This is a genomic window from Pseudonocardia humida (assembly GCF_023898865.1).
In the GTDB taxonomy this organism is placed as follows: domain Bacteria; phylum Actinomycetota; class Actinomycetes; order Mycobacteriales; family Pseudonocardiaceae; genus Pseudonocardia; species Pseudonocardia humida.
The window spans coordinates 1-113,917 of the sequence record NZ_JAGSOV010000040.1 but is presented as its reverse complement, the minus strand read 5'-3'; the positions used below and the strand labels follow the sequence as shown (position 1 = coordinate 113,917).

104 protein-coding genes, 1 tRNA gene and 2 pseudogenes are annotated in these 113,917 nt (G+C 73.2%); 61 read left to right on the top strand and 46 right to left on the bottom strand.

The features are described 5' to 3' along the window. Window positions 1-54 precede the first annotated feature (54 nt). The 7 genes from KDL28_RS19510 (at window position 55) to KDL28_RS19480 (ending at window position 9,922) form a co-directional block, all read left to right on the top strand. Entirely contained in the window at window positions 55-1,932 is a 1,878-nt protein-coding gene (locus tag KDL28_RS19510; protein WP_252440701.1) for a propionyl-CoA synthetase, read from the top strand. Between the two features lie 462 nt (window positions 1,933-2,394). Continuing rightward, on the top strand, window positions 2,395-2,586 hold the full coding sequence (locus tag KDL28_RS19505; protein WP_252440699.1) for a ferredoxin: 192 nt from the start codon (window positions 2,395-2,397) through the stop codon (window positions 2,584-2,586). Window positions 2,587-4,362: 1,776 nt separating this feature from the next. Next, the gene (locus KDL28_RS19500) at window positions 4,363-5,979 is read left to right on the top strand and encodes an acyl--CoA ligase family protein (RefSeq protein ID WP_252440697.1); all 1,617 of its coding nucleotides are present in this window, start codon (window positions 4,363-4,365) and stop codon (window positions 5,977-5,979) included. Beyond that, on the top strand, window positions 5,979-6,794 hold the full coding sequence (locus tag KDL28_RS19495; protein WP_252440695.1) for an MBL fold metallo-hydrolase: 816 nt from the start codon (window positions 5,979-5,981) through the stop codon (window positions 6,792-6,794). The genes KDL28_RS19500 and KDL28_RS19495 overlap by 1 nt, the downstream gene beginning before the upstream one ends. Before the next feature lie 174 nt (window positions 6,795-6,968). Further along, window positions 6,969-8,135: an MFS transporter gene (locus tag KDL28_RS19490; protein ID WP_252440693.1), complete on the top strand. Its 1,167-nt coding sequence runs from the start codon at window positions 6,969-6,971 to the stop codon at window positions 8,133-8,135. Between the two features lie 75 nt (window positions 8,136-8,210). Further along, window positions 8,211-8,918, top strand: coding sequence for a TetR/AcrR family transcriptional regulator (locus KDL28_RS19485; RefSeq protein WP_252440691.1), 708 nt, complete (start codon window positions 8,211-8,213; stop codon window positions 8,916-8,918). Continuing rightward, entirely contained in the window at window positions 8,915-9,922 is a 1,008-nt protein-coding gene (locus KDL28_RS19480) for an MBL fold metallo-hydrolase (protein ID WP_252440689.1), read from the top strand. The genes KDL28_RS19485 and KDL28_RS19480 overlap by 4 nt, the downstream gene beginning before the upstream one ends. A gap of 24 nt (window positions 9,923-9,946) precedes the next feature. Here the strand turns inward: KDL28_RS19480 and KDL28_RS19475 are convergent, their stop codons facing one another. Together KDL28_RS19475 and KDL28_RS19470 are read right to left on the bottom strand one after the other, a co-directional pair. Next, on the bottom strand, window positions 9,947-10,423 hold the full coding sequence (locus tag KDL28_RS19475) for a CinA family protein (RefSeq protein ID WP_252440687.1): 477 nt from the start codon (window positions 10,421-10,423) through the stop codon (window positions 9,947-9,949). 40 nt (window positions 10,424-10,463) lie between these two features. Beyond that, the gene (locus KDL28_RS19470) at window positions 10,464-11,291 is read right to left on the bottom strand and encodes a DUF72 domain-containing protein (protein ID WP_252440685.1); all 828 of its coding nucleotides are present in this window, start codon (window positions 11,289-11,291) and stop codon (window positions 10,464-10,466) included. Window positions 11,292-11,316: 25 nt separating this feature from the next. Between KDL28_RS19470 and KDL28_RS19465 the strand changes: the two genes are divergently transcribed. From KDL28_RS19465 to KDL28_RS19450, 4 genes are all read left to right on the top strand, one after another. Continuing rightward, window positions 11,317-12,162, top strand: a complete 846-nt coding sequence (locus KDL28_RS19465; protein WP_252440683.1) for a serine hydrolase domain-containing protein — start codon at window positions 11,317-11,319, stop codon at window positions 12,160-12,162. 751 nt (window positions 12,163-12,913) lie between these two features. Beyond that, window positions 12,914-13,174: a DUF8836 family protein gene (locus tag KDL28_RS19460; protein ID WP_252440681.1), complete on the top strand. Its 261-nt coding sequence runs from the start codon at window positions 12,914-12,916 to the stop codon at window positions 13,172-13,174. 28 nt (window positions 13,175-13,202) lie between these two features. Next, window positions 13,203-17,459, top strand: coding sequence for an ATP-dependent RNA helicase HrpA (gene hrpA / locus KDL28_RS19455; RefSeq protein WP_252440679.1), 4,257 nt, complete (start codon window positions 13,203-13,205; stop codon window positions 17,457-17,459). Between the two features lie 28 nt (window positions 17,460-17,487). Continuing rightward, entirely contained in the window at window positions 17,488-18,660 is a 1,173-nt protein-coding gene (locus KDL28_RS19450) for a macrolide family glycosyltransferase (RefSeq protein ID WP_252440677.1), read from the top strand. A gap of 195 nt (window positions 18,661-18,855) precedes the next feature. Here the strand turns inward: KDL28_RS19450 and KDL28_RS19445 are convergent, their stop codons facing one another. Then, a complete protein-coding gene (locus KDL28_RS19445; RefSeq protein WP_252440675.1) occupies window positions 18,856-19,035 on the bottom strand; it encodes a hypothetical protein in 180 nt (59 codons plus the stop codon). A gap of 109 nt (window positions 19,036-19,144) precedes the next feature. Here KDL28_RS19445 and KDL28_RS19440 point away from each other — a divergent pair, with 109 nt between their 5' ends. Then, complete coding sequence (locus KDL28_RS19440) at window positions 19,145-20,464, top strand: amidohydrolase (protein ID WP_252440673.1); 1,320 nt, start codon at window positions 19,145-19,147, stop codon at window positions 20,462-20,464. Between the two features lie 20 nt (window positions 20,465-20,484). Continuing rightward, the gene (locus tag KDL28_RS19435; RefSeq protein WP_252440671.1) at window positions 20,485-22,107 is read left to right on the top strand and encodes an AbgT family transporter; all 1,623 of its coding nucleotides are present in this window, start codon (window positions 20,485-20,487) and stop codon (window positions 22,105-22,107) included. Between the two features lie 9 nt (window positions 22,108-22,116). Here the strand turns inward: KDL28_RS19435 and KDL28_RS19430 are convergent, their stop codons facing one another. Then, window positions 22,117-22,740, bottom strand: coding sequence for an NIPSNAP family protein (locus tag KDL28_RS19430; RefSeq protein WP_252440669.1), 624 nt, complete (start codon window positions 22,738-22,740; stop codon window positions 22,117-22,119). Window positions 22,741-22,905: 165 nt separating this feature from the next. Here KDL28_RS19430 and KDL28_RS19425 point away from each other — a divergent pair, with 165 nt between their 5' ends. After that, on the top strand, window positions 22,906-23,781 hold the full coding sequence (locus KDL28_RS19425; RefSeq protein ID WP_252440668.1) for a DUF559 domain-containing protein: 876 nt from the start codon (window positions 22,906-22,908) through the stop codon (window positions 23,779-23,781). Window positions 23,782-23,821: 40 nt separating this feature from the next. Here KDL28_RS19425 and KDL28_RS19420 read toward each other — a convergent pair whose 3' ends face one another. The 4 genes from KDL28_RS19420 to KDL28_RS19405 are packed head-to-tail and all read right to left on the bottom strand — an operon-like array spanning window position 23,822 to window position 28,569. Then, window positions 23,822-25,333: a mannitol dehydrogenase family protein gene (locus tag KDL28_RS19420; protein ID WP_252440667.1), complete on the bottom strand. Its 1,512-nt coding sequence runs from the start codon at window positions 25,331-25,333 to the stop codon at window positions 23,822-23,824. Next, complete coding sequence (locus tag KDL28_RS19415; protein ID WP_372497017.1) at window positions 25,333-26,217, bottom strand: carbohydrate ABC transporter permease; 885 nt, start codon at window positions 26,215-26,217, stop codon at window positions 25,333-25,335. Before KDL28_RS19415 ends, KDL28_RS19420 begins: the two co-directional genes overlap by 1 nt. A 34-nt stretch (window positions 26,218-26,251) precedes the next feature. Further along, a complete protein-coding gene (locus KDL28_RS19410; RefSeq protein WP_252440666.1) occupies window positions 26,252-27,202 on the bottom strand; it encodes a carbohydrate ABC transporter permease in 951 nt (316 codons plus the stop codon). Next, window positions 27,199-28,569 carry an ABC transporter substrate-binding protein gene (locus tag KDL28_RS19405; RefSeq protein ID WP_252440664.1) on the bottom strand — a complete coding sequence of 457 codons (1,371 nt, stop codon included), beginning with the start codon at window positions 28,567-28,569 and terminating at the stop codon, window positions 27,199-27,201. The genes KDL28_RS19410 and KDL28_RS19405 overlap by 4 nt, the downstream gene beginning before the upstream one ends. A 124-nt stretch (window positions 28,570-28,693) precedes the next feature. Here KDL28_RS19405 and KDL28_RS19400 point away from each other — a divergent pair, with 124 nt between their 5' ends. Then, window positions 28,694-29,704, top strand: coding sequence for a sugar-binding transcriptional regulator (locus KDL28_RS19400; RefSeq protein ID WP_252440662.1), 1,011 nt, complete (start codon window positions 28,694-28,696; stop codon window positions 29,702-29,704). Continuing rightward, a complete protein-coding gene (locus KDL28_RS19395) occupies window positions 29,701-30,489 on the top strand; it encodes a phosphotransferase (RefSeq protein WP_252440660.1) in 789 nt (262 codons plus the stop codon). The genes KDL28_RS19400 and KDL28_RS19395 overlap by 4 nt, the downstream gene beginning before the upstream one ends. 15 nt (window positions 30,490-30,504) lie before the next feature. Here the strand turns inward: KDL28_RS19395 and KDL28_RS19390 are convergent, their stop codons facing one another. The 4 genes from KDL28_RS19390 to KDL28_RS19375 form a co-directional block, all read right to left on the bottom strand. After that, window positions 30,505-30,825, bottom strand: coding sequence for a hypothetical protein (locus KDL28_RS19390; protein WP_252440658.1), 321 nt, complete (start codon window positions 30,823-30,825; stop codon window positions 30,505-30,507). Window positions 30,826-30,869: 44 nt separating this feature from the next. After that, complete coding sequence (locus KDL28_RS19385) at window positions 30,870-36,332, bottom strand: SpoIIE family protein phosphatase (protein WP_252440656.1); 5,463 nt, start codon at window positions 36,330-36,332, stop codon at window positions 30,870-30,872. A gap of 64 nt (window positions 36,333-36,396) precedes the next feature. Further along, window positions 36,397-37,272 (bottom strand): alpha/beta hydrolase, encoded by an 876-nt coding sequence (locus KDL28_RS19380; RefSeq protein WP_252440654.1) that lies wholly within the window; start codon window positions 37,270-37,272, stop codon window positions 36,397-36,399. 2 nt (window positions 37,273-37,274) lie between these two features. Next, window positions 37,275-39,872, bottom strand: coding sequence for a carboxypeptidase regulatory-like domain-containing protein (locus tag KDL28_RS19375; RefSeq protein WP_252440652.1), 2,598 nt, complete (start codon window positions 39,870-39,872; stop codon window positions 37,275-37,277). A 234-nt stretch (window positions 39,873-40,106) separates the two neighbouring features. Here KDL28_RS19375 and malQ point away from each other — a divergent pair, with 234 nt between their 5' ends. Next, window positions 40,107-42,050, top strand: coding sequence for a 4-alpha-glucanotransferase (gene malQ, locus KDL28_RS19370; RefSeq protein ID WP_252440650.1), 1,944 nt, complete (start codon window positions 40,107-40,109; stop codon window positions 42,048-42,050). An 85-nt stretch (window positions 42,051-42,135) separates the two neighbouring features. Beyond that, a complete protein-coding gene (locus tag KDL28_RS19365) occupies window positions 42,136-42,504 on the top strand; it encodes an RNA-binding S4 domain-containing protein (protein WP_252440850.1) in 369 nt (122 codons plus the stop codon). Window positions 42,505-42,821: 317 nt separating this feature from the next. Here KDL28_RS19365 and KDL28_RS19360 read toward each other — a convergent pair whose 3' ends face one another. Then, entirely contained in the window at window positions 42,822-43,790 is a 969-nt protein-coding gene (locus KDL28_RS19360; RefSeq protein WP_252440648.1) for a DMT family transporter, read from the bottom strand. Window positions 43,791-43,796: 6 nt separating this feature from the next. After that, window positions 43,797-44,141, bottom strand: coding sequence for an STAS domain-containing protein (locus KDL28_RS19355; protein WP_252440646.1), 345 nt, complete (start codon window positions 44,139-44,141; stop codon window positions 43,797-43,799). A 183-nt stretch (window positions 44,142-44,324) separates the two neighbouring features. On the opposite strand from KDL28_RS19355, the gene KDL28_RS19350 reads away from it, so the two are divergent. From KDL28_RS19350 to KDL28_RS19340, 3 genes are all read left to right on the top strand, one after another. Then, window positions 44,325-44,729 (top strand): ATP-binding protein, encoded by a 405-nt coding sequence (locus KDL28_RS19350; protein ID WP_252440644.1) that lies wholly within the window; start codon window positions 44,325-44,327, stop codon window positions 44,727-44,729. 114 nt (window positions 44,730-44,843) lie between these two features. After that, window positions 44,844-45,179, top strand: a complete 336-nt coding sequence (locus tag KDL28_RS19345) for an STAS domain-containing protein (RefSeq protein WP_252440642.1) — start codon at window positions 44,844-44,846, stop codon at window positions 45,177-45,179. 5 nt (window positions 45,180-45,184) lie between these two features. After that, window positions 45,185-45,832: a class II aldolase/adducin family protein gene (locus KDL28_RS19340; protein ID WP_252440640.1), complete on the top strand. Its 648-nt coding sequence runs from the start codon at window positions 45,185-45,187 to the stop codon at window positions 45,830-45,832. Window positions 45,833-45,842: 10 nt separating this feature from the next. Here KDL28_RS19340 and KDL28_RS19335 read toward each other — a convergent pair whose 3' ends face one another. Then, window positions 45,843-46,331, bottom strand: coding sequence for a pyridoxamine 5'-phosphate oxidase family protein (locus KDL28_RS19335; RefSeq protein WP_252440638.1), 489 nt, complete (start codon window positions 46,329-46,331; stop codon window positions 45,843-45,845). 81 nt (window positions 46,332-46,412) lie between these two features. Between KDL28_RS19335 and KDL28_RS19330 the strand changes: the two genes are divergently transcribed. After that, window positions 46,413-47,342, top strand: a complete 930-nt coding sequence (locus tag KDL28_RS19330) for an AraC family transcriptional regulator (RefSeq protein ID WP_252440636.1) — start codon at window positions 46,413-46,415, stop codon at window positions 47,340-47,342. Between the two features lie 19 nt (window positions 47,343-47,361). On the opposite strand, the gene KDL28_RS19325 is transcribed toward KDL28_RS19330, so the two are convergent. Further along, window positions 47,362-48,303: a LysR family transcriptional regulator gene (locus KDL28_RS19325; protein WP_252440634.1), complete on the bottom strand. Its 942-nt coding sequence runs from the start codon at window positions 48,301-48,303 to the stop codon at window positions 47,362-47,364. A 70-nt stretch (window positions 48,304-48,373) separates the two neighbouring features. On the opposite strand from KDL28_RS19325, the gene KDL28_RS19320 reads away from it, so the two are divergent. Further along, on the top strand, window positions 48,374-49,429 hold the full coding sequence (locus KDL28_RS19320) for an SDR family oxidoreductase (protein ID WP_252440632.1): 1,056 nt from the start codon (window positions 48,374-48,376) through the stop codon (window positions 49,427-49,429). Between the two features lie 3 nt (window positions 49,430-49,432). On the opposite strand, the gene KDL28_RS19315 is transcribed toward KDL28_RS19320, so the two are convergent. Further along, window positions 49,433-50,905 (bottom strand): amidohydrolase, encoded by a 1,473-nt coding sequence (locus tag KDL28_RS19315; protein ID WP_252440630.1) that lies wholly within the window; start codon window positions 50,903-50,905, stop codon window positions 49,433-49,435. Window positions 50,906-50,968: 63 nt separating this feature from the next. Here KDL28_RS19315 and KDL28_RS19310 point away from each other — a divergent pair, with 63 nt between their 5' ends. Next, complete coding sequence (locus KDL28_RS19310; protein ID WP_252440628.1) at window positions 50,969-52,366, top strand: M14 family zinc carboxypeptidase; 1,398 nt, start codon at window positions 50,969-50,971, stop codon at window positions 52,364-52,366. 3 nt (window positions 52,367-52,369) lie between these two features. Here KDL28_RS19310 and KDL28_RS19305 read toward each other — a convergent pair whose 3' ends face one another. Then, window positions 52,370-52,690: a hypothetical protein gene (locus tag KDL28_RS19305; RefSeq protein WP_252440626.1), complete on the bottom strand. Its 321-nt coding sequence runs from the start codon at window positions 52,688-52,690 to the stop codon at window positions 52,370-52,372. Window positions 52,691-52,847: 157 nt separating this feature from the next. Between KDL28_RS19305 and KDL28_RS19300 the strand changes: the two genes are divergently transcribed. Beyond that, window positions 52,848-53,624 (top strand): methyltransferase domain-containing protein, encoded by a 777-nt coding sequence (locus KDL28_RS19300; RefSeq protein WP_252440624.1) that lies wholly within the window; start codon window positions 52,848-52,850, stop codon window positions 53,622-53,624. 6 nt (window positions 53,625-53,630) lie between these two features. Here KDL28_RS19300 and KDL28_RS19295 read toward each other — a convergent pair whose 3' ends face one another. From KDL28_RS19295 to KDL28_RS19285, 3 genes are all read right to left on the bottom strand, one after another. After that, entirely contained in the window at window positions 53,631-54,107 is a 477-nt protein-coding gene (locus tag KDL28_RS19295) for a peroxiredoxin (RefSeq protein WP_252440622.1), read from the bottom strand. Between the two features lie 145 nt (window positions 54,108-54,252). Further along, a complete protein-coding gene (locus tag KDL28_RS19290; RefSeq protein WP_252440620.1) occupies window positions 54,253-55,563 on the bottom strand; it encodes a heavy metal-binding domain-containing protein in 1,311 nt (436 codons plus the stop codon). Between the two features lie 93 nt (window positions 55,564-55,656). Beyond that, a complete protein-coding gene (locus tag KDL28_RS19285; RefSeq protein ID WP_252440618.1) occupies window positions 55,657-55,926 on the bottom strand; it encodes a hypothetical protein in 270 nt (89 codons plus the stop codon). Window positions 55,927-56,027: 101 nt separating this feature from the next. Between KDL28_RS19285 and KDL28_RS19280 the strand changes: the two genes are divergently transcribed. The 7 genes from KDL28_RS19280 (at window position 56,028) to KDL28_RS19250 (ending at window position 60,745) form a co-directional block, all read left to right on the top strand. Beyond that, a complete protein-coding gene (locus tag KDL28_RS19280; protein WP_252440616.1) occupies window positions 56,028-57,536 on the top strand; it encodes a tetratricopeptide repeat protein in 1,509 nt (502 codons plus the stop codon). Window positions 57,537-57,720: 184 nt separating this feature from the next. Beyond that, on the top strand, window positions 57,721-58,299 hold the full coding sequence (locus tag KDL28_RS19275; RefSeq protein WP_252440614.1) for a MauE/DoxX family redox-associated membrane protein: 579 nt from the start codon (window positions 57,721-57,723) through the stop codon (window positions 58,297-58,299). Window positions 58,300-58,304: 5 nt separating this feature from the next. Next, complete coding sequence (locus KDL28_RS19270) at window positions 58,305-58,496, top strand: hypothetical protein (protein ID WP_252440612.1); 192 nt, start codon at window positions 58,305-58,307, stop codon at window positions 58,494-58,496. Between the two features lie 89 nt (window positions 58,497-58,585). Further along, window positions 58,586-59,110 (top strand): peroxiredoxin family protein, encoded by a 525-nt coding sequence (locus KDL28_RS19265; RefSeq protein ID WP_252440610.1) that lies wholly within the window; start codon window positions 58,586-58,588, stop codon window positions 59,108-59,110. Continuing rightward, a complete protein-coding gene (locus KDL28_RS19260; protein WP_252440608.1) occupies window positions 59,107-59,679 on the top strand; it encodes a S26 family signal peptidase in 573 nt (190 codons plus the stop codon). Before KDL28_RS19265 ends, KDL28_RS19260 begins: the two co-directional genes overlap by 4 nt. Before the next feature lie 102 nt (window positions 59,680-59,781). Continuing rightward, window positions 59,782-60,435 carry a DNA-binding response regulator gene (locus tag KDL28_RS19255; protein ID WP_252440606.1) on the top strand — a complete coding sequence of 218 codons (654 nt, stop codon included), beginning with the start codon at window positions 59,782-59,784 and terminating at the stop codon, window positions 60,433-60,435. Between the two features lie 124 nt (window positions 60,436-60,559). After that, window positions 60,560-60,745 (top strand): zinc ribbon-containing protein, encoded by a 186-nt coding sequence (locus KDL28_RS19250; RefSeq protein ID WP_252440604.1) that lies wholly within the window; start codon window positions 60,560-60,562, stop codon window positions 60,743-60,745. Window positions 60,746-60,760: 15 nt separating this feature from the next. Here the strand turns inward: KDL28_RS19250 and KDL28_RS19245 are convergent, their stop codons facing one another. The 4 genes from KDL28_RS19245 to KDL28_RS19230 all read right to left on the bottom strand — a co-directional run bounded on the left by KDL28_RS19245 (window position 60,761) and on the right by KDL28_RS19230 (window position 64,875). Then, complete coding sequence (locus tag KDL28_RS19245; protein WP_372497014.1) at window positions 60,761-60,910, bottom strand: hypothetical protein; 150 nt, start codon at window positions 60,908-60,910, stop codon at window positions 60,761-60,763. A 180-nt stretch (window positions 60,911-61,090) separates the two neighbouring features. Further along, window positions 61,091-63,352 (bottom strand): catalase/peroxidase HPI, encoded by a 2,262-nt coding sequence (gene katG / locus KDL28_RS19240; protein ID WP_252440602.1) that lies wholly within the window; start codon window positions 63,350-63,352, stop codon window positions 61,091-61,093. A gap of 65 nt (window positions 63,353-63,417) precedes the next feature. Next, a complete protein-coding gene (locus KDL28_RS19235; RefSeq protein ID WP_252440600.1) occupies window positions 63,418-63,852 on the bottom strand; it encodes a Fur family transcriptional regulator in 435 nt (144 codons plus the stop codon). Window positions 63,853-64,017: 165 nt separating this feature from the next. Beyond that, window positions 64,018-64,875 carry a LysR family transcriptional regulator gene (locus KDL28_RS19230; RefSeq protein ID WP_252440598.1) on the bottom strand — a complete coding sequence of 286 codons (858 nt, stop codon included), beginning with the start codon at window positions 64,873-64,875 and terminating at the stop codon, window positions 64,018-64,020. A gap of 93 nt (window positions 64,876-64,968) precedes the next feature. Between KDL28_RS19230 and KDL28_RS19225 the strand changes: the two genes are divergently transcribed. Beyond that, window positions 64,969-65,706, top strand: coding sequence for an SDR family oxidoreductase (locus KDL28_RS19225; protein WP_252440596.1), 738 nt, complete (start codon window positions 64,969-64,971; stop codon window positions 65,704-65,706). Here KDL28_RS19225 and KDL28_RS19220 read toward each other — a convergent pair. Next, the gene (locus KDL28_RS19220; protein WP_252440594.1) at window positions 65,693-67,057 is read right to left on the bottom strand and encodes an APC family permease; all 1,365 of its coding nucleotides are present in this window, start codon (window positions 67,055-67,057) and stop codon (window positions 65,693-65,695) included. The genes KDL28_RS19225 and KDL28_RS19220 overlap by 14 nt on opposite strands. Window positions 67,058-67,178: 121 nt before the next feature. Next, on the bottom strand, window positions 67,179-68,018 hold the full coding sequence (locus tag KDL28_RS19215) for a helix-turn-helix transcriptional regulator (protein ID WP_252440593.1): 840 nt from the start codon (window positions 68,016-68,018) through the stop codon (window positions 67,179-67,181). Window positions 68,019-68,203: 185 nt separating this feature from the next. Between KDL28_RS19215 and KDL28_RS19210 the strand changes: the two genes are divergently transcribed. After that, complete coding sequence (locus KDL28_RS19210; RefSeq protein WP_252440591.1) at window positions 68,204-68,875, top strand: DUF3159 domain-containing protein; 672 nt, start codon at window positions 68,204-68,206, stop codon at window positions 68,873-68,875. A 40-nt stretch (window positions 68,876-68,915) separates the two neighbouring features. Beyond that, window positions 68,916-69,896 (top strand): SDR family oxidoreductase, encoded by a 981-nt coding sequence (locus KDL28_RS19205; RefSeq protein ID WP_252440589.1) that lies wholly within the window; start codon window positions 68,916-68,918, stop codon window positions 69,894-69,896. A 169-nt stretch (window positions 69,897-70,065) separates the two neighbouring features. Here the strand turns inward: KDL28_RS19205 and KDL28_RS19200 are convergent, their stop codons facing one another. After that, entirely contained in the window at window positions 70,066-70,341 is a 276-nt protein-coding gene (locus KDL28_RS19200) for a hypothetical protein (protein ID WP_252440587.1), read from the bottom strand. Between the two features lie 353 nt (window positions 70,342-70,694). On the opposite strand from KDL28_RS19200, the gene KDL28_RS19195 reads away from it, so the two are divergent. From KDL28_RS19195 to KDL28_RS19185, 3 genes are all read left to right on the top strand, one after another. Beyond that, window positions 70,695-70,934 carry a MerR family DNA-binding transcriptional regulator gene (locus KDL28_RS19195; RefSeq protein ID WP_252440585.1) on the top strand — a complete coding sequence of 80 codons (240 nt, stop codon included), beginning with the start codon at window positions 70,695-70,697 and terminating at the stop codon, window positions 70,932-70,934. A gap of 205 nt (window positions 70,935-71,139) precedes the next feature. After that, the gene (locus tag KDL28_RS19190; RefSeq protein WP_252440583.1) at window positions 71,140-71,592 is read left to right on the top strand and encodes a hypothetical protein; all 453 of its coding nucleotides are present in this window, start codon (window positions 71,140-71,142) and stop codon (window positions 71,590-71,592) included. 79 nt (window positions 71,593-71,671) lie between these two features. Beyond that, window positions 71,672-72,052 carry an acyl-CoA thioesterase gene (locus tag KDL28_RS19185; protein ID WP_252440581.1) on the top strand — a complete coding sequence of 127 codons (381 nt, stop codon included), beginning with the start codon at window positions 71,672-71,674 and terminating at the stop codon, window positions 72,050-72,052. A 49-nt stretch (window positions 72,053-72,101) separates the two neighbouring features. Here the strand turns inward: KDL28_RS19185 and speB are convergent, their stop codons facing one another. The 4 genes from speB to KDL28_RS19165 all read right to left on the bottom strand — a co-directional run bounded on the left by speB (window position 72,102) and on the right by KDL28_RS19165 (window position 76,520). Next, window positions 72,102-73,097 (bottom strand): agmatinase, encoded by a 996-nt coding sequence (gene speB / locus KDL28_RS19180; RefSeq protein WP_252440579.1) that lies wholly within the window; start codon window positions 73,095-73,097, stop codon window positions 72,102-72,104. Next, on the bottom strand, window positions 73,094-74,536 hold the full coding sequence (locus KDL28_RS19175; RefSeq protein ID WP_252440577.1) for an aminobutyraldehyde dehydrogenase: 1,443 nt from the start codon (window positions 74,534-74,536) through the stop codon (window positions 73,094-73,096). Before KDL28_RS19175 ends, speB begins: the two co-directional genes overlap by 4 nt. Before the next feature lie 80 nt (window positions 74,537-74,616). Beyond that, the gene (locus KDL28_RS19170) at window positions 74,617-75,036 is read right to left on the bottom strand and encodes a universal stress protein (RefSeq protein ID WP_252440575.1); all 420 of its coding nucleotides are present in this window, start codon (window positions 75,034-75,036) and stop codon (window positions 74,617-74,619) included. Then, window positions 75,033-76,520 (bottom strand): APC family permease, encoded by a 1,488-nt coding sequence (locus KDL28_RS19165; RefSeq protein WP_252440573.1) that lies wholly within the window; start codon window positions 76,518-76,520, stop codon window positions 75,033-75,035. Before KDL28_RS19165 ends, KDL28_RS19170 begins: the two co-directional genes overlap by 4 nt. Window positions 76,521-76,582: 62 nt before the next feature. On the opposite strand from KDL28_RS19165, the gene KDL28_RS19160 reads away from it, so the two are divergent. After that, window positions 76,583-77,791 (top strand): saccharopine dehydrogenase family protein, encoded by a 1,209-nt coding sequence (locus KDL28_RS19160; protein ID WP_252440571.1) that lies wholly within the window; start codon window positions 76,583-76,585, stop codon window positions 77,789-77,791. A gap of 4 nt (window positions 77,792-77,795) precedes the next feature. On the opposite strand, the gene KDL28_RS19155 is transcribed toward KDL28_RS19160, so the two are convergent. Beyond that, window positions 77,796-79,724, bottom strand: a complete 1,929-nt coding sequence (locus tag KDL28_RS19155) for a primary-amine oxidase (protein WP_308216029.1) — start codon at window positions 79,722-79,724, stop codon at window positions 77,796-77,798. Window positions 79,725-79,731: 7 nt separating this feature from the next. Then, on the bottom strand, window positions 79,732-79,920 hold the full coding sequence (locus tag KDL28_RS19150; protein ID WP_252440567.1) for a dihydrofolate reductase family protein: 189 nt from the start codon (window positions 79,918-79,920) through the stop codon (window positions 79,732-79,734). A 43-nt stretch (window positions 79,921-79,963) separates the two neighbouring features. On the opposite strand from KDL28_RS19150, the gene KDL28_RS19145 reads away from it, so the two are divergent. After that, window positions 79,964-80,698, top strand: a complete 735-nt coding sequence (locus KDL28_RS19145; protein ID WP_252440565.1) for an SMI1/KNR4 family protein — start codon at window positions 79,964-79,966, stop codon at window positions 80,696-80,698. Window positions 80,699-80,719: 21 nt separating this feature from the next. On the opposite strand, the gene KDL28_RS19140 is transcribed toward KDL28_RS19145, so the two are convergent. Then, window positions 80,720-81,439 carry a TetR/AcrR family transcriptional regulator gene (locus tag KDL28_RS19140; protein ID WP_252440563.1) on the bottom strand — a complete coding sequence of 240 codons (720 nt, stop codon included), beginning with the start codon at window positions 81,437-81,439 and terminating at the stop codon, window positions 80,720-80,722. Window positions 81,440-81,549: 110 nt separating this feature from the next. On the opposite strand from KDL28_RS19140, the gene KDL28_RS19135 reads away from it, so the two are divergent. The 4 genes from KDL28_RS19135 to KDL28_RS19120 are packed head-to-tail and all read left to right on the top strand — an operon-like array spanning window position 81,550 to window position 84,110. Continuing rightward, window positions 81,550-82,716, top strand: coding sequence for an FAD-dependent oxidoreductase (locus tag KDL28_RS19135; RefSeq protein WP_252440561.1), 1,167 nt, complete (start codon window positions 81,550-81,552; stop codon window positions 82,714-82,716). 31 nt (window positions 82,717-82,747) lie between these two features. Further along, the gene (locus KDL28_RS19130; RefSeq protein WP_252440559.1) at window positions 82,748-82,951 is read left to right on the top strand and encodes a hypothetical protein; all 204 of its coding nucleotides are present in this window, start codon (window positions 82,748-82,750) and stop codon (window positions 82,949-82,951) included. Between the two features lie 11 nt (window positions 82,952-82,962). Next, window positions 82,963-83,418 (top strand): Clp protease N-terminal domain-containing protein, encoded by a 456-nt coding sequence (locus KDL28_RS19125; protein WP_252440557.1) that lies wholly within the window; start codon window positions 82,963-82,965, stop codon window positions 83,416-83,418. Further along, a complete protein-coding gene (locus tag KDL28_RS19120) occupies window positions 83,418-84,110 on the top strand; it encodes a DUF998 domain-containing protein (protein ID WP_252440555.1) in 693 nt (230 codons plus the stop codon). Before KDL28_RS19125 ends, KDL28_RS19120 begins: the two co-directional genes overlap by 1 nt. A gap of 98 nt (window positions 84,111-84,208) precedes the next feature. On the opposite strand, the gene KDL28_RS19115 is transcribed toward KDL28_RS19120, so the two are convergent. Next, entirely contained in the window at window positions 84,209-84,532 is a 324-nt protein-coding gene (locus KDL28_RS19115) for a DUF998 domain-containing protein (protein ID WP_443698376.1), read from the bottom strand. Between the two features lie 42 nt (window positions 84,533-84,574). On the opposite strand from KDL28_RS19115, the pseudogene KDL28_RS19110 reads away from it, so the two are divergent. The 5 genes and pseudogenes from KDL28_RS19110 to KDL28_RS19090 form a co-directional block, all read left to right on the top strand. Further along, a pseudogene (locus KDL28_RS19110) lies at window positions 84,575-85,143 on the top strand (IS701 family transposase); the annotation flags it as partial. Window positions 85,144-85,536: 393 nt separating this feature from the next. After that, complete coding sequence (locus tag KDL28_RS19105; RefSeq protein ID WP_252440551.1) at window positions 85,537-87,585, top strand: ElyC/SanA/YdcF family protein; 2,049 nt, start codon at window positions 85,537-85,539, stop codon at window positions 87,583-87,585. A gap of 682 nt (window positions 87,586-88,267) precedes the next feature. Further along, a complete protein-coding gene (locus tag KDL28_RS19100; RefSeq protein WP_252440549.1) occupies window positions 88,268-89,203 on the top strand; it encodes an alpha/beta hydrolase in 936 nt (311 codons plus the stop codon). 691 nt (window positions 89,204-89,894) lie between these two features. Further along, window positions 89,895-90,845 (top strand): toll/interleukin-1 receptor domain-containing protein, encoded by a 951-nt coding sequence (locus KDL28_RS19095; protein WP_252440547.1) that lies wholly within the window; start codon window positions 89,895-89,897, stop codon window positions 90,843-90,845. Then, a complete protein-coding gene (locus tag KDL28_RS19090) occupies window positions 90,842-91,663 on the top strand; it encodes a TIR domain-containing protein (protein ID WP_252440545.1) in 822 nt (273 codons plus the stop codon). Before KDL28_RS19095 ends, KDL28_RS19090 begins: the two co-directional genes overlap by 4 nt. Before the next feature lie 606 nt (window positions 91,664-92,269). On the opposite strand, the gene KDL28_RS19085 is transcribed toward KDL28_RS19090, so the two are convergent. Next, window positions 92,270-92,410, bottom strand: a complete 141-nt coding sequence (locus KDL28_RS19085; protein ID WP_252440543.1) for a hypothetical protein — start codon at window positions 92,408-92,410, stop codon at window positions 92,270-92,272. Between the two features lie 252 nt (window positions 92,411-92,662). Here KDL28_RS19085 and fxsT point away from each other — a divergent pair, with 252 nt between their 5' ends. Then, window positions 92,663-95,254 (top strand): FxSxx-COOH system tetratricopeptide repeat protein, encoded by a 2,592-nt coding sequence (gene fxsT / locus KDL28_RS19080; RefSeq protein ID WP_252440541.1) that lies wholly within the window; start codon window positions 92,663-92,665, stop codon window positions 95,252-95,254. Between the two features lie 665 nt (window positions 95,255-95,919). Here the strand turns inward: fxsT and KDL28_RS19075 are convergent. After that, complete coding sequence (locus tag KDL28_RS19075) at window positions 95,920-96,891, bottom strand: protein NO VEIN domain-containing protein (protein ID WP_252440539.1); 972 nt, start codon at window positions 96,889-96,891, stop codon at window positions 95,920-95,922. 232 nt (window positions 96,892-97,123) lie between these two features. Beyond that, window positions 97,124-97,174, bottom strand: a pseudogene (locus tag KDL28_RS19070) (hypothetical protein); the annotation flags it as partial. Between the two features lie 108 nt (window positions 97,175-97,282). Here KDL28_RS19070 and KDL28_RS40515 point away from each other — a divergent pair. Then, the gene (locus KDL28_RS40515) at window positions 97,283-97,417 is read left to right on the top strand and encodes a cupin domain-containing protein (RefSeq protein WP_256502133.1); all 135 of its coding nucleotides are present in this window, start codon (window positions 97,283-97,285) and stop codon (window positions 97,415-97,417) included. A gap of 458 nt (window positions 97,418-97,875) precedes the next feature. On the opposite strand, the gene KDL28_RS19065 is transcribed toward KDL28_RS40515, so the two are convergent. The 3 genes from KDL28_RS19065 to KDL28_RS19055 form a co-directional block, all read right to left on the bottom strand. Then, window positions 97,876-98,226, bottom strand: coding sequence for a DUF5131 family protein (locus KDL28_RS19065; RefSeq protein WP_252440537.1), 351 nt, complete (start codon window positions 98,224-98,226; stop codon window positions 97,876-97,878). Beyond that, on the bottom strand, window positions 98,138-98,641 hold the full coding sequence (locus KDL28_RS19060) for a DUF5131 family protein (protein ID WP_252440535.1): 504 nt from the start codon (window positions 98,639-98,641) through the stop codon (window positions 98,138-98,140). The genes KDL28_RS19065 and KDL28_RS19060 overlap by 89 nt, the downstream gene beginning before the upstream one ends. A gap of 294 nt (window positions 98,642-98,935) precedes the next feature. Then, a complete protein-coding gene (locus KDL28_RS19055) occupies window positions 98,936-99,751 on the bottom strand; it encodes an ABC transporter permease (RefSeq protein ID WP_252440533.1) in 816 nt (271 codons plus the stop codon). A 436-nt stretch (window positions 99,752-100,187) separates the two neighbouring features. Between KDL28_RS19055 and KDL28_RS19050 the strand changes: the two genes are divergently transcribed. The 8 genes from KDL28_RS19050 to KDL28_RS19015 all read left to right on the top strand — a co-directional run bounded on the left by KDL28_RS19050 (window position 100,188) and on the right by KDL28_RS19015 (window position 106,940). Further along, the gene (locus KDL28_RS19050) at window positions 100,188-100,490 is read left to right on the top strand and encodes a hypothetical protein (protein ID WP_252440531.1); all 303 of its coding nucleotides are present in this window, start codon (window positions 100,188-100,190) and stop codon (window positions 100,488-100,490) included. 280 nt (window positions 100,491-100,770) lie between these two features. Next, on the top strand, window positions 100,771-101,646 hold the full coding sequence (locus tag KDL28_RS19045) for a toll/interleukin-1 receptor domain-containing protein (protein WP_252440529.1): 876 nt from the start codon (window positions 100,771-100,773) through the stop codon (window positions 101,644-101,646). Further along, a complete protein-coding gene (locus tag KDL28_RS19040; RefSeq protein WP_252440527.1) occupies window positions 101,532-102,764 on the top strand; it encodes a hypothetical protein in 1,233 nt (410 codons plus the stop codon). The genes KDL28_RS19045 and KDL28_RS19040 overlap by 115 nt, the downstream gene beginning before the upstream one ends. After that, the gene (locus KDL28_RS19035; protein ID WP_252440525.1) at window positions 102,764-104,242 is read left to right on the top strand and encodes an NUDIX hydrolase; all 1,479 of its coding nucleotides are present in this window, start codon (window positions 102,764-102,766) and stop codon (window positions 104,240-104,242) included. The genes KDL28_RS19040 and KDL28_RS19035 overlap by 1 nt, the downstream gene beginning before the upstream one ends. Before the next feature lie 347 nt (window positions 104,243-104,589). Next, complete coding sequence (locus tag KDL28_RS19030) at window positions 104,590-105,276, top strand: IS110 family transposase (protein WP_252440523.1); 687 nt, start codon at window positions 104,590-104,592, stop codon at window positions 105,274-105,276. A gap of 6 nt (window positions 105,277-105,282) precedes the next feature. Continuing rightward, window positions 105,283-105,420: a hypothetical protein gene (locus KDL28_RS19025; protein ID WP_252440521.1), complete on the top strand. Its 138-nt coding sequence runs from the start codon at window positions 105,283-105,285 to the stop codon at window positions 105,418-105,420. A gap of 225 nt (window positions 105,421-105,645) precedes the next feature. Further along, window positions 105,646-106,122, top strand: coding sequence for a nuclear transport factor 2 family protein (locus KDL28_RS19020; RefSeq protein ID WP_252440519.1), 477 nt, complete (start codon window positions 105,646-105,648; stop codon window positions 106,120-106,122). Continuing rightward, the gene (locus tag KDL28_RS19015) at window positions 106,119-106,940 is read left to right on the top strand and encodes a MerR family transcriptional regulator (protein WP_252440517.1); all 822 of its coding nucleotides are present in this window, start codon (window positions 106,119-106,121) and stop codon (window positions 106,938-106,940) included. Before KDL28_RS19020 ends, KDL28_RS19015 begins: the two co-directional genes overlap by 4 nt. A 239-nt stretch (window positions 106,941-107,179) precedes the next feature. Here the strand turns inward: KDL28_RS19015 and KDL28_RS19010 are convergent. Then, a tRNA-Lys gene (locus KDL28_RS19010) sits at window positions 107,180-107,249 on the bottom strand. 318 nt (window positions 107,250-107,567) lie between these two features. Between KDL28_RS19010 and KDL28_RS19005 the strand changes: the two genes are divergently transcribed. Further along, window positions 107,568-108,203, top strand: coding sequence for a GAT domain-containing protein (locus KDL28_RS19005; protein ID WP_252440515.1), 636 nt, complete (start codon window positions 107,568-107,570; stop codon window positions 108,201-108,203). A 209-nt stretch (window positions 108,204-108,412) separates the two neighbouring features. On the opposite strand, the gene KDL28_RS19000 is transcribed toward KDL28_RS19005, so the two are convergent. Continuing rightward, complete coding sequence (locus KDL28_RS19000; RefSeq protein WP_252440513.1) at window positions 108,413-109,627, bottom strand: protein NO VEIN domain-containing protein; 1,215 nt, start codon at window positions 109,625-109,627, stop codon at window positions 108,413-108,415. A gap of 820 nt (window positions 109,628-110,447) precedes the next feature. Between KDL28_RS19000 and KDL28_RS18995 the strand changes: the two genes are divergently transcribed. After that, on the top strand, window positions 110,448-110,870 hold the full coding sequence (locus KDL28_RS18995; RefSeq protein ID WP_252440511.1) for a hypothetical protein: 423 nt from the start codon (window positions 110,448-110,450) through the stop codon (window positions 110,868-110,870). A 200-nt stretch (window positions 110,871-111,070) separates the two neighbouring features. Here KDL28_RS18995 and KDL28_RS18990 read toward each other — a convergent pair whose 3' ends face one another. After that, a complete protein-coding gene (locus tag KDL28_RS18990) occupies window positions 111,071-112,576 on the bottom strand; it encodes a toll/interleukin-1 receptor domain-containing protein (protein WP_252440509.1) in 1,506 nt (501 codons plus the stop codon). 103 nt (window positions 112,577-112,679) lie between these two features. Next, window positions 112,680-113,848 (bottom strand): IS3 family transposase gene (locus tag KDL28_RS18985; protein ID WP_252440507.1). Its coding sequence is split into 2 segments (ribosomal slippage): window positions 112,680-113,558 and window positions 113,561-113,848, totalling 1,167 coding nucleotides; the frame shifts between segments, so codons are not numbered across the junction. Window positions 113,849-113,917: the final 69 nt, after the last annotated feature.

Sequence of the window (113,917 nt, the reverse complement as noted above, 5' to 3'; positions counted from 1 at the left end):
GTCGGGTCGAGCACCCGGGCCGCGGGGTCCGGCGCGACGGCGAGGAGGCCAGGCGTGGGCGCCTACGAGGACGTCTTCCGGTCCAGCACGGACGACCCGGAGGGGTTCTGGCTGGCCGCGGCCCGCTCCCTCGACTGGCACGTCGAGCCCACCCGCGCCCTGGACGGCGCCCGGCCGCCGTTCTACCGCTGGTTCCCCGACGGCGAGCTCAACGTCTGCCACAACGCCCTCGACCGCCACGTCGACGCCGGCCGCGGCGAGCAGGCCGCGCTGGTCTACGACTCCCCCGTCACCGGCACCAAGCGGACCTACAGCTACGCGCGGATGCGCGATGAGGTGGCCCGGTTCGCCGGCGTGCTGGTCGGCCTCGGCGTCGGCCGCGGCGACCGCGTCGTGATCTACATGCCGATGGTCCCGGAGGCCGCCGTCGCCATGCTGGCCTGCGCCCGCATCGGCGCGGTGCACTCCGTCGTGTTCGGCGGGTTCGCGGCCAAGGAGCTCGCCGTCCGGATCGACGACGCCCGGCCCACCGTGATCGTCTCGGCGTCCTGCGGCATCGAGGGCAAGCGGGTCATCGAGTACAAGCCGCTGCTCGACCGCGCCATCGAGCTGGCCGCGCACCGGCCCGCCAAGCGGGTGATCCTGGCCCGCCCGCAGGCCACCGCGCAGATGGGACCCGACGACGTCGACTGGGCCGGGGCGATGGCCGGCGCCGAGCCCGCCGCCTGCGTGCCGGTCAAGGCCACCGACCCGCTCTACGTCCTCTACACGTCGGGCACGACCGGGAAGCCCAAGGGCGTGGTGCGCGACGGCGGCGGCTACGCCGTCGCACTGGCCTGGTCGATGCCCAACGTCTACGACGTCGGGGCCGGGGAGACGATCTTCACCGCGTCCGACGTCGGGTGGGTCGTCGGGCACTCCTACATCGTCTACGCGCCGCTGCTGGCCGGCGCCACGACCGTGCTCTACGAGGGCAAGCCGGTGGGCACCCCGGACGCCGGGCAGTTCTGGCGGGTGGTCGCCGAGAACGGCGTCAAGAGCATGTTCACCGCGCCCACCGCGTTCCGGGCGATCAAGAAGGAGGACCCGGAGGGCAAGCTGCTCGCCGAGTACGACCTGTCCGGACTGCGGTACCTGTTCCTGGCCGGCGAGCGGCTCGACCCGGAGACCTACCGGTGGGCGTCGGAGCTGCTCGGCATCCCGGTCATCGACCACTGGTGGCAGACCGAGACCGGCTGGCCGATCGTGGCCAACCCCGCGGGCATCGAGCTGCTGGAGATCAAACCGGGCTCCCCCACCCGCCCGCTGCCCGGCTGGGACGTGCGGGTGCTCGACGGCTCCGGCAACCCCGTCGAGCCCGGCACCGACGGCGCCATCGTGGTGAAGCTGCCGATGCCGCCGGGCTCGCTGCCGACCCTGTGGAACGACGACGAGCGGTTCGTCCGCTCGTACATGTCGACGTTCGACGGCTACTACCTCACCGGCGACGGCGGGCGCATCGACGCCGACGGCTACGTCTACGTCATGGGCCGCACCGACGACGTCATCAACGTGGCCGGGCACCGGCTGTCCACCGGCGGCATGGAGGAGGTGCTCGCCACGCACCCCGCCGTCGCCGAATGCGCCGTGATCGGCGTGGCGGACGCGATGAAGGGCCAGGTGCCGCGCGGGTTCGTCGTGCTCAAGGCGGGCGTCCAGGTCGACGAGGAGCAGCTGCGCGCGGAGCTGGTGGCGCTGGTGCGCAACCAGGTCGGGGCGGTGGCCTCGCTGAAGGACGTCGCCGTCGTGCCCGCCCTGCCCAAGACCCGCTCCGGGAAGATCCTGCGCAAGACGATGCGCGGCATCGCCGACGGCGCCGACGAGCCGGTCCCCTCCACCATCGACGACGCCGGCGTGCTGGACGCCCTGCGCCCGGTCCTGCGCCGCACCTGAACCCTGGCGGTGCGGGTCACCTCTGTTACCCGCGCTCCGCCACCTTTCAGTGGTCCCTGTACCGCCGATCAGCGCAATCTGGCGGGATCACGTCACCGGGCTGTTAACGCCGGGCGGGGCCGGCGTGATGGTCCGGGGGACGGCCGCTGCCGCGGCCCCCGCCCCCGCCCGGGCCACCCCGCCCCGAGAGGACGCCGAAGTGCGCCTGTGCGTATCCCGCCGAACCGCCCTCGTCTGCGCCCTGATCAGCGCCGGGGTCGCCGCCGGCATGCTGACCGCGACTACCGCCTTCCCACCCGACCCGGGCCCGTCCGCGGCCGCCACCGTCCGCGTGCCCCAGCACGGCCCGGCCACCACCGCCGGCCGCTGACACCCGGGTTAGGTCACCCAAAGCCCTGGTGAGGGTACCCGTACCCGGTACCCCGGCTTCCCGCCCGAGCCGGGCGGGTGCACCATGGGGTCATGAAGGTCGTGGTCGACTTCGATCTGTGTGAGTCCAACGCCATCTGCATGGGCATCGCCCCCGAGGTGTTCGAGGTACGGGACGACGACTACCTCTACATCCTCGACGAGAACCCGTCGGAAGAGCTGCGCCCCAAGCTCGAGGAGGCCGTCAAGGCCTGCCCGCGCGCCGCGATCCGGCTCGAGGGCTGACCGAGCGCTCCTGCTCGACCGCCGGGCGGCGGTCCCGGGACGCTTCCCTCGCCCTGCTTGAGCGAACGGCGCGCTCGGCCAAGCACGTGGGTCGAGCGCCCCTCTCGCTCGGGTGGATGGCACGAGAGCCACTCTCGCCCCGCCACGTGGCACGAGAGCCACTCTCGCCCCGCCACGTGGCACGAGAGCCACTCTCGCTCGGCTACCTGGAACGAGAGCCGCATTCGCCCCACTATGTGGGACGAGAGCCACTCTCGCTCGGCTATGTGGGACGAGAGCCAGATTCGCCCGGCTATGTGGGACGAGAGCCGCTCTCGTCTGGGGCGCAACGAGAGTCGCGCTCGTTCTACCGGGCGCGACGGGAGTCGCGCTCGTTCTACCGGACGCGACGGGAGTCGCGCTCGTTCTACCGGACGCGACGAAAGCAGTGCTCGTCCCGCCCGATGCGGCGCGCAGCGCCGGAGGCGAGGAGCCCCGGGGCGCGTCAGCGCCCCGCTCCTCTCCCGAGGCCCCTGCCGTCACGTCGGCACGCTCAGCGTGCGCGCCCGGAAGGCCCCCGCACCCTCCGCTGCCGACCGCAGCGCGTGGATGCCAGCCGTGCGGGGGTTTTCCCGGGCGTGCAACCCTGGGCGGGTCGGCGTGAGGGCAGGGGCCGGACCCCTGCTCGATCCGAGGTCGCCCGCCGCGCAGGCGCGCTCTTCACCTGTCCATGAGCTGAGCCTCGGGCCGGGCGCGCCGCCCGCCAACGCTGCGGCCTACTGCGCCTCCGGCGGCGCCTCCGCGGCGGACGACCTCAGCTCCAGCAGGGGGTGGGAAAGTGCTCCCCTGCCGCCACCTCGACCCACCCATCGAAACACCTCCGACACCGACCCACACCCCACCACCACCCGCTACCGCAGGCGCCGGACCCCGCCGCTTCCCGGCTCCGCTCCGCTGCGCCGTCCGCGGCTCCGAACACGTGGCGGGGTGCGGGCCGGCGCCGGAGGCGCTGCGCCGTGCGCGCCGAGGCGACGGCAGGGGAGCACTTCCGGGGGTGAGGTGGGCGCTACGCGCCCCGTGCCTCGCCCCGCTCGCGGTGCTGCGCGCCGCCTCGCCGGGGCGCGAGCGCGACTCTCGTTGCGCCCGGTCGAGCGAACGCGACTCTCGGCCCACCGCGAGCAAGTGGCGCGTCCGCCCAGCCTCGTTGGGCGAGCGCGACTTCGTTGCGTCCTGGGGAGCGAGCGCGACTCTCGTTCCGCCCCGAGGAGCGAGCGCGACTCTCGTTCCGCCCGGCGGCGCGAGCGCGACTCTCGTTCCGCCCCGAGGAGCGAACGCGACTCTCGTCCCACCGCGAGCGAGTGGCGCGTCCGCCCAGCCCCGTAGGGCGAGCGCGACTCTCGTTGCACCCGGTGGAGCGAACGCGGCTTCCGTTGCGCCCTGCGGAGCGAACGCGACTTTCGTTGCGTCCGGCGGGGTGAGCGCGACTCTCGTCCCAACCGGCGAGCGAGTGGCGCGGCGGGCCAGTCTCCTTGGGCGGGAGCGCCGTTGGCTCAACCCGGGCCGGAGGGGCCGGGCGAACGAGTGGGGCGGTGCCCAGCCTGGTCGGCCCAGCGCGCCGTACGCCCAACCGGGGTGAGGTCGGGCGGGCGGGTGGCGCGTTCGCCCAACCTGCTGGTCGAGGGCGCCGTTCGCCGGCGGCCGGGCTCGGTGAGCCGGTGCGGTTGGGGTGGGGTGGTTGCCCAGCGGGCGGGGAGGGCTGAGGATCAGCGGGGACCTGCCGCACGTCGAGGAGAGCCGATGACCGCCGACCAGAGCGTCTGGAACACCCCGCTGACCCCGCTGGCGTTCCTCGACCGCTCCGCCAAGGTCTTCCCCGAGCGGACGGCCATCGCGTACGGCGAGCGGCGGCACACCTACGCCGGGTTCGCCGCGGAGGTCAACCGGGTGGCGCACGCGTTGCGCGGCTCGGGGGTCTCGCGGGGCGACCGGGTCGCCTACCTGCTGCCGAACGTGCCCGAGATGCTGGTCGCGCACTTCGCGGTGCCGCTGGCGGGGGCGGTGCTGGTGGCCGTCAACACCCGGTTGTCCACCGACGAGGTGCGCTACATCCTCGACCACTCGGGGGCGAAGCTGCTCGTCGTCGACGCCGCGCTGCACCCGACGGTGGCGCCGGTGGCGGGGGCGTTGAAGACCGTCGAGGAGATCATCACGGTGATCGACCCGGTCAGCCCGGGCGACGGCACCGGCAGCGGCGTCACCTACGACGACCTGCTCGCCCGCGGCAACGACGAGCCGCTGCCCTGGAGCGTGGCCGACGAGACGTCCTGCATTTCGATCAACTACACGTCGGGGACGACGGGGCGCCCCAAGGGCGTCATGTACTCCCACCGCGGCGCCTACCTGAACTCGTTCGGTGAGGTGGTGCACTCGGGGCACACGTTCGACAGCGTCTACCTGTGGACGCTGCCGATGTTCCACTGCAACGGCTGGTGCACGCCGTGGGCCGTCACCGCGATCGGCGGCACCCACGTCTGCCTGCGCGAGGTGCGCGGTGACGTCATCTGGGAGCTGATCGCGCAGCACGGCGTCACGCACCTCAACGGGGCGCCCACCGTCGTCACCACGATCCTGCGCGCCCCGGAGGCCGTCGAGCTCGACCGGCCCATCACGATCACCACCGCGGGCGCGCCCCCGTCGCCGACGACCATCGCGCACGCCGAGCGCATGGGTTTCCGGATCGTGCACGTCTACGGGCTCACCGAGACCTACGGCCCGTACTCGGTCAACCAGTTCCAACGGGAGTGGGCCGACGTGGAGGGCGACGAGCGGGCCCGGTTGCAGGCCCGCCAGGGCGTGGGCATGGTCTGCGCCGACGAGCTGCGCGTCGTCGACGCCGCGATGAACGACGTGCCCGCCGACGCGACGACGATGGGCGAGGTCGTCATGCGCGGCAACAACGTCATGCTCGGCTACTACGACGACCCCGCGGCCACCGAGAAGGCGTTCGAGGGCGGCTGGTTCCACTCCGGCGACCTCGGCGTCCTGCACCCCGACGGCTACGTCGAGCTGCGCGACCGGGCCAAGGACGTCGTCGTCTCCGGTGGGGAGAACATCTCCACCATCGAGGTCGAGCAGGCCATCGTGTCGCACCCGGCGGTGCTGGAGGCGGCGGTGATCGGCGTGCCGGACGAGCAGTGGGGCGAGCGGCCCAAGGCGTTCGTGGTGCTGGCGCCGGGGCAGAGCGCCACCGGCGAGGAGCTGGTCGAGCACGTCAAGACGAAGATCGCCCGGTACAAGGCGCCGCGCGAGGTGGAGCTGGTCGAGGCGCTGCCCAAGACGTCCACCGGCAAGGTGCAGAAGTTCGAGCTGCGCGAGCGGGAGTGGGCCGGGCAGACCAGCCGCATCCAGGGCTGATGGACTCCTGGACGGAGGTCGCCGACCGGGTCTTCGTCCGTCGCCACCGCAGCCTCGACCTGAACGTGACGCTGGTCGTCGGCGACGGGGCCTGCCTGGTCGTCGACACCCGCTCGGACGAGGTGGAGGGCGCCGAGCTGGCCGCCGCCGTGCGCACCGTCACGCCGCACCCGTGGACGGTGGTCAACACCCACTTCCACTACGACCACGCCTTCGGCAACGCCGCCTTCCGCCCGGCCCCGATCTGGGGGCACCGGCGCTGCGTCGACGTGCTCGCCGGGCCGGAGGGCGTCGCGATGCGCACCCGGATCGCCGAGCACCACCGCGCGGCCGGCCGCGAGGAGGAGGCCCGGCGGATCGAGGTCGCCGAGCTGGTCGCGCCGGGCGCCGCCGTCGACGGGGCGGCGACGCTCGACGTCGGCGGGCGGTCGGTGCGGCTGCGCCACCTGGGCCGCGGGCACACCGACAGCGACCTGGTCGTCGTCGTGCCCGACGCCGACCTCCTGGTCGCGGGCGACCTCGTCGAGGAGGGCGCGCCGCCGCAGTTCGGCGACGGTTACCCGCTGGACTGGCCGGCCACGATGGACGCCCTGCTGGAGCTGGTCGAGGGCCCGGTGGTGCCCGGGCACGGCGCCGTCGTCGACCGGGGGTTCGTCGCCGGGCAGCGCGCCGAGCTGGCCCGCCTGGCCGACGTGGCCAGGGCCGGGCACGCCGAGGGCCGTCCCGCCGCCGAGACCGCGCGCGAGCTGCCCTACTTCGGGACGTTCGCGCTCCAGGCCGTCGAGCGCGCCTACCTCCAGCTCGCGGCGCCCTGACCCGCCCGCCCTGACCCGCCCGCCCGCCCCGCCCCGCCCCGCCGTCAGGAAAGCCACCATCCGGACGCCAGGTGTCCTGATGGTGGCTTTCCTGACGTTCGGGGGGCGGGTGGGGAGGAGGGGGGTGGGTCACATCGGGGGGCGACCGGCGGGTAGCCGGTTAGCGTTGCTCACATGTCGGGTGCCGTGCGCGCGGCGGCCGGGGCCGTCACCACCACCACGGTCTGCACGCTGCCGGTCTTCCTGACCGGTGGGCTGACCGTCCAGATCTCCGCCGAGCTGGGCTTCGACCCCGCGGGGCTGGGGGTCGTCGTCGCGCTGTTCTTCGCGGTCAGCGCGCTCGCCTCGCTGCCGAGCGGGTGGCTCGTCGAGCGGTTCGGCTCGGTGCCGACCAGCCGGGCGGCGGTGATCGGGGCCGCGCTGGTGATGACCGCGATGGCCGTGCTGGCCCGGTCCTACGCCGCGCTCGTGGTGATCCTGCTGTGCGGGGCCTGGTGCAACGTGCTCGGCCAGCTCGCCTCCAACCTGACGCTGGCCCGCTACGTCCCCGCCTCCCGGCTGGGGCTGTCGTTCGGGGTCAAGCAGGCCGCGATCCCGCTGGCGACCCTGCTGTCCGGGGCCGCGGTCCCGGCGGTCGCACTGACGGTGGGCTGGCGGTGGGCGTACGCGATCGGGGCCGGGCTCGCGCTCGCCGCGCTGCTGCTCACCCCGCGGGAGAGCATCCGGCGCGAGCGGACGCGCGGCGACGGCGAGCTGGCCAAGGCCGCGCTGTCGGTGATCGGGGTCGCCGCCGGGCTGGCCGCCGCGGCGTCCAGCGCGCTGGGCATCTTCCTGGTGGCCTCGGCGGTCGACCGCGGCGTGGACGCCGGGCTCGCCGGGCTCACGCTGACCCTGGGCAGCGTCGTCGGGCTCGTCCTGCGGCTGCTGCACGGCTGGGCGGCCGACCGCCGCTCCGGCGGGCACATCGCGGTGGTCGCGGGCAGCCTCGTGCTCGGCGCGGGCGGCCTGGCCCTGCTGGCCGTGCCCGGCACCACGGCCCTCGTCCTGGGCACCGTGCTGGGGTTCGGCCTGGGCTGGGCGTGGCCGGGGCTGCTGCAGTTCGCGGTGGTGCGGCTCAACCCGTCGGCCCCTGCGGCCGCGACGTCGATCGTGCAGGTCGGCGTGTACGGCGGCGGCTTCATCGGGCCGATCGGCTTCGGCTTCCTGGCCACCCACCTGTCGTTCCCGACCGCCTGGTTGATCGGCGCCGGGACGATGCTGGTGGCCGCGGCGCTGATGGCCGTCGGGCGGCGGATGCTGGTGGCGCACGGCGTGGCCCGCGAGGCCGCCCTGACCGGCTGATCCGATCCTGGTCTTGACCCGGCCGTTCGACGCCCCTTTAATAAACCGGCAGTCGGTTTATTAAAGGAGGCGGCGATGGCCCGGACCGTCGACCCGCAGCTGCACGCGGCCCGCCGCGACGCGATCCTCGACGTCGTCGAGCGCCTCGTCGTCGAGAAGGGCTTCGACCGGCTGACCATCCAGGACCTGATCGCCGGGACCGGCATGTCCAAGGGCGCCTTCTACCACTACTTCGCGGCGAAGTCGGACGTGCTGGAGGCGCTGCTGGAGCGCAGGCTCGCGCGGTGGGAGGCGGCGCTGGCCCCCGTGGCCCGGGGCCCGGGCGGGCCCCGGGACCGGCTGCGGGCGCTGCTGCGCGAGCTGGGCGGGGCCAAGTCGCGCGACCGGGCCCTGCTGGTCGAGGCGCTGCGCAGCCTCTACTCCGACGACAACGCGCTGGTCCACGCGCGGACCCGACGGGCAGCCGCGGCCCGGTTCGCCCCGCTGGTCGAGGCACTGGTCGTGGAGGGCGTCGCGGCCGGTGAACTCGCCGTGCACGACCCGGTCGGGGCTGCCCGCGTCGTGCTCTCCCTCATGCAGGAAGGCGCCGACCAGATCGGGCTGGCGCTGCTGGGGATCGCCGACGGCGCCACCACCGCGGCCGAGCTCGACCGCACCGCCCTGGCCTACCAGCGGGCCATCCACACCACGCTCGGAGCGGCCCCCGGCTCGCTCGACTTCATCGACCCCGCGGACCTGAGCGCATGGGCCGCCGCCGCGACCGGACACGGAGGACGACCATGAAGCTGCACGTGCTGCACGTCGGTGACACCAAGGTCCCCTACGGGCAGTTCTACGGCGGCACCGACGACCAGTGGGTCGGCGTCCGCGGGATGCTGCGGTTCCTGCGGGACAAGAGCCACTTCATCACCGTGCCCATCCACGCCTTCCTGGTCGAGCACCCCGAGCACGGCGCGCTGCTGGTCGACACCGGCATCACCTGGCGCCAGGCCCACGACCACCGCGCCTACTACGACGGGCCGCTGCTGCGCGCCGCCTTCGACGAGGACGAGTACTCGCTGGAGGAGGGCCAGCAGCTGCTGGGCCACCTGCAGCGGCGCGGGCTGACCGCCGCGGACGTGCGCACGGTCGTGCTGACCCACCTGCACGAGGACCACCTCGGTGGGGTGCGGGACCTGCTGGGGGCGCGGTTCCTGGTGTCGGCCGACGACTGGTCCGCGCGCAACCTCGGGATCTTCCCGTTCCGCCGCACGCCGTCGCTCAAGGGTGTGCTCACCGACCCGGAGCAGGTCCGGTTCACCGGGCCGCCGGTCGGCCCGTTCCCCGCGAGCCACGACGTCCTCGGCGACGGCTCGGTCGTGCTCCTGCCCACGCCCGGCCACTCGGCGGGGCACCTCAGCGTGCTCATCGACGGCGGCGACTGGCGGGTGCTCTGCGTCGGCGACACCCTCTACACGCTGCGCCACCTGGACAGCGACCGGATCCGGCCGATCATGCTCGGGCGGCGGGCCCGCGACCGCCAGCTCGACTCGATCGAGCGCATCCGCCGGTTGCGCGCCGAGCTGCCCGGGCTCGTGCCGGCGCCCGGGCACGACCACACCGAGTACGGCCGGGCGCTGGAGCGGATCTTCCAGGGCGACCCCGACCCCGCCGCGCTGGCCGGCCTGCACGCCGTCGAAGCCGCGCTGGTGACCCCGGACGGCCGGCTGGCCGGCCCGTCGCGACCCGCCTACCGGCCGGCCCCCGCGGGCAGCGCCGTCGGCACCGTCGACTTCGGTCGTGGGTGAGTCTCCCGGTCCGGACCGGGAGACTCAGTCACGACCTTCGAGGTAGGCGACGAGGGCGTCCAGGGCGGCCGACGTCGAACCCGACAGCACCTCCATCGGCTCGTCCCCGTCGAACTGCAGCCGGGCGACGCGGTGGTGGTCGGCGGCGTCGAGGGCCAGGAACACCGTGCCCGGCTCCCGCCCGTCCTGCGGGGAGGGGCCGCCCGCCCCGGTGACCGCGACGGCCACGTCGGCCAGCAGCATCTCCCGGGTGCGGCGGGCCATGGCGCTGGCCGCCTCGGCGTGCACAACCTCCTCGGTGGGCACGCCCAGCACCTCGTGCTTGACCTCGGTCGAGTAGGCGACCACCGCACCCCGGTACCACTGGCCCGCCTGCTCGGCGGCGGCCAGCGCGGTCGAGATCTGGCCACCGGTCAGCGACTCGGCCACGGCCACCGTCAGCCCGCGCTGCACGGCCAGCTCGGCCACCCGGGCCGCGGCCCGCTCGTCTCGCGTCGTCACCGTCGAATCCACGCAGGCTCGGTACCCGATTCCGGGCGCCCTACCCCGTGAGCCTGCCGGCGAGCGCGATCGCGTCGCGGGGGGCGTGGACCTTGGCGTCGTTGTCGAAGTAGCCCACGACGTCCAGGCCGGCCTCGCGCCAGCCCCGCATCCGCTCGGCCATCGCGTCGAGCACCTCGGGCGGGTAGCCGCCGGCGTAGAGCTCGCCGTAGCCGTGCATCCGCAGGTAGACCAGGTCGGAGGTGACCTGGTCGAAGGTCGGCCAGGTGCCGGCCGAGTCGGCGATCACCGTGGCCACACACTGCTCGCGCAGCAGGGCGGCGAACGCGGGATCGCGGAAGCTCTCGTGCCGCGGCTCGACGGCGTGCCGGATCGGCCGGTCGGCGTCGACGGTGAGGTGGTTGCGGCCCTCCAGCCGCTCGTCGTGCCCCGCGGCCAGCTCCGCGGCGGCGGCGGTGCCGCGCGGCAGCTGCTCGAGGAAGCCGCCCAGCTTGTCGGCGTCGAACCGCATCCGCGGCGGCAGCTGCCAGAGCACCGGGCCGAGCTTGGGGCCCAGCGCCAGCACGCCGGAGGCGAAGAAGTTGGCCAGCGGCGTCGCGACGTCGCGCAGCTGCTTCATGTGCGTGACGAACCGCGGCCCCTTCACCGCGAACAGGAAGTCCGCCGGGGTGCGCCGGGCCCACGCCGCGTAGCTCTCCGGGCGCTGCAACGAGTAGAACGAGCCGTTGATCTCCACCGTGTCCACCAGCGAGGACAGGTGCTCCAGCTCCAGGCGCTGGGGCAGGCCCGGCGGGTAGAAGTCGCCGCGCCACGGCGGGTAGAGCCACCCCGAGGTACCGATCCGGACCCGTGCCACCCCGGTGAGCATTCCAGCGGCGGGGCAGGATGGCCGGGTGGACGCAGCAGCGCTCGGGAAGGCCGCGCAGACGGCGCTCGACTGGCCCGTGGACAACGCGGCCGTGGCGGTCGTCGGCGCCGACGGCGCGGTGCTGGCCACCGCGGGCGAGCAGGACCGGGTGTTCCGCCTCGCCTCGGTGACCAAGCTCCTCACCGCCTACGCCACCCTCGTCGCGGTCGAGGAGGGCGCCGTCGAGTGGGACACGCCGGCCGGGCCGCCCGGCTCGACCGTCCGCCACCTCGTCGCGCACGCCTCCGGGCTGCCGTTCGAGGCCGGGGCCAGCGCCCTGCGCGTGCAGGCCGAGCCCGGCACCCGGCGGATCTACTCCAACACCGGCTTCGAGGTCCTGGCCACCACCATCGCCGAGGCCGCGGGCATGTCCTTCGCCGATTACCTGCACGAGGCGCTGTGCATCCCGCTCGGCCTGGCCTCGACGCGCCTGGAGGGCTCGGCCGGCGCCGGGGCCGCCTCCACGGCGGCCGACCTCTCCCGGTTCGCCGCCGAGCTGCAGGCCCCGACCCTGGTCCACGCCGACACGCTGCGCGACGCCGTCCGCGTCGCGTACCCCGACCTCCCCGGCGTGCTGCCCGGCTTCGGCCGTCAGGACCCCAACGACTGGGGCCTGGGCTTCGAGCTGCGCGACGGCAAGTCCCCGCACTGGACGGGCTCGACCAGCTCGCCGTCGACGTTCGGGCACTTCGGCCAGTCCGGCACGTTCCTGTGGGTCGACCCGGACGCCGGCGCGGCGGCGGTCGCGCTGACCGACCGCGACTTCAGCGAGTGGGCCCAGCGGGCCTGGCCGGTCTGGACCGACGCCGTCCTGGCCGCCCTGCGCGGCTGACCGCTCGGTAGCGCGCCCGGGGCGCGGCGGCGGGCGGCGTCGAGCGGTGCGGGGCCGGTGCGGCGGGAGCCGGGGGAAACCCGGGTGCCGGGGCGGGAATCATCGGGCACCCTGGTCGGTTGTGCTGGGCGTCCGGATCGAGCGACCTGTGTCCCCGGGTCTCACCCAGAAGCCGGCGGGGAGCACCGCTCACGCGGGGGCCCCGCCGCGCCGCGCGCCGCGAGGCGACCAGCGCTCGGTCCGGACGGCACGGCGGCGGGAGCCGCGGGAAGCTTCCCGGGGTCCCCGTCGTTGGAACGACTGTCCGGACCGGGCGATCTGTGTCCCCGGGTCTCATATGCAAGAGCCGGCAGGGAACACCGCGGTGGCGACACCGGCTGGAGCCCTGCCGCGCCGTTCGCCGCGAGGCGACCAGCGCGCGGTTCGGACAGCAGTTCGGTGGGGTCCGCGGGAATCTTCCGGGGCTCCCCACCGTTGGAACGAGTGTCCGGGCCGGGTGACCTGTGTCCCCGGGTCTCATTACGAAGAGCCAGTGCGGAATACCGTTCGGCAGGAGCCGCACTGTGCCGGCCGCCGCGAGGCGACCAGCACCTGGCTCGGACGCCCCATCCCCTCGAGCATGCCGCGCCCGGCGCCTCCACCGCCGTGCGGCGCGGCCGCCCGGGCGGCGCCGCCCCCGACGGCGCCGCCCCCTCCGGCCCGCAGTGATCGGGGAACTGCTCCGCTCGCGGGCGGGGAGAGACGAGGAGCCATGAAGGGCGACCGGGTAGAGATCGTCATCGACGCGGGCAGCGGCACCACGCGCACCTACGACGTCATCGCCACGCGCGCGGGCCGCCGCGTCGTGACCACCCACTCACGGGGCACCGTCGAGGTCAGCGAGGTCACCCGAGGGGGCAGCACCGTGCGCACCGCGCGGTTCCTGGCCAACCGGGTCCTGGCGCTCGTCGAGCACCCGGCGGCCGACGAGCCGGCGCCCGACGAGATCACTCCCACCCTGCGCACGGCGTAGCCCGAGAAGAAGGCACACTGCGAGCACGATGTCCGCGACTCCCACCCGCTCCGGCGCGCCGGTGAGCCCGTCCGCCGACGGCTCCGGCGCCCGCCCCGGATCCGGCACCGTGCCCCACGATCACGCGCCGGCGCCCACCGGCCGGTCGACCTCCGCCGAGGACGCGACCGGCCGGGGCGCCGGCGCCGCGTCGCGCCCGCGCCGGGCCCGCCGTCCGCGCGGGCGGGGGCGCCCGGCCGGCGAGCGCCCCGCCACCGGTCCGGCCGTCGACACCGCCGAGGCCGCCGCCCTGCGCGAGCGGCTCGGCGCCGTCTCGCTGCGCGACGAGCAGCGCCTCGGGCGCAGGCTCGACACCGCCGTCCGGCTCCGCGACGCCGAGGCCCGCGACCGCGACATCGCCGCCCTCGGCAAGGCCGTCGACGAGGCCGAGCAGCGCCTCGCCCGCCGCGCCGACGCCGTCCCGACCGTCACCTACCCGGAGGCGCTGCCGGTCAGCGCCCGCCGCGCGGACATCGCCGCGGCCATCCGCGACCACCAGGTCGTCGTGGTGGCCGGGGAGACCGGGTCGGGCAAGACCACCCAGATCCCGAAGATCTGCCTGGAGCTGGGCCGCGGCGTGCGCGGGCTGATCGGGCACACCCAGCCGCGCCGGCTCGCCGCCCGCACGGTGGGCGCCCGGATCGCCGAGGAGCTGGGCTCCGAGCTGGGCGACAAGGTCGGCTGGAAGGTCCGCTTCACCGACCAGGTCGGCGAGAACACGCTGGTCAAGCTGATGACCGACGGCATCCTGCTGGCCGAGCTGACCGGCGACCGGATGCTGCGCCAGTACGACACGCTGATCATCGACGAGGCCCACGAGCGCAGCCTCAACATCGACTTCATCCTGGGCTACCTCACCCGGCTGCTCCCCCGCCGCCCCGACCTCAAGGTCGTCATCACCTCGGCGACGATCGACCCGGAGCGCTTCGCGCGGCACTTCGCCGAGGCCATCGGCGCGCCCGTGCCGATCGTCGAGGTCTCCGGGCGCAGCTACCCGGTCGAGGTCCGCTACCGGCCCGTCGTCGACCCGGACGACCCCGACGCCGACCCCGACCGCGACCAGCTCGACGCCATCGGCGACGCCGTGGCCGAGCTGTCCCGCGAGGGCCCCGGCGACATCCTGGTGTTCCTGCCCGGCGAACGGGAGATCCGCGACGCCGCCGACGCGCTCGGCAAGCGCAACCTGCGCGCGACCGAGGTCATCCCGCTCTACGCCCGGCTGTCGGCCGCCGAGCAGCACCGCGTCTTCCAGCCGCACGCGGGGCGCCGGGTCGTGCTGGCCACGAACGTCGCCGAGACGTCGCTGACGGTCCCGGGCATCCACTACGTCATCGACACGGGCACGGCCCGCATCTCCCGGTACTCGCGCCGGTTGAAGGTGCAGCGGCTGCCGATCGAGAAGGTGTCGCAGGCCAGCGCCAACCAGCGGGCCGGGCGCTGCGGCCGCGTCGCAGACGGGATCTGCATCCGGCTCTACGCCTCCGACGACTTCGACGCCCGCCCGGAGTTCACCGAGCCGGAGATCCTGCGCACCAACCTGGCCTCGGTCATCCTGCAGATGATCTCGCTCGACCTGGGCGACCCGGCCGAGTTCCCGTTCGTCGAGCGGCCGGACGCGCGTTCGGTCGCCGACGGCGTCGCCCTGCTCACCGAGCTGGGCGCGCTCGACACCGCATCGCCCGGCCCCGAGCGCAGGCTGACCCCGGTCGGCCGGTCGCTGGCCGCGCTGCCGGTCGACCCGCGCCTGGGCCGGATGCTCGTCGAGGCCGACCGCACCGGTTGCCTGCGCGACGTCCTGGTGATCACGGCCGCGCTGTCGGTGCAGGACCCGCGCGAGCGCCCGGCCGAGCAGCGCCAGGCCGCCGACGCCAAGCACGCCCGGTTCGCCGGCGAGTTCACCGCGAACGACGCCACCCTGGATGCGGCCGGCTCCGACTTCCTGGCCTTCCTGAACCTGTGGCGCTACCTCGCCGAGAAGCGCGCCGAGCTGTCCGGCAACCGCTACCGCAAGCTGCTGCGCGAGGAGTTCCTGCACTACCTCCGCATCCGCGAGTGGCAGGACCTGCACCACCAGCTGCGCGCCGCCGCCCGCAGCGCCGGGATGGCCATCCCGGACGCCGCGCCCGCCACCGATCCCGACCGCGTGCACATCGCGGTGCTGTCCGGGCTGCTCAGCCAGGTCGGCATGCGCGAGGAGGAGACCGGGAAGGGCAAGTCGGCGGCCAAGCCGGCCGGGAAGCCCGAGCGCCGCGGGGCGACGGAGTACCTCGGCGCGCGCGGCGCCAAGTTCATGATCTTCCCGGGCTCGCCGCTGGCCCGGAAGGGCCCGCGCTGGGTGATGGCCGCCGAGCTGGTGGAGACCTCCCGGCTGTTCGCCCGCACCGTCGCCCGGATCTCCCCGGACTGGATCGAGCCGCTGGCCGGGCACCTGGTCAAGCGCTCGTACTCGGAGCCGCGCTGGTCGCGCAAGCAGGCCGCGGCCGTGGCCACCGAGCGGGTCACCCTGCACGGCATCCCGATCGTCACCGACCGCACCGTCCAGCTCGGCCGCACCGACCCGGAGCTGGCTCGCGAGCTGTTCATCCGGCACGCCCTCGTCGACGGCGACTGGGACACCCGCCACCGGTTCTTCCACGCCAACCGCGAGCTCCTCGACGACGCCGAGGAGCTGGAGCACCGCGCCCGCCGCCGCGACCTCGTCGTCGACTCCGAGGCCCTGGTCGCCTTCTACGAGAAGCGGGTCCCGGCCGACGTGGTCTCCGGGCGCCACTTCGACTCGTGGTGGAAGAAGGCCTCCCGCCGCGAGCCCGACCTGCTCGACTTCACCACCGACATGCTGGTCACCGACCAGGCCGGCGCCGTCGACCGCGGCGCCTACCCCGACCACGTCGAGGCGGGCGGGCTCACCCTGCCGCTGTCCTACGCGTTCGAGCCGGGGCAGCGCACCGACGGCGTCACCGTCGACGTGCCGGTGGCCGCGCTGCACCAGATCGACCAGACGCCGTTCACCTGGCAGGTCCCCGGGCTGCGCGAGGAACTGGTCACCGCGCTGATCAAGACACTGCCGAAGAACCTGCGCAGGCTGTTCGCGCCCGCCCCCGACCACGCCCGCGCCGTGCTGGGCCGGCTGCAGGCCGGGGGTGTCGAACCGCACGAGCCCCTGCTCGACGGCCTGGAGCGCGAGCTGGGCCGGATGCGGGGGGTGGAGATCCCGCGCGAGGCCTGGGAGCTCGACCGCCTCCCCGAGTACCTGACCGTCACCTTCCGGGTCGTCGACGAGCGCGGCCGCGAGCTGGCCACCGGCACCGACCTCGACGAGCTGCGCACCCGGCTGGCCCCGAAGGTCCGCGAGGAGCTGGCCAGCGCGGGCGCCGACATCGAGCGCACCGGCCTCACCGACTGGACCATCGGCGACCTGCCCCGCGAGCACCGCGTGCGCCGCGGCGCGCACGTCGTCACCGGCTACCCGGGCCTGGTCGACCGGGGCAGCACCGTCGACGTGCGGGTGTTCCCGACCGCGGCCGAGCGCGACTCCGCCCACCACCGCGGCGTGCGCCGGCTGCTGCTGATGCGCTCCCCGTCGCCGGTCAAGCAGGTCCAGCGCGGCCTGGACAACCCGGCGAAGCTGGCCCTGTCGCGCAACCCGCACGGTTCGGTGGCGGCGCTGCTGGAGGACTGCACCACCGCCGCCGCCGACGCGCTGATCGCCGCCGCGGGCGGCCCGGCGTGGGACGAGCGCTCCTACACCCGGCTGCGCACGCTGTTCGCGGCCCGCCTGGGCTCCACCACGATGCAGGTGCTGCAGGCCGTGCGCGGGGTGCTGACCGTGTGGCACCGGGTGCAGGCCGCGCTGTCCGACCTGCGCGCCCCCCTGCTGCGCGCGGGCGTCGCCGACATCACCGCCCAGCTGAACGCGCTGGTCGGTCCCGGTTTCGCCACCGTCGACGGCGCCACCCGGCTGGTCGACGTGGCCCGCTACCTGGAGGCGATCGAGCGGCGGATCGAGAAGCTGCGCGCCGATCCCGACCGCGACGCCGCCTGGACCGCCGAGGTCCGGGTGGTCGCCGACGAGTACGCCGCCGAGCTCGCCGCCCTCCCGCCCGGCGTCGACCCGAGCCCGGAGCTGCGCGACATCCGGTGGATGATCGAGGAGCTGCGGGTCGGGCTCTACGCCCACCCCATGCGCACCCGCTACCCCGTCTCGGTGTCCCGCATCCAGAAGGCGATCGACGCCCTCCCCCGCTGACGCGCCGGTCGGAGGTAGCGTGCGCGCCGTGGCGAGGATCTCGTGCTACGGACCGTTGGGAGCGGGACACGTCAACCCGACGCTGGGGATCGTCGCGGAGCTGGTGCGCCGCGGCCACGAGGTGCGCTACTGGGCCCCGACCCCGTTCGCCGACCGGATCACCGAGACCGGCGCCCGCTACGAGCCCGTCACCTCCACCTGGGAGGCGCTGGACCGCGCGGACATCCCGCAGATGCACGGGCGGGAGCTGGTCCGGGCGATGGGGATGCTGCTGGACGAGACCGCGGCGCTCGTCCCCGTCCTCGCCGACGCCGAGCCCCCCGACCTCGTCCTGCACGACGGCCCGCTGGCCTGGTGGGGGCGCATACTCGCGCACCGCTGGGGCGTCCCGTCGGTGGAGACGTGGCCGAACCTGGTGGCCAACCGGCACTGGTCGATGCGGGAGTACACCCGGATCAACCCGCTGAGCCCGCGGTTCCTGCGCACGGTCCTGCGCATCGGCCGCTACCTGCGCGGCCAGGGCATCGGCGACGTCCAGGGCTTCACCCGGGGCGATACCGCCGACCTGCGGCTGGTCACGCTGCCGCGGGCGTTCCAGTACGCGGGCGACACCTTCCCCGACGGCTACGCGTTCGTCGGTCCCTGCCTCACCGAGCGCGCCTTCCAGGGCGGTTGGACGCCCCCGCCCGGCGGCGCGCCGACGGTGCTGGTGTCGCTCGGCACCGGCTACAACGACCTCCCCGACTTCTACCGGATGGTGGCCGCGTCGGCGGCGGAGCGCCCCTGGCACGTGGTGATGGCGGTCGGCGACGTGGACCCGGCCGCGCTCGGTCCGCTGCCGGCCAACGTCGAGGTGCACGCCCAGGTGCCGCAGCTGGCGGTGCTGCGCCACGCCCGCGTGTTCGTCACCCACGCCGGGATGGGCGGCACGATGGAGGGCCTGCGGTTCGGGGTCCCGCTGGTGGCCCTGCCGCAGATGGCCGAGCAGCGCGCCAACGCCGACCGGATCGCCGAGCTCGGCCTCGGACGCGCGCTCGACGCGGCGGGCCTGACCGCCGACGCCTTCTGGGCGAGCGTGCAGGACGTCGCCCACGACGCCGCCGTGCGCGAGCGGCTGGAGTGGATGCGCGGGGAGATCGCGGCCGCGGGTGGGGCCACCGCCGCGGCGGACGGGATCGAGCGGGTGCTCGCCGGGCGGTGACCGCGCCGGTCACCGGCCCGGTGACGACGCCCGACCGCGCGGATCCGGACCGACCGGGCGGGGTAGAGCACCGGGCATCGGCGAGGGACCGGGCCCGGGCGAGGGCGGTCGTCGGGGCAGGGTCAGGACGGCATCAGCACCTCGGCGCCGGGCGACTCCACCGCCTTCGGCTTCGGAACGGCCCCGCACGAGGTGTCACTGCTCGGGACGGCGCAGGACTTCCTCTCCGTGGCCCCGGCCGTCCTCGCGGTCGCCGCCACGGCGGCGCTGCTGAGCGGCCGGCTCGCCTGGGCGGTCGCGGGTGCGGTGGCGGCGCTGGTGTTCCTCGTCGCCGAGACGGCCGAGGTGCTGCTGGCCGAGGTGGTGCAGAAGCACCGGGGCGACCCGGACGCGGAGCAGGGAGAAGCAGGGCCGGCAGGCGCGCGGACCCGCCCCGTTGATCACACCCGGCGGCCCCGGCCCGACCGGATTACCCTCCCCGGGCATGCCGCGCGCCGAACCGGTCCCGCCCGACGACTCCTTCCTGCGCTCCCTGGTGGCCCGCACCGAGCGCGCCGTGGCCGAGGCCGAGCCGCCGGCCTCGGAGTTCGACGGGGCGCCGGAGGACGTGCGCGACGCCGTCGTCGAGGCCGCCGCCGCGCTGGGCGACGAGCTCGTGGCGCTCTCCCACGACCTGCACGCCCACCCAGAGGAGTCGTTCGCCGAGCACCGCTCGGTGCGGGCGGTGGCCGACGTGCTGGCCCGGCACGGGCACGACAGCGAGATCGGGATCGGCGGGCTGGAGACGTCGCTGGTCAGCCGGGTCGGCGGGACCGGGCCGCACGTCGGCGTGCTGGCCGAGTACGACGCGCTGCCCGGGATCGGGCACGGCTGCGGCCACAACATCATCTGCTCGACGGCGGTCGGCGCGTTCCTGGCCGCCGCGCCCGTGGTCGAGCGCACCGGCGGGCGGTTGTCGCTGTTCGGCACCCCGGCCGAGGAGGGCGGCGGCGGCAAGGAGACGATGGCCAGGGCCGGCGTGTTCGACGACGTCGACGCCGTGGTCATGCTGCACCCGTTCACCCACGACATCGCGATGCACCCGTTCCTCGGGCGGCGGCAGGTCGAGATGGTGTTCCACGGGGTCGCCGCGCACGCCTCCGCGCAGCCGTTCATGGGGCGCAACGCGCTCGACGCCGCCGTCGCGGCCTACCAGGGCGTCGCCGCGCTGCGCCAGCACCTGCCCGACGGCGACCGGGCGCACGGGGTCTTCACCGACGGCGGGGCCCGGCCCAACGTCGTCCCGGACCGCGCCGCCCTGCTGTTCTACCTGCGCTCCAGCGACCCGGAGACGCTGCGCGACCTGGCGGCGCGGGTGGCCGCGGTGGCCGAGGGCGCGGCCGCGATGACCGGGTGCGGCGTCGAGCTCATCTGGGACGCGCAGCCGCCCTACCTGCCGATCCGGCCCAACCGGGCGCTCGCGCAGCGGTGGGCGGTCAACCAGCGCCCGTGCGGGCGCGCCCCGCTGCCGCCGGGGGTGGTGCCGGAGTTCCTCACCGGGTCGACCGACCTGGGCAACCTGTCCTACCGGTTGCCCGCCATCCACCCGATGATCGCCGTCTCGGAGCCGACGGGCGCCCTGCACACCGTCGAGTTCGCCGCGGCGGCGGCCTCCCCGGCAGGCGACCGGGCCGTCCGGGACGGGGCGGTCGGGCTCGCGCTCACCGCCGTCGACTACCTCGGCGACGCCGCCCTTCGCGAGGCCGTGCACGCCGAGTTCGCCGCCGCGGGCGGTCCGCTGGACGTGCCGAACTACTTCGACTGACTCCCCAGGAGGTCGTGGCCGTGCCCGAGCAGCACCCACCGCAGCCCACCGCGACCGCGGCCGCGCCGACCCGTCTCGACCGGGTGCTGAACGGCATCGAGCGCGCGGGCAACAAGCTGCCCGAGCCGTTCATCCTGTTCGTGCTCCTGACCCTGGTCGTGGCCATGGTGTCCACGGCGATGGCGGCGGCCGGCGTGTCGGTGACCGTGCCGGGCGAGGACGAGCCCACCGCGATCCGGGGCGCGTTCACCGGCGAGGGCCTGCGGTTCCTGTTCACCGGGCTGGCCGCGAACTTCATCGGCTTCCCGCCGCTGCAGACCGTCGTCACGATCATGCTCGGGGTGGGGCTGGCCGAGCGGACCGGCATGCTGGCCGCGTTGATCCGGCTCGCGTTCGGCAACGCCCGGCGCTCGGTGCTGCCCTACGCGCTCGGGTTCGTCGGCGTCTCGGGCAGCGTCATGGCCGACTCGGCGTTCATCATCATCCCGCCGCTGGCCGCGATCGTGTTCAGGGCCGCCGGACGGCACCCGGTGGCCGGGCTGATCGGCGGGTTCGCCGCGGCGGGCGCGGGCTACTCGACGTCGCTGCTGGTCACCAGCCTCGACGCGCTGTTCGCCGGGATCACCACGAGCGTGGCCCAGACGCTGCCCGACGCCGGGACGGCGGTCACGCCCGTGTCGAACTACCTGTTCAACGCGGTCTCGGCGGTCGCGCTGAGCCTGCTGGCCGGCTTCATCATCGACAAGGTCGTGGAGCCGGGGCTGGTGCGCGCCGGGTTCCCCGACCAGGAGGTCGACCGGGACGACGAGCCCGCGCCCTCCGGCGACTCGGGCGACTCCGGCGACGAGCCCCACACCGCGGTGCGCGCGGAGCTGACCGACGCCGAGCGCCGCGGGCTGCGCTGGGCGGGCGCGGCGTTCGTCGCGCTGCTCGCGGCGGTGCTGGTGCTCGTGCTGGTGCCGGGCTCGCCGCTGCGCAACGACACCGGCGGGTACCTGCCGGAGTCGCCGCTGCTGGACTCGGTGACCACGCTGGTGTTCCTGGCGTTCTTCGTCCCGGCGCTGGCCCACGGCATCGCCGCCGGCGTGATCCGGCGCAGCGCCGACGTGCCGCTGCTGATGGGCAGGGCGCTGGCCGACCTGGCCGGGTTCATCGTGCTGGCGTTCATCCTCGGCCAGTTCATCGCCCTGTTCAGCTGGACGAACCTGGGCGCCTGGATGGCGGTGACCGGGGCGCAGTTCCTGCAGGGCATCGGGCTCACCGGCTACCCGGCGATCCTCGGGTTCGTCGTGCTGGCCTCGCTGCTCAACCTGTTCATCGTCTCCGGGTCGAGCCTGTGGACGCTGATGGCCAGCGTGTTCGTGCCGCTGTTCCTGCTGCTGGGCTACGAGCCGGGGTTCATCCAGGCCGCGTTCCGGGTGGGCGACTCGGCGACCCAGATCATGACCCCGCTCAACCCGTACATGATCGTGCTGCTGACGTTCGTGCGGCGCTACCAGCCCTCGGCCGGGCTGGGCACGGTGATCGCCAAGATGGTGCCGTTCGTGGTGCCGTTCTGGATCTGCTGGGCGCTGATCCTGACGGTGTTCTTCGCCTTCGACCTGCCGCTGGGCCCCGGCCAGGGCATCCACCTCGCGCCCTAGCGGCCCCGGTCACCAGCGGTACGCGGAACGCGCGGTGGGTTCGAGCTCCAGGACCTGCAGGGCGCCGGGGGCGAGGCGGGCACGGGCGGCGGCCGCGTCGTCGGCGGTCGGATAGGCGGCGAACCGCACGACCACCCGCTCGTCGCGGACGGGCAGGGCCGTGAAGTCGTTCTCGTACGGCGCCGACCGCAGCACCACCGGCGCCACGCCCAACGCCTCCTCGACCTCGGCGGGGTCGGGCGCGGCGTCGGCGAGGTGGACGACCGCCAGCACCCGCGACGTCCCCGGCTCCCCCGCCCCCACGGGCGCCCGCTCGCCGAGCCCGAACGCCCCGGCCACCGACTCCAGCAGGAACACGTCGTCGGAGTCGATCATCGTGGCGTTGGCGGCGGCGCTGTTGGCCTTCCACACCGGGCCCGTGTAGAACGCCGTCAGCGCGGCGAGCCGGGCGGTCATGTCGTCGAACTCCCGGATCCAGACGAACCGGTCCGGGCGGGCGGGCTCCCGGAACGTGCCCACCACCCGGGCCCCCAGCTCGTCCTGCGACTCGACGAACTCCCGCTCGAACAGCTCCACCAGCTCGTCGCGCCGGCCCGGGTGCAGGGTGTACTGCCGCAGTTCCACGATGCTCACGCGCGGACCGTAACCGGCCTCCCCTGACAAGGTGCGTCAGCGAACCCGCGCGCGACATGAACCTCTTGGGGGTTCTCCGGCGCGGAGAGCCCCACCAGGTTCATGTCGCGCGCGGGTTGTGCGGAACGGGCCCGCCGACCGGGGTGCGTGCGACAAGCTCGCCCGATGGGCGGGGTACCGGGGTGGCCGGTGGCGTTCCGCGGCTCGGCCGCGGTGGCAGCGGGGCTGGTGACGTGGGACGTGCTGCGAGGGCCGCGCTACCTGCGCATCCTCCCCGACACCTACGTCGACGCCCGCGGCGGGGAGCCCGACTTCGCCCTGCGTTCGCACGCGGCGTACCGCTACGTCGAGGGCCGGGGCGCGCTGGCCCTGCACTCCGCGGCCGAGGTGCTCGGGGCCTCCTGCGGGCGGCCCGACGGCCCGGCGGAGGTGTTCGTGTGGGCCGACCGGCAGCTCCGCCATCCCGGGTTGACCGTGCGCCACACCCACCCCGGGCCCGACGACCTGGTCGAGGTCGGGAGCGTCCTCGTGACCTCACCGCGGCGCACCGCGTACGACCTCGCCCGTCGGGGCGGCCTCGTGCAGCGCGTCACCGCTGTCGACGCACTGGCCAACGCGCACGGGTTCGAGCCGGGCGAGCTGCTGCGGTTCGCGGCCCAGCACCCGGGCACTCGCGGCAACCGCGATGTGCCGAAGGTGCTGGCGCTCGCCGATAGGCGTGCGGGCTCGCCGATGGAGAGCCGGCTGCGCATGGTCATCGTGCTGGGCGGCCTACCGCGCCCCGAGGTCCAGTGGGTCGTGCAGGACGAGGTGGCGCGGCGCGCGCTCTGGCTCGACCTGGCCTACCCCGAGCACCGCATCGGCATCGAGTACGACGGCTCCGTCCACACCGCACCGGACGCCGTCCTGCACGACATCGCCCGGCACACCGCCCTGCTCGACAAGGGCTGGCGGGTCTACCGCTACACGAAGCACGACGTCCTGGACCGCCCCGACCGCATCGTCGACCAACTCCGCCGCGCCCTGGCCCGCGCGACATGAACCTCTCGGGGGTTCTCCGGCGCGGAGAGCCCCACCAGGTTCATGTCGCGGACCGCGCCTTCGTCCGCTCGACGATCCCGTGCAGCGTGGCCCGGGCGCCGTGCTCGTGCAGCGACGCGAGATGGCGCCGGTAGGTGGAGGCGAACCTCTCGTCGTCGACGAGGTCGCCGAACAGCTGCCGGTTGCGGATGAAGGCGAGCGGGTCGTCGCGCTGGCCGCGGGCGATCGGCACCAGCGTGTCGCGGAGGGGGTCGACGACCTCGATGGGCTCGCCCTGCTCGTCGACGCCCTCGGCGTAGCGGGCCCACGACGCGACGATCGCGACCGACAGCTCGATGTCGCCGCCGTGGTCCAGGTTGTGCCGGATCACCGGCAGCAGCCACTTGGGGATCCGGTCGGAGCTCTCCGCGCACAGCCGGGCGACCGTGTCGCGCACCTGCGGGTTGGCGAAGCGCTCGATCAGCTCCCGCTTGTAGGCGCGCAGGTCGATCCCGGCGACCGGCAGCAGCGTCGGCGTGGCCTCCCGGTCCATGTAGGCCAGCAGGAAGTCGGCGAACTCCTGGTCCTGGCAGACCTCGTGCACGAGCCGGTACCCGGCCAGGTAGCCGAAGTAGCACAGCGCCTGGTGGCTGGCGTTGAGCAACCGCAGCTTCATCAGCTCGTACGGTTCGACGTCCGCCACGACCTGGACCCCGGCGTCCTCGAAGGGGGGCCTGCCGAGCGCGAACCGGTCCTCGAGGACCCACTGGCAGAACGGCTCGCAGACGACCGGCCAGCGGTCCTCGACGCCGAAGGACTCGGCGATGCCGGCGCGGTCCTCGTCGGTGGTCACCGGGGTGATCCGGTCGACCATGCCGTTGGGGAAGCGCACCTCCCGCTCCACCCAGTCGCCCAGCTCCTCGTCGCCCGATTTCTCGCCGCGGAGCCGCGCGAAGGCGCTGAAGCTCCGGCGGGCGGCGTCGCCGTTGCCCTGGATGTTGTCGCAGGACAGCACGGTGAAGGGCGGGAGGCCGCGCTGCCTCCGCCGGACCAGGGCCTCCACGACCAGGCCGAAGGTCGTCGTCGGGGTGGCCCCGGGCTCCAGGTCGTGCACGACGCCCGGGGCGTCGGCCTGGAACTCGCCGGTCACCGCGTTGAAGTTGTAGCCGCCTTCGGTGACCGTCAGCGAGACGATGCGCGTCTCCTCGCTCGCCATCCTCTCGATCACCGCCTCCGGGTCGTCCGGGGCGAGGAGGTAGTCCACGATCGAACCGATCACCCGGGCGTCCTGCGAGCCGTCCGGGCCCTTCTCCACGAGCGTGTAGAGGAAGTCCTGGGCGACCAGCGCATCGCGCATGCGCCGGTCGCCCGGCAGCACCCCGACCCCGCAGATCCCCCACTCCAGCGCCTTGCCCTCGTTCATCAGGCGGTCGAGGTACATGGCCTGGTGGGCGCGGTGGAATGCGCCGACGCCCACGTGCACGATCCCGGCCCGGACCGCGCCCCGGTCGTACCGGGGCACGGCCACGGACGGGTGCAGCGCGGACAGCGCGGCCGCGTTCAGGGGCCCCACTACTTGATCGCTCCCAGCGAGAGGCCCTGGACCAGCTTGTCCTGGGCGGCGAACCCGGCGATGAGCACCGGCAGCGACACCACGACGGCCGCGGCGCAGACCTTGGCCAGGAACAGGCCCTGGCTGGTCACGAAGCTGGTGAGGAACACCGGGGCGGTCTGCGCCACGGTGGCCGTGAGCACCCGGGCGAACAGCAGCTCGTTCCAGCTGAAGATGAAGCAGATCAGCGAGGTGGCCGCGATGCCCGGCGCCACCATCGGGATCACGATGGTGCGCAGCGTGCGGGGCAGCGAGCAGCCGTCCATCGACGCCGCCTCCAGCACCTCGCCGGGCACCTCGGCCAGGAACGAGCGCATCATCCACACCGCGATCGGCAGGTTCATCGAGGTGTAGAGGACGACCAGCAGCCAGATGTTGTCCAGCATCCCGATGCCCTGGGCGATCAGGTAGACCGGCAGCAGCCCGGCCACCACCGGCAGCATCTTGGTGGACAGGAAGAAGAACAGCACGTCGGTCCACTTGCGCACCGGCCGGATGGACAGCGCGTAGGCCGCCGGGATGGCCAGCAGCAGCACCAGCAGCGTCGACAGCACGCTGGCGGTGACCGAGTTCAGCAGCGGCGGCCACGGGCTGGCCCCGGTGGTGGAGCCGAAGAAGTTCGCGTAGCCCTCCAGGCTCAGCGGCGCGAACAGCGAGGGCGGGTTGGTGGCCGCGTCGTTCTCGTTGTGGAACGAGGTCAGCACCATCCACAGCACCGGGGCGACGAACAGCAGCCCGACGATCCAGGCCAGCAGTCCGAGCAGCATGCCGGAGCGGTTGCGCCGCGGCGGGGCCGTGGCGAGCCGGGACGGCGTGGCCGGTGGTGCGTCGATCGTGGCGGTCATGATCGTCCTCCCGCGGGAGCCGGTGCGTGGGCGGTCATCGGGAGCCCTCCTCGCGGAACAGCGACGACACGGTGCGCAGGGCCAGCATCGCGATCAGGATGGTGCCGATCACGACGACCACGCCGGCCGCGGAGGCCCGGCCGTAGTCCTGGGCGTTGTAGAAGGTCTGGTAGATCGTGTACGGCAGGTTCGCGGTGCCCAGCCCGCCGGAGGTGATGGTGAACACCGCGTCGAAGTTCTGCACGATGTAGATCGATCCGAGCAGCCCGCCCAGCTCCAGGTACTGGCGCAGGTGCGGGAAGGTCATGTACCGGAAGGTCTGCCAGTTCGAGCAGCCGTCGATCTTGGCCGCCTCCATCACGTCGTGCGGCTTGCTCTGCAGGCCGGCCAGGATGATCAACATCATGAACGGCGTCCACTGCCAGACCAGGGCGGCCACGATCGAGCTCAGCGGCCAGGTCGAGATCCAGTCCGGCTGCACGGCGTTCTCGCCGAACAGCCCGGTGAGCAGGCCGTTGAACAGGCCGTACTCGGGGTTGTAGAGCGCGTGCTTCCAGACCAGCGCCGCCGCCACCGGCACCACCAGGAACGGCGTGATCATCATGGTCCGGACGAGGCCGCGGCCGAGGAACGCCCGGTCCAGCAGCAGCGCGATGAGCAGCCCGAGGACCAGGCTGATCAGCACCACGGAGACGGTCAGCACGATCGTGGTGATGATCGAGTCGCGGGTGTTGACGTCGGTCAGCACCCGGGCGAAGTTGTCGAACCCGGCGAAGCCGCGCTCGTCGGGGTAGTAGGCGTTCCAGTCCATGAACGAGATGACCAGGGTGCCGACGAACGGCAGCTGGGTCACGATGATCAGGAAGATCAGCGCCGGCAGCAGCGGCGCCCGGCGGGCCCAGTCCCCGGCGCGGCGGGCGGACCGCCCGTCGCCGGGCCGGTCCGCGGTCGCGGCGTCCGACCGGGGTTCCAGCGCGGTGCTCATGACTCGCCCTCCTCCAGCCGCGAGCGGTACCGCTCGGCCACGTCCTCGGCCAGTTCCTGGCCGCGGTCCAGCGCCTCGTCCACGGTGACCAGCCCGGCGATCGCCGAGCTGACCGACTGGGACACCTGGGTGCCCAGGTCGGGGAACTCCGGGATGCCGACGAACTGGATGCCGAGCGCCGGGCGCGGCTGGACGCCGGGGTTGCGCGGGTCGGCGGCCTCGATCGCGGCCTTGGTCTGCTCGGCGAACGCGCCGGCCTCGGCCAGGTACTCCGGGTTCTCGTAGGTCGACGCCCGCTTGCCGGCCGGCACGTCGGACCAGCCGACCTGCTCGCCGACCAGCTGCTCGTACTCCTTGCTCGAGGCCCAGGAGATGAACTCCCACGCCGCGTCCTGCCTGGTGCTGGCCGCCTGGATGCCCCACGACCAGGCGTAGAGCCAGCCGGCGCTGTCGGTCTCGACGACCGGGGCCGGGGCGTAGCCGATCTTCCCGCGGACCGGGGAGTCGGCCGCCTCCAGCGAGCCGGCCGCCGACGTGGCGTCGTACCACATCGCCGAGTTGCCCTGGATCAGGTTGTTCAGGCACTCGGTGAACCCGGCCTGCGACGCGCCGGTCTCGCCGTACTCGCGGACCAGGTCGACGTAGAACTGCACGGCCTCGCGGAACTCCGGCGCGTTCACCTGCGCCTGCCAGTCCTCGGTGAACCAGGTGCCGCCGAAGGTGTTGACCACGGTGGTCAGCGGGGCGAAGACCTGCCCCCAGCCGGGCTGGCCGCGCAGGCAGATCCCGGACATCCCGGGCTCGGCGCCGTCGACCCGGGCGGCGATCTCGGCCACCTGCTGCCAGGTCGGGTTGGCCGGCATCGCGACGCCGGCTGCCTCCAGCACGTCCTTGCGGTACATCAGGAACGACGACTCGCCGTAGAACGGCTCGCCGTAGATCTGGCCGTCGTCGCCGGTCAACGACTCGGTCATGGGGCCGAGGATGTCGGCCTGGTCGAAGTCGGGGTCGGCGTCGATGTGCGGGCTCAGCGGGGCGATCCACCCGCTCCGGGCGTAGATCGGGATCTCGAAGTTGCTCAGCGAGGCCACGTCGTACTGGCCCGCCTGGCTGGAGAACTCCTGGCTGATCTTGTCGCGGACGTCGTTCTCCGGCAGCACCGTGAAGTTGACGGTGATCCCGGTCTCGGCGGTGAAGTTCTCCGCGGTCAGCCGCTGGAGGTCGACCATCTGCGGGTTGTTCACCATCAGCACGTTGATGCTGTCGGCGCCGCCGTCACCGCCCCCGCCGCCGCCCCACCCCGCGCAGGCGGTGCTGGTCAGCATCACCACCGCCAGCAGCGCTCCCCGTAGTCCGGCCCGCTTCATCGCGCTCCTCCCGGGATCGACGGGAAAGCGCTCAGATGAGCACCGCCCCGATCACACGATCAGAGTGTGGCAACGCTCACCAGGAGTCAATGCGTCGTGCAACAATGGGCGAAGAAGCGCTCAAATGAGCAGGGGGTCGCCGGTGGTCACAGCAACGGGCGGGCCGCGCGGTCCGGCCCACCTCGTGCTCACGGCCGCGGTCGCCCGCCGCTACTACCTCGACGGCCGGTCCAAGGTGGAGATCGCCGAGGAGTTCGCGCTGAGCCGGTTCAAGGTCGCCCGGCTGCTCGACGACGCCCGCGCCAGCGGCATGGTGCGCATCGAGATCGGCCACCCGGGCGCCATCGACGTCGACCTGTCCTCGCAGCTCATGGCCACCCTCGGGCTCACCCACTGCGTCGTCACCGACACCCCGGAGGACGACCCGGCCACGCTGCGCGAGCACCTGGGCGCCGCCGCCGCCGAGCTGCTCGCCGAGGTCGTCACCCCCGACGACGTGCTCGGGCTGTCCTGGGCGCGCTCGGTGAGCGCGATGGCGACCGCGCTGCGCAGCCTGGCCACCGTCCCCGTCGTGCAGCTGACCGGCGCGCTCGCCCGGCCCGACGTCGACGACAGCTCGATCGAGCTGGTGCGCGAGGTGGCCAGGGTCTCCGGCGGGCCGGCGTACTTCTTCTACGCGCCGATGGCCGTGCCCGACGCGGCCACCGCGCGGGCCCTGCGCCGCCAGCCCGAGGTCGCCCAGGCGTTCTCCCGGATCGGGTCGGTGACGATCGCGCTGGCCGGGGTGGGAGCGTGGGCGCCCGAGCAGTCGACGCTCTACGACGCGACGAGCGAGGCGGAGCGCTCCGCGCTGGCCGAGCAGGGGGTGTGCGCGGAGATCTCCGGGGTGCTCGTCGACGCGGCGGGCGAGCCGGTCCGCTCCGCGCTGACCGACCGCATGATCGGCATCACCGCCGCGCAGATGCGCGCGGTCGGGGAGGTCATCGCGATCGTCTACGGGCGGGCGAAGGTCGACGCCGTCCTGGCCGCGGTGCGCGGCGGCATGGTCAACAGCCTGGTCACCCACTCCACGCTGGCGGAGGCGCTGATCGATGCCGTCCGGGCCGGGGCGCCCGGCGTGAAGGGGGCGGGGTGAAGGCGGCCGCGGAGATCCCCCTGCACGGCGGCACCGCGAACCGCGGGCGCGTGCACCGGGTGGGCGACACGGTGCGCAGGCCGCTGCGGCCCACCAGCGCCGCGACCCACGCCCTGCTGCGCCACCTGCAGGACGTCGGCTTCGAGGGGGCGCCGCGGGTGCTGGGCGTCGACGGCGAGGGCCGCGAGGTGCTCAGCTACGTGCCCGGGGAGGCGGTCACCGCGCCCGCCCCGGCGTGGGGCCTCACCGACGCGGCGCTGGTCAGCGTGGGCCGGCTGCTGCGCCGCTTCCACGAGGCAGCGGCCGGCTTCGACCCCACCCCCTACACCTGGTCGCACGCGGTGCCCGCGCCGTTCGACGGGGCCGGCGTGGCGCACAACGACCCGAACCTCGACAACGTCGTCTTCCGCGACGGGGTGGCCGTCGCCCTGATCGACTTCGACCTGGCCGCGCCCGGCGCGCCGCTCTGGGACGTGGCGGCCGCGGCCCGGCTGTGGGCACCGCTGCGGGCGCCGGTGGACGTCGCCGACGCGCGGCGCTTCCGGGCGCTGCGCAGGCTGCGGATCCTGGTCGACGCCTACGGCCTGGACGAACGCGGCCGGGCCGACCTGCTGACCGCGGTCCTGGACAACCACGAGTGGATGTGCGAGATCGTGCGCACCGGCGCCGCGGCCGGCGTGCCGGGCTTCGCCGAGTACTGGACGCCCGACGCCGTCGAGCGCAACGCGCGGGCCCGGCGCTGGCTGCACGACAACGCCGACGCCGTCGCCGCGGCGCTCGCCTGAGCGCGCCCCGGCGCGTCAGCCCAGGACGGCGGCCAGGCAGCCGAGCGGGATCGCGGCGACGACGACGCAGCCGACCAGCCAGGCCCGGACCCTCCCGGTCGTGCGGGCCCGGGCGCCGGCGACCCCGAAGACGAGCGCGGGCAGGGTCGCGGCCAGTGCGCCCCCGGCGATGAGCGCGACGAGGCCGAGCTCGCCGTAGGCGAGGGCGAAGACGCCCATCATGAACGCGAAGCCGATCGTCGGCAGCGCCATGACCGCGAGCAGCGCGACACCGGCGATGTGGGTCGCGTCGGTGCGCGGGCGCGGGGCGGGCGGCGGGACGTACAGCGTGGTCATGGCGGTGACGCTAGGGGCGCGGACGCGGCCGGGCATCCGTGGAGCTACTGAGCGGTAACCGCGTCGGCCTCGACCTGCAGCACGCGGTCCAGCCCGGCCAGCGCGAGCATCCGGCGGGCCGGGCTGCCCTCGGGGGTGTGCACCCGCACCGGTCGGTCCGCGCTGCGGGCCAGCTCGGCGAGCAGCGCGATCCCCGCGCTGCTGACCCAGCACTCCCGGCCCAGCACGAGCGTGACGGTGCCGCTGCGGCCCAGCTCGGCGAGCAGTTCGGCGCGGACGTCGGCGACCCCGGCCAGGTCGAGGTCGCCGTCGACGTGCAGCCGGACGCCGTCCGACCCGGTCCGCCTGCGCAGGCTGGCCCCGACCAGCGGCGCCGGCGCCTCCTCCACGGGCTCGGACGGGTGCGCCGGGGAGGGGAACCGGGACCCCGGTGGCGCGTCCAGCGGGACCGCGGGCACCCGGAACCGGACGGTGGTGCCGTCGGGACCCGGCTCGACGGCCAGCTCCTCGGCGATGTCGCGGATCAGCGACAGCCCGCGGCCGCGGAAGCCGGGGTCCTCCGGCGGGGGCCGCCAGTGCCCGCTGTCGCGCACACGCACGTCCACCGCGCCGCCCGGCAACCGGTCCAGCTCGACGTCCACCCCCGCGGGCTCGGCGCCCAGGTAGGCGTGCTCCACGGAGTTGGTGACGGCCTCGCCCAGCGCGAGCTGCAGGTCGGTGAGACCGCCCTCGCCCATCCCGATCATCTGGCACCAGGCGCCCACCGCCCGGCGCAGCACACCCAGCTGCTCCGGCTCGGCGGCCAGCCGCAGCCGCAGCGGCCCGGGCAGCAGCCGGGCCAGCACGAACGCCACGTCGTCCGGGGCGGAGCGGTCGGCGATCATGCGGTCGAGCAGCTCGTCGGCGACCTCCTCCGGCGGGCCGTCCAGCTCGCCCAGCACCGCGGCCAGCCGGTCCAGGCCGCGGTCGACGACCTCGTTGCGGCGCTCGAACAGGCCGTCCGAGCAGAGCAGGACGGTCGCTCCGGGCTCCAGGTGGTCGGCGGCCTCGGCGTAGGGCGGGCGCCCGGTCACCCCCAGCGGGGTCCCGCGGCCCTCGGTGAGCCGGCGCACCGCGCCGTCCGTGCCGACGACCAGCGGCGGCGGGTGGCCCGCGCACGCGTAGCGCAGCTCGCCGCTGCCCAGGTCGAGCACGGCGCAGGCCACCGTGCTCGCCCGCGCCCCCGTCACCCGGCGGGCGAACAGGTCGAGCTGCTCCAGCGCCCCGGCCGGGCCCTGCCCGTTGACCAGGTTGGCGGCCAGCGCGCTGCGCAGCTGGCCCATCACGGCGGCCGCGGCCGGACCGCGGCCCACCACGTCGCCGACGACCAGGGCGATCCGCTCGCGCCCGCCGTCGGGCAGCTCCAGCACGTCGTACCAGTCGCCGCCGGCCTCGGTGCCCGCGGTGCCCGGCAGGTAGCGCGGGGCCAGCGCCAGCCGGTCGAGGGCGGGCAGCTGCTGGGGCAGCAGGCTGCGCTGCAGGACGACCGCCATCTCGTGCTCGGTCTGGTGCAGCTGGGCCCGGGCCACCGCCTGCGCGCACTGGCCGGCCAGGGTCAGCACCACCGCGCGCCGGTACTCGTCGTAGGCGGGCGCGGTGTCGAACCGCAGCCCGAGCACGCCGATCGCCCGCCCGCCGACCAGCAGCGGCGCGACCTTGTGGACCGGGTAGACGTCCTGGTCGCCGCCCGCGGTCCACATCGGCTCCCCGGTGCGCAGCGTCTTCCACAGCGGGTGGTCGGCATCGCTGGGCAGATCGCCCGGTGCCTCCTCGGGGTCGTAGCCCTCGACGGCCATCGGCTGCAGCTGCCCGCCGTCGCCGACCAGCAGGACCACCGCCGAGCGGGCCCGGGTGCCGGCGACGGCGTGGGTGACCGCCACCTGCGCGACGGCGTCCAGGCCGACCGCGCGCGACAGCGCGGTGGCCACCGCGCTCAGCCGCTCGGCCGCGCGGCGGGCGGAGGTCTCGGCGCGGAACAGATCGGCCCGGTCGAGGGCCTGCGCGGCCAGCTCGACCGCGGCCACGGCAGCCTCCCGCTCGTCGTCGGCGAAGTCGTGCGGGCCGGCGAAGCCGACCCCGACCACACCCAGGCAGCGGTCGCCGACCAGCAGCGGGACGAACCCCAGCGCGACCATCCCGGCCCCGCTGACCACGGGCCAGGTGCGCGCGTCGGTCCGCAGCCACGTGCCCTCGTCGGGGATCCAGATCGGCTGCCGCGCCCGGTACGCCCGCGACGCCGGGATGTCGGCCCGTCGGGAGAGGTGGTCCCAGCTGCGCGGGACCTGGTCGGTCCAGCCGTGCCGGGCGATCAGCCGCAGCGGGCCGTCGCCCGCCGCCGACCACACCCCGACGAACCGGCAGCCCAGCAGGGTGGCCAGGTGGTCGGCGGCGATCGCGGCCACCTCCTCGGAGGTGACCGCCGCCGACATCCGCGCGGTGGCCCGGTGCAGCAGGGCCAGCCGCTGGCTGGCCGCCCGCTCCTGCTCCAGCAGCCGGGCGTTGTCGACCGCGACACCGGCCCGCCTGCCGATCTCCACGACCAGGTCGAGGTCCTCGGCGTCGAAGGCGACCCGGTCGACGGTGCGGTCCAAGGCGACCAGGCCGAGCACCCGCCCGCCCGCGACGAGCGGTGCCACTACGCCCGAGCCCACGTCGAGGGGGTGGTCGGGCCCGGTGACGACCAGCCGCGCGCGACCGGTGGCCGCCACCTCGCCCAGCAGTCCCAGGTCGCCGGGGAAGGACCGCAGCGCGGGCTCCGCCCCCGGGTCGGCCGCGGCCACCGCGCGCAGGGCGGGGGTGCCCTCGGCGCGGTGCTCGTGCACGCGCGCGAGGTCGGCAACGCCGTGCTCGACCAGCGTCCTGGCCAGCGCCCGGAACCGGCCGACGGCGCTGCGCTCGGCGTCCAGGGCGGTGGCGACCTCGGCGAAGAGCAGGTTGCGCCGGCGCTCCCGGTGCTGGGCGTCGACGTCGAGGCAGCCGCCGACGAACCCCGTCGGGTGCTCGTCGGGGCTGACCGGCGCACCGCGGTCGAGCACCCAGCGGTGGTGGCCGCTCGCGTGCCGCAGCCGGTACTCCACCTCGAACGCCGCCCCGGTGGTCGTCGCGGCCTCGCGCACCGACCGGTAGCGCTTGCGGTCGTCGGGGTGGATGCGGTCCTGCCAGGCCCGGCCCAGCTCGACGGCGGCGTCGGCGGTCCCGGTGAAGTCCAGCCAACCGCGGTTGACGAACTGCCGCTCGCCGCTCGCGTCGTCCACCCAGATCAGCGCGGGCGTGGCGTCGGCCATCGCCCGGAACCGGCGCTCCGCGGCCCGGCGGGTGCGCCCCAGCTGCAGGTGGCTGCCCACCCTGGCGACCAGCTCCCGCGCCGAGAACGGCTTGACCAGGTAGTCGTCGGCCCCGGCGGCCAGGCCCTGGACCGCGGCCTCCTCCCCGGCGCTGGCCGAGACGAGCACCACCGGCACCCCGGCCGTGGTCGGGTCGGCGCGCAGCGCCCGCACCAGGCCCAGACCGCCGGGGCCGTCGTCGGGTCCGGGCAGGGCGACGTCGGCGACGATCATGTCGGGCGGGTCGGCGGCGGCCGCGGCCAGCACCTGGGCGCCGTCCGCGACGACCTGGACCTCCCAGTGCTCGGACAGCAGCCGGGCGATGTAGGCGCGGATGTCGGGGTCGCCGTCGGCCACCAGCACCCGCCCGCCGGGCGCGCCGCTCGGGGAGAGCAGCTCGGGCACCGCGGGCTCGTCCGGCTCGGCGCCGGGGAGCCAGCGCCGGGCCTCGGCCAGGAACGGCTCGGCGATCTCGCTGGCCGAGCGCGGCCCCGGCTCGGGCGCGGGGCCCAGCGCGTCCACCGGGAGGTGCGCCAACCCCAGCGGCAGCCGCACGATGAACACGCTGCCGATGTCGACGGTGCTGGTCACCTCGACGGTCCCGCCGTGCAGCTCGACCGCCTGCCGCACGAGCGCAAGCCCGATGCCGCTGCCCTCCGCCGAGCGCGACGGCACGCCGCGCACCCGGTGGAACCGGTCGAACAGCCGGTCCAGCTCCTCCTCCGGGATGCCCACCCCGGTGTCGATCACCCGCAGCTCGGCGTGCTCGCCGTCGGCGCTGACCTCGACGCGCACGCCGCCGTCGAAGGTGTGCTTGACCGCGTTGCTCAGCAGGTTCAGCACCACCTTCTCCCACAGCTCCGGGTCGACCCAGACCGGGCGGGGCAGCGGGGGGCAGTCGATGTCCAGGATCAGCCCGGCCCGCTCCGCGGTCGAGCGGAACAGCCCGGCCAGCTCCCCGGTGACCGCGCCCAGGTCGACCGGCACGAACGCGCCCGCGACCCGGCCCGCCTCCAGGCGGGAGACCTCGAGCAGGTCGTCGACGAGCTTGAGCATGCGCGCGGCGTTGCGCTCCAGGACGTCCACGTCGGCGCGCAGGTCGGGCGGGACGCGGTCGCGCAGCTGCTCGACCGGGCCCAGGATCATCGCCAGCGGGGTGCGGAACTCCTCGCCGAACCCGGCGATGAACCCGGTGCGCGCCCGCTCCAGCTCGGTCATCGCCGCCGCGCGCCTGCCCCGGGCCTCCGCCGCCCCCGCGGCGGCCACCGCCGCCGCCACGTGGTCGACGACCAGCTGCAGGAAGGAGCGCTGGTCGGCGTCGAACGGCAGCGCGGGCGGCACCCCCAGCAGCACCCCGAGGGCCGGACCGCCGTCGGCCCCGGCCACGACGGCGCTCGCGGCCACCGTCGAGCGCACCCCGCGCCCGCTGACCAGGCCCCCGGGCAGCTCCACCATCGTGAACCCGACGGCGCCGGGAGCGGGCAGGTCGGGGACCCGGTCGCCGAACCCGGCCGCGGCCACCAGCCGCGGGCCCTCGCGGTCGGGGGTGTGGCGGTAGAGCGCGGCGAACGGGACGTCCCACTGCGCCGTGTCGAGCACCGCGGCGACCTGCTGCAGCACGCGCTCGACCGAGCCCGCGTCGCGGCCGGCCTCGGCCAGCCGGGCCAGCAGCCGCAGCCGCCGCTCCCCCACCACCCGCCGGGTCGTCTCGCTGGTGATGTTGAACACCCCGGCGACACGGCCGTCGGCCGTGCGCAACGGGCTGAACGAGTAGTTCCAGTAGGTCTCCTCGGCGAACCCGTGCCGGTACATGACCAGCCGGTCGTCCTGGCGGCCCTGCGGCTCGCCGGTGCGCACCACGCGCTCCAGCAGCGGCCCGATTCGGGCCCAGATCTCCGGCCACACCGCGCGGACCGGCGCCCCGAAGCCCTCCGGGTGCTTGCGCCCGGCCCCGGGCACGTAGGCGTCGTTGTAGAGCAGCGCGAAGTCGGGGCCCCAGCACACCGCCAGCGGGTGCGTGGACCCCATCAGCAGGTCCATGGTGGAGCGCAGCTCGGGCGGCCACCCGGCCACCGGGCCCAGCACGCCGATCGGTCCGTCGCCGGCCAGTATCCGGGCGATCTCACCGTCCTCGGGGCGGGTCACGCCGCCACGATGCCCGATCTCGGTGACCGGCGGCCACGGGGGTCTACCTGCGGCTGGTTGCCCACTAGCGGTGGGCGTCGAGCCAGGCCCGCAGGTCGGCCAGCGGGCGCTCGCGCTCCGGCTCGTTGTAGATCTCGTGCCACAGGCCCTCGTACCAGTGCACGGTCTTGTCGGGGGTGCGCAGGGCGCCGTCCAGCGCGCGGGTGCCCGCGGGGTCGGTGAGGACGTCGAGCTCGCCGTGCTGCAGCAGCACGGGGATGGTCAGCTCACCCGCCCGGTCGACCAGCGCGAAGCCGTCGAGCAGGGCCGACATCAGCCCGAGCGTCGGCTTGCCCTGGTGGACCAGGGTGTCGCCGCGGTAGGCGGCGACCACCTCCGGGTCCTTGCTGATCTTGGTCACGTCGATGCCGACCGGGCGCAGCCGCCCCCCGACCCGGGACAGCAGCCGCAGGGCCGGCACGGCCGCCGCCGGGACCTGCCCGCTGGCCAGCGCGGGCGCCGAGAGCACCAGGCCGCGCAGGTCGTCGGGGTGGTCCAGGGCGTAGGCCAGGGCGATCTGCCCGCCCATGCTGTGGCCGAGCAGGAACACCGGCAGCCCCGGGTGCAGCGCCACCACGTGCCGGCGGAACGCGTCGAAGTCGGCCAGCCAGTCGGCGTAGCCGTCCAGGTGGGCGCGGCGGCCCCCGGAGTGGCCGTGGCCGCGGTGGTCGAGCCCGTAGACGGCCCAGCCGTCGGGGCGCAGCGCGTCGACGACGTTGCCGTAGCGCCCGGCGTGCTCGCCCAGGCCGTGGCAGATCAGCAGCACCCCGCGCGGCTCACCGGCGGGCAGGTGGCCGCGCCAGTAGAGGCGCACGCCGCGGGCGCCGTCGAGCCTGCCGTCGACCTCCCGGGGCTCCCCCGGGGCGTCGCCGCCGTCGGGCACCGCGTCACTCGCGCTCACCGCTACCTCCCGGATGGGTGCTGCTCCCCGCCGCCGTGCAGCAGGTCGGCCACGTCGGGGAACTCGGTCCCGGCGTCGTCGTGGTCAGTCTGGGCCAGCGCGGACTCCAGTTCCACGTCGCGGCGCACCTCGGTCTCCTCCGGGACCACCAGCAGCGCCGCGAACGGCGCGCAGCCCGCCGCGGCCACCGAGAGCCCGTACTCCCCGGCCGGGACGTCCTCGATGCGGTAGCCGCCGTCGACGGCGGAGTCGACGGCGTCGACGATCTCACTGTCCTGCACGAGCGTCACCCGGGCACCGGCGATCGGCCCGTCCTCGCCGAACACGACACCCGCCACCGACGCCGACCGGGCCAGTGCCACCTCGGCGTCGATAGGGCCGTCGGCGACGGTGATCGCCACGGCCACCGACTGGTGCCCCGGCGCGCTCGCCACCAGCATGTACACCCCCGGGCGGGGGGCGTCGACGGTGCCGGAGCCGTCGGCGCCCGCGGCGCCCGCCGCGGCCCGGCGGCCCCGGTCGTCCAGCAGCGCCACGGTGGCGCGGCCGACCGCGGCGCCGTCGTGCCCGGCCACCCGGAAGCGGACCGGCTGCGCGGCCCCGTCGGGCTCCGGCTCCGGCCCGGGGGCCAGCGGGCTCGCCAGCGACACCACCGGAGCGCTGTCCGGGCGCAGCCTCGGGTCGGCGTAGCCGAAGGTGCGCAGCAGGGCCAGGTCGGCGGCGGCCTGCTCGGCGGCCTGCTCGGCGGGCGAGCGCAGCGGGCGGCGCCGGGGCGGCGGCTCGGTGCGGGTCGGATCGGCGTCCGCGGCCCGGGTGGCCGGCGGCAGGACCGGGGACCGAGTGGCCTCGGCTGGCTCGACGGGCGTCATTCCGACCTCGCGTGGGGCGGGTGGGGGGAGCGCGGCCACGGACGCGCCCCGGGCCTGCGGGGGTCCAGCCTCCCACCCCCGCGGAGTCCACCTGTCGGGTGTGGTGGGCGGGCGGGACGCGGGGGGTGCCGGGGCGGGAGCGACGGCGGTGACCGGTCCGGGCGGTTCCGGCGCCCGGACGAGCGGTTCGGGCCGCCCGGGCCGCCCGGGCCGCCCGGGCCGCCCGGGCCGCCCGGGCCGCTCGGGCCGCTCGGGCCGCTCGGGCCGCTCGGGCCGCTCGTCGGCGGGAGCCTCGGTGGTCGCGATCGGGGGGTCGACGGCCGGGACCTCGTCGACCGGCACCGGGACCTCGTCGACCGGCACCGGGACCTCGTCGACCGGGGCCGGGCCCTCGTCGACCGGGGCCGGGCCCTCGTCGACCGGGGCCGGGGCCTCCTGCGCCGGGGCGGGGGCGTCGTTCGCCCGCGACGGCGCCTCGTCGACCGGGGTGGGGGCCTTGTCGACCGACACCGCGAATTCCTCGGTCGGGACCGCGATCGGGAGCGGGGGCGGCGCGGTCGGAGGCTCGGGCTCGGGCTCCGGGCGGACCGGCTCCGGGCGCGCCACGTCCGCGGCGGGCGCGGCATCCGTCGGACCCGGCGGGGTCTCGTCGACGACGACCGGGGCCGGGGTCTCGTCGACCGACGCCGAGGCCTCCTCGGTCGGGACCGCGATCGGGAGCGGGGGCGGCGCGTCCGCGGCGGGCGGGGTGGGGTCCGGCTCGGTGGGGCGGGCCTCGGCGGCGGCGACGGCGCGCAGCCCGACCGGGGGCGCGGAGCCGCCCGCACCGTCCGAAGTGGACTCCTGGGCCGGATCGGGGCGCCTGCCCCCGATCGGGGGCACGGCGGTGAGCCTGCGCGGGGGCGCCGAGCCAGCGGGCTCGGCGGCGGGCGGACCGTGACCCGGGACCAGCCGCACCGCCCCGGTCGACCGGCCGTTCCCTGCGGTCTGCGCGGCCCGCTCCGCGCGGACCTCGGACTCCGCCTCGACCTCGGCGTCCACCTCGGACCAGTCGGCCCAGCCCGACCAGACGGTGTCGTCCGCGTCGTCCGCGTCGTCGGGGTCGGTCCACTCGGGCGGGGCGGCGACCTGCGGGGCGGCGGTCGGGGGCGCGAGCCGGGGGACGTACGCGGTGGGCGAGCCGGCCGAGGCCGTCATCAGCGCGGCGCGCCGCCACGGGGTGTCGTCGCCGGTCAGCTCGGCGGCGTCGGCGGGGCGCGGGGCGTTCTCCGCGGCGGGGGCGCGCCGGGCGGGCGGCTCGACCGGGCGGCGCGCGGCGGGCAGCTCGATCTCGTCCGGGGCGTCCGCCTCGGGCGGCGGGACGACGGTGGGCGGGCGGGCCGGGGTGGCCCGGTGCCTGCCGCCCTCGGTCGGGTCGGTCGGGTCGGCCCGGTCGTGGCGGTCGGGCTCCGCGCCGGCGACCATGGGCGGCCCGTCATCGGTGCCGGGCCCCTCGGGGCCACCCGGATCGGCGGCGGGGTCCGCGGCGGGATCCGCACCGACGATCTCGGCCGGTTCGCGCGCGGCCGCGGCCGCGCGCGTCGCCCGCAGCTCGACCAGCTCGGCCACCGTGCGCGGACCCCGCGGCCGGGCGGCACGGCGGCGCCGGACGACGGTGACCGCGATGAGGACGGCGAACGCGACGAGCAGCACCGCCACCCCGAGGACGGCGGCGAGGACCGGCGGGCTCATCGCTGCCCCCCGCCGCGCCCGGCCGCTGGTACCACCGAACGCGCAGGCTCGCTCATCGCTCTCCTCCCGACCGAACGACGGCGGCGTGTGATCGAGAACCTAGCATTGGCCCACGCCGCGGCCCGGTACCGGTGCCGGGCGTGTTATCGCTGGTCAGACCAGGAACTCGGAGATGCTCGCAGCGCCGCCACCCGAACCGGGGAATGGCGCCGCGCGTGCGGGGAACGGAGCGGTGTGGACACGGACCTGGCCCGACTGGCGGCCCTGCACGGCGTGGCGACCGAGTACCGCGACGGCGAGCGCGAGCGGGTGGTGATCGACCCGGACGTCGTCGTGCGCGTCCTCGGCCTGCTCGACGTCGACGCGAGCAGCCCCGGGGCCGTGCGCGACGCGCTGGCCGCCGCCGACGAGCGGGCCCGGGCCGGACGGCTGCCGGGCACGATCGCCGTGCGCACCGACCGGGGCAGGCCGCTGCCCGTGCCCGGCGTGCTCGTCGGCGAGGACGGCACCCGCCGCGAGGTCACCGAACTGCCCGCCGGCCTGGAACCGGGCTGGTACCGGCTGGAGACCGCCGACCAGACCGCCACCGTCGTCGTCGCGCCGCCGGCGCTGCCCGAGCCCGAGCGCGCCTGGGGCTGGATGCTGCAGCTCTACGCCCTGCACTCGGCGGCGTCGTGGGGCATCGGCGACCTCGGCGACCTGCGCGAGTTCACCACCTGGACGGGCGCCGAGCACGGCGCGGGGGCCGTGCTGCTCAACCCGCTGCACGCCATCACCCCGGTGCCGCCGGTGCAGCCCTCGCCGTACACCCCGTCGAGCCGCCGGTTCGGCACCGCGCTCGCGCTGCGCATCACCGACCTGCCCGCCTACCGGCGCGCCGACGCCGCCACCCGGGCCGAGGTCGACGCGCTGCGCCCGCTCACCGCGGGCGGGCGGATCGAGCACGACCGGGCGTGGGCGGCCAAGCGCTCGGCGCTGGAGCTGCTCTGGCGCGCCGACGGGCGCCCGGAGCCCACCGACGCCGACGACGACCTGTGGGAGTTCGCCACCTACTGCGCGCTCGCCGAGCGGCACGGCGCGCGGTGGAGCCGCTGGCCCGACGAGCTGCGCTCGCCCTCCGCGCCGGGGGTCGCGCGGGCGCGCGCCGAGCTGGCGCCGCGGGTGGCCTTCCACGCCTGGGTGCAGCAGCAGGTGCAGGCCCAGCTGGTCGAGGTGCAGGAGGCCGCCCGCGAGGTGGGCGTGCGGATCGTGCACGACCTGGCCGTCGGGTGCGACCCGGAGGGCGCCGACGGCTGGGCCCTGCAGGACGTGCTGGCGATGGGCGTGCGGATCGGGGCGCCGCCGGACGCGTTCAGCCAGCAGGGCCAGGACTGGGGGCTGCCGCCGTGGCGCCCCGACCGGCTCGCCGCCACCGGCTACGCCGCCTACCGCGACATGCTCCGCGCGCTGCTGCGCCAGGCCGACGGCCTGCGCATCGACCACGTGGCCGGGCTGTGGCGGCTGTGGTGGGTACCGCCGGGCGAGTCGGCCGACCGCGGCACCTACGTCCACTACGACGCCGAGGTCATGCTGGCCGTGCTCACCCTGGAGGCGCACCGGGCGGGCGCGCTGGTGATCGGCGAGGACCTGGGCACCGTCGAGCCAGAGGTCACCGAGGGCCTGGCCGCGCACCGGATGCTCGGCTCGTCGGTGCTGTGGTTCACCCGCGACGTCGACGCCCCCGGGGAGCCGCTGCTGGCGCCCCGGCGGTGGCCGGAGGACTCGGTGGCCACGATCTCCACCCACGACCTGCCCACGGCGGCGGGGTTCCTGACCGCCGAGCACGTCCGGGCCCGGGCCGAGCTGGGCCTGCTCGGCGACGTCGCCGCCGAGGAGGCGCGGGCCGCGCAGGAGCGCGCCGAGCTGGTCGACATGATCCGCGCCGAGGGCCTGGTCGGCCCCGGGGAGCCGACCGTCGACGAGCTGGTCGTGGCCATGCACGCGCTGCTGGCCCGCAGCCGCTCCCGGCTGGTGCTGGTCTCGCCATACGACGTCATCGGCGAGGTCCGCCAGCCCAACCTCCCGGGCACGGTCGACCAGTACCCGAACTGGCGGCTGCCGCTGGCGGAGTCGTTGGAGGAGCTGCGCGCCGACCCGCGCGTCGCCGAGGTGGTGCGGGTGCTGCGCGACGAGCGGTGACGCGCGGGCGGTATCGGGGTCGCAACCCGACGGCGGCCGCGCCATCATCGGGGCCGTGCAGGCACCCGAAGCGCAGACGGGCCGGCTGGACAGCTGGCTGTGGGCCGTGCGGCTGACCAAGACCCGCCCGGACGCCGCCGCGGCGTGCCGCGGCGGGCACGTGCGGGTCAACGACCGCCCGGCCAAGCCGGCCACCCCGGTGCAGGCGGGCGACCGGGTGCGGGCCCGCGTCCCGGCGGGCGCGGGCCGGGACAGCACCCGGATCGTCGAGGTCGTCAAGGTGATCCAGAAGCGGGTCGGTCCCGCCGACGCCGCCACCTGCTTCATCGACCACACCCCGCCCCCGACGCCGGAGGCCGCGGTCCCGGTGGCCCGCCGCGACCGCGGCGCAGGCCGCCCGACCAAGCGCGACCGCCGCCTCCTCGACCGCCTCCGCACCGCCGACGACCTCTGACCACGCGCCTCCGCACCCACCCCCGGTTCAGGAAGCCACGTTCTGGCACCCAGTTGTCACCGCGCGCACCTACCCGCCGCCGCGCACATGTCCTGACGTGTGCGCGGTGGCCGGACGGTGCGCGCGGTGCCCCGGGGCCCCTGCCGGACCCGCCATCTCCCCGGCAACCCCCGCCGGTCCCCCCGGAGAAGTGCCCCTGCTCGAGCCGAGGCCCGCCGGAGGCGCACTTCCCCCGCCTCCGACCGGGTGAGCGAGTGGCGCGCTCGGCCAACCTCGTTGAGCGAGAGGCGCTCTCGCTCGCCGGGACGCGACGGCGGTCAGCGGGCGGGAGCGGTGGGGACCGGCGCCACGACGAGCGGCTGCCGCGACCGCTCCCGCAGCCCCAGGCCCGTCACCGCGGCCACCACCACGACCAGCCCGACCCACTGCGTCACCGTCAGCGAGGCGCCCAGCAGCGTCACGCCGATCAGCGCGGCCGTGACCGGGAACGCCAGCTCGGCCAGGGTGGCGCGGGCGGCCGCCGTGGCCCGCAGGCCCAGGTAGTACAGGCTCAGCCCGAGCAGGCCCGGCACCAGCGCGAGCAGCGCCAGCGGGCCGAGCTGGGCCGGGGTCACCGCGAGCGGGGCGCCGTTGAGCGCCAGCACCACCGCGGCGGCGGGCAGGCCGATCGCGAACCGCAGCACCGTCACGTCGCGGCTGGGCATCCGCACGCTGACCATCCGGCCGAGCACCGTCCCGATCGCCCACAGCACGGCGGCGCCGATCGCGAGCAGCGCGGCGACCAGCGCCGTCGGCGCCACCGACAGCGGGTCCTTGAAGGCCACCAACCAGGCGCCGATCAGCGCGGGCACCGCGAACGCCCAGTAGCCGGGGCGGAACCGCTCGCCCAGCAGCGCGGCCGCGGCCACCACGGCGACCACGGGTTGCAGCTTCTGCAGGACCAGCGGGGTGACCGGGTCGCCGTAGGTGAAGGCCTGGGTGAACAGCGCGGTGGCCACCGCCGAGGACCCCACGCCGATCACCAGCAGGGCCAGCCGCTCCCGTGGCGCCGCGCCGCGGAACGCCCGCACCGCAGAGGGCAGGAACGGGATCAGCACCAGCACGATCAGCAGGTGCTCCCAGAACACGATGGTGGCCGCGGGCAGCTGGCCGGCCAGCGGTAGCCGCAGCAGCCCGTCGGTGCCCCACAGCGCGGCGGCCACCGCCACGAGCCAGGTCCGGTCGGCCGTGCGTCGATCCCCGTCGGAGTACACGACCGTGCTCAACGCGCGGCCGCCCGGATCCATACCGGCTCAGCGGACCGTGAGCACCTCGGTGACCCCGGTCAGCGCGAAGAGGCGCGCGCACCGCCGCGACGGGCGCACGACCAGCAGCCGGGCGGAGGCGTCGCGGAAGCGGCGGTCGTGCTCGACCAGCACCGCCAACCCGGCCGCGGCCAGGAACCCGACGCCGGACATGTCGAGCTCGACGGTGTCGCAGCCCTGGTCGAGCAGCCCGCGCAGGGTGGTCGCGAGCTGGTCGGCGCTGACCATGTCGATCTCGCCGGTGACCTGGACCGTCGCCTGGTCGGGGCCGATGCGGACGTCGAGCTCGAACGGGGCCGGGGGTGGCTCGGGGCGGCGTGCGCGTCCGTGCATCGCACTGCCCCTTCCCCGCCGGCCGGGTGGGTCTCAGCGGTCGGGCGACCGAGGGGCTCAACCTGAGCGAGACCCTAACCGAGCGGGCCCGCCGGCGCGCCGTCCGGTTGGGTGCCCTCCGCTTCGGGTAGATCGATGGCGGCCGCAGGGCCGCCGCGGCCGGCACCACCACGGAGGTCAGGTATGCGCGCAGCGGGCCGCCCGCCGCCCCCGCTGCGGCTGCGGCTGACCGACGGGCCGCTGGCCCCGCAGCTGGCCGGCGTGCGGCAGGAGGTCGAGCGCTGGGCGCGGGCGAACGGGCTGGCGGAGCCGCTGGTCGAGGACGTCGTGCTGGCCGCGCACGAGGCGCTGGCCAACGTCGCCGACCACGCCTACCCCGACGGCGCGGGGGTGGCCACGCTCGACGCGCAGCACCTCGACGGCGTCATCGAGACCACCGTCCGCGACGAGGGCGCGTGGCGGCCGCCCGCGGCCGACCCCGGCTGGCGGGGCCGCGGCCTGGTGATCATCCGCGGGCTGGCCGACGAGGTCGACGTCCACCACGACGGCACCGGGACGGTCGTGCGGATGCGCTGGAAGCAGGGCTGACCCGGTTCCCCGTCCGGCGGTTCCGCCCCCGGACGGGTCGCTCTACCGTCGGCACGGCTTCATCCCAGCCGCGCAGCGGCGTTGCCGCGTGCGCCGATCCCACCGGAGCCCGACGTGACCCACCCGAACCGCCCGTTCGCGGTCGCCGTGCGGTCCGAGCTCGGCTCCGGCCCGGTCCGCGGCGCCGCCGACCTGTCCGGCGAGCTCGACCTCGCCAGCATCGGCCAGCTCCGCGACACCCTCTCGGCGCTGCGTCGCGAGGGCTACCGGCACGTCGTGCTCGACCTGAGCGGGCTGGACTTCCTCGACGCCGCCGGGCTGGGTGCGCTCGTGCGGGCCGACCGGCTGTTCCGCGACGGGGGCGCGACGCTCGTGCTCACCGGGCTGCGCCCGGCCCAGCGGCGGCTGCTGGAGATCACTGGACTGGACCGGACGCTCCTGGTGGAGTGAGGTCGATGAACGCCATCGACGACGCCCGCGCGGCCGTGGCCGCCACCTGCCGGGCGATGAGCGCGTCCGGGCTGGTCGTGGGCACCGCGGGCAACGTCTCGGCCAGGGTGGGCGACGAGGTGGTCGTCTCCCCCAGCGGGCTGGAGTACGCCCGGCTGACCCCCGACCTGGTCGGCGTGCACCGGATGGACGGGACCGCCGTCGACGCCCCGCTGGCCCCGTCCAGCGAGCTGCCGCTGCACCTGGCCGTCTACGCCGCGACGGACGCCGCCGCGATCGTGCACACCCACGCGTCGGCGTCCACCGCGCTGTCCGCGGTGCTGGACGAGCTGCCGGCCTCGCACTACTACGTGGCGCTGTTCGGCGGCCCGGTCCGGGTGGCGCCGTACGCGACGTTCGGCAGCGACGAGCTGGCGGCGTCGGTCGTGGCGGCGCTGCGCGACCGGTCGGCCGCCCTGATGGGCAACCACGGCGCGGTGGTCACCGGGTCGGGCCCGGCGAAGGCCCTGGAGCTGGCCGGCTACCTGGAGTACGTCTGCGACCAGCACCTGCGTGCGCTGAGCACCGGGCTGGCGGTGCGCGAGCTGTCCGCGGCGCAGGTCGGCGCGGTGGTCGGGCAGCTGGCCGGGTACGGGCAGCAGCCGCCCCGCTGAGTGGACCGGGTCACGCCGCGGCGTCGGCGGGCAGGTCGACGGCGCCCGCGGCGTTGAGCGGGTCGCGCAGGAAGCGCAGCAGCGGCATGCCCAGCCCGTAGGTGACCAGCCGCCGCCCCGGGGTGATCCGCAGGACGCAGCCCCCGTCCAGCTCCAGCTCGCCGTGCGCGCTGATCGCCTTGAGCCGCCCGGCCGCGGCCAGGTCGCGGATCTCCGGGTCGTCGTTGTCCAGGATCCGGGCGCTTCCCTGGAACTGGACCGCGGCGGGCGGTCCGACCGGCAGGCGCCGGACCGGCACGGTGACCGCGACCCGGGGGTTGGCGGCGACGTTGCGGGCCTTGCGGCTCTCGCGGAACGTGCTCACGTAGAGGGTGCGCCCGACCGCGGAGTAGATGACCCCGGCGACGTGCGGGCGCGAGGCGTCCGATGTGGTGGCCAGGGTGCAGAAGGAGCGCTTGGCCACGGCCCGGGTGGCGGTGTCCAGGAGTGTGTCTGTCATGTCGGGAATGCTCCCGGTGCCGGGCTGGACGTTCCATCGTCGATCCGCTCGATCGCATACGCGGGCGTCTACGATGGCGCCATGGACGCGCTGGCCGGTTTCCTGGACGGGCCGCGGGCGCGCGGGGCCTTCCTGCTGCGCACCGCGTTCTCCCCGCCGTGGGCGATCCGGCTGGAGGACGAGTCGCCGCTGACGCTGGTGGCGGTCGTGCGGGGCACGGTGTGGGTCGCGGGCGACGACGGGCCGTGGGTGCGCCTGGACGCCGGCGACGTGGGCGTGACCCGCGGGCCGGGCCACTACACGATGGCCGACGACCCGGGCACCGCGCCGAGCGTGGTCGTCAAGCCCGGCCAGAAGTGCTACCCGATCGGCGTCCCCGACGCCTACCCGATCGACCTCGGTGTCCGCACCTGGGGCACCACCCCGGACGGGACCATCAGCACGATCTGCGGCACCTACGAGCAGCCCGGCGCGGTCAGCCAGCGCCTGCTCGACGCGCTGCCCCCGATGTTCAGCCTGTCCGCGGCCGACCTCGACTCGCCGCTGGTGGGGCTGCTGGCCACCGAGGTCGGTCGCGACGACCCCGGCCAGGAGGCCGTCCTCGACCGGCTGCTCGACCTGCTGGTGATCACCGTGCTGCGCACGTGGTTCGACCGTTCCGCGGCCCCCGCCTGGTACTCCGCGCACCGCGACCCGCTGGTCGGCAAGGCGCTGCGGCGTATGCACGACGAGCCGGCCCGACCGTGGACGGTGGCCTCGCTGGCCGCCGCCGTCGGCGTCTCCCGGGCCGCGCTGGCCCGCCGCTTCACCGAGGCCGTCGGCGAGCCCCCGATGGCCTACCTGGCCGCCTGGCGGCTGGCCCTGGCCGCCGACCTGCTGCGCGAGCCCGACGCCACCGTCGCCGGCGTGGCCCGCCAGGTCGGCTACGCCAGCCCGTACGCGCTGAGCACGGCGTTCAAGCGGGTCCGCGGGGTGAGCCCGCGCGAGCACCGGGCGATGAGCCCGGCCTGACCCCGGTCGCGGGGCGAGGTCACAGCCGGATCGGCGGGTGGCGGGGCTCCGCGCGGGGCGCCACCAGGTGCGCGGGCCGGGGGCGGCACTCGGCGGCGAGCGTGTCGAGGAAGGCGGCGGTGAGCGGGTCCGGCTCGCCGCGGGTGTAGGCGACCAGCTGCCGGGTGATCGGCGGGTCGGGCCAGCGCAGGACGCCGTCGATCCCGGCCGGGACGGTGTTGGCCGGGGTCAGCGCCGGGCCCAGGCCGGCGCCGGCGAGCACCGGGGCGGTGGCCGTCTGCTCGGTGCGCACGGCGGGGCGGGGCGCGAAGCCGGCGACGGCGCAGGCCCGGTCGAGCACCTCGGCCAGGCCGTGGCCGGGGGCGTAGTGGACCCAGCGCCGGTCGGCCAGCTCGGCCAGGTCGAGCAGGCCCCCGGTCGCCCCGGCCGGGGCCGCCGGGTCCTCCGGGGGCAGGACCAGCACGAACTCCTCCTCGCCGAGCGGGCGGACCGGACCCTCCCAGCCCTCGGGGACCGACCCGATCGCCACGTCGGCCCGGCCGCCCGCCATCGCCTCGGCCAGCTCGTCGACGTGGCGGTGCTCGATCAACCGGATCCGGACGTCGGGGTGGGCGCGGTGCCACGCGCGCAGCGCGGGCGGCAGCACGCCCAGCGCCACCGAGTACACGGTGGCCACCTCCAGCTCGCCGCAGTCCAGGCCGACGGCCTGCCGGGCGGCCAGCCGGGCCCGCTCGGCGTCGGCCAGCGCGGCCCTGGCGTGCGGCAGCAGTGCCCGCCCCATCGGGGTCGCCCGCACGGTGCGCGGCAGCCGCTCCAGCAGCCGCCCGCCCGCCTGCTGCTCCAGCGCCCGCACCTGGTGCGAGAGCGCCGGCTGGGTGACGTGCAGGAGCGCGGCGGCCCGGGTGAACGACCCGGTGTCCACCACCGTCACGAGGTACTCCAGCTGGCGCAGGCTGAACATGAGCCGATCCTATGGATCCGGTGATGACTATGCATTGGACTCATGGGCGGAGCCGGCGGACGCTCGACCCATGAGCACGAACCGCAAGGTCGCCGTCGTCGTCGGCGCCCAGGGCGTCATCGGCCGCACCCTCGTCGACCACCTCGCCGGACTGGGCGACTGGGACGTCGTCGGCCTGTCCCGGCGACCCGGCGAGCCCGCCGAGCGCGTCCGCCACATCCAGGTCGACCTCCTCGACCCCGCCGACTGCCGGCGCGAGCTCGCCGGGCTGCGCGACGCCACCCACGTCTTCTACGCCGCCTACCAGGACCGCCCGTCCTGGTCGGAGCTCGTCGCGCCCAACCTGGCGATGCTCGTCAACGTCGTCGAGGCCGTCGACGCCGTCGCGCCCGGCCTGGCGCACGTCAGCCTGATGCAGGGCTACAAGGTCTACGGCGCGCACCTGGGCCCGTTCCGCACGCCCGCCCGCGAGTCCGACCCCGGGCACATGCCCCCGGAGTTCAACGTCTCCCAGCAGGAGTACCTGCAGCGGCGCGCCGGCGAACGGGGCTGGACGTGGTCGGCGATCCGGCCGTCGGTCGTGTGCGGGCTCGCGCTGGGCAACCCGATGAACCTGGTCGCCGTGCTGGCGGTCTACGCCTCCATCAGCAAGGAGCTGGGCCTGCCGCTGCGCTTCCCCGGCGCGCCCGGCGCCTACGACACCCTGCTGGAGATGACCGACGCCGGGCTGCTGGCCAAGGCGACGGTGTGGGCGGCCACCGACCCGCGGTGCGCGAACGAGGCGTTCAACATCGCCAACGGCGACCTGTTCCGGTGGAACGACATGTGGCCGCGGATCGCCGCCTGGTTCGACCTCGACGTGGCCCCGCCGCTGCCGATGTCGCTGACCGACGTCATGGCCGACAAGGAACCCGTCTGGGGCCGCCTCGTCGAGCGGCACGGGCTGCGGCACGGGTACGCCGAGGTGTCGTCCTGGCCGTTCGGCGACGCCGTGCTCGGCTGGGACTACGACTTCTTCGCCGACGGCGGCAAGGCCCGCCGGTTCGGGTTCCACGAGTACGTGGAGACCGCCGAGATGTTCCCCCGGATGTTCGCCGACCTGCGGGCGCGCCGGGTCATCCCGTAGCGCTCACCCCCCGGCCCGGAACGTCCACTCCCCGCCGCGCAGCGTGGCCAGGACCGGCATCCGGCGCAGGTCGGTCGCCGGGGTGCGCAGCGGGTCGGCCCCGACCACGACGAGGTCGGCCTCCTCCCCCACCCCGGGCAGGCCGCGGCCCGCCGCCGCGCCGGCCAGCGCCACCGGCAGCGGGATCGCCTGCTGCGGGTGCCACGGGGGCCGGTCGTCGTCGGTGCGGGTCACCGCGTCGGCGACCGCCGCCCACGGGTCGGGCTCGCTGACCGGGGCGTCCGAGCCCAGCTCCAGGCGGGCGCCGGCGGCGAGCAGGGCCGCGTAGGGGAAGGCGTGCGCGGCGACCGGCGCCCAGTGCCGGTCGGCGACGTCGCGGTCGGCCACGGCGTGCTGCGGCTGCACCGAGGCGACCAGCCCGGGGCGGGCGAAGCGGGGCAGGTCGGCGGGGTCGACGAGCTGGGCGTGCTCGATGCGGCCGGGCCCGTCGACGGTGTCGAAGGCGTCCAGCACGACGGTGGTGGCGCGGTCGCCGATGGCGTGCACGGCGGGGTGCAGGCCGTGCGCGCCGCCCTTCGCCATCAGCGCGCGCAGCGCCTCCGGCTCGACCAGCAGCAGGCCGTGGTCGTCGCCGGGGTCGGGGTAGCGGTGGTGGCAGTAGGCGGTGCGGGTGTTCAGCGAACCATCCGCGATGATCTTCAGGGGACCGGTGCGGACCAGGCCGTTCGTGCCGGGCAGCACGTCGCCGGTGCGCCGGCCCGCGGCGATGGCGGCGTCGAGCCACGGCTCCCAGACCGCGGCCCGCACCCGCACCGCCGGGTCGCCCGCCGCGGCCCGGCGCGACCAGTCGGCGGCGTTGTCGGCGAACTCGAAGTCGAGGATCCCGGTGATCCCGCGGGCCGCGGCGGCCGCCGACGCCTCGGCGACCCACCGGTCGAGCACGGCGGGCGGCTCCAGCTCCGACAGCGCCCGCTGCGCGTCGAACCCGGCCTGCTCGCGCAGCACGCCGGTGGGGTGGTCGAGCCCGAGCCGGGCCAGCGCGGCCGGGCTCAGCCAGACGGCGTGCAGGTCCATGCTCACCACGGCGACGGCCACTCCGGGCAGCGCCCGTTCGAGCAGGTCCTTGTGCGGTTGCTCGGCCCACAGCGCGGAGCGGTAGCCCTGGGCGCGCACGACGTCGCCGCGCACCCCCGACCGTACGATCGCCGCCACGGCCTCGACCGCCGACACCGACGCGGTGACGTCGACCCGGCGGCGGGCCTGCGCCCACTGCGTCCAGTGCACGTGCCCGTCGACGAAGCCGGGCAGCACGTACGCGCCCGCCCAGCGCACGACCTCGTCGCCCGCCCTGGCCAGCCCGCGCGCAGATCCGGTGGAGTCGGCCACCGCGACCACGCGACCGGCGGCGATCCGCACGTCGAGGGGGCGCTCGCCGCCGGGCACCCGGACGTCGTGCAGGACAACGGGCCCGGTCACCGTCGTGATGCTAGTGGCCCGGGTATCCCCGGGTCGGGCCCGGAGCGGGTAGAGAGGTCGGGCATGACGTCGACGACGCCCACCCCGCAGACGGCCGTCCCCGGCTGGCTGGCGGAGGAGATCGACTCCGTGCCCCCGATCGACGCCTTCGCCACGGTCGACGAACTGGCCGCGGAGTGCGCGCGGATCGCCGACGAGCACCCCGGCGCGGCGCGCCTGCACCGGGCGGGCACGTCGGCGCAGGGCGAACCGCTGACCTGCCTGACCGTCGACGGCGCCCCGGGCGCGCCGGAGGCGCTGGTGTTCGGGCTGCCCCACCCCAACGAGCCGATCGGCGGGCTCACCGCCGCGCACCTGGCCCGCAGGCTCGCCGAGGACCCCGACCTGCGCGCCCGCCTCGGGCACACCTGGCGGATCGTGGCCTGCATCGACCCGGACGGGCTGCGGCTCAACGAGGGCTGGCTCAAGGGCCCGTTCACCCGCGAGCACTACGCCCGCCACTTCTACCGCCAGGCGGGCGCCGAGCAGATCGAGTGGACGTTCCCGCTGGACCACAAGGGCGCCTACTTCGACGCCGTGCTGCCCGAGACCCTGGCGCTGATGCGGCTCATCGACACCCACCGTCCGGCGCTGATGGCCTCGCTGCACAACTCCGAGCTGGGCGGCGTCTACTACTACCTCAGCCGCGACGAGCCCGCGCTCTACCCGACGCTGCAGCAGATCCCGCGCCGGCTCGGGCTGCCGCTGCACCAGGGCGAGCCGGAGGCGCCGTGGATCCCCCGCCTCGCCGACGGCGTGTTCCGGTCGCTGGACGTCCGCGACGCCTACGACCACCTCGAACGCGCCGGCCTGGCCGAGACCATCTCCGGTGGCAACTCGACCGGCTCCTACGCCGAGCGCTACGGCACCCTGACCCTGGTCTGCGAGCTGCCGTACTGGAGCGACCCGCGGATCGCCGACACCACGCCCACCGACGTCGGCTACGCCGAGCCGCTGCGCGAGAACGGGCGGCTGATGGCCGAGCTGAGCGCGACCATGGCCGACACGCTGGCCGCGGTGGAGGGCCTGACCTGGGTCGACTCGCCGTTCCTGCGGGCCAGCCGGTTCTACACCCGGATCTCCCACGACCTGGCCGCGGACATGCTGCGCCGCGCCGAGCAGGCCGACCCGCACCGCCGGGCGACCGTGGCCGAAACGGTCTCCTCGGTCGACGCGGTGCACATGTTCCGGCTGCGCTACGGCGGGATGCTGCTGCGCGCCCTGGACGCCGAGCTGGCCGCGGGCAACCTGCGCCCCGCCGTGCGCGGCGCGCGCTCCGCCCTGGCCGAGCGGTACGCGGGGTGGTGCGCCGAGGCGACCGCGGGGACGCCGGCCGAGCCGATCCCGATCGGCTCGCTGGTCGCCACCCAGTACGCGGCGGTGGTGGCCGCCGCGGCGCACCTGACCGCCGCGCGGGGCTGAGGCCTACTCGGTCCGGCGCACCGCCAGCGGCGCCCCGGCCAGGTCCTCCTCGTTGCACAGCAGCTTGACCTCGTAATACGGCGAACCGGCGCGGTCGTCGTAGTCGAGGTGGATGGCGATGACGTCCATGGGCTCACCCAGCCACTGCTGGGCCTGGCGCAGCCACGCCGCCGACCGCTCCAGCGCGGTGGGCAGGTCGTCGTCGCGGAACTGGACGGGCCGGAAGGGCACGTCCTGGATCACATCGCGGGAATCCGCCGGGCGGGGCAGGTCGGTCGCCAGGCCGGCGTCGTCGAGCTGCAGTTCGACCGTCTTGTCACTCACGCGGACAGCCTGGTGGGCCCGGACGCCGCAGACAAGCCGAAGCGGCGTCCATCGGGGTGGCGGGTTTCCTCCACCTGGTGACGGAACGCCCCCGGCCGCACCATTTCCGGTGGGACGAACGGTGGCGTTCGCGGTCACCGTGTGGGAGAAGTGACCCGTGCTCCCCTTCGACGACCGCGGCGCCCGCGCCATCGAGCGGGTCTACTCGACCCCCGACGTCGTCGCCCAGCGCGCGGAGGTCCTCGCGCTGCTCGCGGCGGGGCCCGGGGAGCGCGTCCTGGACGTCGGCTCGGGCCCGGGGTTCCTGGTGGCCTCGCTCGCCGACGCCGTGGGACCGGACGGGGCGGTGCGCGGGCTCGACCCGAGTCCCGCGATGAACGCGCTCGCCCGCGAGCGCACCGCCGACCTCCCGCAGGCCCGCATCGACGACGGCGACGCCGCCGACCTGCCCTACCCCGCGGCGAGCTTCGACGCGGCGGTGTCGACCCAGGTCTACGAGTACGTCGCCGACGTCCCGCGCGCGCTCGCCGAGCTGCGCCGGGTGCTGCGCCCGGGCGGGCGGGTGCTGGTGCTCGACACCGACTGGGACTCCGTCGTGTGGCACGTCGCCGACCGCGAGCGGCACCGGCGGGTGATGGCGGCCTGGGCCGAGCACCTGGTCGACCCGCACCTGCCGTGCACGCTGTCCGGGCACCTGCGCCGGGCCGGGCTGCGGGTCACCGGGCGCAGCGTCATCCCGGTGTTCAACCCGGTCTACGAGCCGCAGACCTACAGCGCCATGACCATGGAGACGATCGCCCGCTTCGTCACCGGCCGCTGCGGGCTGACCGCCGACGACGCCGACGCCTGGCTCGCCGACCTGCGGGCCCGGGCCGCCGAGGACGACTACCTGTTCAGCATCACCCGCTACTGCTTCACCGCCGTGGCCGACTGACCCGGCTCAGAGCTTGAGCAGGATGTTCGAGCAGGTGGACAGGTCGATGCCGGACTCGTCGACGTCGATGCTGCGCACCACGCCGTCCTGGACGATCGCCGCGTAGCGCTTGGACCGCCGGCCCAGCCCGGCCCGGCTGCCGTCCAGCACGAGTCCCATGGCCTCGGTGAACTCGGCGTTGCCGTCGGCGAGCAGCAGGATGTCGTCGGCGCCGTGGGCCTTGCCCCACGCGTCCATGACGAACACGTCGTTGACCGCGACGCAGGCGATCGTGTCGACGCCCTTGGCCCGCAGCTCGGCGGAGTTCTGCACGAACCCGGGCAGGTGCACGTTGGAGCAGCCGGGGGTGAACGCGCCGGGGACGGCGAACAGCACGACCTTGCCCTTGCCCAGCGCGTCGGCGGTGCGCACGGTGCCCGGGCCGTCGGGGGTCATGGTCCGCAGCTCCACGTCGGGCAGCGGGTCACCAGCCGATATCGTCATGGGCCGACGCTAACCCGCTGGTGTGCACCCCGTCGGGTGAGCGGTGTCACGCCAGGTCAGGGCAGGCGGCGCCGCGAGGTGACGGTCAGGTCGTCGGGCAGCGGGCGGTCGCCGGCCGGGTCGCGCACGGCGTCGATGACGTCCCTCAGCCCCCACCCGCCGCGCCGCGGTCCGCGGTCGCGGCGACCACCGGCTCCGGCGGCTCCACGGGCTCCAACGTCACCGCGGTGCCGTAGGCGACGACGTCGCCGCCGATCGCCCCGGTGGAGCTGTAGCGCAGGGCGACGACGGCGTTCCCGCCGCGCCGCAGCGCCGCCTGCGCCAGCTGGTCGCGGGCCGTCTCGTGCCCGCTGCGCCCGGGCCGCCCGGCCGGCGGCCAGCCGACGACGGCCAGCACGTCGCCGTGCACCAGCGCGATCCCCCGGCCGGGCACGTCGTCGGTGGTCACCAGCAGCACGGACTCGTCCGGGGGCGGCCCGGCCTGCGCCGGGATCGCGACCACCGGCCCGGGCACCGCCTGCCGGGGCGCCGACCCGTCCGCGGGCGGGGTGCGGTCCAGCGGCAGGCCCGCGGCCAGTGCCATCGCCACCTCACGCTCGATGGGCAGCTGGCCCCACCGGTCGCCGTCCCCGTCGTCGACGACGGCGGGGTAGTCGTTGATCTCCCGGTCGCCGTCCGCGACGGGGCGGTCGGGCGGGGCCGGCCGCTCGGGCTGCGCGTCACGGTCGTCGTCGGCGGGGCGCCCCTCCGTGGCCTGCTCCTCGGCCCCTCCGGGGTCGTCGGCGAGCGCTGCGTGCGCCACCTTCGCGTCGGCCGCGGGGCCGGGTACCGGTGCCGCCGGGTCGCCGTCCACGGGGTTCGCGGCGTCCGGCTCGGGGCGGGAGACCTCGACCTGCGGTGCGGGCTCGGCGACCGGGCGGGCGGGGACGGGGGCGGCGGGCCGGACGGCGAGATCGGCCAGGTCGGTCAGGTCGTCGTCGAGCTCGGTGTCGTCGACCCACCGCACCACGCGCCCGCCGGCCACCGGGTGCCCGTTGCTGCGCCGGGCGAGCAGGTCCTCCGGCTGCGGTCCGGGTCCCACGGCTGCCTCCTCGGCCCGGCGGTCGCACGCCGCCGCGCGCACCTCCTCGATCACCTTCGCGGCGCGGACGGCGTCACCGCCGTCGGAGAACGTGAAGTCGTAGCAGTTCCCCCCGCGGTCCATGATGTGCACGACGGACCGCACCGCGGAGACGTCGGTGACCTGGTCGAACCCGATCGTGTGCGCAGGGCGCTCCGGCGCGGCGCTGGTGACGACCAGCTCGCTGCGCGTCAGGGCCACGATGGCCGGCCGGTCGTCGACCAGGACGGCCCACACCGGCGTCCACTCCGAGACCAGGTCCGACCAGTTCTCCCGCATCGCGTCCCGCGGACGCCGGTGGCTCTGCGGGCAGGTGGAGAGGTAGCAGGACGACATGGAGCAGCAGTACCCCACCCCCGGAGCCCGGACCTGCGGCTTCACCCGACCGAGCGAGCCGCGTCATACGCCGGGGAGGCCCCGCGGGGCCGGTCACGCGGCGGTCAGGGCGGGCGCGGACAGCTCGCGCATCCCGGCCGGGGTCACCCTGGCGGGCACCCGCTGGCCCGTGGCGCACACGCGGACCGGGGCGATGAGGCCGGCGCGGGCCAGGCGGTGGGCGGCGGGCTGGTCGCAGCAGTAGCGGCCCCCCAGCAGCAGGTCGGGTTCGGCGCCCCAGCTGAGCTCGGCGTCGCCCGCGGCCACAGCGCGCAGGATGGCGCGGTCGCGACCGCTGAGCCGGACCTCGGTGATGAACTCCATCGTTCCCCTCCTCGTGCCCACGACCGCTGGGTTTCCCGGTCGAACGGTGTCAATGATGTCGACCGGACGGACGCGGCGGACTCATCGCCGCGGCCACAACGATGCGCCGGGAGGAGAGGTTTTCCTGCCCATCGGGCAACCCCCACCGCGCTCGCGTGGTTCTTCGCCGGGCCACACTCAGTAGCGGTCCGGGTCGACTACGGTGGCCGCCAACCATCCGGTCGGGGAGCGGAGGAGCCACTTTGCAGGCCGACGGCCCGTCGATCCGGATCTTCGTCGCCATGCCGGGAACCACGATGGGCGACGGCGCCGACCTCTGGGACGACATCGCCGAGATCAAGGCGAACCTGCTGCAGCCGGCGGCCGACCGCATCGGCCAGCGGTTGGGCAGACCCACGGAGCTCGTCATCGAGAAGGACAAGCTCGCGATGGGGTGGATCCACGGATCGATGTATGCCGAGGCCTACCGAGCCGACGTCTACATCGCCGACCTCACCGGCGCGAATCCGAACGTCTACCTGGAGCTGGGGGTGCGTTGGGCCGTCCGGGACGGCGTCACGATCCCGATCACGCAGCGGATCGCGGACGTGCGGTTCAACGCTCAGGCGAACCGCGTGATCCCCTACGGCGGGATGCCGAACCAGCTGCGCCCGGCGATCGAGCAGATCGTCTCGGCGGCGGTCGAGGGGCTCCAGGACCCCGGCCGCGTCGACAGCCCGGCTCGGATCAGCTCCCCCACCGTCGCGATCGAGCGGTCTGAGCTCGACGGTCTGCGCCAGGAGCTGGAGCGCCTGCGCACGGAACGGGCCGACGACCTGGTCAACGCGGCCCACGCCGCGGAATGGCATCACGCGGTCGCCCTACTCCGCCAGGCGATCGAGCGCAACGAGCACAACTTCGCGGCCCACTTCCACCTCGGCGTCCTGCTCCGGAAGGGCTCCAAGCACGACGACGCGGTGTCGGCGTTGCGCGATGCCGCGCGCATCAAGCCGAACGACGCCGAGGTGTGGCGTGAGCTGGGCGTCGCGCTGAGCCTCGGCGGCCGGTTCGACGAGGCCGAGGAGGCCTTCCAGCGTTCACTCGGCCTGGACCCGGCGAACAAGGAGACGCACTCCAACCGGGGTGGCAACTACCGCAGGCTGGCCCGCCGCTCGACCGATCCGAGTAGCCGCTCCGCCAGCCTCCAACAGGCCAAGGCGTCCTACGGGCAGGCCCACGAGATCGACCACAGCGACACCTACCCGTTGATCAACATGGCGCTGGTCGACGTCGGGCTGGACAGCGAGCTGACCGACGAGGAGATCCTGGAGAAGCTCGACCTGCTGACCCGGCTCGCGGTCATGAACGAACCCGACGATCCGTGGAAGCGGCTCGACCGCACGACGACCCTCGCGCTGCGCGGCGACGCCGGCGCGGCCGTCGACGCGGCCCGCGCGGCGGTGGAGCGCATCGCGGCGGACGAGCTGGCCTCACACCTGCGCTCGGCCGCCGACCCGCTCGAGGACTCCCTCGCGAGCCCTTCCGTGCGCGCCGAGCAGCGCGCCGCGATCTCGGGCGTCCTGGCCGTGTTTGCCGAAGCCCTGGCGTCCGCCGGGGCGGATCGGCGCTGACCGGAGCGACGAGCCGCGCCCACCGCCGGAATGGGGTCGTTCACCCCTCACGGCGACCGCCCCGGGGAACGCACGATGGCAGCGGCCTCCCGGCAGCGGTTCCGATCGGGGATGCCACCGGACCGTTGGGGGGCGTCCATGACCGAGCACGTGTGCCGCGGATTGCGGATCGGGGTCGTGGCACGTGGTCGCTGAAGCGGTCTTCCTGGTCGCTCGGGTGGTCGTCGGCGGGATGTTCCTGGTCGCGCTGGTGTCCAAGGCCCGCGACCTCCCGTCGTTCCGCACGGCGGTGCGGGGGTTCGGGGTGGTGCCGCGGCGCCTGGAACGGCCGGTGGTGGCCGCCGTGCTGGGGGCGGAGGCGGCGGTCGTCCTGCTGCTGGTCGGCCGGTCGTCGGCCGCGGTCGGGCTCGGTGCCGCGGCGCTCCTGCTGACCGCGTTCGCGACGGGGATGGCGCGCGTGCTCGCCCGGGGCGACCGGGTGCCGTGCGGCTGCTTCGGCCGGTCGACCGCGCCGATCGGGCGGGCCCACGTCTGGCGCAACGGGCTGCTCGCGGGCGCGGCCGTGACCGGACTGGTCGCCGGCGCGAGCTCCCACGCGCGGTTGGACGGCCCGGTGCTGCTGGTCGTGTCGCTGTTCGCGGCGGCGGTGGTCGTGGTGCTCGTGCTGTCCGACCAGCTGCTGGCCGTGCCGGAGCCACCGCCCCGGCGGCCCCATCGACCGCCGGTCGGCAACCCGTCGACCGGGGCAACGAGGAAGAGGTAACGCCCATGGTGAACCGACTCGCCGACCGGATCCTGAATGCGGTGCTGCCGCACCAGAAGGCCGCCGCACCGTGCGGGCCCTACGTCATCTCCGGCTGCTACTGCTCGGGCGGCCTGCGGTACGGCAAGAAGTGCCGCGACTGCACGGGCGCCGGCGGGGGCTGCACCCCCTGCAACATCGTCATCGGGGCCTGCTGAGCGGGTCCACGGCCCGGGTCGCCGGGGCGGGCACCGGTCGGTGCCCGGCCCGGCGGTCCCTCGAACATCCTCGGACGGGAGGTCGACCCGTGCTGGTCGCGATCGTCGTGCTGCTGGCCATGCTCGTGCTGGCGAACATGCTGCTGACGTGGGGGATGCTGCGGCGCCTGCGGGCGCTGCAGGACCAGGTCGGGGCCGGGTTCGCCGCCCCGGTCGGGAACGGTCTGCACCCCGGTGACCGGGCCCCGGACTTCTCCGCGCTGACGCCGGCGGGCGACACCGTCACGCGCGACGAGGTCGTGCGCGGGGAGACCGTGCTGGTCTTCCTCTCGCCGCACTGCGAGGCGTGCGAGACGCACCTGCCGTCGGTGCGGGAGCTGGGGCGCGGGGCGCGGGCCGCCGTCGCCGTGGTCGACGGGACCCGCGAGGAGTCCGGGCACCTGGTGGACGGGCTGCGGGGCGACGTGCCGGTGCTGTTCGCCCCGCGCGCGGCCACCGACATGCTCGAGCGCTACCGGGTCAACTCCTACCCGTCGTCCTACGTGGTCGGGGCGGACGGGCGGATCACCGGCAGCCACCTCGGCCTCGACGAGCTGCTCCCGACCCGGACGTGACGGGCCGGGCGGCGCTGGCCGGGCTCGGGTCGGTCGCCGCGGCGCTGGGCCTGGCCAGGTGGGCGCTCACCGTCGTGACGGTGACCAGCGGCAGCATGGCGCCGACGCTGCGGGTGGGCGACCGGGCCCTCGTGCGGCGGTGCGGTGGTGGTGCGGTCCGGCGCGGTGACGTCGTGCTGGCCCTGCTGCCGCCCGCGGGTCACGCGGTCGTCCTGCCGGAGCCCGCGGAGTCGGCACCGCCCGGCGGCCGGCTGCCGGAGTCCGGACCGGGCGTGGAGGTCCCGGACCGGTTCGTCAAGCGGGTGGTGGCCCTCCCCGACGACGTGCTGCTGCGGGAGGACGTGCTGGCGATGCTCGCCCCCGGCCGCCGCCCGCCCGACGGCCTGCCCCACGGGTGGAAGATCCCGCCGCACAGCTGCTTCGTCGTCGGCGACGGGGTGGAGAGCGAGGACTCCCTGGCCTGGGGGCCGCTGCCGCTCCCGCTGGTCGTCGGGCAGGTGGTGGCGCGCGCGCCGTCGGCGGCCGAGCCCCGGTGGCGGCGGGTGCCCGCGTCGCCGTGGTCGGCCTGACCCGGCGCTGCTCCCCCCGCCGTCCAGAGCACGTCCAGCACGGCGTGCGACGTTCGACCGCGGGCGGCCGTCGGGGCCGCCCGTCGCGTGGGGGGAGTGCACGTGGACGCTGGAGCTCGACCGGTCGACGCCGTGGCCCGTCCGAGCGTGGTCCTCATCGACGACCACCCGGTGGTGCTGGCCGGGATGCGCACCTGGTTCCGGCGGGCGGGCATCGCCGTCCTGGCCACCGGGGGCACCCCGGACGTGGCGTGGCGCTCCCCCGGTGCCGCGGCCGACGTGGTCGTGCTGGACCCGCACCCGGCGGGCCGGGCCGAGCCGGGCCGGGCCGACCTCGACCGGCTGGTGGCCGGCGGGCGCCGGGTGGTGGTCCACACCACCCACCACGACGAGGGGGCGGGCGCGCGATGTTGCCGGGTCGGTGGCGCCGTCGTCGCGAAGGCGCGGGGCGAGGCGCACCTGGTCGCCGCCGTGCTCGCCGCCGCCGGTCACCGGCCCGGCCCGGCGCCGTCCCGGTCGCCCGCGCTGCCCCGACCGCGGCTCACCGCCCGGGAGCGCGACGTGCTGCTCACCTGGCTGCGCTGCGAGTCCAAGCGGACGACCGCCACCCTGTGCCACGTCTCCCCGCGCACGGTCGAGGGCTACATCGACCGGGTGCGGCTGCGCTACGCCGAGGTCGGGCGCCCCGCGCCGACGAAGGCGAGCCTGGTCGCCCGCGCGCTCCAGGACGGTCTGCTCACCCTCGACGACCTCTGACCGCGAACAATGCCTTTTCACACACGCATTCGCGATCGACGACCGGGCGGCTCCATCCCGATCCCGTTACCGGTGGGCACGCCAGAACGGGCGGACGCACGCCGGGTTTGAGAACATCCCGGCCATGGCAGATCCCGTTCCCTCCGGCAGCGACGTCTCCTCCGGCACCTACAAGTGCACCCAGTGCGGCTACGAGCTCGGCGTCACCTCGACCAAGAACCTCCCCCCGTGCCCCAGCTGCGGAAACGGCCACTGGGACACCCTGACCGGCGGCGACTCGGTGCACGACCCCTACCCCAACCGCAAGTAGCGGGCCGGCCGGTGGTCAGCCGGTGTGCAGGACGAGGAACAGGAAGCTCGGGCCGGTCGTCAGGGCGCGCAATTCCTCCGGGAACCGCTCGCGGGCGGCCGTAACGGGCTGCGGTTCGCCGATGGTCGAGAGTCGGAAGTCGGCCGCGGTGAAGGCATCGGTCATCGCGTGCAGCGGCGGTTCCAGAACCTCATCGCAGGCGTTCTGGATGCCGTTCTCGTTCTCGCCGCGTACGCCTCGGCGAGGCGGTCGTAGTCGTTCACCGGAGCCATGCGCGGATCCTGGCCCGCGAACGCCCCGGCCAACCGCTCTCGCGGTGGGCCGGGGCGTCGTCGGGTGGGGCGGTCAGCGCAGGTCGAACCGGTCCAGGTTCATGACCTTGTCCCAGGCCGTGACGAAGTCGCGGACGAACTTCTCCTTGGCGTCGTCGGCGGAGTAGACCTCGACGATGCCGCGCAGGATCGAGTTCGAGCCGAAGACCAAGTCGGCCGCGGTGGCGGTGCGCACCACGTCGCCCTGGGCGTCGCGGCCCTCGAAGACGCCCTCGTCGACCGACGTGCTCCAGTCGACGCCGAGGTCGAGCAGGTTGCGGAAGAAGTCCTGCGAGAGGACCCCCGGGCGGTCGGTGAAGACGCCGTGCTGCACGCCGCCGGTGTTCGCGCCCAGCACGCGCAGGCCGCCGACCAGCACGGTCAGCTCCTTGGCCGTGAGCTCGAGCATGTAGGCGCGGTCGACGAGCAGCATCTCCGGGTTCAGCTTCACGTCCGGGGCGATCCAGTTGCGGAAGCCGTCGCCCTGCGGCTCCAGGTACTGGAAGGTGTCGACGTCGGTCTGCTCCTGCGAGGCGTCCGTGCGGCCGAGGCTGACCGGAACGGTCGTGCTCACGCCCGCGTCCGCGGCGGCCTTCTCCACCGCGGCGGCGCCGGCCAGCACGATGGTGTCGGCGAGCGAGACGGGCTTGCCGAACGCCTGGCGGACCTCGTCGAGCTTGGCGATGACCTCCTGCGTCCCGGCGTTGACCGGCCAGCTGGCCTGCGGCTCCAGGCGCAGGCGGGCGCCGTTCGCGCCGCCGCGCATGTCGGTGCCGCGGTAGGAGGCGGCCGACGACCATGCGGTGTGCACGAGCTGGGAGACCGTCAGGCCCGAGGCGAGGACCTGGCGCTTGAGCTCGGCGACGTCGGGCTCCGAGAGCAGCTCGTGCTCGACCGGCGGGAGCGGGTCCTGCCAGCGCTGGACCTCCTGGGGCACCCACGGTCCGACGTAGCGCGAGACCGGGCCCATGTCGCGGTGCAGCAGCTTGAACCAGGCCCGCCGGTAGGCGTCGGCGAACAGCTCGGGGTCGTCGCGGAAGCGCTCGGAGATCGCCCGCAGCCCCGGGTCGATGATCAGCGCCATGTCGGCCGTGGACATCATGGGCGGGTTCTTCTTGCCCGGGATGTGCGCGTCGGGGACCAGCTCCTGGCCCTCGGGCTCCCTGGGCTTCCACTGCTTGGCGCCCGCGGGGCTCGTGGTGAGCTCCCACTGGAAGCCGAACAGCGTCTCCCAGTAGCTGTTGTCCCACGTCGTGGGCGTCGGGGTCCAGGCGCCCTCGAGACCGCTGGTGACGGTGTCGGCGCCCTTGCCGGTGCCGTTCTCGTTCTTCCAGCCCAGGCCGCCGGAGTACACCGGGGCGCCCTCCGGCTCGGGGCCGACGAGCTCGGGGTTGCCTGCGCCGTGCGCCTTGCCGAAGGTGTGGCCGCCGGCGACGAGGGCGACGGTCTCCTCCTCGTTCATCCCCATCCGGGCGAAGGTCACCCGGATGTCGTGGGCCGACGCGAGCGCGTCCGCCGAGCCCTTCGGGCCCTCCGGGTTGACGTAGATCAGACCCATGGTGACGGCGCCCAGCGCGCCCTCGAGCTCCAGCGGGGTGTCGTCGGTGCTGTAGCGCTCGTCGCCGAGCCAGGTGTCCTCCGGGCCCCAGAAGACCTCCTCGGGCTGCCACACGTCCTCGCGGCCGAAGGCGAAGCCGAAGGTCTGGAAGCCCATGTCCTCGTGGGCGACGTTGCCGGCGAGCACCAGCAGGTCGGCCCAGGACAGGCTGCGACCGTACTTCTGCTTGATCGGCAGCAGCAGGCGGCGGGCCTTGTCGAGGTTGCCGTTGTCGGGCCAGCTGTTGAGCGGGGCGAAGCGCTGCTCGCCCGCGCCGCCGCCGCCGCGGCCGTCGACCTGGCGGTAGGTGCCGGCGGCGTGCCAGGACATGCGGATGAACAGCGGGCCGTAGTGGCCCCAGTCGGCGGGCCACCAGTCCTGGGAGGTGCGCATGACCTGGACGATGTCGGCCTTGAGGGCGTCGAAGTCCAGCTGGGCGACGGCCTTCTTGTAGTCGAAGTCGTCGTCGCCGAGCGGGTCGGAGTCGCGCGAGGGCTTGTTGAGCACCGACAGCTCGACCTGGTTCGGCCACCAGTCGCGGTTGCTGCGCGGCCGGCCGCTGCCATCGAAGCTGGGGCCCTCGAGGGCCGGGTTCTCGCTCTCGCTGCGGCTCTCGGTGGTGTCGGTGCCCTGCGGGCTCGCGGACGAGTCACGGGGCTTCGGGTCGGCCACAGCCGGGTTCTCGCTCTCGGGGGGCACGTCGGTCCTTCCTCAGTGGGGTGCCGGTCCGGGAGGGCCGGCCTGGTGGTGGGGTGCGGCAGGCGTCAGCGGCCCGCGGGCGGGGACTGGCAGGCGGGGCACAGGCCCCAGTACACGATCTCGGCCTCGTCGATGCGGAAGCCGGCGTCGTCGGATGCGGTCAGGCAGGGAGTCTCACCGATGGCGCAGTCGACGTCGCTCACCACGCCGCAGGAGCGGCACACGAGGTGGTGGTGGTTGTCGCCCACCCGCGCCTCGTAGCGGGCGACCGAACCGGCCGGCTGGAAGCGGCGGACCAGGCCGGCGTCGGTGAGGACGCGCAGGACGTCGTACACGGTCTGGTGCGACACCGACCCGAGCCGCGCCCGGGTCGCCGCGAGCAGGGTCTCGGTGTCGGAGTGCGGGTGCTCGTGCACCGCCGACAGCACGGCCTTGCGCGGCTCGGTGACGCGCAGCGCGGCCTCCCGGAGGAGGCGCTCGGCCTGCGGTGGCGTCTGCACGGCACCGATCCCACCACGAAGACTTGATTGGATCAAGTCCAGAACACGGATGGGCGAAACCCCCGCACCGGTCATGGACCGGGGCCCCGGGCGGAGGACGGCCGGGCGATCACCGGCGGGTCGGGCGCACCCCACCTCGACGTGGGGTTCGCGCGACGGGGCGGTTCAGAGCCGCACGGCCGTGCGGATCAGCCCGGCGAGGGCGCGGGAGCGGCTGTGCGGGGGCCAGGCGATGTGGGTGACGACGGACGGCGCGTCGGTCAGCGGGACGGCGGCGTGCTCGGCCCACAGCCAGGAGCGGCCGTACTCGGGGTAGACGGCGACGGTGCGCCCGAGCGCCACCAGTTGGGCCAGTTGCAACTGGTCGGTGATCTCGGGCCCCGGGCCGGGCGGGTACCGGCCGTCGCGGCCGGGCCAGCGGGCCAGCGGCAGGCCGGGGACATCGCTGACGTCGGCCAGGGACAGCGACGGGCGGGCGGCGAGGGGGTGCCCGGCGGGCAGGATGGCGATCTGCCCCTCGGTCGAGAGCTCCTCGCTGTCGAAGCCGACGAGGGAGTTGAACGGCGTGTACATCAGCGCCACGTCGGCGCGGCCGTCGCGCAGCATCGCCTCCTGCTCGCAGAGCCCGCACAGCAGCACCTCGACCTCGGCGGCGCCGGGCTCGGCCGCGTGCGCGTCGAGGAGCTTCTGGAGCAGCTCGTGGGACCCGGCGGCCTTCGCCGCCAGCACCAGGCGTTCGCGGGGGCCGTCGGCGCCACCGGCGCGGCGGGCGCGACGGGCGGCGGCGGCGGTCGCGTCCAAGGCCGCGCGGCCCTCCTGCAGCAGCACCTCGCCCGCGCCGGTCAGCGTGACGCCGCGGCGGTTGCGCTCCAGCAGATCGACGCCCAGTCGCCGCTCCAGCTGCTGGATCGCCCGGGACAGCGGTGGCTGGGCCATGCCGAGGCGCTCGGCGGCGCGGCCGAAGTGCAGCTCCTCGGCGACGGCCACGAAGTACCTCAGCTCGCGGGTCTCCAGGGTGGCCACCGCCAGAGGGTACCTCGGTGATACCTCCCGGGTATTACAGCGCACCGCATCGGTCTTGGCCGCACCGGTCGTCCACGGCCGACCATCGACGGCGTGAGCGAAACGAAGACCGCGCTGGTGACCGGCGCGAACAAGGGCATCGGGTACGAGATCGCGGCCGGGCTGGGCGCCCTCGGGTACCGCGTGGCCGTGGGAGCCCGCGACCGGGCCCGGCTCGACACCGCCGTCGAGAAGCTGCGGGTCGTCGGGGTGGACGCGTTCGGCGTGCCGCTGGACGTGACCAGCGACCGGAGCGCCACCGCGGCCGCCGAACTGGTCGAACGGCAGGCCGGGCGCCTGGACGTCCTGGTCAACAACGCCGGCATCTCCGGCCCGACGGGGCCGGACTGGACGCAGGACCCCTCCGCGCTCGACCTCGACGTCGTCCGCGCCGTGGTCGAGACCAACGTCCTCGGCGTCATCCGGGTGACCAACGCGATGCTGCCGCTGCTGAGGCGCTCGGCCTCGCCGCGCATCGTCAACGTCTCCAGCAGCGTCGCCTCGCTGACCCGGCAGGCGGATCCGGACATCGACGTCGGTCCGATCATGGCGGCCTACGCGCCGTCGAAGACGTTCCTCAACGCCGTCACCGTGCAGTACGCCAGGCGGTTCGCCGGCACGGGCATCCTGATCAACGCCGCGTGCCCGGGCCTGGTCGCGACCGACTTCACCGGCTTCCAGGGGCCCCGCACCCCCGAGCAGGGCGCCGCCACGGCCATCCGCCTCGCCACACTGCCCGACGGCGGCCCGACCGGTTCGTTCGTCGAGGACGCCGGCGTCATCCCCTGGTGATCACGTCGTCCCCGGCGGGGTCGGCGTCCAGGCGCTTGCGGCTGTACTGCGCGATCAGGAACAGGACCGATCCGACGACCAGGTAGCCCGCCGCGATCAGCCAGGACTCGGCCGCCTGCTGGGTGAGCAGCACGATGCTCGCGATGACGGCCAGGATGGGCACGATGATCGGCACGGAGAAGTGCTCGTGCTCGACCCGGTCCTTGCGCAGCACGATCGCCGAGATGTTGGTCGCGATGAACACCAGCACCAGCAGCAGCACGGTGGTGTCGGCCAACTGGCCGATGTTGCCGACGAAGCTCATGCCGATGGTGGCCGCACCGACGGCGACGATCGCCACCCACGGGGTGCCGCGCTTGGCCGCCACCCGGCCGAACACCGACGGCAGCAGGCCGAGCCGGGCGAGGCCGTAGGTGGCCCGGCTGGCCATCACCATGAACAGCAGCGCCCCGTTGGCGATCGCGACCAGGGCGATCAGGGAGAAGAACCACCCCGGGACGGACAGACCGGCTGCGTTGATCACCTCGAGCAGCGGGCCGGTGGAGTCGGCCATGGTGGCCGGGTCGACCACGATCGCCGCGCCGAGCGCGATCAGCAGGTAGATGACGCCTGCGGTGCAGATCGCCCCGAACAGGGCCCGCGGGTACGCCCGGGACGGGTCCTTCACCTCCTCGGCCATGTTCGCGGCGGCCTCGAAGCCGAGGAAGGAGAAGAACGCGATGACCGACGCGGCGAAGGCGCCCATCAGGATGGGCTGGTCGGGCGACGGGGTGAGGATCCGGCTCGGGTCCCCCTGCCCACTGCCGAACACGATGGCCGCCACCACGATCACCAGCACCAGGCCCGACACCTCGATGACGGTCATCACGACGTTCGCCGAGAGCGACTCCCGCACCCCGCGCAGGTTGATCGCGATCAGCAGCAGCAGGAACACGACCGAGACGGGCGCCGCGGGCACGTCGACCAGCTCGCTGAGGTAGTCGCCCGCGAACGCGTTGGCCAGCAGCGCCGAGGTGGTGATGCCCGAGGACAGCATCAGGAACCCGATCACGAAGGACGGGTACGGCTTGTCGAACGCGCGTTGCACGTAGCGGCAGGCCCCACCGGCGTGCGGGTACTTGGTGATCATCTCCGCGTAGGTGCCCGCGGTCAGCAGGGCGAGCACCAGTGCGAGCACGAGCGGCAGCCACAGCATGCCGCCGACGTCCGCGGCCATGGTGCCGACCAGCGTGTAGATCCCGGCGCCCAGCGTGTCGCCGACGATGAAGAAGAACAGCAGCAGCACGCCGACCGTCCGCTTCAGCTTCGTCGCGGGGGGTGCCGGCGGCCCGATGTCCGTCGCTTCGACCATTTCGGCATGCTCGCACGCGGTTGTCGTAGCCGCAGGGCCTGCGGAAAGGCGAAACACGCCGGTCAAAAGGCCGACACCGGGAGGCCGGCTGCCGCAGAGAGATCCTTCCCCGTCGCGGGCGTCAGTGCAGCGCCTCCGCGCCGATCACGGACAGCAGTTGCAGCTTGTCGTAGCTCTCGCTGCCCGGGACCGCGGTGTAGACGAGCAGCATGTGCGACTGCTGCGGGTCGAGCAGCCGCTGGCAGTACAGCTCCAGCGGACCGAGCTGGGGGTGGACGAAGCGCTTGACGTCGTCGGGCGTGAGGCCGACCTCGTGGTCGTCCCACAGGCTGCGGAACTCGTCGCTCTGCGCGAGGAGGATGTCGGCGTAGTGCGCCGCGCGTGAGCCGGGTCCGCGCAGGGTGGCGACCTGGCGCAGGCCCGCGGCGTACATCCGGGAGAGGAACGGGCGGTCCTCGGGAGGGTACAGCTCCCGCTCGCCGGGATCGGTGAACCACCGGTAGCCGCGGCTGCGCGCCGGGCCGGTGAAGCCGGTCGTGTCACCGGTGAGGGCGACGCCCAGCGGCGTCTGCCGCAACGTCTCGCCCAGCTCGGTGACGATCTCCGCGGGGGTGTCGTCGAGCCGGTCGAGGATGCGCAGCAGACCGGGGCTGACGTGCTCGCTGGCCGCACCCCGCACGGGCGGGTTGTGCCCGGCGAGCCGGAACAGGTGGTCGCGCTCGTCGAGCGAGAGGTGCAGTCCCTGCGCGATCGAGGCGATCATCTGCGGTGACGGCTGGGGGCCGCGCTCCCGCTCGATCCGCGCGTAGTAGTCGGTCGACATGTGGCAGATCGAGGCCACCTCCTCCCGCCGCAGCCCGCTGGTCCGGCGGCGCGACCCCCGCGGGAGGCCGACGTCCTCCGGCTGCAGCGACTCCCGGCGGCGGCGCAGGAACGCCGCCAGCCCCGCTCGATCGATCATCGGTTCCGCCTTCTCCTCGGTGCTGTGCCGTTCCTACCGCCGCGGCGCGCACGCTGCCACGGCTCGTCGATCCCCCCTCGGCGGTGTGGGGCGGCCTCCGCAGCCACGGATCGGGAGGCCGTGGTCGTCCCCGCGACGACGCGCGAGCCTCGGTGACGAACACCCCGTTCGCGAAGGAGAACCACATGACGGACGAAACGGCCACGGCGCCCCCGCGGAAGGCGCCCGACAAGGAGGAGCAGGCGAGCTTCGCCGCGGCCGCCCGCCAGGCGCTGGAGAGCTCGGGGGGCTGGGTCGGGATCGCCGCCGCCGCCCTGCCCACGGCGGCGTTCGTCGCCGTCAACTCGATCAGCGGGCTGGACTGGGCGTTCATCGCCCTCGCCGGGGCCACGCCCGTCGCGTTCGGGATCCGCATCGCCCGCCGGGAGCCGGTGCGGGCCGCGGTGGTCGGGCTCGTCGTCGCCGCGGTGTGCGCGGCCGTCGCCGCCCTCTCCGGGGACGCCCGGGCCTTCTTCCTCATCCCCACGGTGCTCCCCGCGGTGTTCCTGGTGATCACCCTCGGCTCGCTGCTCGTCCGCCGGCCGCTGACCGCGCCCGTGCTCAACCGGATGGCCGGTGGACCCCGCGACTGGCGCCGCCACGCCGCGCTGCGGCGCATCTACACGATCACCACGTGGTTCGCCGTCGCCTTCTTCGGCGTCAACTTCGTCCTCCGGTTGGTGGCCTTCCTGGCCGACCAGCTGGCGATCCTCACCGTCCTCGAGGTCGCCGCCGCACCGGCCGGGCTCGCGCTGGCCGGGTTCAGCATCGTCGCCGCCCGCCGCGCGGTCGCCTCGGTCGCCTCGGTCGAGAGCTGACCCGCACCACCACCGACGACAAACGTTCAGGAGCACAGCCATGCCACACACACCCGACATCACCGTCCCCGACCTCACCGGCAAGCGCGCCGTCGTCACCGGGGCGAGCGACGGCTTCGGTCTCGGCCTCGCCCGCAGGCTCGCCGCCGCAGGCGCCGAGGTCCTCATGCCGGTCCGCAACCCGCGCAAGGGAGAGGCGGCGGTCGCCGCGATCCGCAAGCAGGTCCCGTACGCGAACGTCTCGCTGCGCGCGCTCGACCTGTCCTCGCTCGGCTCCGTCGCCGCGCTCGGCGTGACCCTGCGCGAGGAGGGGCAGCCGATCCACATCCTCATCAACAACGCCGGTGTGATGACCCCACCCGACCGGCGGACCACCGCCGACGGGTTCGAGCTGCAGCTCGGCACCAACCACCTCGGCCACGTCGCCCTCGTCGCCCACCTGCTGCCCCTGTTGCGGGCCGGGCGCGCCCGGGTGACCTCGCAGCTCAGCGTGGCCGCGCGCTCGGGCACCATCAACTGGGACGACCTGAACTGGGACCGCTCCTACAACGGCATGCGCGCCTACAGCCAGTCGAAGATCGCGTTCGGGCTCTTCGGCCTCGAGCTCGACCGGCGCAGCCGGGCCGGCGGCTGGGGCATCACCAGCAACCTCTCCCACCCCGGGGTCGCCCCGACGAACCTGCTCGCGGCCCAACCCGTGATCGGACGCGACCGGGACACCCCTCGGATGCGGCTGATCCGCGGGCTGTCCCGGCGGGGAATCCTGCTCGGAACGGTCGAGACCGCGCTGCTGCCCGCCCTCTACGGCGCGACCTCGCCGAAGGCCGAGGGCGGGCGGTTCTACGGGCCGGACGGCTTCGGGAACCTCGGCGGCGGCCCCGCGGAGCAGGATCTCTACCGCCCGCTGCGCAACAACGGCGACGCGGTGCGCATCTGGCGCATCTCCGAGGAGCTGACCACGGTGCCCTTCCCGACGGCCGAGGCGGGTCGGCCGCACTCCGTGAACGACAACGTCGCGTAGCCAGACGGCCCCACATCCCTCGGCCGCCCGCCCCCACCCCCCTCCCCCGTGTCAGGAAAGCCACCATCAGGGCACCAGACGTCCTGATGGTGGCTTTCCTGACTGTCGATCAAGGGGGGCGAGGGCCACGTCGCCGTCTCCTGAGCCATCGGGACCTCGCCCCACGCGATCAGATCCACGGCGCGAAGACGGCCGGCGGGGCCTCGACGGGCAGTACCGGTCCGCCGTTGAGCAGCGACGCCGCCCTGGCCTGGACCATCAGGGCGCGCAGCGCGTCCTGCCGGCGAGGGCAGGGGTACGCGGTCGGCCCGTCGTGCAGCTCCGCCGGCTCGCACGAGCCGTCGGCGCCCCGGACGTGGACGGCGAGGATGCGCAGCGGGAGCCGACCGCACCCGGCCAGCTCCATCACGGCCTCGGAGAACCCGGGCTCCTCGTCGTCCCTCACGGATGCACCTCAACCGTGTGCGGGCTGGGGTCGGCCATCTGCGCGTTGCGCGTGCCCGGCGCGCAACGCGCCACCCCGCTCCGCCGGTGGGTCCACCACCCCCCGCGGCGCTCGATGGCCGCCGAGCAGTGCCGGCACTCGGCGATCTCGTGCACGACACGGCTGCGTGGTGGCTCCGTCATGTGGCCCAGCCCTCCCCCATAGATCAGATCCGATCGGCGTAGCGACCCGGTCACGCCCGGTGCAGCGGTCGAGCTAGGCCGCACATGCCGCAAAACGCGCACGGCACGACTCTAGCGCCTAGCACGCACGGAGCGCAGCAAGCGACCCTGACCTCTGCATACGGTGATCGAGTGGCAGACCAGACGGGCGAGGAGCCGGACGACGCGGCTCGCCCTCGGCTGCTCACGACAGGGGAGCTGGCGAAGGCGCTGGGCCTCCGGCCCCGGACGATTCAGAAGTACCGTGCGGAGGGCTTGATCACCCCCGCCGAGGAGTCGATCGGCGGTCACGCTCGCTGGGTCGAAGCGGACGTCCGGGACCAGATGCGCGAGCTGCGGGAGCGGCGCAAGCGGGAGCGCGACTCCGAGTAGCGGACCGGCGCGGGCCCTGCGAGACGCATCGGGACCTGCGCCGGGAAGGCCAACTCGCCGTCGAGCGGGACGTCAGGGCTGTTCCGACGGCGCGTGGGAGCCGTGGTGTACCGCTCGACGCGACCGACCCGGCCACCGACTCCCCAACCTACTGGCCGGTACTCCTACGGATACCCCGGTCCGCGGCGGCGGCCAGACTCCTCACGTGCGGACTTCCACCAACATCGGCCTGCAGACGACGGCGTACGTGCTGGCCCTGACCATCTGCCTGGCCGCGCCCGGATCGTCACTGCTGGCCTACGTGTTCACCCCGATCGGCCTGCTCGTCACGCTGGCCCCGCTGATCTTCGCCGTGGCGATCCGGAAGCGTGGCCGGATCGACCCGGCGGTGCGAGCCCCGTTCCTGGTCGCGGCCGCACTCCTGGTGACCGCCGCCGCCTTCCGCCACGAGGACGACGCGCACGGCGGCTTCGTCCCCGCGGTCCGGCTGTTCGCTCCCGGCGCCGCGCCGTCCGCGGCGATCGAGGAGTTCCTCTGGATGGTGGGGCCCTGCGCGCTGGTCGGCTTCCTCGGCGCGCTGCTCTGGATCGCGGTCGCCGCGGCGGCCGCCGGGCTGGACTCCGCCGCGGTCCACCTGGGCGAGCCCGCGCGGCTCTGACCCGCGCACCGCCTGATGACCGCACGTCGGGCAGGCTTGCGGTAGCCGACGATCGGGGGACGGTATGGACCGGGAACCGGTGTCCACCTCACGGCTGCGGGTGCGGCCCCGGCACTGCGACGCCCAGGCGATGGTGCACGCCGCCCGCTACTACGAGTTCTTCGAGGACGCCTTCCTCGACTGGCTCGACGTCCACGCCGGCGGCTACCGGCGGCTGCGCGAGCGGTCCGGCGTCGACATGGTCATCGTGACCAGCGGCTGCGAGTACCGCGCACCGGCCCGCCTCGACGACGACCTCGTCCTCGACTGCCGGCCCGAACGGGTCGGGCGGACGTCGCTGACCCTGCGCTGCACGGTCCGGCGCGGCGAGGAGGTGCTGGCCGTCGGCCAGACCACCTACGTCTGCGTGCGCGCCGGCGCGCCCGTCCCCGTCCCCGATGCGCTGCGAGCGGCCCACTGACCTCGCCGTTCGCCACGAAGTGCGGATGGGCGCCGCCGGCTGAGGCGGCTCAGCGGCCGTCCAGCAGCGGCCGCGCCGGGTCCCACGGGTCGCCGCGGCGCCGGCGCGCCATCCCCGACAGCGCCTCCAGCACCACCCGGTTGGCCAGGAAGCTGGTCAGCTCGGCGTGGTCGTAGGGCGGGCTGACCTCCACCACGTCCATCCCGACGACCGGCAGCTCGACCGCGATCCGGCGCACGGCGTCGAGCAGCTGGCGCGCGGTGAGCCCGCCCGGCTCGGGGGTGCCGGTGCCGGGGGCGTGCGCGGGGTCGCACACGTCGACGTCGACGGAGAGGAACACGCCGTCGCAGTCGTCCAGCGCGATCGCGAACGCCTCGGTGAGGCAGGCGTCGAGGCCGCGCACCCCGATCTCGGTCATCTCGTAGGACCGCATCCCCTGCTCGGCCATCCAGGTCAGGGTCTCCGGCCCCGGCCAGTACCCGCGCAGGCCCACCTGCAGGAACCGGTCGCCGCGCAGGGCCCCGGACTCGATGAGCCTGCGCATCGGCTGCCCGTGCCCCACGAGCGACCCGAACTCGACGTCGCCGGTGTCGGCGTGCGCGTCGAAGTGGATCATCGAGACGCGCCCGGCGCCGAGGTGCTGGGCCACGCCCGCCGCGTCCGGCCAGGCGATGGTGTGGTCGCCGCCCAGCACGAGCGGCACCGCCCCGGTCGCGGTGATCGCGTGCACGGCCTCCTGCAGGTCGTGCACCGAGCGCACCGCGTCGCCGGAGAACATCTCCACGTCCCCGGCGTCGTACACGCCGACGAGCCCGTCCACCCGCAGCGCCAGCGACGGGCGCGACCCGTCGTGGGGCAGGTAGCAGGCCTGCCGGATCGCCTGCGGCCCGAACCGGGTGCCCGGCCGGTGCGAGGTGCCGCCGTCGAACGGCGCCCCGAGCACGACGACGTGCGCGTCGGCGTAGGTCGATGGCTCGCGCCAGTCGCACCGCGGGACGCCGAGGAACGTGACGTCCGGGCCGTACTGCGCCCCGTACCTGCTCATTCCCCGACGTAGGACATGACGTGCTTGACCCGCGTGTAGTCCTCCAGCGAGTACGCCGACAGGTCCTTGCCGTAGCCGGACTGCTTGAACCCGCCGTGCGGCATCTCCGCGACCAGCGGGATGTGGCAGTTGATCCACACGCAGCCCGCGTCGATCGCCGCCGAGGCCCGCAGCGCCGTCGTGTGCGACGTCGTCCACACGCTGGACGCGAGCCCGTAGTCGGAGTCGTTGGCCAGCCGGACCGCCTCCTCCTCGTCGGCGAACGTCTGGACCGTGATCACCGGCCCGAAGATCTCCGTGCGGACGAGCTCGTCGCCCGCGCGCAGCCCGTCGACGATCGTGGGCGCGTAGAAGTACCCCGGCCCGGAAGCCGCCCCACCGCCGGTGACGACCGACGCGTGCGCGGGCGCGCGCTCCACCAGCCCGGAGACGTGCGCGAGCTGGGTCGGGTTGTTCACCGGCGGGATGAACAGGTCCTCGGAGTCGTCCTCGTCGCGCGACAGGCGCACGCCCGCGGCCTGCTCGGCGAGCGCCGCCACGAGGTCGCCGGCCACGGACTCGTGGACGAGCACGCGGGTGGCGGCCGTGCAGTCCTGCCCGGCGTTGAAGTACCCGGCGACGGCGATGCCCTCGGCCGCGGCGGCCAGGTCGGCGTCGGCGAACACGACGCACGGCGCCTTGCCGCCCAGCTCCAGGTGGGTGCGGGTGATGTTCGGCGCGGCCGCGGTGGCCACCGCCTTGCCCGCGCGGGTGCTGCCGGTGATCGACACCATGGCCGGGGTGGGGTGCGCGGCCAGCAGCGCGCCGGTGGACCGGTCGCCGCAGACGACGTTGAACACCCCGGGCGGCAGCAGGTCGGCGAACAGCTCGGCCAGCAGCACCGTGCTGGCCGGGGTGGTGTCGCTGGGCTTGAGGACGATCGTGTTGCCGGCCGCGAGCGCGGGCGCGAACTTCCAGACCGCCATCATCATCGGGTAGTTCCACGGCGTCACCGACCCGACCACGCCGACCGGCTCGCGCCGCACGCTCGACTGGTAGCCGCGCATGTACTCGCCCGACGACCGTCCCTCCAGGATCCGCGCCGCCCCGGCGAAGAAGCGGATCTGGTCGACCATCGGCGGGATCTCCTCGCTGGTGGTCAGCCCGACCGGCTTGCCGGTGTTGCGGGCCTCGGCCTCCACCAGCCGCCGGGCCGCCCCCTCGACGGCGTCGGCCATCGCCAGCAGCGCGGCCTGCCGCTCGGCCGGGGTGGTGCGCTTCCACTCCGCGAACGCGGCGGACGCCGCCGAGAACGCGGCGTCGACGTCGGGGGCGGTGGACCGCGGCGCCGAGGCGTACACCTCGCCCGTGGCGGGATCGACGACGTCGGTGTAGCCGCCCTCCGCGGGGTCGACGAACTCGCCGTTGACGAAGTTGCGCAGGACGGTCTTGTCGGGCATCGGGCCAGTCTCGTCAGGCTCCCCGAGCCCGGGCAAGGCCCGAACTCACGCTGTGTCGACTGGTCCGCTCGCAGGCTCGCTCACGCCGGCCCCGGCACGCACAGCACCGGCCGCGTGGACAGCTGCAGGAGCTTGTGCGCCACCGACCCGAGCAGCGCGCCGCGCATCGGGCTCTCGTTCCAGGTGCCGACGACGATCACCGCGGCGTCGTGCCGGTCGGCGGCGGCGACGAGCGCCTGCGCGGGCTTGTCGTCGACGACCTCGACGACGACGGGCACGCCCGCGGCCTCCGCCGCGGCGACGGCCGGGGCGGTGACGCGGTCGGCCGACTCGTCCAGCGCGGCGCGCGCCTGGCGCGCCTCCTCGCCGACGCCGCCGGGCGGGTGGATGCCGTGCACGAGCACGAGCGGCACCTCGTAGCGCTTCGCCACCTCGATCGCCGTCTCCAGTGCGCGTTCCGCGCCCGGGGAACGGTCGTACCCGAGGACGATCGCACTCATCGGTCTCCCTCTCGTTCCGGCGCGAGGCCGGGTCGTTCGCGCCAGAACTCGGGGTGGCCGACCCGCCAGCCCAGCATGATCACGATACCCAGCAGGAACACCCCGATCCCGATCACCAGCGGCGGCCCGAACCCGAACCACGACGTGCCCGTCGCGGACGCCTCGACGTCGTTGAGGTCGACGACCGAGCGGACCAGCAGCCAGATCAGCAGCCCCGCGCCGATCAGCGGCCCGAGGCCGATGAACAGGAAGTTCGTGGCGCTGCGCAGCAGCTGGCGCCGGTAGTAGACGGCGCAGGCGATGCCGGTGAGGGCGTAGTAGAACGCGATGAGCAGCGACAGCGCGGTGAGCGAGTCCAGCAGGGCGTTCTCGCTGATCAGACTGATCACCACGTACCAGACCGAGGCGATCACGGCCACCGTCCAGGTGGACACGTCCGGGGTGCGGAAGCGGGGGTGGATGTGCGCGAGCCTGCGGGGCAGGGCGGCCCGGCGCGCCATCGACAGCCCGGTGCGCGACGCCGGGATGATCGTCGTCTGGGTCGACGCGAGCGCGGACGTGGCCACCGAGACCAGCAGCACCCAGTCCCAGCCCCCGAGCACCTCCTCGCCCAGCAGCGCGAAGATCAGCTCGCCCTCCTCCTCGTTCCCGGCCAGGAAGTCCGTGCCGGCGAAGGAGACGATGGCGTAGGCGACGGCCAGGTAGGTCACCAGCAGCAGGACGGTGGAGACGATCCCGGCCCGGCCGGGGGACGAGGCGGAGTCGGTCGTCTCCTCGGTGAGGTTCACCGCCGACTCCCAGCCCCAGTAGATGAACACCCCCAGCAGCAGCCCCGCCGTCAGCGCGGCGCCGCCCTCGGCGAACGGGTTGAGCCAGCTGATCGACGGGGTCAACGGGTCCAGCGGGCTGTCGCCGCTCAGCGCCCGGCCGATCGCGACGCCCGCGAACACCAGCAGCGAGACGACCTGGGCGATGATCAGCACGTTCTGGAACCGCGCGGAGATCTCGGTGCCGAGCACGCACAGCGCCGTCATCGCCAGGATCACCAGCACGGTGATCGGGATGACGACGGGGGTGTCGGCGGCGAGGTCGTCCAGCCCGATGGCCAGCAGCCCGAAGCGGACGGCGGTGTCGGCCAGCGAGCCGATCACCAGCACGCCGGTCATCGCGATCGCCCAGCCGCCGACCCAGCCCAGCCACGGCCCCATCGCCCGGGTGACCCAGGAGAACGTGGTGCCGCAGTCCTGGTCGACCCGGTTGAGGTAGTAGAAGGCGCTCGCGATGAGCAGCATCGGCACGAACGACGCCAGCAGCACGCCGGGCGCGTAGACCCCGGCCAGCGCGACGATCGGCCCGATGACCGCCGCCAGGGAGTAGGCGGGCGAGGTCGACGCGAGGCCGATCACCACCGCGTCCAGGAACGAGATGGCGCCCGGCTTGAGCTGCGCGCCGGCGTCCGGCCCGGTCCTGGTGCCCTCGGTCATGCGCTCTTTATGTCGTGTGACGGCCTTCACCCACAAGGGCCGCAAGGTTACCTTTCCGTTCCATGAGGATCGTGGTCGTCGGGGCCGGCGGGGTCGGGGGGTCCGTCGCGGCGATCGCAGCGCGCCGGGAGTTCGTGGAGTGCCTGGTGGTGGCCGACGTCGACCCGGCGCGGGCGCAGGCCGTCGCCGACCGGGCGGGCGACCCCCGGGTCGTGGCGGCCCGCGTCGACGCCTCCGATCCCGACGACGTCGCCGCCCTGCTGGCCGCGCACCGCGCCGACGCGCTGCTCAACGCCACCGACCCGCGGTTCGTCATGCCGCTGTTCCGCGCCGCGCTGGCCGCCCGCGTCACCTACCTCGACATGGCGATGTCGATGTCGGTGCCGCACCCCGAACGGCCCCACGAGCTCACCGGCGTCAAGCTCGGTGACGAGCAGTTCGCGCTGCACGACGCCTTCGTCGACGCCGGCGTGCTCGCGCTGGTCGGGATCGGCGTCGAGCCGGGGCTGTCGGACGTGTTCGCCCGCTACGCCGCCGACCACCTGTTCTCCGAGATCGACGAGCTCGGGGTGCGCGACGGCTCCGACCTGGTCGTCCCCGGCCGCGCCTTCGCACCCTCCTTCTCCATCTGGACGCTCATCGAGGAGTGCCTCAACCCGCCCGTGGTCTGGGAGCGCGACCGCGGCTGGTTCACGACCCCGCCGTTCAGCGAGCCCGAGGTGTTCGACTTCCCCGCCGGCATCGGCCCGCTGGAGTGCGTGAACGTCGAGCACGAGGAGGTGCTGCTCATGCCGCGCTGGGTGGACGCCCGGCGCGTCACGTTCAAGTACGGGCTCGGGACGCGGGTGATCGAGGTGCTGCGGACCCTGCACGAGCTGGGGCTCGACTCGACCACGCCGGTGCGGGTGGGCGACGTGCGGGTCTCCCCGCGCGAGGTCGTCGCCGCGTGCCTGCCCGACCCGGCCACCATCGGCCCGGAGATGACCGGGCGCACCTGCGCGGGGCTGTGGGTGCGCGGGACCGGCACCGACGGCGCCCCCCGCGAGGTGTACCTGCACCATGTCGTCGACAACGCCTGGTCGATGGCCGAGTACGGCTGCCAGGCCGTGGTGTGGCAGACCGCGGTCAACCCCGTCGTCGCGCTGGAGCTGATCGCGTCGGGCGTCTGGTCCGGGGCCGGGGTGCTCGGGCCGGAGGCGCTCGACGCCGTCCCGTTCCTCGACCTCCTCACCGAGTACGGGTCGCCCTGGGCCCTGCGCGAGGGCGGCTGACCCTTCACGTGCCCGGCGCGACGTCCAGGGCCGGGTTGGCGTCGAAGAACCCCGCCGCGGTCAGCCGGAAGCCGACGACGTCCACCGGCATCACCGGCCAGTCCTCCACCCGCGGCACGTGGTGGATGCCGAAGACGTACCAGAGCACGACGTCGGCCTCCTCGATCGACCGCCCCGCGGCGGTCCACACGGGCAGGCCGGTGTCGCGCTCGGACTGGTTGACGAACTCCCCGCACGGCCAGCGCTGCTCGGCGTCGAACGGCGTCACCCACAGCTGGTGGCCGATCACCTGCGCCCGCTGGAACAGCGTCGACCGCTCGTCGACCAGCGCCGGCACCGTCGCGCTGGGCACCAGCTTGTAGGCCGTCGGCGCGCCGTGGGCGTTGCGCCGGTGCGGGTTGACGACCTTCCACACGCGCTGGCTCGCCCAGTCCTGGTCGAACCCGCCCTCCACGGTCAGCGGCTCCTCCCGCTGCACGAGCGCGAGGCCGTCGGGGTTGTCCGGGCCCATCGGCAGCTGCGCGGTCTGGCTCTGCACGACGGTGTTGGGGCCGCCGTCGACGTCCAGGTCCAGCCGGGCGACGAGGAAGTGCTGGTGGATCGGCGCGTAGGTCCGCGCGTCCACGACCGTGCCGTAGGGCGGCGCGTCGCCCTCGAACGGGGTGGTGACCATGATCCCGGTCGCGCGCACCTCGCACTCGATCGTGCCGTCCTCGTAGAACCGCCAGTAGACGAGGTACTCGTAGTTGGCCACCGTGACGTGGGTGGAGACCACCATCCGCCGGCGCCGCCGCACCTGCGCGCCCGCGCGGCCGTCGACGTGCTTCCACAGCACGCCGTCGTCCTCCTCGTGCAGGCAGATCGCGTTCGGGATCGCCACCGGCTCGCCCGCGGAGTCGTGCAGCACGGCGTCGACGTAGGTGATCTCGCCGAGGCAGTCGCAGCCCAGCTCCAGCGACGTCGTCATGAAGCCCAGGCCCCACTCGCCGACGTCGAAGGCGGTGCGGTCGGCGTGCTGCGGCGTCGGGTCGCGGTAGGGGACGACCATCTCGGCGAACGAGAGCCGGTGCGCGATCGGCCGGACCCCGTTCCCGTCGTCCCAGCCGACCTGGTGCAGCACCAGCCCCTCGCGGTGGGTGAACCCCAGCCGCAGCCGCCAGTTCTGCCAGGCCAGTTCGTAGCCGTCGAGGGTGAACGAGACGCCATCGGGCTGGGTGATGCGCAGCGGCTTGCGGCCGTCCCGCGGCCGGTGGTCGGGGATGAACTCCGGGTCGTACTCCCCCTGCACCGGCGGGAACCCGGGCCGGGCGGTGTCCTGGACCTCCAGCAGCTCCATCGTGTTGAGGTCGACGATGAGCTTGAGCCCGGCGACCTGGTGGGCGTACGGGTTGGACGTCGGCGAGTCGCGCAGCCACACGTCGCACCAGCCGATCCGCCGCCCCCGGTGGGCCTCGGGGACGCGGGTGCCGGCGTAGGTCCAGACGTCGATCAGCGTGAGCGACGGGTCGGTGATGCCGCGCTCGGCCAGTGCGGCGACGACCTCCGGGTGCACGCGCATCGCCTCGTCGCACTCGTGCCACTCGTCGATCGTGGCGTTCGGCTGGTGGCCGGGGTGGTCCTCCCAGCTCAGCAGCGCGTCGCCGGTGAGGTCGAGCTCCGCGATGTGCGCCGTGCCGGTGGTGGTGCTCCAGACGACCGCCCGCGCCGCGCGGTCGACGGCGTCGCCGGGGCGGTGGGCGCGCACGACGTCCTTGGCCGGCTCCCGCAGCACGATCCCGGCGATCCGCCACCCCGGCCGGGCCACCCCCTTCTCCCGGCGCAGCAGGGTGGCGGCGTGGCGGAACTCGTCGGCGGTGAGCGGGTCGAGGGGGTGCGTCACGCCGGGAGTCTGCTGACCCGGCCGCCGCAGCCGCAAGCCCGCCCCGCGTCGCACCGACCGGCTACCTCACGGGCCCGTACCGCATCGCCACCGCCCCCGAACCGAACTCCCGCCGGCCCACGAGCTCCAGGTCGACGTACGTCGACAGCCCCGCGAACAACGTCGGCCCGTGGCCGGCCTGCCTGGGCTGCACCACGAACTCGTACTCGTCGATCGGCCCCAGCTCCGCCGGCGCCATGGGCAGCGGCACGCCGGTCGCACCACGCGAGGAGAGGCGCTACTACGGTGCTCCCGTGAGCGACGGATTCGACCTCCGTTCCGAGCTCTCCCGGGGACTGCGGGGCGCGGCCGGCGTGGCGCGATTCATCCGGTTGTTCGCGGCCCGCTACGCGAGTCCGGTCGCTGCCGGCGACGGCTGCACCGAGGAGGAACTGCTGGCCGCGGAGGCCCGGCTGGGCCTCCCGCTCCCCGCTCCGCTCCGCGCGGTCTACGCGCTCATCGGCAGGCGCACCGACCTCACCCGGACCCAGGACCGCCTGCTCTCCCCCGACCAGGTGGACGTCGACGACTCGGGCGAGGTGCTGGTCTTCCGGGTGGAGAACCAGTGCGTCGCCGAGTGGGGCGTTCCGCTGCCGGCCGTGACCGAGCCGGACCCACCCGTGGTGTTCCGACCGGACGCGGCCGATCGAGCCGGGAGGACCTGGCGGCCCTTCCTGGACCGCGTCTCGGCGGCGTGCGTGGAGATGGTGCTGTCGGAATGGATGCTCTCGGGCGGTGAGCTCACCGACGACCGGGAACTGGACGGCGCCACCGTCGCCGCGCTGGAGGAACGGTTCCATCGGTTGCCGATCCCCGACCACCCGTCCTGGGCACAGCCCGGCGACGGCCCGACGAGGTGGTTCGAGGGGTACGGGGCGATCCTGCGCGAGGACCCCGGAACGTGGCTGTGGGTGCGGGCGCCGTCGGCCGACGGGCTCTCCGCGGTGCGGCGCGCGCTGCCCGGGCAGTGGCGGACGGACGAGGGGTAGCAGCCGGTCACGCGGTCCGCGTCAGCCCGGGCGGGCGATCCCGGCGGCGAGCCCGTCGAGCACCATCGCCAGGCGCCGCTCGAACACCTCGTCCGGATCGGGGACGTCCTCGGCCTCGATGATCAGCCGCTCCAGGTACGGCAGCCTGCCCTCCTCCAGCAACTGCGCGATGTAGGGCCCGGTCTGGCGCTGGTAGGCCGCGAGGTCCAGGCCGGTGCGCCGCTGCGCGTCGAGCTCCCCCAGCTCCTGCCCGACGAAGCCCCGGGTGAACTGCTGGGCGGTGGCCAGCAGGTCCAGCATCGCGTCGATGTCGAGCCCGAGCCCGTCCACGCAGGCCAGGCCGGTCTCCAGGAACCGCCGGGCGTTGGGGCCCAGGGTCGGCCGGTGCCCGAACCGGACGATCCAGGGGTGGGCGTGGTGGAGCCGGCGGACCTCCCGGGCCAGCCGGGCGAGGTCGGCGCGCCAGTCGCCGGACGGCATCCCGGTCAGGTCCAGCTCGCCGAGCACCGCGTCGTACATCAGCTCGGTCAGGTCGTCCTTGCTGCCGACGTGCCGGTAGAGCGCCATCGGGCTGTGGTCCATGCGCGCCGCGATCCTGCGCATCGAGACCGCGTCGACCCCGTCCTCGTCGGCCAGGGCGACCGCCGCCGCGGTGATGGCCGCGTGGTCGAGGGTGCGCGCCGGCCCCCGCCCCTGGCCGGACAGGCGCGCCCAGATGACGGGTGGCGGTTCGTCGGGCACGGCGGTGCTCCTCGTGTCGGTTGCGCACACCACTCGGGACGCATACGGTGTACATGTCTGGTCATATACGACGTACGCGGCTACCTTATCGATCCTGTCCGAGGTGTGGCATGCCCTCTTCCCCTCCTTCCATCGCCGTCGTCGGCGGCGGCCTCAGCGGCCTGGTGCTGGCCCGCATCCTCCAGCAGCACGACATCGCCTGCACCGTCTACGAACGCGACGTCACCGCCGACACTCGCCGGCAGGGCGGCCTGCTCGACCTGCACGTCGAGTCCGGCCAGCTGGCCCTGCGCGAAGCGGGCCTCCACGAGCGGCTCCGCCGCCTCACCCGCCCCCAGGGCGAGGCGCTCCGGGTGATGGACAAGGCGGGCACCGTCTTCATCGACCGGCCCGCCCCGGACAGGCCCGGCGACACCGGCCGGCCCGAGATCGACCGGACCGACCTGCGCGCCCTGCTGCTGGGCTCGCTGCACCCGGGCAGGGTCGTCTGGGACCACAAGCTCAGCCGGGCCGCCCGCCTGGACGACGGCCGGTACGAGCTCACCTTCGCCGACGGCTCCCGCCGGACCGCCGACCTGCTGATCGGCGCCGACGGCGCCTGGTCGCGGGTCCGCCCCCTGCTCTCCAGCGCCTCCCCCGAGTACGTCGGGATCAGCTACGTCGACCTCCACGTCACCGACGCCCCGACCCGCGTGCCGGCCTCGGCCGCGCTGGTCGGCACCGGCAGCCTGTTCGCCCTGTCGGACAACAAGAGCATCGGCGGCCACGGCGGCCGCGACCTGCACCTGGGAGCCATGCTGCGGACCGGCGAGGACTGGCTCGACACCCGCGGCGTCGACTGGTCGGACCCCGCCGCCACCCGCACCGCCCTGCTGGCCGAGTTCGCCGACTGGACCCCGGCGCTGACCGACCTGATCCGCCACTGCGACGACGAGATCGTCGCCCGCCGGATCTACGCCCTGCCCACCGGCCACTCGTGGCCCCGCGTCCCCGGCGTCACCCTGATCGGCGACGCCGCCCACCTGATGTCTCCGTTCGCCGGCGAGGGCGCGAACGCCGCCATGCTCGACGGCTGCGAGCTGGCACTGGCCCTGGTGGAGCACGGCGACGACGTCGAGGCCGCGCTGCGCCAGTACGAGACGGCGATGTTCCCGCGCTCCGCCGACGCGGCCCGGCAGTCCGCCCGCGGGCTCGACCTGTGCTTCGCCGACGACTCCCCCCGGGGCATGGTCGAGTTCTTCGGCGGGATGGGCGTCCCCTCTGTCAGTTTGCCCTGACATCCGCATCGTGTCAGACTAAGCTGACGCCATGGAGCTGGACGAACTCCCCGCGATGGTGACATCCGGCGATCCCGCGGTCGGCCTGCGCGCCGCCCTGGCGCTGCGCAGGCTGGCGGATCGCCTGGAGGCCCACCAGGTGGCCGAGGCCCGCCGGCAGGGCTGGTCGTGGCAGCGGATCGGGGACGCGCTGGGGATCACCCGGCAGTCCGCGCACACCAAGCACGGCAGGTAGGGGGTACGGAGATGGCAGGACGGACCCGGAGAGCCGGCCTCGGCCGCATCGTCCTCGACGCGAGCGCCGTGGCGCGCAGCCGCGGCGACCGCCGGGTGGGAACCGACCACCTCGTGGTCGCCGTGCTGACCGGAGCGGACCCGATCGCCTCCCACGCGCTGGGCACCGACCCGGACACCGCGTACGAGGCGCTGTGCGAGCTCGACCGGCAGGCGCTGGCGGCGGTGGGCGTCACGGGCGTCGAGGTGGCGCCGGTCCCGCCGGGCGCAGGCCGGCGACTGCCGCTCACGCCCGGCGCGCTGTCGGTCTTCACCGGGCTGGGCACGCTGTCCCGGGGGGAGCGCACGGGGCCGAAGCACGTCGTGCTGGCGCTGCTGGCCCGCCGCCCACCCGATCCCGCCGCGGCGCTGCTCGACGCGCTGCGGGTGGACCGGGCCCGGGCCCGCCACCACCTCGGGGTGGCGTGATGGGCGCGCGGCACTCCGGGTCCGGCCGGCTGACCGCCCGCCTGCTGCGGTGCGGGGTCGCGGCCGGGCCGGTGTTCATCGCGACGTTCCTGGTCGCGGGCGCCACCCGAGCCGACTACGACCCGCTGCGGCACCCGGTCAGCCTGCTGGCCCTGGGCCCCGACGGCTGGGTGCAGGTCGCGAACTTCCTGATCGCGGGCGTCCTGTCCGGTGCGGCCGCGGTCGGGCTGGCGCGCGGCCCCGTGGCCGCCCGGACGCGGGTAGGGCCGATCCTGGTGGGCGCCGCCGGCCTCGGCCTGCTCGGCTCCGGCGCCTTCCTGACCGACCCGATCAGCGGCTACCCCCCGGGAACCCCCGACCTGCTCACCAGCCACAGCTCCACCGAAGCCCTGCTGCACGACCTGGCCGCGATCCCGGTGTTCCTCGGCCTCCCGGCCGCCGCCCTCGCGTACGCGTGGGCGTTCCGCAGGGCGGGCGATCGCGGATGGGCGGCCGGCTCGGCGGCGGCCGGGCTGGCCATGCTCGTCGGACTCGTCCTGACCAGCGCAGCGTTGGCGCAGACACCGACCCTGGTCGCGTTCGGCGGCCTGCTGCAACGACTCACCATCACCACCGGCCTGGGCTGGCTCACCGCCGTCAGCGCCCGCGCCCTGGCCACCACCGCGGCACCCACCCCGGCAGCCGGGACGTGAACCCCGCAACGAGGGGATGCCGTCGCACCCCGGCCGGGGCCTGCCGCACGCCCCGGCCGACCGGGCTGAACCGGCGCAATCGGATCCACTATGGGTGATCACGCCTTCCTGGCCAGCACGACGACCCAGACCGTGTAGATCAGGAACAGCACTCGGTCGGGCCAGCCGCCGGTGGGGATGAGGCCCGCGACCTCGGGCACCCAGATCAGGAGCAGGCCGGCCAGCGGCAGCAGCGCCACACCCCGCAGGACGGCCTGGTCGCGGGACCCGGCCGGGTGGGCGCGGGCGAGGCTGCGGGTGATCAGCAGTGCGGCGGCCGGCAGCAGGACCAGCGCGCTCGCTCCGAAGATGACGTGCAGCACGCCGTGGGTGGTGAGCGCGTCGGGCGGTGCGGTCATGGGGTCGGTGACGAAGACCCCCACCCCGACGCCGCCCACGGCGCAGACGGCCAGGATGCCCAGCCCGGGGTCGATCACCAACAGCTCCAGCAGTTCGTGAGTCCTCGACCTGGGACCACGTCGAGGTCCGCCGCCGGCTGGCGCTCTGGGCAGCAGGACCCGACGGCGGGTTCATCGGTCCGCAGGCGTGGATCCTTGACGACACCGGCTTCCCCAAGGACGGCATCCACTCGCCCGGGGTGGCACGGATGTACTGCGGGGCGTTGGGCAAGACCGGGAACTGCCAGATCGGGGTCTCCGTTCACGCCGGTAGCGACTGGGCATCCGCGGCGGTGAACTGACGGTTGTTCCTGCCCGAGTCCTGGGACGACACCCGCCTCGACGAGACGGCTGACCCCGCGCTGGCCGAGCAGGTCCGCCAGCGACGAGCCCGGGCCGGGATCGACGATCAGGTGCGGCACCGGGAGAAGTGGCGCCTGGCGCTGGACATGCTCGACCAACTCACCGACTGGGGGCTACCCGCGCGACCGCTGGTCGCTGATGCCGGCAACGGCGATGCCACCGAGTTCCGCCTCGCGCTGACCGACCGCGACCTGCCCTACGTCCTGGCCGCGAGCCCGACCGCCACCGCTCATCGGTGAGGAGCATGCGGCACGCGGTGGGCGGGTCGAGGCCGGCGCAGACCCGCGACCCGCAGCGAGTCGCCGCGGAGTACGACTACCTGGGCAGATGAGGCCTCGAAGGACGCCTGCCGGGCAACGTCGGCACTGTTGCACCGAGGTCGTTGGATAGCAGTGGGACGGCGATGCGCAGAGGGCCACGCCGCCCACGCACCCCACAACGACCGCGGGGCTGCCGAGGAACGTGAGATCAGGGACGAGGGCAGCCTCGGCGGCCCCCCACCACGCCTGTCGGTCAGCTCGCCGCGTCCCACCTCCGGGTCACGGCAACCGACAAGATTCCTCAGGACACGTCGTCCGCAGGCAGACTCAGTCATCGTCTACACGGGTTCTCGGGTAAGGAGCGGCATGGCTGAGTTCGAGCTCCTGGGCGCGTTCGCCGTCGTGCTGGGGTTCGGGCTGATAGTGCTCTGCTTCGTTCCGTACCTGGCGTGGACATACCGTCGCTACGGGACAGTGCTTCCGCGCCACGCTGTCCTCATCGTCGGCGGTGCCGTCTATGGGGTCGCTCTCTGGACGTACACGATCCTGCCCCTGCCGCAGGCGACGGTCGAATGGTGCGCCCAGCACGCGGTGCATGCGCAGTTGCACCCGTTGCAGTTCGTGGCCGATGTCCGCGCCCAGGCGACGGGCGGTCTCCTCGGAAACGCGGCGCTGCGCCAGGTGGTGTTGAACGTCGCCCTGTTCGTGCCGCTCGGGATCCTGGCCCGAGCCATGGGTCGGTGGTCGCTCGGGCGGATCGCGCTGGTCGGGTTCGCCACTTCGTCGCTCGTGGAGTTCACCCAGCTGACCGGGAACTGGGGCCTGTACCCGTGCGCCTACCGGGTGTTCGACGTGGACGACCTGCTCGTGAACACTGTCGGTGCGCTGCTCGGGGGTCTGCTCGCAACGGCGTCGGTTCACGGGGCGGACTTCACCGCCGCACCGCGAGAGACCGGGATCGGCACCGGGAGGCGCCTGCTGGGGATGCTCGCCGACGTCGTCGCGGTGCAGATCGCCGGCGTTGCCGCCCTCCTGCTGGTGGGCCTCGCGCGCGACCCGACCGGACATTGGAGACCGCCGGATGCACTCGCTGCGCTCGTCACGGACATCATGCCGGCGACCGCGCTGCTACTGGTCGTCCCCATGCTCGCCCGCGGGGCGACGATCGGGCAGCTCGCGACGGTAGTACGCCCGGTGGGGCCGGACGGCGGCCCGCCCACGCGATGGCGGATGCTGCTGCGTTTCCTCACCGGCTCCGGCGCCTACTTCCTCCTCACCGGACTGGCGGCCGCGGGGGTGGGCGGCGTTGCGCCACTGGCCACGGCCTTCGCTGTGGTGAGCCTGCTCGCGGCCTGGCGGACACCAGCACATCGCGGGCTGTCCGGGCTGGCGGCCGGGGTGACCTACCTGGACGCCCGAAGCACAACGACGGAGATGAGCCAGGCGCAGCATGTCGACCACGGCCATCAGCTGCGCCGGATGAGCACGGCCGTGCTCAGCCTGATGACGGCGGGCTACCTCGTGCTGACGGCCATCGCGGCGATCGGACAAGCGTCGACCCGCGCCGGGCTGACCGCGCTCGTCGTGCTCGTGATCGGCCTCGCTGTCCTGACCTTCGCCATGATCGGCTATCTCCTGGTCAACGGCGCGGTCATGCTGCGCCGCGAGCGACACTCACTCGGCAACCTCCTGTCACTGCTCGCCGGCCTGGGAACCGCCGGGCTACTGGCGACCTGCGCCTTCGTCTTCGCGACCACCACCGGCCCGGCTGTGGCACTGGCCGTCGGCGCCCTCGTACTCTCCGGCTACCTCGGGTTCCTCATGCTCGCGTTCATCGGCTACGGCCTCATCTACGGCCGCGCGCCGGCGCCCGGCGGCGTGGATGCCATCGTCATACTCGGCTCAGGTCTGCTCGGCTCCCGGGTGCCGCCACTGCTGGCCGCCCGACTCGACCGGGCGGTCGAGATCTTCGAGGCCGAGGACACGAACGGCAACCGCCCGCTCATGATCTGCTCAGGAGGGCAGGGGCCAGGCGAAGCCGTCAGCGAGGCCGCCGCAATGGCCGACTACCTCCGCGCGAAGGAGATTCCACCCGACCTCATCGTCGAGGAGGACCGCTCGCACAGCACCGAGCAGAACCTGCGTCTGTCCTGGAACCTGGCCCACGACCACGGCGCACACCGCCCCATCGCCGTGACCAGCGACTACCACGCCTTCCGCGCCGCCCAGATCTCCACCGAACTGGGGATCTCGACACAGGTCGTCGGAGCTCGCACCGCCCGCTACTACTACCCGAGCGCAGTCCTTCGCGAGTTCGTCGGAGTAGTGGCCCGCCGGCCCCTCGCCTACGGACTCACCGGGCTGCTGCTCGCAGCCTTCGCCGCCTCCGTGACGTTCTTGGTGCTCCCCCAATGAATCGCCCGGTCGCGCGGCGGCTGGGCTGGCCCGACTGTCACCGCTTCGGCGCGGATGGGATCTCAGTGAAGCGGCACAGTCTGGCCTCGATCTTCGAATCACCGAACCTGCAGGTCGAAGACGGTGGGCCCCCGGGGGATCGAACCCCGAACCCGCGGATTGAAAGACCGACTGCTTGATACCACGTGCCGGACTCGCCTGGTCAGCCTGACCTGTGACATGTCCCTGCTGCCTGTGTTGCATGCTGATGCCCGCCGTCCATTGACCGAGCCATTGACAGCCTGTCCACAGTGGCTGATCCGCAAGCAACCCGCTGCCCGCCCGAGATCCGCTTGGCTCAACGATACGGCGGCGGCCAGGAGACACGCCCGGGTCGCGGCCGGCGGGGTGCGTGGGCGGCGGCCGAGCGGAGAGTACGGCAGGCTATGCCGGTAAGCGGCGCCGCCGCCCGTCCGTCCTGGGCGATGCCTACCCACCCCGGGCGAGCGGCCGGCCTGCGCGCCGCGATCCGACGCCGCGCAACCCGCTCGGGGCGGCCGGTCAGCCGTTGATGCGCGTCGGCGCTACGGCAGCTCGGTAGTCCCGGCTTCCGGGCCGGTCGGTATCAGCACACGGCCGCAGTGCCTCATGGCACCTGACGTCATCGGTGCGCCATGCCAGCGGTGCCCACGGAGGAGCGGCCATGGTCCAGATCGACCCTGTCCAAGCCCAGACGATAAGCGCCGAGGCCGCCGCGCACATCGCGGCGAACAGTCCGATCGCGATCCCCGACCCGCAGCTCACTCAGCAGTTCGCCGACCAGCTCAACGCGCAGCTGGACGCGCTCAACGGCCCCTTCCTCAGCGCGTTGCGCCGCAACCTGCGGCTGAGCGTGCGGGGTCGCGCCATCGACGGAGTCCCCGTCGTGCGGATCCGGCCTCGAAAGATCCGCCGGAGTCGCCGAGACGTTGCCGGGATCTTCGTGCACGGCGGCGGGTTCGCCCTGCTCAACGCGCGGGACTACGTGGCGTACCGGATGGCGCACGCCCTCGGGATCGTCGTGTACTCGGTGGACTACCGACGCAGCCCGCGCGCGCAGTTCCCGGTCGCGCTCGACCAAACCGCTCGGGTGCACCGCGCCATCCTCCGCCGCTACGACGGAGTCGTCGCCGCGGGCTCCTCGGCCGGCGCGAACCTGCTCGTGTCCAGTGTCCTGCGGGCGCGCCGACGCGGCGGGCTGCTGCCCCGGGCCGCCGCCCTGCTCGAACCTGCCGTAGACCTGCGGGCGATTGGCGACAGTTACGTCGCCAACGACGGGCGCGACCCGCTCGCCTCCCGGGACACGATCCTCAAGTTCAGCTCCGCCTACTTGGGCGCCACTCCCGCAGTGGCGCCCGAAGCCTCTCCCCTGCTGGCCGACTTCGGCCCCGGCTTCGTCCCGACGATCATCACCAGCGGCACCCGCGACCTGCTGCAGAGCGACGCCGCCCGGTTGCACCGCGCCCTGCTCCGAGCCGACGTGCCCGCGGACCTGCGCGTCTGGGAGGGCATGTGGCACGCCTTCGCCGGCGTACCCGGCCTCCCGGAGGGTGAGCAGGCCATGGCCGAGGTGTTCGGCTTCCTCGACCGGCACTTGTGACCGGGCGAGCTGGTGTAGTGGGCAATTGACAGGTACGGGCAGACCAACTGCAGCGCCGCTGGCGAGCTCATCGGCCGTTCGAGCGCGCCGCCGGCGGCGAGTACGTGCCCCCGACCGGGCCGCGATGCGCGGGCTCTACGAACGGCTCCGGGCGTGCGGCGACGGTCTCCCACCGATCGAGCAGACCGGGCTCCTTGCTCGCGAGCTCTTTCGAGCCGCGGCAGCACAGCAGCGGAAGGAGTAGAAGGCATTGGTCGTCCGCCGCGGCCCGAGGAGCGTTCGCCAGGTGCGCCGGGTCCGATCGAGCAGCGTTCCCAGCCGCCACCCGCGGTCCCGTCCTCGCCGAGGCCGGCGATGGTGGCCAGCACCTTGGCCGGGCGGCGTGCCCGTCCGGGCTGGTCAGCACGTCGTCGTTGCGGGTGGCCAGCACAAACGGGATCTCCCCGTGCAGGCAGCCGGGCGCGGAAGGCGGGGTTCTGGCCGTAGGCCTCGTCCGCGGTCACCCACGACCCGCTGTCAGCGCGCCAGCGTGGTAGGCGCGGTTGAGCATGGCGATCCGAGTTGCGGCTTGGTCGCGAACCCGTCCTCGGCGCAGCACTCATCCGGGCGTTTCAGCGATTCAGTGGCTCCCGTATCAGGCACGTGCTCGGCGTCCTCTGAAGAGTCGCCCACTAATGGGTAGGAGGTACCGATGACAAGTTCGGGCGGGATCTTCGTCAGCTACCGGCGGGACGACACCGCAGCGGCGGCCGGGCGCCTGGCAGACCTGCTCATCGGTCGGTTCGGCGCTTCGCGGGTCTTCATGGACGTCGACACCATCGACTACGGGCAGGACTTCGTGCAGCGGATCGACCAAGCCATAGCAGGCTGTGACGTGTTGCTGGCCCCGATCGGCACGAAGTGGCTCGACGCCGTCAATGAGCGAGGGCAGCGCCGGATCGACGATCCCAACGACTTCGTGGCCACCGAGATCGGGACCGCGCTGCGCCGTGGTATCGCGGTCATCCCGATCCTGGTCGACGGGGCACGGATGGTCGACGCGACGGCTCTCCCAGCCAAGCTGAGCGGGCTGGCCAGACGCAACGCGACGAGCCTGGACCGCGATAGCTTCGCGGCGGACGCCAGGCGCATCCTCGACGCGGTGCAGCGCATCGTGGACACCGCGGACCTGCGCCGCAGCGGGCGGCCAAGGAACCGGACCGACCCGCCGCCGAGCGGCACACCCGACTCCGTCGAGGAGATCGCCGCTGTGCTCGCGGCGCGGAGCGGTCGGCGCACCCGTCGGTGGTGGGGCACGTACCTGCTGGCCATCATGCTGGTGCAGGTCCTCTGGTCAGTCGTCGTCGCCCAGTCGCCGACTGCGAAGCTGGGCGCCTCATGGGGTCTGCTGGCCGTCGTGCTGGGCGGCCTGGGCTGGTGCGTCGCCGAGTTGCGCCGCGAGATCGCAGCACAGCGGCTACTGGTCGGGCAACTTCCGACCATGGCCAAGATCGAATCCATCCGCCGCGCGGTCTCGCCGCGTCGCGTCCGCTTCGTCGCAGTGATCTGCCTGGTCGTCGCTATGGTGGTCGGTCTCGGCTCAGCGACCTCCAGCAGCCGGGCGGCCGACACCGCGGTGCAGACCACCGGTAACGTCCGGTGATTTTCGTCAGCTTCCGGGACGAATCGGCCCATTCGGCCGGTCGGCTCGGCCACCTGCTCGGCGAGCGATTCGGGTCCAAGGCGGTGTTCCTGGCCGATTCCGTCGTTGTTAGCAGCGACACGGCAGCAGACACCGACTCCGCCCTCCGACAATGCAAGGTCGCCATCGTGGTCGTCGACCCAACGTGGACGACCGCGGCAGATGCGGTGATCCGGCAGGTCGGCACGCTTCTCGAGCGCGGAATCGAGATCCTGCCAGTGCTGGTCGACGGCGCCCGACCGCTCCGCGCCGATGACCTGCCGGAGTCCATGCGTCGGCTGGCCCGGTTGCAGGCCGTACGGCTGGACCACGTCACGTTCCGGGCGGATGCCGAGCAGGTGGCCGAATGGGTCGACACGGCGATCCGTGGCGAACGATCCCCACCGTCGCGCCGACCGCGCGAACGCCGGCCTGCACCGCCCGACCGGCCGGTTCCCCTCCTGCGGACTCTCCGGCGAATCGTCCTGTGGTGGATTGTCTTCCTCTTCGCGATTAACACGGGTATCAGCTTGTTCCGTCTGGTGCTCGGGCCCGACCAGCCGCGCCTACTCGGCGGCACCATCGCCCTCACTGTGGTCCAGATCCTCCTGCTGGGGTGCTGCATACTGGTGCTGCGCCGGGAGATCGCCGCGGAGCGACTGATGATCGACCGAGCCGGACCGGCCGCCAAGTCTTCGAGCGCGGGCCGGGCCACGTCCCGCGGCCGGGTAGGGTTGATCACCGGCGCGTGCATCGTTGTCGCCATGCTCATCGGGTGGAGCGTGGCCAGCGCGCCATAGGCCCCCCAGCGACGGATGTGCCTCCGCAGCACGGACGAACTGCGCCCTGAACGCCCATACAGGCGGGCGGTCAATGTCGCCGATAGGAGAAGCAGCGGCACATCCAATTCGGCGCTTTCATTCTGGGCAGAGAAAGTGCTAGTTGTGCAATGACGTTCTGATCCGTAGTCCGAACGCTGCCGCCCAAGTGACTGGCTCGCCCGGCGATAATGGGTGCCATGTGCGGCGGATCGGGCACCGTTGCGACCAGTGCGATGCAGTTCGTGGATCGGTTCGTGGATCGGCGGCATGACGGGTCCGCAGTGGTCGATCGGCACTCGGACCTCTGGCTCCGGACTTTGATCGTCCGTAGAGGCGCGGTCCGCCCACGTTGGCCCCTGCTGCTCCCGCATCGACCGGCCCGACCGGCCGGCGCTCAGCCCGATCTTGCCTGGCCTCCAGGAGCTGCCGCTTCCCAGGGTCCTGACGGACTGCTCGGACACCTTCGCCCGCCGCGCCGCTTCGGCGACGGTGAGATCACCGGCCAGGATCGACAATACGATCCGGCTCTTCTCCTCGACCCGGCAGCGCCGGCGGTCTCGTCATGATGATCAGGTTGCTCCGTGGTCAGACCCGCAGGAAACGGACCCTGTCGAGGAGTCCGACGCGCAACAGGCTGACCGTGAGCCAGCGCCAGCGGATACCGCGATCGTTGCGGGCGCGGTGCAGCGCGCCGGTCAGAGTGATCAGGGCGTGGTTGGACGCCATTCCCGAAGGGCTAGGGAAGCACCCGAAGCTCCTGACCTGGGCGAGTTGATCTAAGAAATCACGCGTCTACCAGGGCATCGCTCATGCTCGGGCGCACCGCTACGACCGCGTGCCAGCCTCCAACCAGGTCGGAAACCGCTCGGCCCTTCCCTGAACGTCATGGACGGGGATACTAGAAGGGTGGTACTGCCTCGTCGAGTGTTCCTGAGTCATACGACAGAGTTGCGTCGACTCCCGGCTGGTGAGTCCTTCATGACCGCCGCGGAGCGGGCCATCGCCGAAGCGGGCGATGCGCTCGCCGATATGGAGTACTTCACTGCACGCGACACCAGTCCTGCCCAGTTGTCGCGGGACGCTGTTCGGGCATGTGACGTGTATGTCGCGATCGTGGGGTTCCGATACGGAACCCCAGTATGTGACAGCCACGAGATGAGCTACACAGAGCTGGAGTTCGCCGAGGCGACCGATGCGGGGATGCCCCGCCTCGTGTTCCTGCTAGGAGAAGACACCATCGGGCCACGTGAATTGTTTGTCGACCTCAAGCACGGGCCGCGACAGGCGGCGTTCCGCACCCGGATAGCCACAAGCAACTTTACAATATCGATAGTTAAAACTCCCGAGGAGCTCAGTCGGAAGCTGTATCAAGCACTTATTGAACTACCGAGGGCGCAGACTCTCAACATGCCCGTAGGGCGCGTATGGAACGTTCCCGCGCGCAACGCCTCTTTCACCGGCCGCGTGCCACTACTGACCGAGCTCCGCCGATCGCTCTGCGCAGGCGCCCCAATTGCCGTACAGGCCGTCCACGGAATGGGTGGCATTGGAAAGAGTACGGCCGTCAAGGAGTACGCCCACCGCTTCAGCCACGAGTATGACGCCGCCTGGTGGGTAAACGCCGAAGATCCTACCCTCATTCTAGAACAGCTTGCAGAACTATCAAGAGCCTTGGGCCTTGACTACCGTACCGAATCTATCACGGTGACGGTCTCGAGACTCCTGGGCGAACTTCGAAATCGCGATCGATGGTTGATCGTGTTTGACAACGCCGACGACCCGGCGGCCCTCGCCGCATTCCTACCAACAGCTGGCGGCCATACGGTAATTACGTCCCGGAACCCGAACTGGGATGATCTAGCGAATCCGCTTCCAATAGGAGTCTTTGGCCGCGAAGAATCTACGGTGCTACTACGGTCGCGAGTGCCATCACTACAATCAGATCTTGCCGAGAGGATCGCGGAAGAAGTCGGCGATCTACCATTGGCGGTAGGCCAAGCTGGGGCGTTCCTCGCGGAGACCCGCATGAGCGCCTCGGATTACATTCAATCAATCAGAACGCGGGTGGACCAGACTCTCGCACGTGGCCAGGTGGCCGAGTACCCAGACACACTCACGGCGTCGTGGTCGCTAGCATTTGAGCGGCTCGCCACCGATGCACCAGCCGCATTGGCCCTACTCTCACTGTCCGCCCAGCTGGCGCCCGAGCACGTCCCACTAACACTGTTCACCAGACAACCCGATCTCCTTCCAGCGCCGCTCGCGGAAGCTGCTGCGGATCCGCTGGCTATGGCCGATCTATCACAACTACTCCGTCGCCGCGCACTCGCGGACATCGATGTCGATGGCCTTCAGTTGCATCGAGTCGTTCGGGCACTCCTACTCGCCCGCACACATAACGATCCTGACGCGCCACACCTTCGCCGAACCGCACTACGCCTTCTTGCCGGCGCGCTTCAAGTGAACCCATGGAATAACCCGGAATGTTGGCCACAATGGCGACAGCTCCTCCCTCACGTTCTTACCGTTACCGAGGCAGATACTGGCCTCGACGCAGTTGCGGATGTCGCAGCATGGTTGCTCAACCGTGCCGGAATCTACCTCCACACCAGAGGTGAACCAGGTCCAGCCCTACAATTACTGCAACGTGCTTACCAACTCAATATGCGGAATCTCGGCGGGGACCATTCTGAGACGCTCCAGGCAGCGAGTGACCTCGCGACCGACTTGCGACGACTTGGAGACCACGCCGCTGCTCGCGACCTCGATCGCGACATCTTCGACCGCCACCGCCGCATTTCCGGCCCCGACTACCCCGACACCCTCATGGCCGCAACCCATCTCGCCGCTGATCTGCGCCGACTGGGAAGCTACGCTGCAGCATACGACCTCGACCGCGACATCCTCGACCGCCACCGCCGCATTTCCGGCCCCGACCACCCCGACACCCTTATCGCAGCGGGCAACGTCGCGGCTGATCTACGTCGCTACGGCGAGTTCGTCGCCGCCCGCGACCTGGACCGCGACACCCTCAAGCGCTACCGCCGCATCCTCGGACAAGATCACCCCGACACGTTGTGCGCCGCAGGCAAGCTCGCCACTGACCTACGGAAGTTGGGCCACTACCGCGCGGCCCGCGACCTGGACCGCGACACCCTCAAGCGCTACCGCCAAGTCCTCGGGCTAGACCATCGCGACACGCTTAGCGCCGCGAGCAACCTCGGCGCTGATCTACGCAAGCTGGGCCACTACGCCGCCGCTCAACAAGTCGACGAGGACACGCTCGATCGATACCGCCGCGTCCTCGGGCCAGACCACCCCGACACCCTCGATGCATCGGGCAATCTCGCAGCCGATCTACGCAGACTTGGCAATCATGAAGCCGCCTCCGAATTGAGCCGCGACACCCTCGAACGGTACCGTCGGGTACTCGGCGACGGACATCCCAACACCTGGAACGCAGCCCGGGACCTTGCGGTCGACTTACTCAACACCGGCAAGACGGCCGCAGCGCAGGATCTCCGACGTTGGCTGGCCATTCAGCGACAGGCCAGTCGCACTCCTGGCTAACCCAACCACCGCTTGATCAGGTGTTCACCGCCGTCGAGGCCCGGTTCGGATCCCGCCGTGGGAGCTGATCGAAGTGTCCCTCGGCGCTTATTCAACGTCCGGGTACAACGCTCCCGCGTTGAGTGCGCCGGAAACCCGCTGGCTCTCGTGCGTGTTGCACCAATGACAACACCAAGCCAGGTTCGATGGGTCGTTGCGGTCAGGACCTCTCAACGATGGATCACGGTGCTCGAGGGTGCCGATTCTACGGCCAACGAACTCCCAACGTCCCGGTGGGCACTTTTCAACCGCGAGGCTCCCGCAGTAGCAGCACAGGCCGCGGGCAGCGACCAGGACCCGCGCAACGTCAATCCGGGTGAGCTGCGCACTGTCCCGGCTCGCCCGCCGTGCCTTCCCCTTGCACCACTCCAGTACCTCAGCCCACGTGACTCGGGCGAGGAAGTCCGCGGCTGAGACATACGCCGGTGCCGGAGGCGGTCCTTCCAACCACCGACCAAGCCGTGGCCGTTGTGACTGAAACCCGTCGTCGCCTGCCTCGGCCTGGGCTGCCACTAGAACGCACTCCTCCCGAGCCGCGGCGACCGGCCGGTTCAGACAGGTCGTTCTGACGACCGACAACCGCTGCGAGCCGACCGGCCCGGGCTCCGAGATCATGGCTGGCCACCTCAGACGGAGGTTACGGGCAGAGCGTATGCGTATCGGGTGGGGCTGAGGTCGATTGCCGCAGGCACCCAGTCCTTCCAAATCTGCAGCCGGCCACCGGAGGTCACGGGGCTCTCCCCATCGGCATGGTGGACGAGGATTTGGTCGACCACGACCAGATCCGTGGGCTGGTGATGGGTGGCGTGCGCGACCTCGTTCACGGTCAGCTCGACCGCGTTCACCGCTAGTGTGCTGCCCTTGACCTCCACGTGTCGGGTGGCCCCGAGGCCCCGCACGATCAGGTCGAACGGCTTTCCCAGCTCCTCGACCTCCTGCGCGCCGAGCTCGTCGAGGTAGTACGCCGTGGCGAGCTCGACGGCGTGGCGCTCCACCGCCATACGCAACCGCACATCCTGAACACGACCCGTCCCACCCGGCTCCGAACGCCGACCCGAGTCGGGAGCAACCGCAGCACCCGTCCGTGCGGCGGGGCGGGCAGGGGCGAGTTCGGGCAGAACCTCGAGCAGGCCGGCGGGAAACTTCGTCAGGTAGGACTGGCTCGAACGGATCTCGCCGGGCCGGTAGAAGGTGAACGGGAAGTACGGCGGGCCCGCCACAGAGGCTTTCAGCTCGTCCAGGACCGCCTTCAACCGCAACTCCCGGGCGGCGAGTAACTGCCCGTCGACCGGGTGCGCCAGCTTGGTGAAGCCCACGCACGGCATCCGCCAACCGGAGCCCTCAGTCGGCACCTCGCGGGCCCGGCCCCGAGTGCCCCGCGGCATCCATCGATAGCCGTCCTCAACCGACAACGGACCAGTGATCACGGACCATCCGGCCAGCGCGGGGCGTCCCAGCATCGACCGGTGCCAGTGAAACACCACATCACCCGGCCGCGTCTCCGCAACGAGCGCGTACCCCCACTCCAGCCGACCGGCACCGTTGAGCTGCGGCGCGTGCAGATCCCCACCAAGATCGGCGCGGTCCGTCGTCTCCATCCAGAACCGCTCCCCCCGGATCCGCCGACCACCAGTCGTTGATGTTCACCCCGCCACCCTGCCCTACGCTCCTGACACAACCGACAGGCTGGCAGGACTCGCCATAGGCTGGCCACCAACGAAGGGGAACGACGTCTCGCCCCCGCTACGTCAGGGTGCAGGGTGATCCCGAACCCGGGACCGCTGGTGCGCAGGTCGCCATTGTGCTGGTACTTCACCGACCCCATCGCCTTCAACCGCCGCGCCGTGTGAGCGCGTAGCAGTGGTCGCAACCGGGCGAGACCCGGTCGCACCCGGTGACCGGGTTCCAGGTGGGTCTCGGTCCACTCGATCGGCGACCGCCCGCTCACCCCGACCGCCTCGCCGATCCTGAGCCGGCGTCGGGGCCGGGTTGGGTGAGTCTGTCGACGACCGCACCGCCCCGAACAGGTTCATGGCCCACGTCGCCATCCAGGAGGCCGACGCCGAAGGGCAGGTCGTGGCCTGGCTCGACCACGTCACCGACGACGAGTACGCCGTCCGCTGATCCCGGCCACATCTCCCGGCCACCTCCGACAGGAAGCGGGCGACCGCGTGCTCAGCGTTACGCCAGCGGTGGTGGCACTGTCGCCGGCGTGGTGTCCGCGTGCGGGTCACGGACCTCCTGGCATCACGGAATGATGCTAGGAGAGGACCGCAAGATGATCACCGATCAGCTCACTGGTGGTGACACCGCGAGGGCCGCCCGGCCGAAGGGACCGGCGTCGCAGCAGCGCTTTGAGCACGTCCCACAGGCCTTCGGCCAGGTCACCACGAGTCATACCGGCTCACGAGCGACCTGCTTCCCGCCACCGCTCTAGCTGGCCGTCTGTAGAGATCGGAGCAGACCAACGTCGCCCATGAGACGGCTGCGTTCGTGGGCGACGACGGCTTGGCCTGGGGCACTCCAGGCAGCCAACGCTTACGCCCGGATCCGCTGTTCGGGGCTTCGCCAGGGTCAGCGCATCACGCTGTCGGGCGCGCCAGGCCGTGTGAGCCGACCGGCATCTCATCCCACGTGCGGCCATCCAGCACCCGACCCCGGGCCTTCGGGGTACGCCCACCCCACTGCTTGAAGAAGAACGGCACCCGCTCGGCCCGGCATGCGTCGCGTAGCTGCTCGACCCACGCGGGGTTGATGGGCCGGGCCGCCGGACCGGACTCGCCACCGGCGATCACCCACCCGATCCCGGACAGGTCCAGCCCATCCAGCGGGCCCAGCAGGGGTTCACACGACAGGAACCGCACCGCCGCCGGTACCCGCCGCAGCTCCTCGACCCGGTCGGCGACGTCGAGGCCCTCGACCGACACTCCCATCCACACGTTCGCCCGGCCACGGCAGATCCGGAGCGAGGCGGCGCAGACGGGTCGCTCGCTTGGTGAGCACCTGGTAGGTGTGCTGCGGGGTCGCGGCCATGACCTCGAACACCCGGGCCACGAACTCCGCGGGCACCCGGGCGTGGAACAGGTCCGACATCGAGTTCACGAACACCACCCGCGGCGCCCGCCACCGCAACGGCGCGGTCACCACATCGTCGTGCACGGTGACCCCGAACCCCGGCCCGCTGGTGCGCGGGTCGCCGTCGGCCTGGTACTTCGCCGAGCCCATCGCCTTCAACCGCTTCGCCAACGCCAACGCATAGCAGTTGTCGCACCCCGCGGAGATCCGGTCGCAGCCGGTCGTCGGGTTCCACGTCGTCTCGGTCCACTCGATCCGCGACCTGCTACTCACACCCGCCACCCCGCTCCCCTGCCGTCCCGCACCGTCTCCATCACTGCCTGCCCCTCGCTCCAGGCCAGGTTTCCGACCCCGGTCGGACCGGCCGGACCGGTGTTCATCGCCGCTGATCTTCCGGACGCACCACCCCGCACGGCGTGTCCAACGACGCCGCCACCGCCCCGATCAACCACTCCGCCGCGGGCGCGGTGACCGCGTTGCCCAACTGCCGCACCTGCTCCCGTCGCGTCCCGCCCACCCCACCCCGAACCGATCGTGGGCCGGTCTCGGGTCGGTCCACCGGGCCCGTCATCGCTGCACCCCGAGGGTGTCGTCGAAACGGTGGATCAGGTGCGTGAGCGCGGCCGCGCAGCCCAGCACGACCACCGGCAGACACGACACGAACGCGGTGATCGGCCACGGCGCCTCGCGCACCCCCGCGGCGACCATCAGGTGGTAGGCGATCTGCCCGGCCGCACCCAACGCCAGCGACCCGATCGCCGGCCAACGGGCGAACCGCCGCGCCGCGGCCGACAGGCCGGTGTCGGGGGCCAGCCAGGTCCGCAGCGCGAACGCCGCATACGCCTCGACCCCGATCGGCAACGTGATCGCCGAATCGATGACGACGTTGTCCGCTATCCCGGGCAGCAGCCGGATCGGGCCGAACCCGGTCAGCTCACCGAGCCCGACCCAGCCACCCCAGATCGACACGAACGCCCCCAACGCGATCAACACCAACGGCCACGACCCCAACCGCGGGCGCCGCACCTCCGCGGCCGGCCGCTCGGTCTCGCTCGGTCTCCGGTCAGGAGAACTGATCTGCTCCGCGGTCCACCCGCCCACTGCACCGCTCGCGCTCGGGGTGGGCTTGTACGGCCGCACGGGGACCACGTCCAGGGCGAGGGTGTCCTGGGTGGCAGCGCTGGTGGTCGGGTCGAACCCGGACTCGCGCAGCGCCGCCAGCACGGCGTTGGCCTTCGGGCGCCCGACGCGGAACTCCGCGATCACCTGCCGCCCCGACGGCCAGCACCCCAACCGCTGTGCCTGCTCCCGAACGAGGTCGGTCAGCTCACGGGTGTCCGGGGTGGTCGTGCCCGGGCTGGTGATGGTCTGCGTGTTCGTCATCGCTGATCACCTGCTTGATCGCGGGAACCGCGGTTGGGTCTGTCGGCCCGCCCCTCGGGCGGCGGGTGCTTGCCCCGCCGCGCTTTCGAGCGCCCTCACGGCCTCGGAGGCTCGCGGTCAAGGGCAGCCCGCAGGGCTGTCGCGCAGCGACGCGCAGCGCAGCGGAGCGCCCTTTACCGGGAGGGAGGCCGTGGTAAGCCGAGGGCCGACAGGCCCCCGCCGCAGGCGGACGACCAGGGCAGTTCACTCGGCCGCGCGCGGCCTTGAGCGCGAACCGCACCACCACCCCGTCCGGCCGACCGACCGGCTCGATGGCCCCGCTCGTGACCCGGCAGGTGGTCGCCTCCGCTGTGGGCGAGCTGGCAGGGTCGACCTAGACTGCTTGGCGCAGCGCCTTCCCCCGCTGGCCACACCTGCACGCCAGAAGGGGACAGCCATGCCGACCGAGGCCGAACGCCGCGCCGCCGAGTTCCAGGCCATGAAGGCCGACAAGGACGTCATCGAAGCCGCCGCGAAGTGCCTGCGCTACGAGGCGATCCAGCAGTACTACGCCGGCTTCCAGCGCAAGGAGATCGCCCTCGGGTTCGCCGCCCTGCTCGACGGCATGGCGCTGCGCTTCCGGATGCTCGACCAGGACACCCGCCGCGAGACGGTCAGCATGTGCCGGGAGCTCCTCGATCGGATCCAGCACGACGAGACGTCCTACCACCGACGGGTCGCGGCCGGTGTCCAGACGTGACCCCACTGCCGACGCCGTTCAGGACTTAAGAGCTGGCGGATCTGGCGTCAGCCTCTGCGGCGGTGAAGATCGGTCTTCAGCCTCACACGGGTTCTCGGTAGCTGGTGTAGATCAGCTCCTAAAGGACGCGCGTGATGGAGCGAGGGAATCGAACCCCTAACCCCCGACTTGCAATGCCGCCCAGTACCCGACGATCCGCGGGCAGTCGCGTGACACAATGCGCCGGACGCCAAGGGGGGTCGCACATGCCGTCGGAGCTCCGCGCCGCCGCCGGGGTGCCGTGACCCACGACGTCTTCCTCTCCTACTCGCGCCGGGACTCGCGGTTCTGCGACGAGCTCGACGAGCTGCTCAGGACGCGGTTCACGGTCAGCGTCTACCGCGACCGCACCCGGGTCAGCGCCGGGCACTTCCCGGCCCAGCTGGAAGCGGCGCTGACGGTCGAGCCGAAGCCGACGCTGCTGGTCGTCGCGTCAGCCGCGGCGGAGGACTCGAAGTGGGTCCGGCGGGAGATCGAGATCTACCGCACGCACTGGGGGGCACGCGCGGCCGAGGTGCTGGTGGTCGAGCTGCATCCGGGCGCGGGACGACGGCTCGGCCTGGAGAGCTACCAGACCATCGACCTGGCGTCGACGGGGGGCGAGCTGACCGACGGGATCATCGGCCAGCTGTGGCTGTCGCTGTTCGGGAAGCGCGTCGTCGAGAACGTGGAGCGGGCCCGGCGGCACGCGCAGTGGTGGTGCCGGTCACAGCTCGACGGGCACGAGGAGGACTTCTGGCGCGACTCGTGGCTGGTCTACACCCGGCATACCAGCCGGGCCGATCCCGAGTCGATCGTGCTGCTGGCCCAGGGCGGCAGCGGCAAGTCGACGATCGCCGCCCGTCTGGTGGAGGACCTGCTGCGGCGCGACCCGGGGTGCCTGCCGGTGGTGCTGGACGAACCGAGGCGCCCGCGGCTGCCGACGTCGGACGGGCCGTCGCCGATGCGGCCGGGGCCTGGTCGTTCGCGGTCCTGCCGGAGTACGTCGACCGGGTGCGGGCCATGGGCTTCTCGCCATGCTTCGTGGTCGACGGGCTCGACCGGATCGGCCGCTCGGCCGACGTGCACGAGGCGTTCGTCGCGGTCCTGCGGGTGCTCGCCGAGACCGGCGCGCTGATCGTGACCTGCCGGACCGAGGTGTGGCAGGACGACTTCGCACAGCTGAGCGTCCACCCGCTTGTGGTGGACGAGTTGCCGGCCGAGCGGGTGGCCGCGCTGCTCGGCGGGGACGCGACGCCGGCGGACGTGCTCCCGATCCTGCGGGTCCCGTTCTTCCTCGACGCCCACCTGCGGACCCGCCACCTGCAGCCGGACGTCCCGCGGTCGATGACCGACATCCTCGCCGGGCTCTGGCGGTCCTACCAGGCGGGGCCGCAGGACGCCGTCCCGCGGCGCAGCGAGGCCGCTGCCGTGCTGCGCACCATCGCCGAGCTGCAGCTCGACGCGATGGCATTCGTCGTCCCGCTGGACGCGCTGCGCACCGACCTGCCGGCCCCGGCGACCGCGCTCGACCTGGCCGAGCTGACCAACCGCCGGATCGTCGTCCGGACGTCCGGGACCGACCGGCCCGGCGTGCGGCTGCGCCACGACCTGCTCGACTGCTTCGGGATGGCGATGGTGCTCCTCGACGCGGTGGACGGGGCCGGGCGCCGCGCGACGGTGTACCGCAGGGCCGCCGAGGACGTCGGGTGGCAGCTCATCGCCATGCTGGTGCAGCTGGCCCACGACCGGGGCCGCGAGCAGCTGCTCGACGAGGTGTTCACCGAGCTGCTGGGCATGCTGGACCGCAAGGCCGACGGCGTCGGCGCCATCCCGGACTCCTGGGCCGCGACCTACGTGCTGCGCGAGAAGTTCGACCTGCTGCTGCCCCGGATTCTGCGGTGCCTCAACGGCCGGAAGGTCGTCGCCGGTCCGGGCGGGGGGCGCAGCTCGGCCGGCCGGGACCCGTCGGTCACCCGAGAGTCGGCCAGCACGCTGGCGTCGGCGTTCGCGGTGATCACCGACTGGCGGTCTGCCCGCCCGGACGAGGCCATCGAGGTGCTGGCCGCCAACCTGGCCGCGGACCGGTGGCCGGGGTTCCGGCGCCGCTTCGTCGAGGCCCTCGGCCAGTACGTGCACCCGCGCGCGGTGGCCGCGCTCGAGGAGCTGCTGGGCGCGGAGCTCGACCTGCTCGACGGCGCGGACGAGCACGGCGAGAACGGTGAGAACGCGCCCAGACCGCCGACGTCGAGCTGATGGGCGACATCGCGCTCGCCCTCGGCCGGATCGGGGGCCTGACAGCCTCCGCGCCGGTGCTCGAGCGGCTCACGGCGGCCATGCGGGTGATGCTCGACGGGATCGAGGGTGCCGGACCGCAGGCGGCGGCCGTCCGGGTCCGCGTCGCCCGCACGTTGCGCGCGGCCGCGCAGGCCCGCAACGCAGGCCTCGGCGACGACGTTGCGGCGCCGCCGGTCACCGAGGAGGAGATCCAGCACAACCTGCGGCCGCTGCGGGCGGGGGCGGCCACGGCCCGCCACACCGACTGGCAGCAGGTCGAGGAGGGCGCGCACCAGGCCGAGTCGTACCTGCGGGCGCACGGGGTGACCGAGGGCCTGCTCGATGCCCTGGTTGGGGCGCTGGACCACCAGCACTCTTACGCCAGGGCGGCGGTCGTCCGGTCGCTGGCCCGGATCGACCGGCCGGAGAGCCGCGACGCCATGCTCGCCGAGGTGCTGGAACCGGGCGTGCCCGCCGAGGTCCGCCGGGCCTGCGTCGCCGGACTGCTGGCGCAGGTGGAATCGGCACCGTCGCCCGCGGTGCGGGCGGCCCGGCGCTGGCTGGTGCTCGCCGCGGCCGGCCGGGCCGACGCGCTCGGCTCCCGGCTGGTGGCCGCCGAGCTGGGGGCCGTCGTGGAGTCGACCTCCGACGGGCTCCTCGTCGAGCGGTCCGGCTACGAGATCGCCGATCTGGCGGCGACCGGGCTGCGGGTCGTCGTGGACGGCGAGCGGCCGCCGCAGGACGGCCCCGTCCTACCGGTCACCGCGGCCGACCGGCGCGCCGCTGGACCGGACTGGGAGCCGAAGTTCTGCCCGTGGCGGCTCGACCTGGCCGGTCCGGAGCCGACGCTGCGGCTGGCCCCGACGACGTGGCGGGAGGGCAACGCGTTCCATCGGGCCATGCGCCGCACCGCCGAGCTGGCCCCCGAGCAGGTCGACCTGCTCGCCGACGGCTGGTTGCGGTCGACTTGGTGGATCCCCGGGATCGCCAGCGTGCACGCGGTGGCCCTGACCGCGGACGGCCAGGTGCTCCTCACCCGGCGCAGCGCGTCCTCGCCGTACGCGCCGGGCAGGTGGTCGGCCGGCTTCGAGGAGCAGCTCACCGACCTCGACGTCGGCGCCGACGACGTGCTCATCGCGGCCGCGCGGCGCGGCGCCGGTGAGGAGCTTGGCGCGATCGCCGAGGTGGTCTCGGTCGAGCCGGTCTCGCTGGTCGTCGAGATGCCGATCCTCGGCGTCGCCCCGGTGCTGCTGGTCCGGCTGGGCGCCGAGCTCGCCGAGCTCCGCGCGGCCGCCACCGGCCGGACCCACGACCGCGAGCTCACCGACCTGGCCGGCATCCCGGCCGATCCGGACGCGATCCGCGACCACCTCGCCCGGCGCGATCCGGCGACCCTGCACCCGACCGCCGGGTTGCGGCTGCGCATCCTGGACCGGCTGCTGCGGCGGCGCGCGTGACAACGGCTCGGACCCAGCCGGATCTGCCCCCTGGGGCGGCGGGTGCTTGCCCGCCGCGCTTTCGAGCGCCCTCACGGCCTCCGAGGCTCGCCGTTACTGAGGGCAAGCTGGCTCGGCCGGATCCGTCGGGTCCGGTGCGCATCCCGGACCGTCGGGTCATTGCCCAGGCTCGCGGGGCCTTCGAGGTCCGCCTTGACAACGCGAGGCCCGACGGGACGGGGCGTGCTGACCGGCGATGGGGTTGTGCGCCACGAGCGCTTCAGTGACCGACCGGCAGCCGCGCCTCACCGGAGCGCCCACCCGCCCGGACGGGAGCCCACGCGACGATGCACCAGCCAGATCACGCCGTGACCAGCAGCGACACCGCATCCGACGCCACACCCGGCACCACCGCCCCCGATGGGCCGCTGCGGTGGGCCGGGGTGGACTGGTCCTGGACCGATCACGCCGTCTGCGTGATCGACGAGACCGGCGCGGCGATCGAGCGATTCACCGTGCGCCACACCGCTACCGGACTGGCCAGACTGGTCACCCTGCTGCACCGTCACAACATCGCGGGAGTGGCGATCGAGCGCGGCGACGGCCCCGTCGTGCAGGCGCTGCTCGACGCCGGCCTGACGGTGTTCGTCATCGCCAGCCGCCAGGTCACGGCCCTGCGCTCCCGCTACAGCACCGCCGGGAACAAGGACGACCGCCGCGACGCCTACCTGCTCGCCGACGTCCTGCGCACCGACCGCCGACGACTCACCCCGTTGACCGTCGACACCCCGGCCACCCTCGGTCTGCGGATGCTCATCCGCGCCCGCGCCGATCTGGTCAAGGCCCGCGTCGCGGTCCACAACCAGCTGCGCGCGCACCTGCTCACCGCTCACCCCGGCGCGGTCGGGCTGTTCCACCAGCTCGACGGCAAGATCTCCCTGGCCTTCCTCACCCGCTTTCCCACCCCGCGCCACGCCCGCTGGCTCTCCGGCAGACGCTTGGCCGCCTGGCTTGCGGCCGCCCACTACACCCGGGCCAACACCCGCACCCCGTAGCAGCTGATGGACCACCTCCGCCAGGCCCCCGTCGGGCTGCCCGACGGGCCGGCCGCCGACGCCGGCGAGGTCATCACCCTGCAACTGGTCGCGCTGTTGACCAGCCTGCGCGAGCGCATCACCGCACTCGAGCCCGCGGCCTGAGCCACGCCCACGCTGTCCGCGTCCTGGGCCGGGCCTGGCTCCGGATCATCTGGCGCTGCTGGACCGACTCCACCGCCTACGACCCTGCCGGCCACCTCGCCGCCGTCGCCGCCCGCCACCCACAGACCGGCACGCAGGTTCCTGCGACGGCGTCCTGACCAGCGGGCAGGAGGCATGTCGGTCTGGCTTGACTCTCACCCGGCTTCAGGGCTCAGCGTCTGGGCTATGACGAACCTCGAAGCCTCCGTCGCGCATCGCTTCGCCTCGTCGTTCAACAGCCGCGACGTCGACCGAGTCCTGGCGTGTTTCTCGCCGGACGCCCACTACCGTGACCTGTTCTACGGCATGTTCGCCGGGCACGATCAGATCCGCGCCCTGTTCGAGCGCATGTACGCTGAGGGCGACCACCACGAGTGGACCATGACGCGCGTCGTTGCTGACCAGAACTGCACTCTCGGCGAGTGGAGGTTCACCCTCACCGTCAGCGCCGCCGTTCCGGCGAGCGCCGGGCGCACCCTGACGTTCACGGGAGTGTCGGTCTTCGAGACCCGCGACGGACTGTGCCACCACTACCGGGAGCACTTCGACCGTGGCGCCGCCCTGCACGCCCTCGGCATCCGCCCCGCCGCCGTCGCCGCGATCCTCGCCCGCCGTCCCACGGTCGAGGTCACCACCCCGACCTCCACCATGCTGGCCACATGACCGAGCGGCGCGAGCTGATGATCGGCGACTTCGCGCGTCGCTCTCGCCTGCCGATCTCCACCCTGCGCTACTACGACAGGATCAGGCTGCTGTCCCCGGCCCTGGTCGACCCGACCACCGGCTACCGGCGCTACACCCTCGAACAGCTCCCGGCCGCGACGCTCATCGCCCGACTGCGGGCGCTCGGCGTCCCGCCGGCGAGCATCGCGCGCATCCTCACGGACCGATCCACGGCCGCCACCGTCCTGCTGCACGAACGCCAGCGCATCGAAACGCAGATCGAGGCCGGTCGCCGGCGGCTACGCCAGCTCGACGAACTGCTCACCGACGACGCGCAGAGCACCTACGACGTCGACATCGTGACACTGCACCCCCGGGAAGTGGCAGCGCTGCCGTTCCTGCTGCCAGCGGCCGAGCTCGAGCCCGGCGTGACCCGCACGATCGCGCGCCTGCGCTCGGCTCTACGGCACGGCGGACACCGCCGGACGGGACCATGGGGCGCAACATTCCCCGTCGACCTGGCCGACAACGTCAGCGGCTTCGCCTTCGCCCCAGTCGACCGAATCGAACCCGGCGACCTCGACACCGCACCACTGCCGGCCGGCCGCGCCCTGACGACCATCCACCGCGGCAGTCCCGCAACACTCCCACTGGCCTACCACGCAGTCTTCGCCAGCCTCGACCAGCGCGGCGCCTGCCCGGGCGGCCCGGTCCTCGAGGAATACACCAACCTCGACAACCCCAACGAGAGCACGTTCACCGTCCGGATCTGCCTTCCGATCAACGAACCGGGCGAACATCCCGCGCCTGGGCACTGACCAGCCCCGGCGTCGCAGCACTTCACACGGCCCGCGCGGCCCTGAGCGCAGAGTCCCGGACCACCCGTCCGCCGGTCCTGTCGCGGCAGGTCACACGGTTGTTCCGCGGTGGTGGGGCGCCCAGCCGACCGTCGGGACTGCTGCCGCCGAGCTTCGACGCTCAAGAATACCTGCGGAAGCCATTGACAGACGCCGACGACATGATCGTTCACAGGCGCAAACGACCTGGTCAGTATCGGTGGGCCCCCGGGGGATCGAACCCCGAACCCGCGGATTAAAAGTCCGGCTGGACGCACCCACAGCCTGCCCGGAGCTGGTCAGCCTCGACCAAGGGCTGGCTGAGCTGGCTGGGCTGGCTCCGAACGGCGAGCTTTCATTGACAGAAGCATTGACAGCGGGTCCTCTTTGGACGAACTGGTGCCGTGCAAAGGCGCTGTCAGACGGGCCTTCCACAGGACTGCCCGGAGGCGGCAGGAGAGCATCTGGAAGTTGCTGAGCTCAGATCGCGAGCTGCACGATCCGGGTCGTGATTGATCCCTTGCACAAGCGCAATTCGCGAGACTTGTACCAAGTCCAAGCTAGAGAACGCTTCTCTACCCGCACTTAAGGGTGCGTAGACTAGACACCATGAGCGCCACTCCCAAGTATTCGAGCTCGAGCGGCAAGCCGCTTCGCCTCCTTCAAACGGTTCCCAATGAAGTGTATAGTCGACTAATAGTTCGTTACCCGCACCAGACCGATAGGGATTATGCCTTATTCTATCGCGAGGCAGCGACGAGGCTCGCAGGCACGTACTCCGGGCAACCTATAGACGACACCATCCTGATGCCCTTCCTCATGCTGTACCGTCAAGCCTTTGAACTGCAGTTGAAGAACTTCATCCGCTATCTCGCCAGCGTTCGACGTCGCTACCATGATTCCGCGGCCCCTAGCCTCAGCTCCGACGTCGTCGGCGAGAGACTAAAGAAGACCCTTGGTCACAACCTTGCGAAGCTGTTGAATGAGCTGCTCAAGCACTACGAGGCCCTCGATCTCGCGGAGCCGTTTCCTAGCGGAGTGAAGAAGGTCATTCAGATGTTGCATGAAGCAGATCAGAGGGGGACTGCGTTCCGCTACTCGGGCGAGATGCCCGAGAGCCAGGACCGCGCTGACTTCCCGGCACTCGCAGCACTCCTCGATGAAGAACTCGGGAAACTGATCGCAGTAGAGGACTGGATAGATTCAATGTATTCTGCCGCTCCCAGCCCCGAAGAATTTGAGTAACCGATACAAGAACCGCGACGACGAAATAGATTGAGTGCAGCGATCATCTGATGCGTAGTCCGAACACTGCCGCCACCATGTCTGGCATCCGTGGTCGCAGTCGGTGCCGCGCGGGTGGTCAGCAGGACACCCCTGGCAGTAGTGCGTTGCAGTTCGGGGATCAGTTGGTGGATCGACGGTCACAAATTGCCCAGTGCGGCTGCGCGTGCTCAGTGCTTGGTGCCGTTGAGATCAACTCGGTAGACGTAGGGCTCCGCGAGCGTGAGGACCTCCGCGGGGTCGTAGATCGCGACGGTCGGCTGGGTGGCCGCTCGTGTGACCACGGCCAGCACCCAGCCGGGATCCTGCACCGCCGACCGGTGCTCATTGCGGGTCAGCAGGACGCTCGGTCTCGCGCCGGCGGTGCCCTTGACCTCAACACGGGCGACAGCTCCGTCAGGACCGATGCAGGTCACGTCCCAGCCGCACTTTTCATGCTCGACGCTCTGCACCTCGTACCCGAGGCCGCGGTAGTGCTCGGTGACAGCGCGGATCGCGGCTTCCTCTACAAGCCGTCGCGTCGCCGGGTCACCAACGCCGGCTCCCTCCACGGGATCGACCGTGATCACCTCGGCGACCGGCGGACCCACCTCGGGCCACGACGGCAGCAGGGGCTCGAGCAGGGCGAGATCCGCCGCGCTGATCCAGCTTGGATTCGACATCTGCCGCGCCCGGACGACCTCCAACCCTTGCGGCCCGAGGACCTCCACCACCCGTGCTTCCACGACCGGCTCGTCCCACACACGCAACTCCAGCGGCGCGGCAAAGTGCATGCGGTCCCGCGCATCCAGGTCGAGCCAGTAGCCCACGTCAATTGCGGCCTGGTCGTCGTCGCCGAGCTCGGCGACTGCTTCAACCGGGCCGGTGGTCCACCCCGACCCCCAGAACCCACGCGGCAGCGGTCCGTCCACGCTGCCGGTGACCCACAACAGCGCTCGCTGACCGTGGCGGATCATGTCCGAGCGGCGGTTCTCCTGCACCGTCCAGCCGTAGACCAGACGCTCCTCACCGGCGAGGAAACCGGCGAGGTCCCAGACATGCGGGTTGCACTTCAGCACCCACGCACCCAACGTCTCCTCTGTCGGGCCACCGCCCACGGGCGCGCTCGGCTCCCGCGTCTCCACAGTGAACCCGAGGTCCTCGAGCAGCTTCTTGACCGTGGCCTCGCCGCCGCTGAAGTCCCTCGCGGTCAGTCGTGCGCCGTGCCGGCGCGTGTGCGCGGCCCCGACCACGGCCTTCGAGTCGTACTCCTTGCCGCCCCGGACAAGGAAGTAGCTCCGCGCCTCACCGAACCCGTACTTGGCCAGGAACTCCCGCCGACCCAAGGCGTCGAACTCCTCAAGCGCTCCGACCACGTCGTCAGCTCTGACATCAGGCGTAGGCACCGCGGGAGGCTACCGACGCCTGCAGCCGCAACGACACCCAAGCCCTGCCCACGTGTGGGGCCAGGTCAACGACCGACCGCTTACAAGACGGCCCGTCCACATTGACCCCGGCCTCTACCAGCATCAACAGTCACGCGGCACGCCACACTGCCAACATCGCGAACGCGAGCCTCTACTGGTTCGCACCACGTTTGATGCCACGCACCGCTACTGATCAAGCCGACAGCATGTGCGCGGTGGCCGCGGCTGTGCGGCGCTATCGACAGCGCCCGCGTGACCTTCGCACACCTTCCTCGCCTAGCCGTGCTCAGCCGACCGGTCGCGCTGACCGTGACGCCCCACATCACAGGCGACCGCGAGCCCCGCCTGTGTCCTGATCGCGAAGACGTCGCCGGGCCGGCCCCGGATCTTCCCGGCCTTCGGCCGGCTAACCGCCGTAGCGAGCAGGGCGGCGGCGCCGGACATCTTAGGTCGTCGGAGATCGGGCACTGTGTTCCTCATGCGCCAGCAGAGGAAGCCGCTCGTGTTCCGTCGCGGAGGTCGAGGACCCGTCCCAGTCAGCGGAGCGCAAGGATGGTCGTGAATCTTCAGGCCTTGGACTCAGGCCGCGCAGATTGCAGGCCCGATCGTCGCTGCCATCGCAGCGGCATTCTCAGCGATCTCGTCTCGCGCTGCCGTGCGAGCAGCTAAGACGGCCCGAGACTCCCGAGTCAGGTCTGATGTGGCAGAGTCGCGCAGCGGACGCGCGCGCCTTGACGTTAAAATTGAGTCCAGTCCGTCTCCGTGGCCCGTCGTTCTCATTGTTAAGAATAAGGACCGCGTGCACTCGGCACGCGGACTTCGCATTCAGCTATCCGGACATGAACCCGCCACCTCCGAAATCGTCCCGACCGCCTTTCTGCGAGTTGAAACCAACATCGTCGGACCGCAGCTATCCGAGGGTGACTTCTACACCGGCTTGCCAGCGCACATGCGCCCTAAGGATGCGACAACCCATGCAACGGTCCTAAAAGGCGAACTCGACTACCTCGACGACTTAGAGATCAAGCGCTGGCGCTTTGGCGTTCACATCGTGGAGACGATCACGAAAACTCCGCATGGATTGAACTACACCTACGGGGCCCACTTGTTCGGCGCGCCGCAACTCGTCGGCGATACGGACGTGGAGCTGCCAAGTGCCCGCGAACGGATCGGCTTGGCGTGGCAGGTTCTCAAGGGACGTCGTCGAGTAGTGAACGAGTAGAAGTGCGATGGTCAGATCTGAGTGACCCCGCTGGCCGGACACGCGTAATCCAGCGGGTTGAGGTATCCGCCATTAGCCTACTCAGCCGTAGCTCTCGCAGCCTCATCCGTCCGTTGTCGTCGCCGTCGAGACGGAACTCGTCCGGTCCGACGACCCGCGCCGCGTAGCCGAGCTGGCCTGCATTATTGCCCCGAGGCACCCTACACCGGGTATTGGTCATGGCTTCCCGCGATTCTGCGCAAGCACATTTCCAACGACCGGTCGTCCTGCGGGCCGCGCCACAGTAGCAACTGAATGTGCCGCTCATTGCTGTGGAAGTTGAGGCCGCGAAGGACGCTCTCGTCCACGTATCGACGTGTAGCGATCACGCCCCACATGCCGTGATCGCGCATCCACCGCTTCGCGGCACTGACCTGGCGGGCGAGCCGGGCTAGGTCTTCTTCCCATGCGACCTTGAGGGCGAACTCTGCGTTGAGCCGCTGAGTCGGGGCGAGGATCGTGACGAAGTCGGCTACGTCGATCTTATCCTCGGTTCTGACCGTCTCCAGCTGGTCCCCGATCGCTGCGTCCGCGAGCCACGAGATCCGGTTGTGGACGTCGCGGATGTAGCGCAGGACATTTGGTGAAGCTGGCGGCGCGGGTGGCTTAGCTTCGCCGAGTAGGCGTTCAAGCGTGCTGACGAGATCTACGCAGTCCGACTTGAAACGCGCGTTCGATACGTCTCGACCGTTGCGGCGACTGAGCGCCCTTATGCCCTCTGGAAGCTCCTGTGCCCGCGGCATGCGCGTGCCATCCACCAGAATCGGGATTACCCGGATGCCCCGCTCAAGCGCAGTCTCAATCTCCAGACGCACCAAGTCATCTGGCTGGTCGAGTCGTCTGACACCATCATCATCTCTGACATTGAGCCACTCACTCCCAATGACGACGACCATGGCTTTACAGCGTGCTAGTGCCTCATCTAAGGCCGCGACAAAGTCCGAGCCGAGATCAATCGAATCTACATCCATGAAGACGCCATCTTGTCCGAACTTGGATTCCAGCTTGTCGTATAGACGTCCGGCTAGCGCAGGCTGATCGCTGCGGCGATAGCTGATGAAGACTGCGCCGCTGAGGGCCTGTACACCGCCGCCCCCGCGCAGCCCCTTGCGCATTCCGGCTAGCGTGTCGCACCCTGTGAACGCCTCATTCCGGACCAGCACCTCCTCCGCTTGCCCCGCGGACAGCAACCCCGGCAGCTGCGGTCCCTCCGTGCTGCTCACCGCTGCGGCTGGACGGCCGAAACCGGGAAAGCCCGGCTCGTCACTGGAACGGCCCGGCGGACGCACCACGTCTAACAGCGCCTGACGCGCTGCCTCGACAGACAGGCCATGGAGCGAAGTGCTGAGCAATCCGGCCAGCAGGGGTGGTACGGGGGTGTCATCGATCCGGACCGGGCGCAGGAACCGCGGTCGCTGCTTGGCCGTGTGCACCGCGGCCTGCCACTCCTCAGCTGTCCAGCGGGCCGGGTCGAAGTAGGCCTGGGAGAACACCGCGACCATCGCGTCGGCGCGGGCCAGGGCGGTGTTCATCCTCTCGACGAAGTTTTCGCCGGTCTGCCAGTCCCAGCTGTCCAGCTCCGTCTCGATCCTGGCCTGGTCGAGCTGCCAGGCGATCCACTCCGCCCACGCCCGGTCCCGGCCGGCGTGACTGACGAACACCCGCACCCCGACCCACCCCTTCACCCGCAGTCGCCAACCGCAGCGCCGCCACCCGGCAGCCCAACGTAAGCCACCAGCGGGACTGCTGCACCGATAGGTGACAGGTCAGTCAGGCCGCCTGTGCGGCAGGTCTGGTGATCATTGCTTCGTACTCAACCGGGGTCAACCGGCCCAGCGTGAGCTGGCGGCGGCGCCGGTGGTAGGTCTTCTCGATCCAGGTCACGATCGCGATCCGCAGCTCCAGCCGGGTGGCGCAGCGCCGCCGGTTGAGCACGTTCTTCTGCAGCAACGCGAAAAATGATTCCATGGCCGCGTTGTCCCCGGCGGAGCCGACCTTGCCCATGGACCCGACCATCGCGTGCCGGTTCAACGCGTGCCCGAATTTCCGTGACCGGAATTGACTGCCGCGGTCGCTGTGCACAATGCATCCGGCCGCACCACCTCGGCGGGCGACAGCGTTGTTCAGCGCGGTCACAGCGATCCGTGACGTCATCCGCTCACTGATGGAGTAGCCCACGATGCGATTACTGGCCGCGTCTTTGATTGCACAGACATACAGTTTTCCTTCTCCGGTGGCATGCTCCGTGATATCTGTCAGCCAGAGGTCGTTCAGCTTGTCTGCGGTGAACCGGCGCTGGACCAGGTCGTCGTGCACGGGCGGGCCGGGCTGTCCGGCCTTGCCGCGCCGGCGCTTGCCGAACGTGCTCCACCAGCGGTTGGACGAGCAGATCCGCCGCATCGTCCGGTCGCAGCCGCGGTGGCCGGCGGTGCGGGCCTCGTCGGCGAGGAACCGGTACCCGAACTCCGGATCGTCGCGGTGGGCGTCGAACAACGCGTTGGCCAGATACGCCTGCTTCACCTCGGTAGCGGTGACCGGAGCGGCGAGCCAGCGATAGTACGGTTGGCGGGCAAGGCCCAGAACCCGGCACGTCACCACGACGGGAATCCCGTCAGCGGCCAAATCACGGACGAGCGGGTAAATCATTTTCCCGGCAGGTTGGACTGCGACAGATATGCTGCAGCCCGGCGCAGGACCTCGTTCTCCTGTTCCAGCAGCCGGATCCGCTTCTTCGCCTCGCGCAGTTCGGCGGACTGTTCCGCCGCCGCCGCGGCGGGCCGGCCTCCGTCGGCGAGGTCGGCGGCCTTGAGCCAGTTGACCAAGCACGACTCGCTGATGCCGAAGTCTGTGGCGATCTGGCGCAGCGTCTGCCCGGACTCGCGCTCGCGCGCGACTCGCACGACATCGTCGCGGAACTCCTGGGGGTAAGGCTTGGGCACGGTGAACATCCTTCCAGCAGTGCCAGTCGGCACCACAGCTCAGATGTCACCTACGAGTGCAGCAGTCCC

Excerpts from the sequence above, each read along its gene's own strand:
- KDL28_RS19505 (WP_252440699.1), top strand. The coding sequence starts at position 2,395 with ATGAAGGTCGTGGTCGACTTCGATCTGTGTGAGTCCAACGCCATCTGC.
- KDL28_RS19500 (WP_252440697.1), top strand. The coding sequence starts at position 4,363 with ATGACCGCCGACCAGAGCGTCTGGAACACCCCGCTGACCCCGCTGGCG.
- KDL28_RS19495 (WP_252440695.1), top strand. The coding sequence starts at position 5,979 with ATGGACTCCTGGACGGAGGTCGCCGACCGGGTCTTCGTCCGTCGCCAC.
- KDL28_RS19490 (WP_252440693.1), top strand. The coding sequence starts at position 6,969 with ATGTCGGGTGCCGTGCGCGCGGCGGCCGGGGCCGTCACCACCACCACG.
- KDL28_RS19485 (WP_252440691.1), top strand. The coding sequence starts at position 8,211 with ATGGCCCGGACCGTCGACCCGCAGCTGCACGCGGCCCGCCGCGACGCG.
- KDL28_RS19480 (WP_252440689.1), top strand. The coding sequence starts at position 8,915 with ATGAAGCTGCACGTGCTGCACGTCGGTGACACCAAGGTCCCCTACGGG.
- KDL28_RS19470 (WP_252440685.1), bottom strand. The coding sequence starts at position 11,291 with ATGCTCACCGGGGTGGCACGGGTCCGGATCGGTACCTCGGGGTGGCTC.
- KDL28_RS19460 (WP_252440681.1), top strand. The coding sequence starts at position 12,914 with ATGAAGGGCGACCGGGTAGAGATCGTCATCGACGCGGGCAGCGGCACC.
- hrpA (WP_252440679.1), top strand. The coding sequence starts at position 13,203 with ATGTCCGCGACTCCCACCCGCTCCGGCGCGCCGGTGAGCCCGTCCGCC.
- KDL28_RS19440 (WP_252440673.1), top strand. The coding sequence starts at position 19,145 with ATGCCGCGCGCCGAACCGGTCCCGCCCGACGACTCCTTCCTGCGCTCC.
- KDL28_RS19425 (WP_252440668.1), top strand. The coding sequence starts at position 22,906 with ATGGGCGGGGTACCGGGGTGGCCGGTGGCGTTCCGCGGCTCGGCCGCG.
- KDL28_RS19415 (WP_372497017.1), bottom strand. The coding sequence starts at position 26,217 with ATGACCGCCACGATCGACGCACCACCGGCCACGCCGTCCCGGCTCGCC.
- KDL28_RS19410 (WP_252440666.1), bottom strand. The coding sequence starts at position 27,202 with ATGAGCACCGCGCTGGAACCCCGGTCGGACGCCGCGACCGCGGACCGG.
- KDL28_RS19405 (WP_252440664.1), bottom strand. The coding sequence starts at position 28,569 with ATGAAGCGGGCCGGACTACGGGGAGCGCTGCTGGCGGTGGTGATGCTG.
- KDL28_RS19400 (WP_252440662.1), top strand. The coding sequence starts at position 28,694 with ATGAGCAGGGGGTCGCCGGTGGTCACAGCAACGGGCGGGCCGCGCGGT.
- KDL28_RS19390 (WP_252440658.1), bottom strand. The coding sequence starts at position 30,825 with ATGACCACGCTGTACGTCCCGCCGCCCGCCCCGCGCCCGCGCACCGAC.
- KDL28_RS19375 (WP_252440652.1), bottom strand. The coding sequence starts at position 39,872 with ATGAGCCCGCCGGTCCTCGCCGCCGTCCTCGGGGTGGCGGTGCTGCTC.
- KDL28_RS19360 (WP_252440648.1), bottom strand. The coding sequence starts at position 43,790 with ATGGATCCGGGCGGCCGCGCGTTGAGCACGGTCGTGTACTCCGACGGG.
- KDL28_RS19355 (WP_252440646.1), bottom strand. The coding sequence starts at position 44,141 with ATGCACGGACGCGCACGCCGCCCCGAGCCACCCCCGGCCCCGTTCGAG.
- KDL28_RS19350 (WP_252440644.1), top strand. The coding sequence starts at position 44,325 with ATGCGCGCAGCGGGCCGCCCGCCGCCCCCGCTGCGGCTGCGGCTGACC.
- KDL28_RS19340 (WP_252440640.1), top strand. The coding sequence starts at position 45,185 with ATGAACGCCATCGACGACGCCCGCGCGGCCGTGGCCGCCACCTGCCGG.
- KDL28_RS19335 (WP_252440638.1), bottom strand. The coding sequence starts at position 46,331 with ATGACAGACACACTCCTGGACACCGCCACCCGGGCCGTGGCCAAGCGC.
- KDL28_RS19330 (WP_252440636.1), top strand. The coding sequence starts at position 46,413 with ATGGACGCGCTGGCCGGTTTCCTGGACGGGCCGCGGGCGCGCGGGGCC.
- KDL28_RS19325 (WP_252440634.1), bottom strand. The coding sequence starts at position 48,303 with ATGTTCAGCCTGCGCCAGCTGGAGTACCTCGTGACGGTGGTGGACACC.
- KDL28_RS19320 (WP_252440632.1), top strand. The coding sequence starts at position 48,374 with ATGAGCACGAACCGCAAGGTCGCCGTCGTCGTCGGCGCCCAGGGCGTC.
- KDL28_RS19310 (WP_252440628.1), top strand. The coding sequence starts at position 50,969 with ATGACGTCGACGACGCCCACCCCGCAGACGGCCGTCCCCGGCTGGCTG.
- KDL28_RS19295 (WP_252440622.1), bottom strand. The coding sequence starts at position 54,107 with ATGACGATATCGGCTGGTGACCCGCTGCCCGACGTGGAGCTGCGGACC.
- KDL28_RS19290 (WP_252440620.1), bottom strand. The coding sequence starts at position 55,563 with ATGTCGTCCTGCTACCTCTCCACCTGCCCGCAGAGCCACCGGCGTCCG.
- KDL28_RS19285 (WP_252440618.1), bottom strand. The coding sequence starts at position 55,926 with ATGGAGTTCATCACCGAGGTCCGGCTCAGCGGTCGCGACCGCGCCATC.
- KDL28_RS19280 (WP_252440616.1), top strand. The coding sequence starts at position 56,028 with ATGCGCCGGGAGGAGAGGTTTTCCTGCCCATCGGGCAACCCCCACCGC.
- KDL28_RS19270 (WP_252440612.1), top strand. The coding sequence starts at position 58,305 with ATGGTGAACCGACTCGCCGACCGGATCCTGAATGCGGTGCTGCCGCAC.
- KDL28_RS19250 (WP_252440604.1), top strand. The coding sequence starts at position 60,560 with ATGGCAGATCCCGTTCCCTCCGGCAGCGACGTCTCCTCCGGCACCTAC.
- KDL28_RS19245 (WP_372497014.1), bottom strand. The coding sequence starts at position 60,910 with ATGACCGATGCCTTCACCGCGGCCGACTTCCGACTCTCGACCATCGGC.
- KDL28_RS19220 (WP_252440594.1), bottom strand. The coding sequence starts at position 67,057 with ATGGTCGAAGCGACGGACATCGGGCCGCCGGCACCCCCCGCGACGAAG.
- KDL28_RS19215 (WP_252440593.1), bottom strand. The coding sequence starts at position 68,018 with ATGATCGATCGAGCGGGGCTGGCGGCGTTCCTGCGCCGCCGCCGGGAG.
- KDL28_RS19210 (WP_252440591.1), top strand. The coding sequence starts at position 68,204 with ATGACGGACGAAACGGCCACGGCGCCCCCGCGGAAGGCGCCCGACAAG.
- KDL28_RS19205 (WP_252440589.1), top strand. The coding sequence starts at position 68,916 with ATGCCACACACACCCGACATCACCGTCCCCGACCTCACCGGCAAGCGC.
- speB (WP_252440579.1), bottom strand. The coding sequence starts at position 73,097 with ATGAGCAGGTACGGGGCGCAGTACGGCCCGGACGTCACGTTCCTCGGC.
- KDL28_RS19175 (WP_252440577.1), bottom strand. The coding sequence starts at position 74,536 with ATGCCCGACAAGACCGTCCTGCGCAACTTCGTCAACGGCGAGTTCGTC.
- KDL28_RS19170 (WP_252440575.1), bottom strand. The coding sequence starts at position 75,036 with ATGAGTGCGATCGTCCTCGGGTACGACCGTTCCCCGGGCGCGGAACGC.
- KDL28_RS19165 (WP_252440573.1), bottom strand. The coding sequence starts at position 76,520 with ATGACCGAGGGCACCAGGACCGGGCCGGACGCCGGCGCGCAGCTCAAG.
- KDL28_RS19160 (WP_252440571.1), top strand. The coding sequence starts at position 76,583 with ATGAGGATCGTGGTCGTCGGGGCCGGCGGGGTCGGGGGGTCCGTCGCG.
- KDL28_RS19135 (WP_252440561.1), top strand. The coding sequence starts at position 81,550 with ATGCCCTCTTCCCCTCCTTCCATCGCCGTCGTCGGCGGCGGCCTCAGC.
- KDL28_RS19130 (WP_252440559.1), top strand. The coding sequence starts at position 82,748 with ATGGAGCTGGACGAACTCCCCGCGATGGTGACATCCGGCGATCCCGCG.
- KDL28_RS19125 (WP_252440557.1), top strand. The coding sequence starts at position 82,963 with ATGGCAGGACGGACCCGGAGAGCCGGCCTCGGCCGCATCGTCCTCGAC.
- KDL28_RS19120 (WP_252440555.1), top strand. The coding sequence starts at position 83,418 with ATGGGCGCGCGGCACTCCGGGTCCGGCCGGCTGACCGCCCGCCTGCTG.
- KDL28_RS19105 (WP_252440551.1), top strand. The coding sequence starts at position 85,537 with ATGGCTGAGTTCGAGCTCCTGGGCGCGTTCGCCGTCGTGCTGGGGTTC.
- KDL28_RS19100 (WP_252440549.1), top strand. The coding sequence starts at position 88,268 with ATGGTCCAGATCGACCCTGTCCAAGCCCAGACGATAAGCGCCGAGGCC.
- KDL28_RS19095 (WP_252440547.1), top strand. The coding sequence starts at position 89,895 with ATGACAAGTTCGGGCGGGATCTTCGTCAGCTACCGGCGGGACGACACC.
- KDL28_RS19085 (WP_252440543.1), bottom strand. The coding sequence starts at position 92,410 with ATGGCGTCCAACCACGCCCTGATCACTCTGACCGGCGCGCTGCACCGC.
- fxsT (WP_252440541.1), top strand. The coding sequence starts at position 92,663 with ATGACCGCCGCGGAGCGGGCCATCGCCGAAGCGGGCGATGCGCTCGCC.
- KDL28_RS19075 (WP_252440539.1), bottom strand. The coding sequence starts at position 96,891 with ATGGAGACGACGGACCGCGCCGATCTTGGTGGGGATCTGCACGCGCCG.
- KDL28_RS19065 (WP_252440537.1), bottom strand. The coding sequence starts at position 98,226 with ATGGGAGTGTCGGTCGAGGGCCTCGACGTCGCCGACCGGGTCGAGGAG.
- KDL28_RS19055 (WP_252440533.1), bottom strand. The coding sequence starts at position 99,751 with ATGACGAACACGCAGACCATCACCAGCCCGGGCACGACCACCCCGGAC.
- KDL28_RS19050 (WP_252440531.1), top strand. The coding sequence starts at position 100,188 with ATGCCGACCGAGGCCGAACGCCGCGCCGCCGAGTTCCAGGCCATGAAG.
- KDL28_RS19040 (WP_252440527.1), top strand. The coding sequence starts at position 101,532 with ATGGGCTTCTCGCCATGCTTCGTGGTCGACGGGCTCGACCGGATCGGC.
- KDL28_RS19035 (WP_252440525.1), top strand. The coding sequence starts at position 102,764 with ATGGGCGACATCGCGCTCGCCCTCGGCCGGATCGGGGGCCTGACAGCC.
- KDL28_RS19025 (WP_252440521.1), top strand. The coding sequence starts at position 105,283 with ATGGACCACCTCCGCCAGGCCCCCGTCGGGCTGCCCGACGGGCCGGCC.
- KDL28_RS19020 (WP_252440519.1), top strand. The coding sequence starts at position 105,646 with ATGACGAACCTCGAAGCCTCCGTCGCGCATCGCTTCGCCTCGTCGTTC.
- KDL28_RS19015 (WP_252440517.1), top strand. The coding sequence starts at position 106,119 with ATGACCGAGCGGCGCGAGCTGATGATCGGCGACTTCGCGCGTCGCTCT.
- KDL28_RS19005 (WP_252440515.1), top strand. The coding sequence starts at position 107,568 with ATGAGCGCCACTCCCAAGTATTCGAGCTCGAGCGGCAAGCCGCTTCGC.